This window comes from Salinicola socius, assembly GCF_001937195.1.
Classification (GTDB): domain Bacteria; phylum Pseudomonadota; class Gammaproteobacteria; order Pseudomonadales; family Halomonadaceae; genus Salinicola; species Salinicola socius.
Genome location: NZ_MSDO01000003.1, coordinates 1 through 114,412 on the forward strand (window position 1 = coordinate 1; position 114,412 = coordinate 114,412).

106 protein-coding genes (1 of these 106 cut by a window edge) are annotated in these 114,412 nt (G+C 61.3%); 57 read left to right on the forward strand and 49 right to left on the reverse strand.

All coding sequences use genetic code 11. The features are described 5' to 3' along the window. Window positions 1-732 (reverse strand): pyrimidine/purine nucleosidase domain-containing protein (locus BTW07_RS02925; protein WP_144076795.1); only part of this gene is annotated, 732 nt, incomplete at its 3' end. Between the two features lie 34 nt (window positions 733-766). Next, window positions 767-1,054 carry a YfcL family protein gene (locus tag BTW07_RS02930; protein ID WP_075568671.1) on the reverse strand — a complete coding sequence of 96 codons (288 nt, stop codon included), beginning with the start codon at window positions 1,052-1,054 and terminating at the stop codon, window positions 767-769. 230 nt (window positions 1,055-1,284) lie between these two features. Between BTW07_RS02930 and BTW07_RS02935 the strand changes: the two genes are divergently transcribed. Further along, window positions 1,285-2,205 carry a LysR family transcriptional regulator gene (locus tag BTW07_RS02935; RefSeq protein WP_075568672.1) on the forward strand — a complete coding sequence of 307 codons (921 nt, stop codon included), beginning with the start codon at window positions 1,285-1,287 and terminating at the stop codon, window positions 2,203-2,205. 135 nt (window positions 2,206-2,340) lie between these two features. On the opposite strand, the gene gcvP is transcribed toward BTW07_RS02935, so the two are convergent. Continuing rightward, a complete protein-coding gene (gene gcvP, locus BTW07_RS02940; protein ID WP_075568673.1) occupies window positions 2,341-5,241 on the reverse strand; it encodes an aminomethyl-transferring glycine dehydrogenase in 2,901 nt (966 codons plus the stop codon). Window positions 5,242-5,336: 95 nt separating this feature from the next. After that, complete coding sequence (gcvH, locus tag BTW07_RS02945; protein WP_075568674.1) at window positions 5,337-5,741, reverse strand: glycine cleavage system protein GcvH; 405 nt, start codon at window positions 5,739-5,741, stop codon at window positions 5,337-5,339. 567 nt (window positions 5,742-6,308) lie between these two features. Here gcvH and BTW07_RS02950 point away from each other — a divergent pair. Further along, window positions 6,309-7,640 carry an alanine/glycine:cation symporter family protein gene (locus tag BTW07_RS02950; protein ID WP_425272019.1) on the forward strand — a complete coding sequence of 444 codons (1,332 nt, stop codon included), beginning with the start codon at window positions 6,309-6,311 and terminating at the stop codon, window positions 7,638-7,640. A gap of 38 nt (window positions 7,641-7,678) precedes the next feature. After that, window positions 7,679-8,791, forward strand: coding sequence for a glycine cleavage system aminomethyltransferase GcvT (gene gcvT, locus BTW07_RS02955; protein WP_075568675.1), 1,113 nt, complete (start codon window positions 7,679-7,681; stop codon window positions 8,789-8,791). Window positions 8,792-9,018: 227 nt separating this feature from the next. Here gcvT and BTW07_RS02960 read toward each other — a convergent pair whose 3' ends face one another. The 5 genes from BTW07_RS02960 to BTW07_RS02980 form a co-directional block, all read right to left on the reverse strand. Beyond that, the gene (locus BTW07_RS02960; RefSeq protein WP_075568676.1) at window positions 9,019-9,636 is read right to left on the reverse strand and encodes an alpha-ketoglutarate-dependent dioxygenase AlkB family protein; all 618 of its coding nucleotides are present in this window, start codon (window positions 9,634-9,636) and stop codon (window positions 9,019-9,021) included. Between the two features lie 11 nt (window positions 9,637-9,647). Next, window positions 9,648-10,202, reverse strand: coding sequence for a phosphatase PAP2 family protein (locus BTW07_RS02965; RefSeq protein ID WP_075568677.1), 555 nt, complete (start codon window positions 10,200-10,202; stop codon window positions 9,648-9,650). Next, window positions 10,171-11,328: a glycosyltransferase family 4 protein gene (locus tag BTW07_RS02970; RefSeq protein WP_075568678.1), complete on the reverse strand. Its 1,158-nt coding sequence runs from the start codon at window positions 11,326-11,328 to the stop codon at window positions 10,171-10,173. Before BTW07_RS02970 ends, BTW07_RS02965 begins: the two co-directional genes overlap by 32 nt. A 137-nt stretch (window positions 11,329-11,465) precedes the next feature. Next, window positions 11,466-12,293, reverse strand: coding sequence for a murein hydrolase activator EnvC family protein (locus tag BTW07_RS02975; protein WP_075568884.1), 828 nt, complete (start codon window positions 12,291-12,293; stop codon window positions 11,466-11,468). Next, window positions 12,293-13,168, reverse strand: a complete 876-nt coding sequence (locus BTW07_RS02980; RefSeq protein ID WP_075568679.1) for an acyltransferase — start codon at window positions 13,166-13,168, stop codon at window positions 12,293-12,295. The genes BTW07_RS02975 and BTW07_RS02980 overlap by 1 nt, the downstream gene beginning before the upstream one ends. Window positions 13,169-13,606: 438 nt before the next feature. Between BTW07_RS02980 and BTW07_RS02985 the strand changes: the two genes are divergently transcribed. Next, a complete protein-coding gene (locus BTW07_RS02985; protein ID WP_075568680.1) occupies window positions 13,607-14,923 on the forward strand; it encodes an MFS transporter in 1,317 nt (438 codons plus the stop codon). 161 nt (window positions 14,924-15,084) lie between these two features. Here BTW07_RS02985 and BTW07_RS02990 read toward each other — a convergent pair whose 3' ends face one another. From BTW07_RS02990 to BTW07_RS03005, 4 genes are all read right to left on the reverse strand, one after another. Next, entirely contained in the window at window positions 15,085-15,354 is a 270-nt protein-coding gene (locus BTW07_RS02990) for a GrxA family glutaredoxin (RefSeq protein ID WP_075568681.1), read from the reverse strand. A 150-nt stretch (window positions 15,355-15,504) separates the two neighbouring features. Next, window positions 15,505-16,344 (reverse strand): inositol monophosphatase family protein, encoded by an 840-nt coding sequence (locus BTW07_RS02995; RefSeq protein WP_232823723.1) that lies wholly within the window; start codon window positions 16,342-16,344, stop codon window positions 15,505-15,507. Between the two features lie 82 nt (window positions 16,345-16,426). After that, on the reverse strand, window positions 16,427-16,981 hold the full coding sequence (locus BTW07_RS03000; protein ID WP_075568682.1) for a response regulator transcription factor: 555 nt from the start codon (window positions 16,979-16,981) through the stop codon (window positions 16,427-16,429). Between the two features lie 160 nt (window positions 16,982-17,141). Next, window positions 17,142-18,413 (reverse strand): ATP-binding protein, encoded by a 1,272-nt coding sequence (locus tag BTW07_RS03005; RefSeq protein ID WP_075568683.1) that lies wholly within the window; start codon window positions 18,411-18,413, stop codon window positions 17,142-17,144. Between the two features lie 389 nt (window positions 18,414-18,802). On the opposite strand from BTW07_RS03005, the gene BTW07_RS03010 reads away from it, so the two are divergent. From BTW07_RS03010 to BTW07_RS03020, 3 genes are all read left to right on the forward strand, one after another. Next, window positions 18,803-20,392: a peptide chain release factor 3 gene (locus BTW07_RS03010; protein ID WP_075568684.1), complete on the forward strand. Its 1,590-nt coding sequence runs from the start codon at window positions 18,803-18,805 to the stop codon at window positions 20,390-20,392. 233 nt (window positions 20,393-20,625) lie between these two features. Continuing rightward, on the forward strand, window positions 20,626-21,111 hold the full coding sequence (mscL, locus tag BTW07_RS03015; RefSeq protein ID WP_075568685.1) for a large-conductance mechanosensitive channel protein MscL: 486 nt from the start codon (window positions 20,626-20,628) through the stop codon (window positions 21,109-21,111). Window positions 21,112-21,156: 45 nt separating this feature from the next. Beyond that, a complete protein-coding gene (locus tag BTW07_RS03020; protein WP_075568886.1) occupies window positions 21,157-21,945 on the forward strand; it encodes a TatD family hydrolase in 789 nt (262 codons plus the stop codon). A gap of 7 nt (window positions 21,946-21,952) precedes the next feature. On the opposite strand, the gene ygfZ is transcribed toward BTW07_RS03020, so the two are convergent. Beyond that, entirely contained in the window at window positions 21,953-22,894 is a 942-nt protein-coding gene (gene ygfZ / locus BTW07_RS03025) for a CAF17-like 4Fe-4S cluster assembly/insertion protein YgfZ (RefSeq protein WP_075568686.1), read from the reverse strand. A gap of 274 nt (window positions 22,895-23,168) precedes the next feature. On the opposite strand from ygfZ, the gene BTW07_RS03030 reads away from it, so the two are divergent. The 8 genes from BTW07_RS03030 to BTW07_RS03065 all read left to right on the forward strand — a co-directional run bounded on the left by BTW07_RS03030 (window position 23,169) and on the right by BTW07_RS03065 (window position 32,090). Continuing rightward, a complete protein-coding gene (locus BTW07_RS03030; protein WP_075568687.1) occupies window positions 23,169-23,366 on the forward strand; it encodes a hypothetical protein in 198 nt (65 codons plus the stop codon). A gap of 80 nt (window positions 23,367-23,446) precedes the next feature. Next, window positions 23,447-25,480, forward strand: coding sequence for an excinuclease ABC subunit UvrB (uvrB, locus tag BTW07_RS03035; protein ID WP_075568688.1), 2,034 nt, complete (start codon window positions 23,447-23,449; stop codon window positions 25,478-25,480). Between the two features lie 78 nt (window positions 25,481-25,558). Next, window positions 25,559-26,380 carry an endonuclease VIII gene (nei, locus tag BTW07_RS03040; protein WP_075568689.1) on the forward strand — a complete coding sequence of 274 codons (822 nt, stop codon included), beginning with the start codon at window positions 25,559-25,561 and terminating at the stop codon, window positions 26,378-26,380. Between the two features lie 175 nt (window positions 26,381-26,555). Continuing rightward, on the forward strand, window positions 26,556-28,061 hold the full coding sequence (locus BTW07_RS03045; RefSeq protein ID WP_075568690.1) for a fumarate hydratase: 1,506 nt from the start codon (window positions 26,556-26,558) through the stop codon (window positions 28,059-28,061). Between the two features lie 241 nt (window positions 28,062-28,302). Beyond that, complete coding sequence (gene cls / locus BTW07_RS03050) at window positions 28,303-29,724, forward strand: cardiolipin synthase (protein ID WP_075568691.1); 1,422 nt, start codon at window positions 28,303-28,305, stop codon at window positions 29,722-29,724. 63 nt (window positions 29,725-29,787) lie between these two features. Beyond that, entirely contained in the window at window positions 29,788-30,705 is a 918-nt protein-coding gene (locus BTW07_RS03055) for a LysR substrate-binding domain-containing protein (protein WP_075568692.1), read from the forward strand. A 178-nt stretch (window positions 30,706-30,883) separates the two neighbouring features. Beyond that, window positions 30,884-31,855, forward strand: a complete 972-nt coding sequence (locus tag BTW07_RS03060; protein WP_083941472.1) for a YihY/virulence factor BrkB family protein — start codon at window positions 30,884-30,886, stop codon at window positions 31,853-31,855. Beyond that, the gene (locus BTW07_RS03065) at window positions 31,818-32,090 is read left to right on the forward strand and encodes an acylphosphatase (protein ID WP_075568693.1); all 273 of its coding nucleotides are present in this window, start codon (window positions 31,818-31,820) and stop codon (window positions 32,088-32,090) included. Before BTW07_RS03060 ends, BTW07_RS03065 begins: the two co-directional genes overlap by 38 nt. 57 nt (window positions 32,091-32,147) lie before the next feature. Here the strand turns inward: BTW07_RS03065 and BTW07_RS03070 are convergent, their stop codons facing one another. The 3 genes from BTW07_RS03070 to BTW07_RS03080 form a co-directional block, all read right to left on the reverse strand. Beyond that, window positions 32,148-33,104, reverse strand: a complete 957-nt coding sequence (locus BTW07_RS03070; protein ID WP_075568694.1) for a nucleoside hydrolase — start codon at window positions 33,102-33,104, stop codon at window positions 32,148-32,150. A 75-nt stretch (window positions 33,105-33,179) separates the two neighbouring features. Then, a complete protein-coding gene (locus tag BTW07_RS03075) occupies window positions 33,180-34,115 on the reverse strand; it encodes a ribokinase (RefSeq protein WP_075568695.1) in 936 nt (311 codons plus the stop codon). An 11-nt stretch (window positions 34,116-34,126) separates the two neighbouring features. Beyond that, window positions 34,127-35,059 carry a D-2-hydroxyacid dehydrogenase gene (locus BTW07_RS03080; protein WP_075568696.1) on the reverse strand — a complete coding sequence of 311 codons (933 nt, stop codon included), beginning with the start codon at window positions 35,057-35,059 and terminating at the stop codon, window positions 34,127-34,129. 394 nt (window positions 35,060-35,453) lie between these two features. On the opposite strand from BTW07_RS03080, the gene BTW07_RS03085 reads away from it, so the two are divergent. From BTW07_RS03085 to ruvC, 3 genes are all read left to right on the forward strand, one after another. After that, window positions 35,454-35,729, forward strand: coding sequence for an FmdB family zinc ribbon protein (locus BTW07_RS03085; protein ID WP_075568697.1), 276 nt, complete (start codon window positions 35,454-35,456; stop codon window positions 35,727-35,729). Window positions 35,730-35,773: 44 nt separating this feature from the next. After that, window positions 35,774-37,555: an aspartate--tRNA ligase gene (gene aspS / locus BTW07_RS03090; protein WP_075568698.1), complete on the forward strand. Its 1,782-nt coding sequence runs from the start codon at window positions 35,774-35,776 to the stop codon at window positions 37,553-37,555. A gap of 167 nt (window positions 37,556-37,722) precedes the next feature. Further along, window positions 37,723-38,259, forward strand: a complete 537-nt coding sequence (gene ruvC, locus BTW07_RS03095) for a crossover junction endodeoxyribonuclease RuvC (RefSeq protein WP_075568699.1) — start codon at window positions 37,723-37,725, stop codon at window positions 38,257-38,259. 231 nt (window positions 38,260-38,490) lie between these two features. Here ruvC and BTW07_RS03100 read toward each other — a convergent pair whose 3' ends face one another. The 3 genes from BTW07_RS03100 to BTW07_RS03110 are packed head-to-tail and all read right to left on the reverse strand — an operon-like array spanning window position 38,491 to window position 45,564. Continuing rightward, window positions 38,491-38,808: a hypothetical protein gene (locus tag BTW07_RS03100; protein ID WP_144076797.1), complete on the reverse strand. Its 318-nt coding sequence runs from the start codon at window positions 38,806-38,808 to the stop codon at window positions 38,491-38,493. Further along, entirely contained in the window at window positions 38,801-43,927 is a 5,127-nt protein-coding gene (locus BTW07_RS03105; RefSeq protein WP_075568701.1) for a two-partner secretion domain-containing protein, read from the reverse strand. The genes BTW07_RS03100 and BTW07_RS03105 overlap by 8 nt, the downstream gene beginning before the upstream one ends. A 47-nt stretch (window positions 43,928-43,974) precedes the next feature. Next, window positions 43,975-45,564, reverse strand: a complete 1,590-nt coding sequence (locus BTW07_RS03110) for a ShlB/FhaC/HecB family hemolysin secretion/activation protein (RefSeq protein ID WP_158025850.1) — start codon at window positions 45,562-45,564, stop codon at window positions 43,975-43,977. Window positions 45,565-46,057: 493 nt separating this feature from the next. On the opposite strand from BTW07_RS03110, the gene ruvA reads away from it, so the two are divergent. Genes ruvA through BTW07_RS03160 form a run of 10 tightly spaced genes read left to right on the forward strand, consistent with a single transcriptional unit; the run spans window position 46,058 to window position 54,018 of the window. Next, the gene (gene ruvA, locus BTW07_RS03115) at window positions 46,058-46,663 is read left to right on the forward strand and encodes a Holliday junction branch migration protein RuvA (protein ID WP_075568703.1); all 606 of its coding nucleotides are present in this window, start codon (window positions 46,058-46,060) and stop codon (window positions 46,661-46,663) included. A 6-nt stretch (window positions 46,664-46,669) separates the two neighbouring features. Continuing rightward, window positions 46,670-47,731, forward strand: coding sequence for a Holliday junction branch migration DNA helicase RuvB (gene ruvB / locus BTW07_RS03120; RefSeq protein WP_075568704.1), 1,062 nt, complete (start codon window positions 46,670-46,672; stop codon window positions 47,729-47,731). Next, entirely contained in the window at window positions 47,724-48,134 is a 411-nt protein-coding gene (gene ybgC, locus BTW07_RS03125; RefSeq protein WP_279626526.1) for a tol-pal system-associated acyl-CoA thioesterase, read from the forward strand. Before ruvB ends, ybgC begins: the two co-directional genes overlap by 8 nt. Window positions 48,135-48,159: 25 nt before the next feature. After that, on the forward strand, window positions 48,160-48,837 hold the full coding sequence (tolQ, locus tag BTW07_RS03130) for a protein TolQ (protein WP_208605364.1): 678 nt from the start codon (window positions 48,160-48,162) through the stop codon (window positions 48,835-48,837). Window positions 48,838-48,851: 14 nt separating this feature from the next. After that, entirely contained in the window at window positions 48,852-49,292 is a 441-nt protein-coding gene (gene tolR / locus BTW07_RS03135) for a protein TolR (RefSeq protein WP_075568707.1), read from the forward strand. A gap of 9 nt (window positions 49,293-49,301) precedes the next feature. Next, window positions 49,302-50,453 (forward strand): cell envelope integrity protein TolA, encoded by a 1,152-nt coding sequence (gene tolA, locus BTW07_RS03140; RefSeq protein ID WP_075568708.1) that lies wholly within the window; start codon window positions 49,302-49,304, stop codon window positions 50,451-50,453. 11 nt (window positions 50,454-50,464) lie between these two features. After that, the gene (tolB, locus tag BTW07_RS03145) at window positions 50,465-51,778 is read left to right on the forward strand and encodes a Tol-Pal system beta propeller repeat protein TolB (protein ID WP_075568888.1); all 1,314 of its coding nucleotides are present in this window, start codon (window positions 50,465-50,467) and stop codon (window positions 51,776-51,778) included. Between the two features lie 47 nt (window positions 51,779-51,825). Next, a complete protein-coding gene (gene pal, locus BTW07_RS03150; RefSeq protein ID WP_075568709.1) occupies window positions 51,826-52,338 on the forward strand; it encodes a peptidoglycan-associated lipoprotein Pal in 513 nt (170 codons plus the stop codon). An 18-nt stretch (window positions 52,339-52,356) separates the two neighbouring features. After that, a complete protein-coding gene (ybgF, locus tag BTW07_RS03155) occupies window positions 52,357-53,211 on the forward strand; it encodes a tol-pal system protein YbgF (protein ID WP_075568710.1) in 855 nt (284 codons plus the stop codon). A 48-nt stretch (window positions 53,212-53,259) separates the two neighbouring features. Then, window positions 53,260-54,018, forward strand: a complete 759-nt coding sequence (locus tag BTW07_RS03160; protein WP_075568711.1) for a YciK family oxidoreductase — start codon at window positions 53,260-53,262, stop codon at window positions 54,016-54,018. 384 nt (window positions 54,019-54,402) lie between these two features. Here the strand turns inward: BTW07_RS03160 and BTW07_RS03165 are convergent, their stop codons facing one another. After that, complete coding sequence (locus BTW07_RS03165) at window positions 54,403-55,092, reverse strand: HAD family hydrolase (RefSeq protein ID WP_075568712.1); 690 nt, start codon at window positions 55,090-55,092, stop codon at window positions 54,403-54,405. Then, a complete protein-coding gene (ubiG, locus tag BTW07_RS03170) occupies window positions 55,089-55,844 on the reverse strand; it encodes a bifunctional 2-polyprenyl-6-hydroxyphenol methylase/3-demethylubiquinol 3-O-methyltransferase UbiG (protein WP_075568713.1) in 756 nt (251 codons plus the stop codon). The genes BTW07_RS03165 and ubiG overlap by 4 nt, the downstream gene beginning before the upstream one ends. 289 nt (window positions 55,845-56,133) lie before the next feature. On the opposite strand from ubiG, the gene galU reads away from it, so the two are divergent. Together galU and BTW07_RS03180 are read left to right on the forward strand one after the other, a co-directional pair. Continuing rightward, entirely contained in the window at window positions 56,134-57,021 is an 888-nt protein-coding gene (gene galU, locus BTW07_RS03175) for a UTP--glucose-1-phosphate uridylyltransferase GalU (protein ID WP_075568714.1), read from the forward strand. 4 nt (window positions 57,022-57,025) lie between these two features. Beyond that, window positions 57,026-58,306 carry a nucleotide sugar dehydrogenase gene (locus BTW07_RS03180; RefSeq protein WP_075568715.1) on the forward strand — a complete coding sequence of 427 codons (1,281 nt, stop codon included), beginning with the start codon at window positions 57,026-57,028 and terminating at the stop codon, window positions 58,304-58,306. A gap of 37 nt (window positions 58,307-58,343) precedes the next feature. Here the strand turns inward: BTW07_RS03180 and BTW07_RS03185 are convergent, their stop codons facing one another. Then, window positions 58,344-58,940: a superoxide dismutase gene (locus tag BTW07_RS03185; protein ID WP_158025851.1), complete on the reverse strand. Its 597-nt coding sequence runs from the start codon at window positions 58,938-58,940 to the stop codon at window positions 58,344-58,346. Between the two features lie 362 nt (window positions 58,941-59,302). Here BTW07_RS03185 and BTW07_RS03190 point away from each other — a divergent pair, with 362 nt between their 5' ends. The 4 genes from BTW07_RS03190 to msrA all read left to right on the forward strand — a co-directional run bounded on the left by BTW07_RS03190 (window position 59,303) and on the right by msrA (window position 67,017). Then, window positions 59,303-60,328: a coiled-coil domain-containing protein gene (locus tag BTW07_RS03190; protein ID WP_075568717.1), complete on the forward strand. Its 1,026-nt coding sequence runs from the start codon at window positions 59,303-59,305 to the stop codon at window positions 60,326-60,328. Window positions 60,329-60,332: 4 nt separating this feature from the next. Then, window positions 60,333-62,174 (forward strand): autotransporter assembly complex protein TamA, encoded by a 1,842-nt coding sequence (tamA, locus tag BTW07_RS03195; RefSeq protein WP_075568889.1) that lies wholly within the window; start codon window positions 60,333-60,335, stop codon window positions 62,172-62,174. Continuing rightward, window positions 62,138-66,310 (forward strand): autotransporter assembly complex protein TamB, encoded by a 4,173-nt coding sequence (gene tamB, locus BTW07_RS03200; protein ID WP_075568718.1) that lies wholly within the window; start codon window positions 62,138-62,140, stop codon window positions 66,308-66,310. The genes tamA and tamB overlap by 37 nt, the downstream gene beginning before the upstream one ends. A gap of 68 nt (window positions 66,311-66,378) precedes the next feature. Beyond that, entirely contained in the window at window positions 66,379-67,017 is a 639-nt protein-coding gene (gene msrA / locus BTW07_RS03205) for a peptide-methionine (S)-S-oxide reductase MsrA (protein WP_075568719.1), read from the forward strand. Between the two features lie 28 nt (window positions 67,018-67,045). Here the strand turns inward: msrA and BTW07_RS03210 are convergent, their stop codons facing one another. The 9 genes from BTW07_RS03210 to can all read right to left on the reverse strand — a co-directional run bounded on the left by BTW07_RS03210 (window position 67,046) and on the right by can (window position 76,956). Then, window positions 67,046-68,074 carry a hydrolase gene (locus BTW07_RS03210; protein WP_075568720.1) on the reverse strand — a complete coding sequence of 343 codons (1,029 nt, stop codon included), beginning with the start codon at window positions 68,072-68,074 and terminating at the stop codon, window positions 67,046-67,048. An 8-nt stretch (window positions 68,075-68,082) separates the two neighbouring features. Beyond that, entirely contained in the window at window positions 68,083-69,420 is a 1,338-nt protein-coding gene (pepQ, locus tag BTW07_RS03215) for a Xaa-Pro dipeptidase (RefSeq protein ID WP_075568721.1), read from the reverse strand. Beyond that, window positions 69,417-70,403: a LysR family transcriptional regulator gene (locus tag BTW07_RS03220; protein WP_075568722.1), complete on the reverse strand. Its 987-nt coding sequence runs from the start codon at window positions 70,401-70,403 to the stop codon at window positions 69,417-69,419. Before BTW07_RS03220 ends, pepQ begins: the two co-directional genes overlap by 4 nt. A 129-nt stretch (window positions 70,404-70,532) precedes the next feature. Next, entirely contained in the window at window positions 70,533-71,588 is a 1,056-nt protein-coding gene (locus BTW07_RS03225) for an ABC transporter ATP-binding protein (RefSeq protein WP_075568723.1), read from the reverse strand. After that, window positions 71,585-72,601 (reverse strand): ABC transporter ATP-binding protein, encoded by a 1,017-nt coding sequence (locus tag BTW07_RS03230; protein ID WP_075568724.1) that lies wholly within the window; start codon window positions 72,599-72,601, stop codon window positions 71,585-71,587. Before BTW07_RS03230 ends, BTW07_RS03225 begins: the two co-directional genes overlap by 4 nt. A gap of 38 nt (window positions 72,602-72,639) precedes the next feature. Further along, window positions 72,640-73,599 carry an ABC transporter permease gene (locus BTW07_RS03235; RefSeq protein WP_075568725.1) on the reverse strand — a complete coding sequence of 320 codons (960 nt, stop codon included), beginning with the start codon at window positions 73,597-73,599 and terminating at the stop codon, window positions 72,640-72,642. Next, window positions 73,596-74,642: an ABC transporter permease gene (locus BTW07_RS03240; protein ID WP_075568726.1), complete on the reverse strand. Its 1,047-nt coding sequence runs from the start codon at window positions 74,640-74,642 to the stop codon at window positions 73,596-73,598. Before BTW07_RS03240 ends, BTW07_RS03235 begins: the two co-directional genes overlap by 4 nt. Beyond that, a complete protein-coding gene (locus BTW07_RS03245) occupies window positions 74,639-76,231 on the reverse strand; it encodes an ABC transporter substrate-binding protein (RefSeq protein WP_075568727.1) in 1,593 nt (530 codons plus the stop codon). The genes BTW07_RS03240 and BTW07_RS03245 overlap by 4 nt, the downstream gene beginning before the upstream one ends. Before the next feature lie 80 nt (window positions 76,232-76,311). After that, window positions 76,312-76,956 carry a carbonate dehydratase gene (gene can, locus BTW07_RS03250; RefSeq protein ID WP_075568728.1) on the reverse strand — a complete coding sequence of 215 codons (645 nt, stop codon included), beginning with the start codon at window positions 76,954-76,956 and terminating at the stop codon, window positions 76,312-76,314. A gap of 214 nt (window positions 76,957-77,170) precedes the next feature. On the opposite strand from can, the gene gorA reads away from it, so the two are divergent. From gorA to BTW07_RS03270, 4 genes are all read left to right on the forward strand, one after another. Next, window positions 77,171-78,544, forward strand: coding sequence for a glutathione-disulfide reductase (gorA, locus tag BTW07_RS03255; protein WP_075568729.1), 1,374 nt, complete (start codon window positions 77,171-77,173; stop codon window positions 78,542-78,544). A gap of 295 nt (window positions 78,545-78,839) precedes the next feature. Further along, window positions 78,840-79,427 (forward strand): diaminobutyrate acetyltransferase, encoded by a 588-nt coding sequence (ectA, locus tag BTW07_RS03260; protein ID WP_075568730.1) that lies wholly within the window; start codon window positions 78,840-78,842, stop codon window positions 79,425-79,427. Window positions 79,428-79,507: 80 nt separating this feature from the next. Further along, window positions 79,508-80,773: a diaminobutyrate--2-oxoglutarate transaminase gene (gene ectB / locus BTW07_RS03265; RefSeq protein ID WP_075568731.1), complete on the forward strand. Its 1,266-nt coding sequence runs from the start codon at window positions 79,508-79,510 to the stop codon at window positions 80,771-80,773. A 108-nt stretch (window positions 80,774-80,881) separates the two neighbouring features. Next, complete coding sequence (locus tag BTW07_RS03270; RefSeq protein ID WP_075568732.1) at window positions 80,882-81,277, forward strand: ectoine synthase; 396 nt, start codon at window positions 80,882-80,884, stop codon at window positions 81,275-81,277. Window positions 81,278-81,395: 118 nt separating this feature from the next. Here BTW07_RS03270 and cyoE read toward each other — a convergent pair whose 3' ends face one another. Genes cyoE through cyoA form a run of 5 tightly spaced genes read right to left on the reverse strand, consistent with a single transcriptional unit; the run spans window position 81,396 to window position 86,234 of the window. Continuing rightward, window positions 81,396-82,292: a heme o synthase gene (cyoE, locus tag BTW07_RS03275; RefSeq protein ID WP_075568733.1), complete on the reverse strand. Its 897-nt coding sequence runs from the start codon at window positions 82,290-82,292 to the stop codon at window positions 81,396-81,398. Between the two features lie 8 nt (window positions 82,293-82,300). Continuing rightward, window positions 82,301-82,633: a cytochrome o ubiquinol oxidase subunit IV gene (gene cyoD, locus BTW07_RS03280; RefSeq protein ID WP_075568734.1), complete on the reverse strand. Its 333-nt coding sequence runs from the start codon at window positions 82,631-82,633 to the stop codon at window positions 82,301-82,303. Window position 82,634: 1 nt separating this feature from the next. Next, window positions 82,635-83,252, reverse strand: a complete 618-nt coding sequence (cyoC, locus tag BTW07_RS03285; protein ID WP_075568735.1) for a cytochrome o ubiquinol oxidase subunit III — start codon at window positions 83,250-83,252, stop codon at window positions 82,635-82,637. A gap of 2 nt (window positions 83,253-83,254) precedes the next feature. Continuing rightward, window positions 83,255-85,237 (reverse strand): cytochrome o ubiquinol oxidase subunit I, encoded by a 1,983-nt coding sequence (cyoB, locus tag BTW07_RS03290; RefSeq protein WP_075568736.1) that lies wholly within the window; start codon window positions 85,235-85,237, stop codon window positions 83,255-83,257. A 4-nt stretch (window positions 85,238-85,241) separates the two neighbouring features. Continuing rightward, on the reverse strand, window positions 85,242-86,234 hold the full coding sequence (gene cyoA / locus BTW07_RS03295) for a ubiquinol oxidase subunit II (protein WP_341864689.1): 993 nt from the start codon (window positions 86,232-86,234) through the stop codon (window positions 85,242-85,244). 466 nt (window positions 86,235-86,700) lie between these two features. Between cyoA and BTW07_RS03300 the strand changes: the two genes are divergently transcribed. From BTW07_RS03300 to yidD, 3 genes are read left to right on the forward strand one after another with little or no spacing between them, the layout of a single operon-like run. Next, window positions 86,701-87,144: a transcriptional repressor gene (locus BTW07_RS03300; protein ID WP_075568890.1), complete on the forward strand. Its 444-nt coding sequence runs from the start codon at window positions 86,701-86,703 to the stop codon at window positions 87,142-87,144. A 37-nt stretch (window positions 87,145-87,181) separates the two neighbouring features. Then, a complete protein-coding gene (hisI, locus tag BTW07_RS03305; RefSeq protein WP_075568738.1) occupies window positions 87,182-87,625 on the forward strand; it encodes a phosphoribosyl-AMP cyclohydrolase in 444 nt (147 codons plus the stop codon). A gap of 35 nt (window positions 87,626-87,660) precedes the next feature. Continuing rightward, window positions 87,661-87,915 (forward strand): membrane protein insertion efficiency factor YidD, encoded by a 255-nt coding sequence (gene yidD, locus BTW07_RS03310; RefSeq protein WP_232823720.1) that lies wholly within the window; start codon window positions 87,661-87,663, stop codon window positions 87,913-87,915. Here yidD and BTW07_RS03315 read toward each other — a convergent pair whose 3' ends face one another. Further along, window positions 87,916-88,344, reverse strand: coding sequence for a SufE family protein (locus BTW07_RS03315; RefSeq protein WP_075568739.1), 429 nt, complete (start codon window positions 88,342-88,344; stop codon window positions 87,916-87,918). It lies immediately after the preceding gene. A gap of 208 nt (window positions 88,345-88,552) precedes the next feature. Between BTW07_RS03315 and BTW07_RS03320 the strand changes: the two genes are divergently transcribed. Continuing rightward, complete coding sequence (locus tag BTW07_RS03320) at window positions 88,553-89,524, forward strand: DNA-binding protein (protein WP_075568740.1); 972 nt, start codon at window positions 88,553-88,555, stop codon at window positions 89,522-89,524. Between the two features lie 15 nt (window positions 89,525-89,539). Here the strand turns inward: BTW07_RS03320 and BTW07_RS03325 are convergent, their stop codons facing one another. Then, window positions 89,540-90,508, reverse strand: a complete 969-nt coding sequence (locus BTW07_RS03325) for a TAXI family TRAP transporter solute-binding subunit (RefSeq protein WP_075568892.1) — start codon at window positions 90,506-90,508, stop codon at window positions 89,540-89,542. Window positions 90,509-90,817: 309 nt separating this feature from the next. Further along, window positions 90,818-91,405: a Fe-S biogenesis protein NfuA gene (nfuA, locus tag BTW07_RS03330; protein ID WP_075568741.1), complete on the reverse strand. Its 588-nt coding sequence runs from the start codon at window positions 91,403-91,405 to the stop codon at window positions 90,818-90,820. Between the two features lie 258 nt (window positions 91,406-91,663). Between nfuA and metH the strand changes: the two genes are divergently transcribed. From metH to BTW07_RS03345, 3 genes are all read left to right on the forward strand, one after another. Beyond that, a complete protein-coding gene (metH, locus tag BTW07_RS03335; protein ID WP_075568742.1) occupies window positions 91,664-95,461 on the forward strand; it encodes a methionine synthase in 3,798 nt (1,265 codons plus the stop codon). A gap of 117 nt (window positions 95,462-95,578) precedes the next feature. Beyond that, on the forward strand, window positions 95,579-97,234 hold the full coding sequence (locus BTW07_RS03340; protein WP_075568743.1) for a nitrite/sulfite reductase: 1,656 nt from the start codon (window positions 95,579-95,581) through the stop codon (window positions 97,232-97,234). Continuing rightward, window positions 97,224-97,760: a DUF934 domain-containing protein gene (locus BTW07_RS03345; RefSeq protein ID WP_075568744.1), complete on the forward strand. Its 537-nt coding sequence runs from the start codon at window positions 97,224-97,226 to the stop codon at window positions 97,758-97,760. Before BTW07_RS03340 ends, BTW07_RS03345 begins: the two co-directional genes overlap by 11 nt. Before the next feature lie 92 nt (window positions 97,761-97,852). On the opposite strand, the gene smrA is transcribed toward BTW07_RS03345, so the two are convergent. Beyond that, complete coding sequence (gene smrA / locus BTW07_RS03350; protein WP_075568745.1) at window positions 97,853-98,452, reverse strand: DNA endonuclease SmrA; 600 nt, start codon at window positions 98,450-98,452, stop codon at window positions 97,853-97,855. A 172-nt stretch (window positions 98,453-98,624) separates the two neighbouring features. Here smrA and BTW07_RS03355 point away from each other — a divergent pair, with 172 nt between their 5' ends. From BTW07_RS03355 to pdxH, 6 genes are all read left to right on the forward strand, one after another. Continuing rightward, on the forward strand, window positions 98,625-99,053 hold the full coding sequence (locus tag BTW07_RS03355) for a gamma-glutamylcyclotransferase family protein (RefSeq protein WP_075568746.1): 429 nt from the start codon (window positions 98,625-98,627) through the stop codon (window positions 99,051-99,053). Between the two features lie 112 nt (window positions 99,054-99,165). Next, window positions 99,166-99,510: an arsenate reductase family protein gene (locus BTW07_RS03360; protein WP_075568747.1), complete on the forward strand. Its 345-nt coding sequence runs from the start codon at window positions 99,166-99,168 to the stop codon at window positions 99,508-99,510. Window positions 99,511-99,530: 20 nt separating this feature from the next. After that, the gene (gene wrbA / locus BTW07_RS03365) at window positions 99,531-100,175 is read left to right on the forward strand and encodes an NAD(P)H:quinone oxidoreductase (protein ID WP_075568748.1); all 645 of its coding nucleotides are present in this window, start codon (window positions 99,531-99,533) and stop codon (window positions 100,173-100,175) included. Next, window positions 100,172-100,558, forward strand: coding sequence for a DUF2069 domain-containing protein (locus BTW07_RS03370; protein WP_075568749.1), 387 nt, complete (start codon window positions 100,172-100,174; stop codon window positions 100,556-100,558). The genes wrbA and BTW07_RS03370 overlap by 4 nt, the downstream gene beginning before the upstream one ends. Continuing rightward, window positions 100,555-101,811, forward strand: a complete 1,257-nt coding sequence (locus BTW07_RS03375; RefSeq protein ID WP_075568750.1) for a hypothetical protein — start codon at window positions 100,555-100,557, stop codon at window positions 101,809-101,811. Before BTW07_RS03370 ends, BTW07_RS03375 begins: the two co-directional genes overlap by 4 nt. Before the next feature lie 259 nt (window positions 101,812-102,070). Continuing rightward, window positions 102,071-102,721 (forward strand): pyridoxamine 5'-phosphate oxidase, encoded by a 651-nt coding sequence (gene pdxH, locus BTW07_RS03380; RefSeq protein WP_110641455.1) that lies wholly within the window; start codon window positions 102,071-102,073, stop codon window positions 102,719-102,721. A 123-nt stretch (window positions 102,722-102,844) separates the two neighbouring features. On the opposite strand, the gene BTW07_RS03385 is transcribed toward pdxH, so the two are convergent. The 4 genes from BTW07_RS03385 to BTW07_RS03400 all read right to left on the reverse strand — a co-directional run bounded on the left by BTW07_RS03385 (window position 102,845) and on the right by BTW07_RS03400 (window position 108,858). Beyond that, window positions 102,845-103,729 carry a glycine betaine ABC transporter substrate-binding protein gene (locus BTW07_RS03385; RefSeq protein WP_075568752.1) on the reverse strand — a complete coding sequence of 295 codons (885 nt, stop codon included), beginning with the start codon at window positions 103,727-103,729 and terminating at the stop codon, window positions 102,845-102,847. Between the two features lie 119 nt (window positions 103,730-103,848). Continuing rightward, window positions 103,849-104,691 carry an ABC transporter permease gene (locus BTW07_RS03390; RefSeq protein ID WP_075568753.1) on the reverse strand — a complete coding sequence of 281 codons (843 nt, stop codon included), beginning with the start codon at window positions 104,689-104,691 and terminating at the stop codon, window positions 103,849-103,851. Then, window positions 104,691-105,893 carry a quaternary amine ABC transporter ATP-binding protein gene (locus tag BTW07_RS03395; protein WP_075568754.1) on the reverse strand — a complete coding sequence of 401 codons (1,203 nt, stop codon included), beginning with the start codon at window positions 105,891-105,893 and terminating at the stop codon, window positions 104,691-104,693. The genes BTW07_RS03390 and BTW07_RS03395 overlap by 1 nt, the downstream gene beginning before the upstream one ends. A gap of 199 nt (window positions 105,894-106,092) precedes the next feature. Further along, on the reverse strand, window positions 106,093-108,858 hold the full coding sequence (locus tag BTW07_RS03400) for a bifunctional acetate--CoA ligase family protein/GNAT family N-acetyltransferase (RefSeq protein WP_075568755.1): 2,766 nt from the start codon (window positions 108,856-108,858) through the stop codon (window positions 106,093-106,095). A 153-nt stretch (window positions 108,859-109,011) separates the two neighbouring features. Between BTW07_RS03400 and BTW07_RS03405 the strand changes: the two genes are divergently transcribed. The 6 genes from BTW07_RS03405 to BTW07_RS20300 all read left to right on the forward strand — a co-directional run bounded on the left by BTW07_RS03405 (window position 109,012) and on the right by BTW07_RS20300 (window position 112,833). Continuing rightward, window positions 109,012-109,947, forward strand: coding sequence for a histone deacetylase family protein (locus tag BTW07_RS03405; protein WP_075568756.1), 936 nt, complete (start codon window positions 109,012-109,014; stop codon window positions 109,945-109,947). 104 nt (window positions 109,948-110,051) lie between these two features. After that, the gene (locus tag BTW07_RS03410) at window positions 110,052-110,684 is read left to right on the forward strand and encodes a helix-turn-helix domain-containing protein (protein WP_075568757.1); all 633 of its coding nucleotides are present in this window, start codon (window positions 110,052-110,054) and stop codon (window positions 110,682-110,684) included. A gap of 58 nt (window positions 110,685-110,742) precedes the next feature. Then, complete coding sequence (locus BTW07_RS03415) at window positions 110,743-111,078, forward strand: DUF1244 domain-containing protein (RefSeq protein ID WP_075568758.1); 336 nt, start codon at window positions 110,743-110,745, stop codon at window positions 111,076-111,078. Next, a complete protein-coding gene (moaB, locus tag BTW07_RS03420; protein WP_075568759.1) occupies window positions 111,075-111,605 on the forward strand; it encodes a molybdenum cofactor biosynthesis protein B in 531 nt (176 codons plus the stop codon). Before BTW07_RS03415 ends, moaB begins: the two co-directional genes overlap by 4 nt. After that, the gene (locus BTW07_RS03425; protein ID WP_341864690.1) at window positions 111,598-112,620 is read left to right on the forward strand and encodes a molybdopterin molybdotransferase MoeA; all 1,023 of its coding nucleotides are present in this window, start codon (window positions 111,598-111,600) and stop codon (window positions 112,618-112,620) included. Before moaB ends, BTW07_RS03425 begins: the two co-directional genes overlap by 8 nt. A 39-nt stretch (window positions 112,621-112,659) precedes the next feature. After that, window positions 112,660-112,833 (forward strand): hypothetical protein, encoded by a 174-nt coding sequence (locus BTW07_RS20300; RefSeq protein ID WP_341864691.1) that lies wholly within the window; start codon window positions 112,660-112,662, stop codon window positions 112,831-112,833. A gap of 51 nt (window positions 112,834-112,884) precedes the next feature. Here BTW07_RS20300 and BTW07_RS03430 read toward each other — a convergent pair whose 3' ends face one another. The 4 genes in view from BTW07_RS03430 to tusC are tightly spaced (at most 25 nt apart) and all read right to left on the reverse strand, a layout consistent with a single transcriptional unit that may run on beyond the window. After that, entirely contained in the window at window positions 112,885-113,433 is a 549-nt protein-coding gene (locus tag BTW07_RS03430) for an acyl carrier protein phosphodiesterase (RefSeq protein WP_075568760.1), read from the reverse strand. 25 nt (window positions 113,434-113,458) lie between these two features. Further along, the gene (locus tag BTW07_RS03435; protein WP_075568761.1) at window positions 113,459-113,809 is read right to left on the reverse strand and encodes a TusE/DsrC/DsvC family sulfur relay protein; all 351 of its coding nucleotides are present in this window, start codon (window positions 113,807-113,809) and stop codon (window positions 113,459-113,461) included. Continuing rightward, entirely contained in the window at window positions 113,809-114,099 is a 291-nt protein-coding gene (gene tusB / locus BTW07_RS03440) for a sulfurtransferase complex subunit TusB (protein WP_075568762.1), read from the reverse strand. The genes BTW07_RS03435 and tusB overlap by 1 nt, the downstream gene beginning before the upstream one ends. A 16-nt stretch (window positions 114,100-114,115) precedes the next feature. Next, window positions 114,116-114,412, reverse strand: partial view of a sulfurtransferase complex subunit TusC gene (gene tusC, locus BTW07_RS03445; RefSeq protein WP_075568763.1) — the 3' portion only. It continues 90 nt past the right edge of the window; 297 of the gene's 387 nt are visible here — the last part of the coding sequence; its start codon lies off the right edge, out of view; the stop codon is at window positions 114,116-114,118.

Consider the following 114,412-nt stretch of genomic DNA (forward strand, 5'->3'; position numbering starts at 1 on the left):
TTCGAGCCGCTTTTCGATATCCGGCATGATCACCAGTTCGTTGACGATCGGGTTGGGCGACTCGGCGGCAATGATGCCGGGTTCGGAAATCCCCAGATAACGGCTGTCCTTGCGCCGCTGCTTGGCATGGGCCAGGTTGGCGCCCTTCATCGGTCCTTTCATGGCGCCCGGACCGCAACCCGTGCAGATGTCCAGTCCGCGCAGACCCATGTGGTAGCCCACGGCCTTGGTATAGTCATACTCTTCGCGAGTAATCGAGTGGCCGCCCCAGCAGACCACCATGCTCGGTTCCTGCGCCGTGCGCAGCGTCCGGGCATTACGCAGGATGTGGAATACCGCGTTGGTGGCGCCTTCGTTGGTCTCGAGGTCGAACTTGGGCGTGCTCTGGATCTCGTTGTAGACGTAGACGATATCGCGCAGCACGGCGGACAGCTGCTCCCGCACGCCTCGGATCATTCGCCCGTCCACGAAGGCGCAGGCTGGTGCATTGGATAGCTTGAGACGGATGCCGCGATCCTGTTGCAGAACCTCGATGTCGAAGTCCTTGTAGGCTTCCATGACCGCCAGGCCGTCGTCGGTAGGGGTATCGCAGTTGAGAATGGCCAGCGCACAGCGCCTGACCAGATCGTGAAGCCCGCTCGTCGACGTGTCGCGCAGTCGATTGACTTCGGATTGGGACAGCACCTCGAGACTACCCTCGGGGGACACGATGGTTGATAGCGTCTCAGGCATGGACGACATCCTCATGAAAATAGATAACGGTGATTCAGAGATCGGCGCGAGCGGCAGCGGTTTGCCAGAGTTGGGCAATCTGCTCTTGATCGGCATCGCTCATGTTGTCCTGAGCGAAGGTGCTCTCCAGCCACTGCCAGTAGGTCGCATCGAAATCGTCGGCGTCGACTTCGGCCGGGTCGTATTCGGCCATCTCCTGTACCAGAGCGATTTGCGGAATCATGTAGCCCAGCGCGAACAGTTCGCCGTCGGCGGCGTTCTGTTCCATCACGAGTAGGGTTTGCTGCACGGCCTTGGCGCGCTGCGCAAAGGGATCAGACATAGGGTTTTCAATCCTGAGTGAGAGCCTGCCAATGCTAACATGAGCGACTGATCGTCGCAGTGGGGGGCGCCCGCCGGTACAGGCACTTCTGGCGGGATGCGGCTCTGCCCATAAATTGCTATGATTGGAAAGTCGTTAGCCGACAACGGGGCGTTATCGCAAGGCGGCCTGCGGAACACGCCGAGTCGAGACGCTTTTACTGCCGTACAGCGTGAGTGATCCGCGTTTCCATGTTCAACGCCCAGTATTTTCGTACTTACATGATGCTCGTCGAGACGGGAAGCTTCACCCAGACCGCGCGCAAGCTCGATATGACCCAGCCCGGTGTCAGTCAACATGTGCGCAAGCTCGAGGAGTATCTCGGACGCTCTCTGCTCAATCGCCATGGTCGACGCTTCTCGCTGACCGATCCCGGTCGCCGAGCCTATGACTACGCGGTCAAGCTGTTCGCAGAGCACGAGCATTTTCGTCACTCGCTGGACGATGATTCGCCGGATAGCGGCGAATGTCGCATTGCTTCTCCGGGTAGCGTGGGGCTGATGTTCTACCCATTTCTGCTGGGCTATCAGCAGATGCACCCGGGTCTGACGGTCAACTACAGCTTCGCGTTCAATCATGAAATCGCGCAGGACGTCGCGGCGGGTCGCTACGACATTGGCATCGTTACCGAGACCAGCAAGCATCCTGATCTGCGCTTCGAGGCCTGGCATCAGGAGCCGCTGTGCCTGGTGGTGCCCGCGGATTTCACGGGGACCACGCTCGGTGAGCTGCTGGCGTTGGGATTCGTCAATTACAACGACGGCAACACCAATGCGAGCCTGGTGCTGCGGAGCAACTTCGGCAGCGAGTTTCGCAGCATGAGCCATTTTCCGCGTCAGGGATTTACCAACGAGGTGGGTCAAGTGCTGGATGCGGTAGCCCGCGGGCTGGGATTTACGGTGGTTTCCCGCCCGGTGCTGGAGACGTCGCCATGGCAGCGCCAGGTCAAGGAGATGACGCTGGATCAGCCGGTCTACGAGACGCTGCACCTGGTATCGCGGACGGACGTCGAATTGCCCAAGCGTTATCGTCAGTTGCTGGAGTCGTTCCGCCAGCAGCGGCTCAATTCCCTCTACGGCTATAGCGAGCTTCCCACGCTGGAAACGACCTGACCTGACTTGTCGGGGCTGGGTGGGCCGCTGCCGGTGCTAGCTATCCACGCTTCCCATACCACTGAAAGCGGGTTGGAAAACAGAACGGCCGCTCACTGAGCGGCCGTTCCACGTTTCATCGGTTCAGGTTCGAGCCTACGACACGTCCCGGTAGGCGTCGATCGGCGGGCAGCTGCAGATCAGGTTGCGATCTCCGAACACGTTATCGACCCGATTGACGGCTGGCCAGTACTTGGCATCACGCACGGCTTCGGTGGGGAAGGCTGCCCGTTCGCGCGAGTAGGGGCGCTCCCAGGTCTCTTCGGTCACGTCGGCCATGGTGTGAGGTGCCAGCACCAGCGGGTTGGAATCCTTCGGCCATTCGCCGGACTCGACCCTGGCAATTTCCTCCCGAATGGCGATCATGGCATCGCAGAAACGATCCAGTTCATAGCGCGACTCGGATTCGGTAGGCTCGACCATCAGGGTTCCGGTGACGGGGAAGGACATCGTCGGCGCGTGAAAGCCATAGTCCATCAGGCGCTTGGCGATATCTTCTTCGCTGATGCCCGACGCTGCCTTGAGCGGACGCATATCGAGAATGCACTCGTGGGCCACCGTGCCGTTGGCAGCCTGGTAGAGCACCGGGTAGTGCGCCTGCAGGCGCCTGGCGATGTAATTGGCATTGAGGATGGCCAGCTCGGTCGCTTCACGCAGTCCGCGAGCCCCCATCATCTTGATGTAGGCCCAGGAGATCGGCAGGATCGAGGCGCTGCCGAAAGCCGCCGCCGAGACGGCGCCGGAATCCTTCTCTATGCCTTCCTGCGGCGTCACGACATGATTGGGCAGATGGGGTGCGAGATGCGCCTTGACGCCGATAGGGCCCATGCCCGGGCCGCCGCCGCCATGCGGAATGCAGAACGTCTTGTGCAGGTTGAGATGCGAGACGTCGCCGCCGTAGTCGCCGGGTCGGCACAGGCCGACCTGGGCATTCATGTTGGCGCCGTCGATGTAGACCTGCCCGCCGTTGTCATGAACGAGCTGACAGGCCTGACGGATATTCTCCTCGAACACGCCGTGGGTCGAAGGGTAGGTCAGCATGATCGCCGAGAGGTTGTCCCGGTGCTTGGCAGCCTTGGCCTCGAGATCGGCCATGTCGATGTTACCGTCTCGATCGCACTCGACCACGACCACCTTCATCTGCGCCATGGCGGCGGAAGCGGGGTTGGTGCCATGGGCCGAGCTCGGGATCAGGCAGATGTCGCGATGGCCTTCACCCACGGCGGCCTGATAGCGACGAATGGCGACCAGACCGGCATATTCGCCCTGAGCGCCGGAGTTGGGCTGCATCGAGATATTGTCATAGCCGGTGATCTCGATCAGGAAGTCGCTGAGCTCGGTGATCATCTGGCGATAACCGGACGTCTGCTCGCTGGGCGCGAACGGGTGGATGTCGGCAAATTCCGGCCAGGTGATCGGGATCATTTCACTGGTCGCGTTCAGCTTCATGGTGCACGAGCCCAGCGGGATCATCGCGTGAGTCAATGACAGGTCGCGGTTTTCCAGGCGTTTGAGATAGCGCAGCATCTCGGTCTCGCTGCGAAAGCGCTGGAAATTGGGATGCTGAAGGAACTCGCTGTCGCGACGATAGTCAGCCGGGATCCCGCTGGCGCTCTGCTCGACGGCTTCTCGATCGAGCTCGCTCACGGACAGGCCGTGCTCTTCCCCGATCAGCACGTCGAACAGGACTGCCAGATCGGCGGCGGTCGTGGTCTCGTTGAGACTGACGCCGACTTCGCCGTCGGCGGAATAGCGAAGGTTGATCTCGCGGGTCAGGGCCCGCCCCTGGATTCGATGACTGTCGATGCCGGTCAATGTCAGCGTGTCGAACCAGCTGTCGTGCTTGAGAGCGATGCCATGTCGCTTGAGACCCGTGGCCAGCAGCGTTGTCAGACGGTGAATGCGACCGGCGATGGTCTGCAGGCCTTCGGCACCGTGGTAGACCGCGTAGAAGCCCGCGATGTTCGCCAGCAGTGCCTGCGCGGTGCAGATGTTCGAGGTCGCCTTCTCGCGGCGGATGTGCTGCTCGCGGGTCTGCATCGCCATGCGCAGCGCCGGGCGCCCGCGGCTGTCCTTGGAGACACCGATGACGCGACCCGGCAGCGAACGCTTGAGCGCTTCGCTGGTCGCGAAAAAGGCGGCATGAGGGCCACCGTAACCCATGGGCACGCCGAAACGCTGGGAGTTGCCCAAAACGATATCCACGCCCATGGCGCCGGGTTCCTTGAGCAGAACCAGGCTCATCAGATCCGCCGCCACGCAGGTCATGATCTGGCGCGACCGCGCATCGGCGACGACGCTCTCGATATCGCCGACCTCGCCATCGATGCCGGGATATTGGAGCAGGGCGCCAAACACGTCTTCATGTGCCAGTTGCGCTGCGGGGGCCACGACCAGTTCGAAGCCAAGGTAGGCCGCGCGGGTACGCAGCACGTCGAGCGTCTGCGGCAACACGTTGTCGGCGACGAAGAAGCGCTGGCTCTTGTGCTTCTTGTTCGAGCGCCGGCACAGCGCCATCGCTTCTGCTGCCGCCGTCGCTTCATCCAGCAGCGATGCGTTGGCGATCGCCATGCCGGTCAGGTCCATCACCATCTGCTGGAAGTTGAGCAGTCCTTCGAGACGGCCCTGTGCAATTTCCGGTTGGTACGGCGTATAGGCCGTGTACCAGCCCGGATTTTCCAGCACGTTGCGTTGTATCACCGCCGGTAGGTGCGTCGGATAGTAGCCTTGGCCGATATAGCTCTTGAACACCTTGTTCTGCCGTGCCAGGCCACGCAGGTAGTCCAGTGCTTCCGACTCGCCACGCGGTCCGTCCAGCGCCAGATCCCCTTCGAGACGGATCCCCTTGGGGATGGTACGGTCGATCAGCGTCTTCAGCGACGGCATGTCGAGCGCCTTGAGCATCTCGGTGACATCGTGATGGTGCGGGCCGTTATGGCGCTGAAGGAAGTCGGCGTGGTTGGCCAGTTCGGTTAACGGTCGAGTCTCGGTGGGCATAATCTATCCGGCGGAATGGGCAGGGGAGGGAGGAAACCGTTCGGTGGTGATCGCCACCGAACGGTCAGGACGCGAAGACGATGGAAGCGCGCCGCTCAGTCGTTCTGATCTTCCTCGGCGGCGACCAGCTCGTTGTAGGCTTCTGCCGACATCAGCGATTCCAGATCGGCCTGATCCGCCAGCTGCAGCTTGAGCAACCAACCGTCACTGTAGGGGGAATCGTTGACGGTCTCCGGGCTATCTTCCAGCGCCTCATTGACCTCGACGATTTCGCCCGCCAGTGGAGAGTAGAGGTCGGATGCAGCCTTGACCGATTCGATGACACCGAACTCGTCGCCCGCATCCAGTTCGCGACCCGCTTCCGGCAATTCGACGAAGACCACGTCACCCAACGCTTCCTGGGCGTGATCGGTGATACCGACGGTGACGGTGCCATCACCGTTGTCGAGCACCCATTCGTGGCTGTCGGTGTAGAGCAGGTTGTTGGGAATGTCGCTCATGAGGGTTTCCTATACGAAACAATTTTCGGAACGGGGAATTTTGGTGAGTATTATGCATCAATACCGCAGCGATTGGCATAGCCTCACCTGCTTCCCGCTCTGCCTGATGGGATTAGCGCTACTAGATTGAGCCTAGATCCAAAAAACGTCCAGTCTCGCAATGCCGTTCTCCGCCATGCCCGGTTGACTCGGCCTCTGAGGCGGGCGATCCCTCTCTGCCAGGCGGTGTCTTCAGTTGCCAGTTCAAGCGATCACGTTCAAGGCCTTCACGATACGGCGCCGATGGTCCAAGGCACGGGTTTCTTATTGGAAACACCGGCGCCATTCGCTAAGGTGGCGTCAAGCGTCGACAGGCGCTGAATGATACTGGATGAATGCTTTGGGATAATTGTGAATACGTAGTTGAATCCTCTATCGTTGCCCCGTTTTGACCTTTAGAGATCGTTCGCGGCAATCAACGCACACGTTAGCCCGTTCGACAGCAACAATAACGCGATAATGGAGTTCGACGTGGACCAACTCAACACGATATTCAGCGCTATCAACGGTGTGGTCTGGGGCCCGCTGATGCTGATCCTGCTATTCGGCGTCGGCATCTATCTACAGCTGGGCCTCAAGTTGCTGCCCATTCGCAAGCTTGGGCTCGGCTTCAGCCTGTTATGGCGCGGACGCCGCAGCGACGCTGATAGCCATGACGAAGGTGAGATATCCCCGTTCAATGCACTGATGACGGCGCTATCGGCGACGATCGGCACTGGCAATATCGCTGGTGTTGCCACGGCCATTGCGCTCGGTGGACCGGGTGCGGTGTTCTGGATGTGGTTGACCGCCCTGGTCGGAATGGCAACGAAATTCGCCGAGGCGGTACTGGCGGTGCGTTACCGTCAGACGGATTCCAATGGCGATCACGTCGGCGGGCCGATGTATTACATCCGAAATGGCCTGGGCAAGCGCTGGGCCTGGTTGGGCGGAATGTTTGCGTTCTTTGGCGCCGTGGCGGCGTTCGGGATCGGCAATACCGTCCAGGCCAACTCGGTGGCGGATGCGCTGACGACGTCGTTTGGTGTTCCGGCCTGGCTGACCGGCGTCATCATCATGGTACTTGCCGGCGCGGTCATTCTGGGGGGCATCAAGCGTATTTCCAGTGTTGCCGGCAAACTGGTGCCTTTGATGGCCGTGGCATATTTCGCGGCGGGCGCGGTCGTATTGATCATCAACGCCGATCAGATTGGTGGCGCATTGGGTACGATTTTCACGCATGCGTTTCAGCCGATCGCGGCCAGCGGCGGTTTTGCCGGTGCCGCGGTAGCAGCAGCCATTCGTTTCGGCGTGGCGCGGGGGATCTTTTCCAACGAGGCCGGTCTCGGGAGCGCACCCATCGCCCATGCTGCAGCTCAGACGCGCAACCCGGTGCGTCAGGGATTGATTGCCATGCTGGGGACTTTCATCGATACCCTTGTCGTCTGCACCATGACGGCCCTGGTGATCCTGACTTCGACACACTGGCTGGATGGCGAGAGTGGTGCGGCGTTGACGTCGTTGTCGTTCGATAGTGCCTTGCCGGGCGTGGGGCAGCACATCGTGGCGATTGCCTTGTCGATATTCGCTTTCACCACGATCCTGGGCTGGTCGTTCTACGGCGAGAAGTGCTTTCAGTATCTGTTCGGCGATCGGGCTATCCTGCTGTATCGGATCCTGTTCGTGCTGGCGGTGCCGATCGGTGCGATGGCGAAACTGGACTTGATCTGGCTGGTGGCGGACACCTTCAATGCGATGATGGCGATCCCCAACCTGATTGCTCTGGCGTTGCTGTCGCCGGTCGTTTTCAAACTGACTCGCGATCACTTCGCCGGCAAGACGGTGCTGCCGGGCGAGGCGCTGGAAGATCGCGACCGGTAAGCATGAATGCTTCAATCTGCCCTTAACTGGAGACATCGATGTCGACTATGAAACAGACCCCGCTGTTCGCGCTGCATCAGGAGCTCGGTGGCAAGATGGTGCCGTTCGCCGGCTACAGCATGCCCGTGCAGTATCCGCTTGGCGTCAAGAAGGAGCACGAGCACACGCGCAAGGCCTGTGGTCTGTTCGATGTCTCCCATATGGGGCAGGTGAAGGTGACCGGCCCCTCTCCTGCCAAGGCGATGGAAACCCTGGTCACTGCCGATGTGGTCGGGCTGGCCGAAGGTGGCCAACGTTACGCACTGTTCACCAATAGCGAGGGCGGCGTCCTGGATGACCTGATGATCGTCAATCACGGCGACTCGCTCTACGTGGTCGTCAACGCGGCGTGCAAGGATCAGGACATTGCGTTGATGCGCACCGGTCTGGGCACCGGCCATGATGTCGAAACTCTGGATCGCGGGCTGCTGGCACTGCAAGGCCCGCAAGCGCGGGACGTCATGCAGCGTCTGTGTCCGGCTGCCTGCGAACTGGTATTCATGCAGCATGCTCGCTTCGACGTCATGGGCCATGAAATATGGGTCAGTCGTAGCGGATATACCGGTGAGGACGGTTTCGAGATCTCGGTGCCGGCCGAGGCAGCCGAAGCGCTGGCACGATGGTTCCTCGACCAGCCGGAAGTCGAGCCGATCGGACTGGGTGCGCGCGATTCGTTGCGTCTCGAGGCCGGTCTTTGCCTGTACGGCCACGATATCGACACCACCACGACACCTGTCGAAGCGAGTCTTTCCTGGGCCGTCGGTAAATCGAGGCGAGTCGGAGGCGAGCGCGAGGCCGGCTTCCCTGGGGCCGATATGGTGCTCCATCAGTTGCAGGCCAAGGATCATCGTCGCCGTCGGGTCGGACTGATTGGCGAAGGTCGGGCGCCGGTCAGAGAGGGAGCCACCTTGTTTGACGCCGACGATAGGGAAGTCGGGCGCGTCACGTCGGGTAGCTTCGGCCCTAGTGTCGGGGCGCCCGTCGCCATGGCGTACGTCGTCATCGAAGCGGCCGAGAAAGGCGCGACGCTCTACGCCGATGTTCGTGGCAAGCGCCTGCCGATGGTGATCAGCTCAATGCCTTTCGTGGCGGCTAACTACTTTCGGGGTTAATGGCCACCGAAGCTAACGCCGGCATGCATCGCAAAGAGCCGAATCGATCTGTCTGAGAAAAGCCCAGGTCATCATTTATACCGTTATCTTGTTGACGCCTCCCTGAAGCAGGGAGGCGTTTTGTCTGGACTTGTCATCACCCTGCCAGGGGTCCTGATCTCGGTCCTGCAGCTATCGGTCCTGCAGATCTCGTTGAAGAGCCAGGAGAATGGCCGTCGGGTGAAGCACTAGACGATGCGGCGGAAGGTGAGGTTGATGCGGCTACCCTCGATGGCGCGTGGCGCCAGCGCGTGCTGCCATCGAGTCTGGGCGCCGGGGCCCATCAGCAGAAGGCTGCCATGGGGTAGCCAGACGTTGAACGCGCCTCGAACGGCACCCGCTTTTTCCCGAAACCGGAGAGGGCGCTCACTGCCGAGCGATACCGAGGCCACGATGGGATTCTCACCAAGTTCCGGCTCGTCGTCGCTGTGCCAGCCCATGCGTTGCTCGCCACTCGCGTAGCGATTCAGCAGCACGCTGTTGAATTCGGTAACGGGCAAGTCGTGAGCCCGCAAGCTCCGCTGAACCCGATCGCGTAGCCTCTCGACCAGCGGATGCCATGATCGCGGCTGGAACGTGCGGCCGGAGTAGCGATAGCGGGCGTCACTGTCTCCCATCCAGCATTGGGATCGAGGAATGGTGTGCTGCCGGCCGTAGAGTCGCAGGGTGGGAGACTCCCACTCGATCTCGTTATCGAGTGCATCGTGGAGACGTGAGGCTCCGTCGGTCGATAGGAAGTGCGGGTGTAAAGCCAGCAGGGGAGAGTCTTCAATCTGTTGCCATTCGCTGTTATCGGGATCGGGCATGACGATGGCCTTCAGCCCCAGATGAACAGAGCGGCAAGCCCGCTGCACCAGGCCAGGATCGCCCCGATCAGCGCGCCGACGATGACGTCGCTGACGTAGTGCAGTCCCAGCACGACGCGCGAGACTGCGATCAGGCCAGCGAGAGGAAGCACGACAGGCAGTAGCTGCGGGCTGGTAGCGCCAATCAGGCAACTGAACATCACGGCATGCAATGTATGCCCGCTGGGGAAGCTGTAGCGGTCGACCGGCGGCATCGTGCAACGAATCGTGGTAAACGTGATGTAGGGGCGCTCGCGACACAGTCGAGTCTTGAGAAGACGATATATCAGGGCTGCCACGCTGGCGGTAAGACCCCAGTGTGCCGCGATCAGCCAGCCTTGATTCCCGTGCAGCAGGGGTTGGATCAAGGCGAACGCGACCCAGGCTGGCCAGTCGCCAAGTCGACTGACGACGCGAAACAGCCAGAGCGTCGGGGTATGACGGGAGAATTCCGCCAACCAGTGGCTGAGCCGGCTCTCGGCGCGGTCCAGCTGCTCAAACGTGGGACGTGGAATGCGTGGCGGCATGTTGAGTTCCCTGGACCTGAATCAGATGGGCAAGAAAGCGGTCACCGATATGGGCCCAACTCAGGCCCGAGGCTCGTTGACGCGCCTGGCGTCCCAGGCGGGCGTAAAACGCCGGCTGGCGGCAGAGTTCGCTGGCCGCATCCATGAAATCCTGATTTCCCTCCGGTGCGATCAGGCGTCCATCGACACCGTCGGTTATCAGTTCCTTGGCCGCGGCGTGATCGAAAGCCACCACCGCGAGCCCGCTGGCCATGGCTTCCGGTACCACATTGCCGAAGGTTTCCGATAGCGAGGGAAAGATGAACATGTCCGCGCTGGCGTAATGGCTGGCAAGCGCTTCGCCGGTTTGGAAACCGGTGAAGATGGCATCCGGCAGGCGTCTGGCGATCGTCTTGCGGGCAGGGCCATCGCCGACCAGCACCTGCACCAGCGACGGATTGGCACGCTGCATGGCGGCCATCGTCTCGGCCAGCAGATCGATATTCTTCTCGGCGGCCAACCGCCCTACGTAAAGCGCCACGGGCTGCTGGGGGCCAGCCCCCCATCGACGTCTCAGTTCGGCATCGCGATGTCCCGGGTTGTAGCGAACGGCGTCGACGCCTCTCGCCAGCACCGAGACACGGCGATAGCCGGAACGCTCGAGCGTCTGTTTCTGGGCCGAGGTGGGAACCAGCGTCGCTTCGCAGCGATTGTGGAAATAACGCAACCCGCGCCGGGCAATGGGGATGCTCCAGCCGAGGTGGTAGTTGCTGGCGTACTGATCGAAATTGGTATGAAACCCGCTGACGACCGGAATCTGCAGGCGCCGGGCGGCGTTCAGGGCTGACCACCCCAGTGGCCCTTCGGTCGCGATATAAATCGCATCCGGGCGCTCCTGCCGCCACAGACGCATCAGTCGCCGCCGGCACGGCAGGCCGACGTGTACGTCGGCGTAGATCGGTAGCGCGATACCCCGGACATGGACATCCCGTTCCGCCAAAGGGTCGAGTTTGGCGTCCGCCGGATCGGGGCGGATCAGCTGCAACAGGACGCCCTTGGAGACCAGATGGCTGGCGAGATGGCTAAGCGTGTGAGCAACGCCGTTGACCTCCGGCGCCCATGTTTCACTGACCAGGGCTATACGCATTGTTACCACTCCTTCCACGCCGGCGAAGTTGCCGAAATCCCCGGTCCGACGCCGATCGTGTTTGATCCTGTCTTCGATCCTGCGGGGTACCGATGACGTCAATGTGTCACGCTGATGACGAATGCATGACATGCCAATCAGCGTAGCACGCGCGCGGGATCCACGGGTTTGCCGCCATGACGAAGATCGAACAACAGGTGATGGCGGCTACTGCCGCTCTCCTGGCCGATTTCGCAAACGGGGGCGCCGCTCGAGACGGATTGTCCTTCGGAGACCATCAGCTTGTCGCAGAAGGCATAGACGCTCTGCATGTTGTCGGCGTGGTGGAGAATCACCACCTGGCCCAGCTGTCGCATGCCGCTGGCGAATCGAACCTTGCCCGAGGTCGTGGCCTTGGCAACCGCCGGCCCCGGTGTCGACATCATCATGGGCTGCAGGGTGCCGTGGGCATCCCGACCGAAACGGCGCTCGATAGCGTAATTGTCCAGAGGCCACTGCCATCCGCGAGCCGACGCGGGAAGCGGGCCGGGGTCCGGCAGGGATCTCGAAGCCGCCGGTGTCGACGCCGCACGGGTACCGCCGGATGAACCGCCACTGAGCGGCACCTGAATCAGCTGCCCGACAGCCAGATCGGCGGGATCGATACCGCTGTTGGCGGTCTGGACGCGCTGGGGATTGGCACCGAAATGGCGTGCGATCGAATAGATCGAATCGCCGCGCCTCACTTGATAGCGGTACGGTCCGCCGCCCGGGGCTCGTTCCTGGCTCGACGGCAGCATCAGGCGCTGGCCGACCGCCAGTCGGCGAGAATCCACCCCTGGATTGAAACGTTGCAGGCGGAGGAGCGGGATTCCGGCCTGATCAGCGATCTTTCCGAGCGTGTCGCCGCGCTGCACGGTCACCCATCCGCCACCGTCGGCAATACGGGTGCCGCCGCCGCTGGCGCAACCGCCAAGCAGGAGCATCACTCCCAGGAGAAGGAGGAGAGCGCCGCGTCTTTTTCCTGCCACCGTGAATTCAACCATGTGTAGAAACGTTCCTTGTAATGAGCATCGTCGTAGCTCCCCTCCAGCATCCATTCCGGTCTGTCGAGACATTTCGCGATGATCGCGACGTCCCGCTCGCGACCACACAGGAAATCCCAGAAGTTGGGCGTCCCGCGACGATAATGCAGGGTGACGTCGATGATGCCGTCCAGACGCGATCCCAATAGCCCGATGACCTGGGCGATTCCGCCGGCCTTGGGTCGCAACAGATGGCGGTAGGGGCTCTGCTGCTGGCGCTGCTTTTCCTGCGTGAATCGAGTCCCTTCGACGAAGTTGTAGATCGTCATCGGCATCTCGCGGGCATGTTCGCACATCCGCAACGTCGCCTCACGATCCCGCCTGGCCAGCCCGGGATTGCGGGCGAGCTTCTCGCGACTGTAGCGGCGCATGAAGGGGAATTCGAGCGCCCACCAGGCGAGTCCGACGATCGGGACAAGGATCAGCTCCCGCTTGAGGAAGAATTTGGGCATGGCCATGCGTCCCGTCAGCACGTAGAGCATGACGATGATATCCGTCCAGCTCTGATGATTGGCCATGACCAGCCACCATTGGCGACGAGAGAGCGTTTCCGGAATGTCGGCCCGGATCTGTGGATGAATCCAGTGCCGAATCCAGACGTTGTTGGTTCTTATCCACGCAAGAGCGACCCAATGCAGCCCGCCGAGCACGCGCAAACGCCAGCGCCGAACGGGCGTCACCAGTTTGACCGCGGTCAGCATGACCAGGGGGACGCCCCAGAAAAGCGTATTGAGAACCAGCAACAGGACGCTGATGCAACCCTTCAGGGTCGACATGCCATTCTCCATCAATGACTTGGGTTCAATGTTACTGGAATGTCTTCAGACTGCACAGCGCTCGGACGACAATGCCGGCCCGCAACGACAGCGAGTCGGCGGGACCAGCCAGCTCTGGCGATAAAGAATGAGATTTGCCATTGACGAAAAACTGACCAATTTAAGACAAGCAGGGATAGGGACCGCCGAGCACTGCGCTTCGCCACCGGAAATGCACAGTGTTATCCACAGAAGATGTGAATAATTCGGATCGGCGCACAGATCGTGGACGTGACAGCCATCGGCGAAGAACCATGCTGCATGATCTCGGCAAGATCGCCCTTGAATTGGTAGACTGCCGCGCGCTTTCGCCTCCTGTTACGGCGAAGCACCGCTCATTGATCCTAATCGATGCCATTCGTCGACTGAATTTTTCAACGTCGCTGCCAGGAGACTCTGTTGCGTTCACTACCCGCGACTCTACCGATTCTGTTTCTTTGCGAAATCAGCTTTCTGCTCGGGCACGGGTTGATCATGACGCTGCTCGGCGTGCGCATGTCGTTGGAGGCGTTCCCGTCGCAGATGGCAGGCTTGCTCATGTCCTGCTTCTCGCTTGGCTTCGTTGCCGGCAGCTACTGGCTCGAAAAACGCATACGCAGCGTTGGCCATATCCGAGTCTTTGCCGCCTGTGCGGCGCTGCTGTCCGCCACCGCGATCCTTCATGGCCTGTGGGTCAATCCTTGGGCCTGGCTGGTCTGGCGGTTGTTCGGCGGCGCGGCGACGGCGGGGCTGTTGATGGTGATGGAGTCTTGGGTGTCCGGCGAGTCGACCAACGAGAACCGGGGCCGGGTGCTGGGGTGGTATCTGGTGATTTCGACGCTGTCGCTGGCAGGTGGACAGTGGATGCTGAACATGGCCGATCCTGGCACCTTCGTGCTGTTTTCCATCGCGGGCGTGCTGTTTGCCCTGTCGCTGGTACCGCTGTCGATCCATCGCATCCAGGGACCCTTGCGCAGCAGTCACGACGTGTCCGCCAAGATCTCCATGCGCGAACTGATGAAACGCGCTCCGGTGGGGCTGGTAGGGGCCTTCGTCGCCGGGTTGATGGTGCAGGCGTTCTTTGCCATGACGCCATATTATGGGCAGGAGATCGGGCTCACCACAGCGCAGACAGCGAAGTTCATGTCGATAACGACCCTGGTGGCACTGATCGCACAGTGGACGCTCGGGCGCGTCTCGGACCGTTTCGATCGGCGCAAGGTCATTCTGTGCATGGCGCTGGTGATGACGATCTCCGGAGTGATGATCGTCTTCGCGGCGCGCTCGAGTTACTGGCTGCTGGTTTTCGTGGCCAGCTTCCACACCGCGATGCTGCACACGCTTTACTCGCTGAGCCTGGCCCACACTCACGATTGGCTGGAGCCCGAGGAGACGATCCAGGCCAACGCCAAGATCCTGATGTGTTATGGCGTGGGTTCGGTGGTCGGGCCGTTCAGCGCATCACTGCTGATGCATAGCATGGGTCCGGATGGACTTTGGCTGTTCCTGGGCGCAGCAGCGTTGGGACTCGCGGCTTTCATCGCCTATCGCCTGTGGCGCCGCGAACCGGTCATGGCGCCGGAAGAGCAGGAACCCTACATGCCGCTGGTGCCGATGGTGGAATCGACCCACTACATCAATGAGCTGGATCCCCGCCACGGACCTCATCAATACGAGCTGAATCTGGAAGGGGACCTGGCGCCGGGACATGACGACTCGGGCTATTCGCCGGCTTGACGCGGTCGCGTGCGCCCGCAATGCCGAGACCGACGCCCGACGCCCACGGTCTATCCAGAGTGGGTGAGACAGGTTCGGTAGGACAGGTTCGGTAGGACGGGCCAGTAACGACAGAAGCCGGCACAGGCCGGCTTCCGGGATCTATCTCACATCGACTTCGGTCAGGCGTTCTCGGGCATCAGGGCCTTGTCCTGAACGTACTGATCGAATTCAGTGAAACCACCGACATGCGTCTGGTCGACGAAGATCTGCGGTACGGTTTCCACCGGTTTGCCGATGGTCTTCTCCATATCGGCCTTGGTGATGCCTTCGGCGTGAATGTCGATATAGCGAAAGTCGAAGTCTTCGCGAGCTTCCTTCAGCTTTTCGGCCAGCTCCTTGGCGCGAACGCAGAACGGGCAACCGGGGCGGCCGAAGATGACGGTCAGCATCGATGGTTCTCCTGAATCGGATAGTGAAAAGGTCGGAAAAGTAAGATGGGGGTTATTCTTTCGTATTAAACCCAACCGGCCCAATAGAGTCTCGCTACATGCCCCATTGCACGCTGCTATCGGGCCCGGTCGGCGGGCTTGGCCGTGAAGCTAGGGATTGGGCGCGTGCCCGGCGTCGAAGCGCTGTCCCGCATCGGCATCGCGTAGCAGATTCGCCAACGGTGCATGGATACCCGGGGCGCTGACCAGCAGGTTTTCACCGTAGAGCTCGGCGGGCAGCCCTTCGGGACACGCGTAGAGATGGCTGGTGCTGGCACCGGCCTCGCGCGCGATCAGCAGTCCCGCGGCGAAATCCCACGGGAGAACACTCTCGTAGTAGGCATCCAGCTGACCGCAGCCGACGTGGCAGAGATCCAGCGCCGCAGAGCCGTTGCGACGAACGTCGCGGCAGGCATGAAGCACGTGGTTGAGACGTCTGATCAGCGGCGCGCGACGGTCGCGAGCGTACGGGAACCCGGTGGCGACCAGGCTCCGTTCCAGGGTTTTCGACTGGCTGCAGGCCATCGGCTGCTCATTGAGCTGCGCGCCTTGGCCGCGTACGGCAGTAAAGGTTTCTCCGAGGAAGGGTGCATGAACCACGCCCAGATGGACCTCCCCGTCGACTGCCCAGGCGATCGATATCGCGACATGCGCGTGACCGTAGGCGAAATTGACGGTGCCGTCGATGGGATCGACGATCCAGAGCGAGCCACGCTGTTCGAGCTGGCTGCGATCCGGCGCCAACTCCTCGGTCAGCCGGGCCTCGCCGGGGAACAGCGATTCCAGCTCGTCGGCGATCATCTGGTCGACGGCGACATCCACCTCGGTCACCAGTTCGTCACCCCCCTTGTATTGGCGGGTGAAATTTTGCTGCTGACGTGCCTGGACGATCATGTCGCCGGCCTGGCGGGCAATACGCATCATCTGCTCGAGGCGTTGGGGGTGCTTCACGTTAGGCTCCTGGCGGAGAAAATGAATTCGCAAGGCTGATCCGAACTGTCGGCCCTGTGGTTTCGGTCACGGGCTTTGTCGATCAATGTCTCACCGGGCGTTTCTGCAGTTTACGTTGCAGCGTCCGACGGTGCATGCCCAGCGCCCGGGCGGTCGCCGAGATATTGCCGTCGTGCTCGTGCAGCACTTTCTGGATGTGCTCCCAGGTGATCCGGTTCACCGATGGCGGGTTGTCGGCGATTTCCACATCGACGTCGCCGCTCTCGCGCTCGAGCGACTGCAGGATCTCGTCGGCGTCGGCGGGTTTGCAGAGATAGTTGGTCGCGCCCAGTTTCATCGCCTCCACGGCAGTGGCAATGCTCGAGTAGCCGGTCAGCACGACCACGCGGCATGACGGGGCCACTTCCAGTAGTGCAGGCAGCAGCTTCAGGCCCGAGTCGGACTCCAGCTTGAGATCGAGCGTTGCCAGCGCGGGTGGAGCCTCCCGTGCCGCCGCCAGTGCCTCATCGTAAGTATGGGCAACGACCACGTCGTAGCCGCGGCGGCGCATGGCGCGCTCCATTACGAAGCAGAGCTGTTCGTCGTCGTCGACGATCAGCAGACGTTCCTGATCGCCTGTTCGTTGCGAGTCATTCATCACTGAATCCTCCTGTCGCTGAATCTTTCCGGCACGGGTTCTTGCTGACCCTGAACCGGGTTGATCTGAAACGCTCTGGTCGATTCCTTTGGCCCTGAATTTCCATGGTTGCGAATTTCCGTGACGCTGAATGTCATGGGCCAGGCGGGGAACGCCAACGCTACAGGCTTTCGCCAGCCATGACGCGGGGGAGCTTGACCTCGGTCAAGGTACCGCCTTCTTCATGGTTGTAGAGACTCACGCCGCCACCGAAGCGATTGACGGTGGCGTGGGTCAGAAACAGGCCGATGCCCATGCCCTTGCTCTTGGTCGAGATAAAGGTGTCGCCTAGCTGGTCCGCGATCGACATCGGGATGCCCGGGCCCTTATCCCGAATGTCGATGACCACCTCTTCGGCATTCCAGTCGAGAGTGGTGACGATGGCATCGGGGCTGGCGTCGGCGGCGTTGTTGAGCAGGTTGATCAGTGCCTGCTCCAGGGTCGCATCCACCGCAATGCTCGGCTGGCCACGCTTGCCGAGTACCTCCAGCCGGTGCTGGACATCGGGCCGCAACACCAGCCAGCGCTGGATGAGATTCTCGAGCCAGGGCATTGCGCGCATCGTTTCGGGCTTTTCGAGGCGGCGGCGGTCGGCATTCGCGACAAGCGTCTGCAGCCGCTGCTTGCAGGTATCGACCTGCTTGCGCAGTAGATCGATATCTTCCACCAGCGCGGTTTGCTGACCGGCCTCATGACGCATCTCGTTGAGCAGGACGGCCATCGTCGACAAGGGGGAACCGAGCTCGTGGGCGGTGCCGGCGGCCTGCGTTGCCACCGCCAGAATCTGCTCGTTGCGCAGCGCCGCCTCGCGCGTCCGGGATAGTGTCATGTCCCGTCGGCGAAGGGTGTGCGCCATCTTGAAGATGAAGAAGGTCAACAGGCTGCCGGAGAGGATGAAATTCAGCCACATGCCCAGAGTATGCAGCTGTACGCCGAACACGATGGTGCTATTGGTCAGTTGGGGGACCGGCTGATAGACGAGCATCATCGTTGTATAGCTGGCGGTGGCCGCCACGGCGATGATCCAGGCATAGGACCAGGGGAGCGTGGCCGCGGCGATACCCAACGGAACCAGTAGATAGGTGATGAAGGGGTTGGTCGAGCCGCCGGTGTAGTAGAACAGCAGACTCAGCCCGGCGATATCGATCAGCCAGTGCAGCAGATACTCGGTATCGGTGACGGCGCGCGGCCGACCCAGGCGCCACCATGTGGCCACGTTGAACAGACCCATCGCGACGATGACGCTGATGACCGGCAGCACATGCAACTGAAAGCCCAACACTTCGATACCGAAGATGATGGCGGCGAGAAAGCCGGTCCAGGTAATCCCGCGGACGATCGTCAGGCGAACCAGGTTGCGGTTCGGCGTCGCGAGCGGAAGCGGCTGCAGCATGATCTCTCCGGATCGAGTCGGGGCACGGTCGTCGGTCGAATGCCGGTGGGCGGCTGACTCGATATCGCTGCCCGGGCACGCGTCATGTTACCGCATGCCAGGATCGGGCGTGAGCCCATGGGTGCCAGTCATTGACGGAAAGCGGGGCGCCCGTTTGTCGCAGGTGGCGGCCCGTCAAGGCGATGTCGCCGGTACCTTAAAAAGGATCGGGGCGATTTCCACTTTGAGATGATGCAGTTAACGCCGCTTGGTCACGCCGACGTGGGCCCGGCGGCGGCTACAACTCTTTCCGCTCAACGCGTACAATCGCTGCCATCTTCGATTCTCCGCGCACTCGCGACCCTCTTCCGATGGTTCGCGTGAGTCGCCTCTAGTCAGTGAAGCCACACATGTCAGATGCTCAGCTTGCCCAGGAAGCGGCGCTTCGCCGCACGTTCGCCATTATCAGTCACCCGGATGCGGGCAAGACGACGATCACCGAAAAGATGCTGCTGTTCGGTAACGCCATTCAGCTGGCGGGTTCGGTCAAGAGCAAGCGGGCCGAGCGCCACGCCACCTCCGACTGGATGAAAATGGAGCAGGAACGTGGCATCTCGGTCACCACGTCGGTGATGCAGTTCCCCTACAACGGACGCATCGTCAACCTGCTCGATACGCCCGGCCACGAGGATTTCTCGGAGGACACCTATCGCACCTTGACCGCGGTGGACTCCGCACTGATGGTCATCGACGCGGCCAAGGGGGTCGAGGATCGGACCATCAAGCTGATGGAAGTCTGTCGACTGAGGACGACGCCGATTCTGACCTTCGTCAACAAGATGGATCGGGACACCCGGGATCCGATCGAAGTCATGGACGAGATCGAGACGGTCCTGAACATCCAGTGCGCACCGATGACCTGGCCCATCGGCATGGGGCGCCAGTTCAAGGGTGTCTATCATCTCTATGATGATGTGGTTCATCTCTATACCCAGGGCCAGGGCAACCGAATTCCGGAAGACAGGCGTATCGAGGGGTTGGACAGCGCCGACGTCGATCGGGTGCTGGGCGAGAGCGCAGCGGAAGAGCTCCGGATGGAAGTCGAGCTGGTGAGAGGCGCTTCCCACGTCTTCGACCTGGAAGCCTATCGTCGTGGAGAGCTATCGCCGGTCTACTTCGGCACCGCGATGGGCAACTTCGGCGTTCGCGAGATGCTCAACGGGTTCGTCGAGTTTGCCCCGACGCCGCAGCCGCGGGAAACCGATGCCCGTGAAGTGGTCGCCGACGACGGCCGCTTTTCCGGTTTCGTCTTCAAGATTCAGGCCAACATGGATCCCAAACATCGGGACCGGGTTGCGTTTCTGCGGATCTGCTCGGGCAAGTACGAGCGGAACATGAAGATGCGCCATGTGCGGATCGGCAAGGAGGTCAAGATCGCCGACGCGCTGACCTTCATGGCCTCCGATCGCTCCCATGTGGAAGAAGCGTGGCCGGGCGATATCATCGGGTTGCACAACCACGGCACGATCCAGATCGGCGACACCTTCACGGCGGGTGAAAATATGCGGTTCCTGGGTATCCCGCACTTTGCGCCGGAACTGTTCCGTCGTGTTCGACTTCGCGACCCGTTGAAGATGAAAGCGTTGCAGAAGGGCCTTCAGCAGCTGTCCGAAGAGGGCGCGACCCAGGTATTCCTGCCGCTGGACAACAACGATCTGATCGTCGGCGCGGTGGGCACGTTGCAGTTCGACGTCGTCGCGCATCGGCTCAAGGAAGAGTACAAGGTCGATTGTCTCTATGAGCCGGTCAATGTCCACACGGCGCGCTGGATCTACAGCAAGGATGCCAAGAAGCTCGACGAGTTCAGGCGCAAGGCGAGCACCAATCTGGCGATGGATGGCGGCGATTACCTGACCTATCTGGCGCCGACCCGGGTCAATTTGCAGATGACCCAGGAACGCTGGCCTGACATCGAGTTCAGAGCCACCCGCGAGCACTGAGCCCGAGAGTCGGCATGATTCGCCGGGCGGCCTGATCGACTCGGCCTGCAGGCCGTTTGCCGATATCGCAGCGAGCTCTCGATGTCGGAATCCACCGGCGATAGCCAGTGAGGCTATTCATCTTGCCGCCCCCTGGCGCTTGCGCCATGCTGAATCGGGTGAACCCCACGTGCCAGGCAGGCGCGATGGTTCACTTCAAGACAACCCGGTCGACCAGAAAAAGGAAAATGGCGATGGCTTCCAAGTTTCTCAAAGAGTTTCGGGAATTTGCCGTCAAGGGCAATGTCGTCGATATGGCGGTGGGTATCATCATCGGCGGCGCTTTCACCCTGATCGTGCAGAGCCTGGTGAAGAATATCTTCAACCCGGTGCTAGGGTTGCTCATTGGCGGTGTCGATTTCGCCAACTTCTTCGTCGTGCTCAAGGAGGGAGGCGCGCCCGGGCCGTACGCCACGCTGGCGGCGGCGCAGGAAGCTGGGGCCGTCACGCTGGATTACGGACTGTTTCTGAACGCGGTAATCAGTTTTCTCATCGTCGCCTTTGCCGTTTTCCTGCTGGTCAGAAGCATCAATCGCATGAAGCGCGAAGAGGCGGTCGCGCCCAAGGCACCGTCTGACAAGGCCTGCCCACACTGCTTCATGACGATTCCAGTCAGAGCGACCAAGTGCGGTCATTGCACCGCCGATCTTCCGCCACAGGAAGAGAGCATCGCGAGCTGAATCCTAATCGTGCCGTTCGACGCGTCCCTTTTCAACGCGCCCCTTATTAACGCGCCCCTTTTCGACGCTCACTGTCATCTGGATTTCGACTGCTTTGACGCCGACCGCGGGGCCGTTTTCGAACGAGCCCGTGCGGCCGGCGTCTGTCGCTTCATGGTGCCGGGCACGACGCGCCGACGTTGGAAGCACGTTCTGGCGCTCGGCGCGCGTGAGGGCGTCGCCGTATCCCTCGGGCTGCATCCGTACTTCATCGATTCCCATGGGGATAGTGATCTGGAGGCGCTGGCGGAGGAACTGGGGCGCCACGACCGATTGGTCGCCATCGGCGAGTGTGGGATCGACGCAAGATTCGAGACGACGCTGGCGCAGCAGTGGGCACTGTTCGAAGCCCAGCTTCAACTGGCCAGGCAGCATCGGTTGCCTGTCGTCATTCACTGCGTTCATGCCGATGATCAGGTAGCCAAGCGGTTGAGGCAGCTCGACCTGCCGCGCCGGGGCCTGGTTCATGCTTTCGGTGGCAGTCCCCAGCAGGCTAGGCGGTTTCTGGATCTGGGCTACACGCTGGGGCTGGGGGGCGCCGCAACCTACGATCGGGCTCAGCGGTTGCATCGGGCGGTAACAATGATTCCTGATGACGGCTTCGTGCTGGAAACCGACAGCCCGGATATGCCGCTGTCCGGGCGCCAGGGCCAGCGCAACGAACCCGCCTACCTGATGGAGACTCTCGCCACCATTGCGAGGCTGCGGGGGCAGACGCGAGACTCTGTCGCTGCCAATGCGTGGTCCAATACGTGTCGACTGTTCGGTCTGGACGCTGACGGTCGAGCGTCGTAACCGGCGCCTACGCGCCCACGACCTTCTCGGGATCGAGGCGCTCCAGAGGATAGGGCAGTTCGCGCAGCGTCAGGTTGCGATCGCCGACGAACAGCGCCGAGGCGTCGGTCTGACTGGTATTGAGCACGACCAGAGCGTCGCAGTGCGTGGCATCCTCACCGATCGCGGCCTGGAAAATCTCGCCCACGCGCTTGTCATCGGCGCTGCGAATGTCCGCGCCGATAGCGGGGGCCGAGGTCCCCTCCAGCATGGCGATCTGCAAGCGCCGTTTGACCTGCCCTCGAAAATGCGCACGTGCCACGATTTCCTGGCCGGTGTAGCAGCCCTTGCGGAAACTGATGCCGCCCAGCGCTTCCCAGTTGATCATCTGCGGCAGAAACGTATCGCTATGCTCGGCCGTGAGCCAGGCCACACCCGCCTCGATGTCCGCATGGCGCCACTGCGCCGTGGTCGCGCCGTGCACATCCAGATTCGCAGCCTGCCAGCGGGAGGGCACCTCGGATATGGGTAGTATCAGCAGGAACCGGGGACGGTTGGCGGGATGGCGCAGCGCCACCGTGTCTCCTTGCCGAGACATATGCCAGTCGAGATCAGGTAGTACGGGAAGGGTGGCATTACCGACCCAGGATTCGGGTTCCCCGATCATGCCAATCAGCGCGAGGTCTTCGCGATGACGCAGGGTCATCTTGTAGAACGGGGCGTACTTTCCCAGTTGCGTCGCCAGCGGCGCGGCCAGGGAGCCATCCAGCAACAGCCAGTATCGCTCGGCGGCGACCTTGAGCACCTCGGCATTGGCAATCATCCGGCCCTTGGGGGTGCAGAATGCGGTCAACGGCGCGAATTCGCCATCGGCGTGATCGATATTGGCGCTGGTCTGGCCTTGCAGAAAACGCGCTGCATCCGGGCCATCGCATTCAAGAATACTGAGATGTGCCAGCCAATCGTCCATCCGATCCCTCCCGTGAAAATATTGATGTCTGTGCGCGAATGGCAATCTCCGGTTGCGAGCCCCGGAACTCAGCGCTCCTGGAACGCCATCGAGATATCTGTCTGCCAATCATGCTGGCGTCAAGATGGTGTCGATTCGGTCGCATTGCAACGTCAGGTCGCGGAAACCCCATGCTACGCTATGCTGTCTGCCTGAACGTGCAATCGTGAAGAGATCCTGGTAACGGGAACGCCGTGAAAAGCATTTGCCAACAGACCGTTGTGGAGAGCCCTGCATGTCCCGGATCAATCTGACGCTGAAAGGGGTAGCGACCCCGGAAGACCTCAATCGCGTCACGACTGCCCTGATGATGGTGGATGGCGTCGAGAGTGTCGAGATCGGCAGAGAATGGGCGGAAGTCGAAGGTCGCGCGAACCGCGAGGCGCTGATAAAGGCCATCGATTCTTTGAAATCGGGCTTCGGCGCGGAGTGAAAGGTAGCCGGGAGACGGTCGCGCCGGGAAAATCGAGCTTGCCCCTTGAATGACGATAGTTTGGACCCTAATTAGTGACCATGAACAAACCTTTCAAGATTCACTCCAATTACCGTCCGGCCGGTGACCAGCCCGCCGCTATCGAAGGGCTGGTGCGTGGACTGGGGGCAGGCCTGTCGCACCAGACGCTGCTTGGTGTCACCGGTTCCGGCAAGACCTTCACCATGGCCAACGTCGTCGAGACGCTGCAGCGGCCGACGATCGTGCTCGCGCCCAACAAGACGCTGGCGGCCCAGCTCTACGGCGAGTTCAAGAGCTTCTTCCCGGACAACGCGGTCGAGTATTTCGTCTCCTATTACGACTACTACCAGCCGGAAGCCTACGTGCCGTCGTCGGATACGTTCATCGAGAAGGACGCCTCGATCAACGATCACATCGAACAGATGCGCCTGTCGGCGACCAAGGCGCTGCTGGAACGTCGCGACGCATTGATCGTGGTGTCAGTATCCGCAATCTACGGGCTGGGCGATCCCGAGCAGTACATGAAGATGCGTCTGCACTTCAATCGGGGAGAGCAGATCGATCAGCGCAGCTTCCTGCGCCGGCTGGCGGAATTGCAGTACACACGCAACGACATGGACTTTCGGCGCGGGACGTACCGGGTCCGCGGCGATGTGATCGATGTGTTCCCGGCGGATGCCGAGGACGAAGGGGTACGTATCGAGTTGTTCGATGACGAGATCGACTCGATTCGGCTGTTCGATCCGCTGACGGGAGAAGTTCGCGGTCAGGTACCGCGCATGACGATCTACCCCAAGAGCCACTACGTGACGCCTCGGGACACGATTCTGGGCGCTATCGATGCGATCAAGCAGGAGCTGGCGGACCGGCTCGAATATCTACGCAAGCACGAGCGTCTGGTCGAAGCGCAGCGTCTCGAGCAGCGCACGCTCTACGATATCGAGATGATGCTGGAGTTGGGTTACTGCAACGGGATCGAGAACTACTCGCGCTATCTCTCCGGGCGAGCGCCGGGCCAGGCGCCGCCGACGTTCTTCGACTATCTGCCGGATGATTCGCTGCTGTTCATCGATGAATCCCACGTCAGCGTATCCCAGGTCGGCGGCATGTACCGGGGCGACCGTTCGCGCAAGGAAACTCTGGTCGAGTACGGTTTTCGCCTGCCCTCGGCGCTGGACAACCGACCCATGACTTTCGAGGAGTGGGAGGGCATCGTGCCGCAGACGGTGTTCGTGTCGGCGACGCCCGGACCCTACGAAGCGGAGCACGCGGGCCAGGTCGTGGAGCAGGTGGTGCGCCCGACGGGGCTGGTCGATCCGCAGATCGAAGTCCGCCCGGCGACCACTCAGGTCGATGACCTGCTCTCCGAGATCCGGTTGCGTGTCGATGTAGGGGAGCGCGTGCTGGTCACGACCTTGACCAAGCGCATGGCCGAGGATCTGACCGAGTACTTCGACGAGCACGATGTGCGGGTCCGCTATCTGCACTCGGATATCGATACCGTCGAGCGGGTGGAGATCATTCGTGATCTGCGTCTGGGCAAGTTCGACGTGCTGATCGGCATCAACCTGCTACGCGAAGGTCTCGATATCCCGGAGGTTTCGCTGGTGGCCATCCTGGATGCCGACAAGGAGGGTTTCCTGCGTTCCGAACGCTCGTTGATCCAGACCATCGGCCGCGCCGCCCGTAACGCCCATGGCAAGGCCATTCTCTACGGGGACCGGGTCACCGACTCGATGCGCCGAGCCATGGATGAAACCGAACGCCGTCGCAACAAGCAGATCGAGCACAACGAGCGACACGGCATCACACCGACGACGGTCACCAAGTCGGTGGCGGATATCATGGAAGGCGCGCAGGCCCCGGGCAGCCGCAAGAGTGGTCGTAAGCGGAGCGAGCAACTGGTGGCGGAAGCGCCGGGTGCTTATACCCGCGAGGCCTTGAGCGCGATGAATGCGCCGCAACTGACCAAGGAGATCAGCAAGCTGGAGGATCGTATGCACGAAGCGGCGCAGAATCTCGAATTCGAGCAGGCCGCGAAGCTGCGCGATCAATTGCAGACGCTGAAATCCCGCCTGCTGGAACTTGGATAAGTCGAAGCGGGGATGAATCAAAGCAGGGATGAATCAGAGCGGGACAAGCTGAAAGCCCGATCGAGGTAGCGCCATTCTATGCCGGAAGGACCAGAAATACGCCGCGTCGCGGATCGCGTGGGCCGGGTGCTGATCAATGCACCGTTGACCCAGGTCTGGTTTGCGTTTCCCGAGATCGAAGCGGCGGCGGGGCGCCTGTCCCGCAGTCACGTGACCCAAGTGGATTGCTGGGGCAAGGCGCTGCTGATCACTTTCGCCGACGGCCACGTGCTTTATTCCCATAACCAGCTCTACGGTGTCTGGCGCCTCCATCGGCGCGACCAGCCGCCTTCGACGGGCCGCCAGCTGCGCGCTCGCCTGACGACCGCAGATCATGCCGCCAGTCTCTACAGTGCTTCGGATATCTCGCTGTGGACCACGGAGACGTTGGCACAACAGCCATTTCTGGCGCGTCTCGGTCCGGATCTTCTAACGCATGACGTCGCAAGCGAGGATATCGTGGCGCGATTGACCGAGCGACGCTTTGCGAGCCGGGGCCTGGGCAGCTTGCTGCTCGACCAGGGCTTCTATGCCGGAATCGGCAATTACCTGCGTTCGGAGATTCTGTTCTTCGCCGGGCTTGGGCCAAGGCAGCGTCCCAAGGATCTATCCGGTGCCCAACGGAAGAGACTGGCGCACTGCATCCTGGCGACGATTGATCAGGCGTATCGAGAGGCGGGTGTGACCAACCGGCCGGCCTGGCGCCAACGCTTGCAGCAGGCGGGTAAACGCCGGTCCGAATGGCGGTTCGCCGTTTTCAATCGCGAGCATCAACCTTGTCACGTCTGCGGTTCCATCATCCTGCGCGAATCCGTTGCCTCGCGTCGACTCTACCGATGCCCGTCCTGTCAACCCGAGTAAACGTATTGGCGCGCGGCCAATACCCAAGCCTATTTATACCGTTATCTTATGTGGTATCGCATTCGTCACAACTGCCAAATTCACGTCTTTACGGTATGATTGCCGCGCTTGAAGTTACCGACTCGCGGGCGATGAACCCGCCGAGCAGTTACCGTGACCAGCCAGGAGTACCGTGATGACCGTGATCCGCCAGGAGGATCTCATCCAAAGCGTGGCCGACGCACTGCAGTACATCTCCTACTACCATCCCAAGGATTTCATCGACGCCATGCACGCGGCGTATCAGCGGGAAGAAAATCCCGCCGCGCGTGATGCGATCGCCCAGATCCTGATCAACTCGAGAATGTGTGCGACCGGCCACCGCCCGATCTGTCAGGACACGGGTATCGTCACGGTGTTCGTTCATGTCGGCATGAACGTCCGCTGGGAAGCCGAGATGAGCCTCGATGACATGGTCAACGAAGGGGTTCGTCGCGCTTACACGCTACCCGATAACATTCTGCGCGCATCGGTGCTGGCCGATCCCGATGGCAAACGCCAGAATACGGGCGACAACACGCCGGCGATCATCCATCACAAGCTGGTGCCGGGCGATACCGTCGAAGTCCACGTTGCGGCCAAAGGCGGCGGTAGCGAGGCGAAATCCAAGTTTGCCATGCTCAATCCGTCGGATAGCGTCGTTGACTGGGTGCTGGAGCAATTGCCCAAGATGGGGGCCGGCTGGTGTCCGCCGGGAATGCTCGGCATCGGCATCGGCGGCACCGCGGAAAAGGCGATGATACTGGCGAAGGAAGCGCTGCTGGATCCCATCGATATTCAGGCATTGCAGGCTCGCGGTGCCAGTAACCGAGGCGAGGAGCTGCGTCTCGAGCTGTTCGAGAAGGTCAATCAGAGTGGCATCGGTGCCCAGGGGCTGGGTGGATTGACCACGGTGCTGGATATCAAGGTCAAGGATTACCCGACCCACGCGGCCAACAAGCCGGTGGCGATCATTCCGAACTGCGCCGCGACGCGTCACGTCCACTTCAGTCTCGACGGCAGTGGTGCGGCCGAGCTGCCGGCACCGAAGCTCGACGATTGGCCGGAGATCACCTGGGAGGTCGGTGAGGGCGTGCGTCGAGTCAATCTCGACGACGTCACGCCGGAAGCCGTGCGGGAGTGGCAGCCCGGCGACACCGTACTGCTGTCCGGCAAGCTGCTGACCGGCCGCGACGCGGCCCACAAGCGGATGATTGATATGCTGGCCAAGGGTGAAAGCCTGCCGGTCGATCTCAGAAATCGCTTCATCTACTACGTGGGTCCGGTCGACCCGGTGGGGAATGAAGTCGTGGGACCTGCGGGGCCGACCACCGCGACACGCATGGACAAGTTCACGCGCACGCTGCTCGAGCAGACCGGGCTTCTGGGAATGGTCGGCAAGGCAGAGCGGGGGCCGCTGGCGATCGAAGCCATTCGCGACAATCAGGCGGTTTACCTGATGGCGGTCGGCGGCGCGGCCTATCTGGTGGCCCAGGCCATCAAGAAAGCGGAAGTGATCGCTTTCGATGACCTGGGCATGGAAGCGATCTACGAGTTCGAGGTCGAGGATATGCCGGTGACGGTGGCCGTGGATCATCTGGGCACGTCGGTCCACCAGACCGGGCCCGCCAGGTGGAAGGAGATCATCGCCGAGCGCGTCTGATCGATACCCGCGGCGACACCACGGTGGCCAGATGACCAACGTTGGCGATCTCAGTGGCAAGGTCATCGGAGGATGCTTGCGCAAGAGGGCTGCCGTAGAGAACTGCTTCAGAGAATTCTTGTGAACAGCTATGGTAGAGAGCCCCTGTGGGGCTCTCTCTTTTTTTCGGTATGAGGTTGGTTAGCTTAACGATTTCGGCGGAAGCGATGACGATGACGCGAGATGGCAAAAGAGGGCGGACATGACCTGGCTGATCGGTTGGCTGCTGTTCGTCTCTCATGTCGCCGGAATCATCACCGCCGTCATGGCACTGATGTCGAGTCGCACCTCTCAGGGCGCCGTGGCCTGGATCGTCACGCTGATCAGCTTTCCCTACATTGCGGTGCCGATCTTCTGGACTTTCGGCCGACCGCGGTTCTACGGCTACGTTTCCGCCCGCGGTGAGCGAGATACCGTGCTGCGCCAGGTACTGCAGCGTTATCGACCCCAGATGGAACCCTATATCTCTCGGCCCGAAGCGGTCAGCGGTCGCATTCGCGCGGTAGAGGAGCTGGCGCGGATGCCGATGACCCGCGGCAATCGGGCAGAGCTTTTGATCGATGGCGACGCCACTTTCGAGAGTCTGTTCGACGGCATCGACCGCGCCGAGGAGTACATCCTGGTCCAGTTCTTCATCGTGCGCGCCGACGAGATAGGCCTGGCCTTCAAGCGCAAGCTGATCCATCAGGCGGAGCATGGCGTCAATGTCTACTTTCTCTACGACGAGATCGGTAGTCGGGGGCTGTCCGGCGGTTATCTGCGGGATCTCGAAGAGGCCGGCGTACGCGTGTCGGCGTTCAATTCATCCCGGGGCTGGCGACATCGGTTTCAGATCAATTTCCGCAATCATCGCAAGATCGTGGTCGTCGACGGTCGCGAGGGCTGGACCGGCGGACTCAACGTGGCCGACGAGTATCTGGGTCGTGTCGAGCGATACGGCAAGTGGCGCGATACCCATCTCAAGCTCCAGGGGCCGAGCGTGTTGGCGCTGCAGGAAGCTTTCTGGGAAGACTGGTACTGGGCGACGGGCGATATCCTCGCCCTGGGATGGCAACCTCGGCAGGTAGCCGACGCGTCCCAGCATGTGGCCATCGTGCCATCCGGACCAGCCGATGGACGCGAAACGGCCAGTCTTCTGGTGCAGCACGCGATCCACGGTGCCCGCCACCGACTCTGGGTCACCAGCCCCTATTTCGTTCCCGATCACGGCGTTCAGGACGCACTGACTCTGGCCGCGTTACGGGGTGTCGACGTACGGGTACTGATTCCCGAGCGACCGGATCATCTGCTGGTATTTCTCTCGGCGTTCGCCTTTCTGCCGGAGATGATCAGCAATGGCGTAAAAATATACCGTTATCAACCAGGCTTCCTGCATCAGAAAGTGCTTCTCGTGGATGATCACACCTCGATGGTGGGAACGGTCAATCTCGACAACCGGTCTTTCAGGCTCAACTTTGAAGTGACCGCCTATGTGCCCGATAAAGCCTTCGCTGCCTCGGTATGCGATATGCTCGAACAGGATTTTGCCAATAGCCGTCAAGTCAGCCAGCGCGAGCTGTCCGAGCGTCCCCTTTGGCGCAAGCTGCTCTCACGGGCGACCTATCTGCTGTCACCCGTCCAATGACGACGCGACTGACGCTGCGTCGATCCGCTGGACGTGGGGAGAAATGGATGCCGGGAGGCGTCATTGAATCTTGAAACCAAGTGGCTCGAGGACTTCGTTGCCTTGTCCAACACGCGCAGTTTTTCGGCATCGGCGCGTCAGCGACACGTTACTCAGCCTGCCTTCAGCCGCCGGATCCGCTCGCTGGAGCAGGTGGTCGGCGCCACTCTGGTGGATCGCTCGACGACCCCGGTCAGCCTGACGCCGGAGGGGCAGCTTTTTCTGGTCACGGCACGCAATATCGTCGAACAGCTCAACGACAGCCTGGCCCATCTTCGCGGCCTGGCAATGGACAACGAAGCGCTGGACATCGTTGCGGCCCACTCGTTGGCGCTGGCTTTCTATCCCCCGTGGATATCACGATTGCAGAAGGGCGTCGGTGAACTGCCGACCCGTCTGGTCGCGATGAATGTCGGCGACGCCATCCATGTGCTGCGCGAAGGCAATTGCGACTTGATGCTGGCGTATCACGATCCCTATGCCACGATGCAGCTCGACGCCGAGATATTTCCTTCGTTCTCCATAGGTCAGGTGAAGATGGTGCCCATCAGCGTGCCGGATGGCAGCGGCGGGCCAAAATTCTCGTTCGAAGGGGAAGGGCCGATACCGTTTCTCTCATACACTCAGGGCGCCTTCCTGGGTCGCAGTGTTCGCATGTTGCTCAAGAACGAGCCCGGTCGAATGCGGCTGAAGACCGTCTACGAGACCGCCATGGCGGAGGGGCTCAAGGGGATGGCGCTGCAGGGCGTCGGCCTTGCCTGGATTCCCGATTTCTGCATTCGCGATGAGCTGGCCACCGGCAAGTTGGTTCGCGCGGCGGACGAAAGCTGGGATATCCCGCTGGAGATCCGGCTCTATCGTTGCTCGCTGGTACACAAGCCCGGCGTCGAAAAGCTGTGGAGGCGGATGATGAAGCTCCCCAGTGATTTTCTGCGTGCATGAGGCTGGTCGACCGGCAGAAACGGCGCGGCGGATTTCAGCCGGTGAGACTGGCATTGCTGTAATCTCGGCTAAACTGCTGATGTACAGAGAAACAGCATCGGGAAACGGCCTATCGGCCAGCGATTTCCCCAAAGTTCGTCTGCACCGAGCAAGGTGGAGCCAATCATAAGGATCCAACGTGACAGCCCTTCATACCAGCGTCGTTTCTTTCGGCAAGTATTGGTTCGCCGTGGTCCGCGATTCCATCAAACTCTGGCTCGATCGCAACGCTTTCAGCTACGCCGGCTCACTGGCGTTCTACACGCTCTTTTCACTGGCGCCGACCGTCATCATCGCGGTCACCGTGGTGGGGTTGTGGCTGGGCGAGGATGCGGCGCGCGGCGAGATCGTGACGCGCCTGCAGGATACTTTAGGGCCGTCCGCTGCCAGCGCGATCGAAAGCGCCGTCGCGCAATCCAGCATTCAGGCTTCGGGCATCCTGCCCACGGTGGCGGGCTTCGTCACGCTGCTCATCGGGGCGACGACGGTGTTCGGTCAGATGCAGTTTTCACTCAATACCATCTGGGGGGTTGCCCCCAATCCGGATCGCAACAGCATCTTTCTATTTGCCAAGAAGCGCCTGCTGTCGATGGCCGTGGTACTGGCGATCGGTTTCGTGCTGCTTGTGTCACTGATATTGGGCGTCATCGTACAGGCGACGTTCAGTTACGCCGGGGACTGGGTGCCTGGCAGCGTGTTTCTCCTCGAGATCGCTCAGTTCGCCTTGTCGATCGTGGTCATCACGCTCTTTTTTGCTGCCATCTTCAAGGTGCTCCCGGACGTCGTGCTGTCCTATCGCGACGTGCTGCTGGGCGCCCTGGTGACGGCGGTGCTGTTCATCATCGGGCGCAACGCAATTGCGGCCTATCTGGCGCACACCGCAACGGCTTCGACGTATGGGGCGGCGGGCTCGGTGGTGCTGGTCCTGCTATGGGTTTACTACTCGTCGTTGATCCTGCTGTTCGGCGCCGCATTCACGCGAACTCACGTCGTTGCGAAGGGACGTCGAATCGTGCCACGCAACACGGCCGTACTGGTACGCCATGAAGTCATAAAGAAGGAGGACCCAGCTCATGACACACCGAACGATCAAGGCTTGGGTGAGCGGTAGAGTCCAGGGCGTGAGCTATCGTGAACACGTTCGGCGCCATGCCGAGCGCTGGGGTATCACCGGACACGCCATCAATCTCGAGGATGGTCGTGTCGAGGTGATGGCCCATGGCGAGGCCATTGCCATCGCCGAGCTGATCGATCAACTGTGGGATGGCTCGCCGGCGGCCGACGTCACCGATGTGACGGTGGAAGACGCTACGTTCGCGGCGCCGGCGAGCTTCACCACAGGCTGAAGCCTGACGGCAACGATCTGGTCCGAGCGCTGCAGCTCGCGATCGGACCAGATCACATCAGCGAGCGGGGGGAGTCGTGAGTGTGTCGACGATCCATTCGATCACGGCGGGGCCGTCGGCATTCAGGCACACCTCTGCCGGGGCACCCTGCGACCAGCGGGTATCCACGAATTCCCGCCGTTCCGGCGCCATCACGGTCTGCCCCTCGGCCAATCCCTCGGTCACCACGCTCAGATATCCCCGCTCGACGGTAAAGAGATCCGGTCGCAGCAACCAGACCAGTGCGCAGCTGTCGTGGGGGCAGCATCCGTCGATCCCCAGTGCCTGCCGATAGAACTGGCGGTAGAACGCATAGCTCTCGCCCAGCACTTTCCCCAGCGGCCCTTGGGCATCGACGATCCGCGCCATGCTTTGTGGGTCCAGCACGCAGCGATGCGTTGCGTCCAGCCCGACCAGCGTCAACGGCCAGCTAGCCTGCAGCACCTTGGCAGCGGCGTGGGGATCATTGAAGATATTGGCTTCTGCAACCGGGGTCACATTGCCGCCTTCCCGAATCGATCCTCCCATCACCACCACGCGTTTGACCTTGTCGACCAGGCCGGGGTCGAGCTGCAACGCGGCGGCGAGATTGCCCAGAGGCCCGACGGCAACCAGCACGACTTCACCGGGACGGGCATTGACCTGATCGACGATGAACTGCGCCGCGCTCTGTTTCAGCGCTTGCGTGGTGATCTCGGGAAGCGCGATGTTGCCCAGACCATTATCGCCGTGGATATGTCCCGGCGGCGGATTCTTTGGCTTGACCAGCGGCTCTGCCGCGCCTTGAGCTACCGGAATCGACTGCCCGGCCAGTTCCGCGAGCAGCAGTGCGTTGTGGGTCGCGACATCGATCGTGACGTTGCCGAACGTCGTCGTCAGCCCGAGCAGCTCGATGTCGGGATGCGCCAGAGCGATGGCGATCGCCTGAGCGTCGTCGACACCCGGATCCGTGTCGAAAATGATGGGCGTAGGCATGATATTTCCTGGATTCGGTCCTGTTGGTGTGCCAGCCGTAGCCGGTCACGTAAAGTCATTCGGGTGTTCGGTCGTTCAGGTTTCGAGCGAGAGAGCGGGCAACGTCTGCAGGGCTTCCTCGACGTCCTTGCTTGTCGGAATGCTGGGCTCGGCGCCGGCCTTTTGAACGCACAGCGCCGAGGCAGTCGTCGCCAGACGGAGTGCCTGCTCGACATCGTCCCCCCGTTGCCTGGCCGCCATGAAGTAGCCGATGAAAGTATCGCCGGCCGCAGTCGTGTCGATCGCAGCCACCGCATGGGCCGCCAATGTCACGCGTGCGCCTCGGTACTGATGGCACACGCCTTCGCTGCCCAGCGTCAGCACGATCTCCACCTCCGGCAGGCGCGTTGACAGCGCTTCGAGCAGCGTGCCGGCATCGGCGGATTCCTCCTGCCCAGCCAGCGCGGCCGCTTCGCCGCGGTTGAGAAACAGGATCCGGCACAGCTCGAGCGGAAGCTCGGTAACGTCTGTCGAAAGCGGAGCCGGATTGAAGGCGATGGAAAGCCCGTTAGCCGCGGCAAGGCGCAGGAGGCGTTCGGCGGCGTTGCATTCGTTCTGCAACAGCACCCAGTCGCCGGCTCTCGCGGAGCCGACCAAGGCTTCCAGGCGCGCTTCATCGAAGCCGTGATTGGCGCCAGGATAGAGGATGATCGCGTTTTCGGCAGCGTCGTCCACCTGAATCAGCGCGTGACCGCTCGCTTCGGCGACCAATTCGATGTCGGCCACCTCGACGCCCGCGTCTTCGAGCGGGGCCAGCGCCCAGCGATCACTCTCACCGAGTCGCCCCCAGTGGGCGACCTTGCCGCCGGCCCGCGCCAGCGCCAGTGACTGATTGGCGCCTTTGCCGCCCAGCACCTGATGCACGCTGGTGCTCGCCAGGGTTTCGCCCGGCCGAACCAGGTGAGGGACCCGGTAGACGTAATCGATATTGATGGAGCCGTAGTTGTAAATCGTCGGTGTCTCTTTTGCCATGTCGTCGTCCCTCAGACCAGCCAGCCACGTAGATTGTCCGCCGTCAGCTCGACGACTCGCTGGCGTGCTTCCGGTGTGATCCATGCATTGTGGGGCGTCACGATGAGGTTGAGCGGTTCGGAAAGCGCATCGAGCAGGGCATGCCCCTGACGCGGCGGCTCGGCGGGTAGACTGTCGACGGCCAATCCGCCAAGACGCCGATCCCGCAGCGCGCCCAGCGCCGCGCTTTCGTCGATGATCCCGCCGCGAGCACAGTTGATCAGCAGCGCATCGGACTTCATCGCAGCCAGCGCATCGCTATCGATGAGACCACGCGTTGCGTCGGTCAGCGGACAGTGCAGGCTGAGCACGTCTGCGTCACTGAGCAAGGAGGCCAGCGCCGGACGTGAATCGTGGGCCTCGTTGCCAGGGCGGGCGCAGAAGGTGACCCGCATGCCGAAGGCTTCGCCGAGCTTGGCCACGGCGGTGCCGAGCACGCCGCTACCGACGATGACCAGATGCTTGCCGGCCAGTTGCAGCGTGCGGTGATCGAGCAGGCAGAAAATGTCGCTGCGCTGCCAGGCACCCGCGCGAAGATCGGTCTGATAGAGTGGAAGACGCGCGGCCAGTGTGAGCATCAGCATCAAGGTGTGCTGGGCGACACTGGCCGTACCGTAGGCCGCGACATTGCGCACGGTGATCCCGCGCCGCTCGGCGGCTACCATGTCGATATTGTTGGTGCCGGTCGCCAGCACGCAGATCAGCTTCAGGTCCGGCAACGTGTCGATCAGCTCGGCGTCGATGACGACCTTGTTGGTCAGGGCGATCGTGGCGCCGGTCAGACGCTCCCGCGTCTGCTCGGCCGAGGTGAGCTGATGAACGTCGAGATTGTCGACGAGGGTGCGAATCGGGGCGAGATCGACGTCGTCACCCAGTGAGGCGGCATCCAGAAGTACGGCTTTCATGCTTCTTTTCCTTGTCTCTTTTCTGTCTATCGACCGTGCTCTTGCGTCGTCGTCTCACAATCGCTGGCGTGCGAACGACGACATCGGCGTTATCAGCCGGTAATATTGCCCGCGACCGGCTGCTGCGCGCTATACTATGCGGCTTTCGAACGCGGCTTTCGAATCCAATCTGGCAAGTGCGGGTTCGGACAGCGCTTCGCGGGCTTCGAGACCTGCGGAAGCAGTCCTTGAAAAAGCCGGCTCGGCCCCGATTTCAATAGCGATCTGGAAGGCGACGCCTCACCGCTTGCGGTGTCACGGCAATACGCCAGAAGGCCCCGACACCGGGGCGCGTCGACAGCAGGGCGGTGCCGAAACATGAAGCGGCGCTATCCCGTCTTGGAGTGATGAAACCATGCCCATCTACGAATATGAGTGCAAGGCCTGCGGCCATCGCCTGGAGAAGCTTCAAAAGCTCAGCGCGGCACCGTTGACCGACTGTCCGGCCTGTGAGCGTTCGGCGCTTTCCCGGCTGGTCTCGGCGGCCGGATTTCGGCTGGCCGGGGGTGGCTGGTATGAAACCGATTTCAAATCGGGCAGCAAGAAGAATCTCGTGGGCGATAGCGCCAGTCCCGCACCGTCAGGCGATAGCGGCAGCAAATCGAGCGGCGATAGCAAAGCGTCGGCCTGAGTACCGTCTTCACATTTTTAGGCTTCACAATTTTAGGATCCAGCATGCGCAGTCATTATTGCGGCCAGTTGAACGAGTCATTGATCGATCACGAAGTCACGCTTTGCGGGTGGGTGCATCGCCGCCGCGACCATGGCGGTGTCATTTTCCTCGATATGCGCGATCGAGATGGTGTCGCTCAGGTGGTGGTGGATCCCGATACTGCAGAAGCCTTTGCCAATGCCGACCGCGCGCGTAGCGAGTATGTGCTGCGTATCGTCGGTCGCATTCGATTGCGCCCCGAAGGCACCCAGAACCCCAACATGCCCACCGGCATGATCGAGGTGCTGGCCAAGCAGGTCGATGTCCTGAACACCGCCGCCACACCGCCTTTCCAGCTCGACGAGCACGGTAAAGTGGGCGAAGAGGTGCGGCTCAAGTATCGCTATATCGACCTGCGCCGTCCGGAAATGATCGAGAAGCTGCGCCTGCGTTCGCGTATCACCCATAGCGTCCGCGCCTATCTCGAGGATCAGGGCTTCCTCGATATCGAGACCCCGATTCTGACTCGAGCCACGCCGGAAGGGGCACGTGACTACCTGGTGCCGAGCCGGACCCACGATGGCCATTTCTTCGCGCTGCCGCAGTCGCCTCAGCTGTTCAAGCAGCTGCTGATGGTGTCCGGTTTCGACCGCTACTATCAGATCGCCAAGTGCTTCCGGGATGAGGACCTGCGTGCGGATCGGCAGCCGGAATTCACCCAGATCGACATCGAAGCGTCGTTCGTCGACGAACAGGACATCATGGGCACCACCGAACAGATGGTGCGCCAGCTGTTCCAGGAAACCCTTGACGTGGCGTTGCCGGAATTCCCGCGCATGCCCTACAGCGAAGCGATGCAGCGTTACGGCTCCGACAAGCCGGACCTGCGCATTCCGCTGGAACTGGTAGACGTCGACGATCTGATGCAGTCTGTCGACTTCAAGGTCTTCTCAGGCCCGGCCAAGGCGGAGGACGGTCGCGTCGCCGCGCTCAAGGTCAGCGGTGGCGCCAAGCTGTCGCGCAAGGAGATCGACGACTACACCAAGTTCGTCGGCATCTACGGTGCCAAAGGGCTGGCCTGGATCAAGGTCAACGAACGCGCGAAAGGACTCGAGGGCCTGCAGTCGCCGATCGTCAAGTTCATGGAAGGCATCGTCGAGCAGTTGCTGGATCGCGTCGGTGCCGAGGATGGCGACATCATCTTCTTCGGAGCCGACAAGACGCGGATCGTCAACGAGGCGATCGGGGCGTTGCGCGTCAAGCTGGGTGAAGACCTCGATCTCTACACTGCCCGATGGGCTCCGCTGTGGGTCGTCGACTTTCCGATGTTCGAAGCCGATGACAATGGCCGCCTGTCCGCGTTGCACCATCCGTTCACGGCGCCGTCCTGCTCGCCGGAGGAACTCCAGTCATCGCCGGCCACGGCATTGTCCCGCGCCTACGACATGGTGCTGAACGGCACCGAGCTCGGTGGCGGCTCGATCCGTATTCACGATCAGGCGATGCAGCGTGCCGTCTTCGAGGTGCTGGGTATCGGTAAGGAAGAGGCCGAGGAAAAGTTTGGCTTCCTGCTCGACGCATTGCAGTACGGCGCACCGCCTCACGGTGGCCTGGCTTTCGGTCTCGACCGTCTGGTGATGCTGATGACCGGGTCGCGCACGATCCGTGACGTGATCGCCTTCCCCAAGACGCAGAGCGCCGCGGATCTAATGACCGATGCCCCCGGCGAGGTCACCAATCAGCAGCTACGCGACTTGCACATCCGCCTGCGTCAGAAAGCGCAGCCGGAAAACGCCGGCGAATAGTGAGCCTGGCTGTCATCACACCGGCGTCCCCAGGGGCGCCGGTGTTGTTTCGACGGCGCGTCACTGAAATGCGCGTTAACCTGTTGGCATGCTAGAAGCGTGTTCGCCGACGCGACAGGAGATCTGGGGATGAGAGATATTGCTCAGCGGGTAGCGGAGTCCCGCTGTTGATTCTGCTGGGGATCGATCCCGGATCGCGGGTGACCGGCTACGGTGTGATCGATGTTGCCGCCAAGCCGCGCTATGTCGCCAGCGGCTGCATTCGTATCGAGGGCGAAGATCTTGCCCAGAAACTGGCGCGGGTCTACGCCGGCGTCAGCGAGTTGATCGGCCTCTACCGGCCGACGGAATTTGCCATCGAGCGCGTCTTCATGGCCAAGAATGCCGACTCCGCACTCAAGCTCGGTCAGGCCCGCGGTAGCGCCATCGTCTGCGCCGCCAACCATGGCCTGCCGGTGCATGAGTATGCCGCTCGCCAGGTCAAGCAGGCGATCACCGGCAATGGCGGGGCGGAGAAGTCGCAGATTCAACACATGGTAATGGCATTGCTGTCTCTCGACGCCCCGCCACCGGCCGATGCCGCCGACGCGTTGGCGATTGCATTGACCCATGGATACGCCCGTCAGGGCTTGCTGGCCGTGGCGCCCAAGCGTCGTGGAAAATCCTCGCGAGGCGGGCGGTGGCGGGACTTTCGCCCGGAATGAGTGGACGTAAACCAGCTTGTCAGCTCAACTTACCGCGCTGCACTGCGCAGGCCCAAGATCTCACCCGTGGTTTTAACGGCGAATAAAGAAGCGATTGAACCATCCCCCCGAGAACTTTCTGGTGAGCGAGAGTATGTGTCTTAATTTTTAATTGAGACACTTTTTGTATTTGGCTTGTAGCCCCTTAACGCTGAGATTGCTCGTTCCTCACCTTTTGATCTTTAAAAATACCTAGTTTCTCACCAAGACAAATTCGAGCAATAGATCGTTGTCTGTAATTAATTCAAGGAATTTCCTTGCCGATTTTATTGAGGTGTCTATAAAATATTTTTTGTCAGTGGTGGCTAAGCAAGAAAAGTCTGCAATAAAATCAAGATCGGGGGTTATTTTATCACCAGAAATGTTGAATCCTTCTATCCCAAGAATCGCCAGTTTTTGATGTTCGCAAAAATTTAGCAGCTTTTCGCTATCCTTTTTGTTGAATAGCTCCATATTTCCCAAAATTTTCGTTGGCTTCGGATCTGGCCGAGGCATTTTGTATTCAGTCATGATTTTCCTCCCATGGTGAATTCCATTTTTTATTATTCCTGTTGGATATTTGGACAATTGCTCCGGTCCGGTCATTCTGAACGACATAAGAGCCGTCTTTGGTGATATAGCCAGTGGCCGGATCATTGAGACGCTTGTTTGTGGCCGGGTCAAATCTCGTATCTTTAGTGGCTACAGTTTTGCTTGGCTTTGCAATGGCTTCTTTTATTGAATCTATCGACCAGCCTCTTTTTCCCATCTGTTTGTAGATTTTCCCCTCAATGACAATAGGCGCTTTAACACTGACTCCGCGCTTACCAGGCCCAACCACTCCCATCGCCGTGACCACAGTGACCAGACCATCGGTAATTACGGCTTTCCGACTGCTTGGAAGACCTAGCGCCTTGAGGACGGCAGATGCATAGATGTTAGCCTGACGCCTTGTGGTGGCTTCTGCCAACTGCTCTTGGACGCCAATGTTCTCATCTATCAGGCGGTCGAGAAGATAGCGCTTGCCACCATTGTACTGACCATAAACCTCATCCAGTCTGACAGTGGCTTCCTGGAACACTCGGCTCAGGGCTGCGCAACGATTGGCATCCGTTCGACAAGCCTCGATAGCCTCGCGATTTTGCTCGGCACTCAGGCGTAGATAGCGCTCATATATCGCTTCGGGCTTGCACTGAGTCTTGGCTTCACAATGGTTCAATTTCTTGGCGGCTGCCACTAGTTGATCATGCGCCAGCGCGTTGTAGCGATAGACCCGCTCGCCACTATCCGCACCGCTGTAGGTGCCCTTGGCGTCACCGGTGAAGACGGCACCGGCAACGCCGCCGAGTAGACGGGCAAGCTGGGCCTGTCGATTGGCGTCGCGGTTCCATTGTTCGGGGGCGACGGCGTCATTGCCCATACGGGTGGCCATCATTTCCGCCGCGAGTGCGCCGGCGACGCCACCTTTGGCGCTGCCGCGGCCGATCTCGGCGGCCAGTCCAGCGAGTGCCGCATGGGAAATGGCCTTGCCGCCACTGCCGAGAATCTGGCCGTTGTCGCCAATGAGATTGGCGCCCTGGGCCTGGACCTGGGCGCCGATGTTGCCCAGCAGTGCGTCTCGGAAACGGTCGTTGAAGCTGCCACCGTAGGCGGCCTGGCTGACGCCGGCATTGATCAGACTTTCGGCACCGACACGCTGGGCGACTCGGGTCCAGTCACCGTCGTTGAGCACCGGCAGGCGAGGGGAGTCGGGGGTGGGCGCCTTGGCCAGCACGCTCTGATCGAAACCGGCCATGGCGCCACTGACCAGCATGGCCGTGGTGATGGATTTCACCGTTGCGCTACTGCCCAGGCTCCTGAAGGTCCTGGACAGGTTGCCCTGGTTGTCCGCGAGAGCGAGTGCCGCTTGCGAGGTGAGTGCGCTCATGCCGGCAGCACCCATGCCGTAGAGCGCTGCACCCGCGGTGCCTGTGGCGCTACCGGCGGCGGCGTTGCCGGCCCAGGCGGCAAGGCCGCTGCCACTGGTGGCAGCCGCCACCGCGATGGCGATGACGGCGCCGACGGTCGGGTTGAGATGTTTTTCGGTGTGATGCCACTTGGCGTAGGCGTCCTGGACCTCGCGCCAGTGGACCTTCTTGTTGCCCTTGAGCGCCTTGAGCCACTCGGTCCCCGGTGTGCTGGCCAACTGGGCCAAGGCCCGATCGAGCTGCTGGCCCTGCTGCTTCTTGTAGTCTGCGCTGATGCCCCTGGCGGCATCGACTCGTAACCTGCCGCCGATCTGCAGGCGGGGTAGCCGCCAGGTGTCCTTCCGATATCCCTTGTCGGCGGTCTTGATATAGAACCCGCGGGATTGACGGATGCGTTGCTCCAGGCGGCTCTCCTTGACCGCCTCGAAGCGTACCTTGCCCTTCAGGCTGGTCAGTTTGGCATTCTTGCCGGCACTGATACGGCTGGCCTGATAAGTGCTGTCGTCGCGGCTGAGCAGATCGATATTCTGCTTGGCGGTGAATGAGACCACCTTGTGGGTGACGCTGTGCCCGGTACGCTTGACGGTCTTCTTGCGCAGTCCCAGCCAGCTTTTCTTCTTCTTCTTGGTCTGGTAGCTCGAGTTTTCTTCCATCGCCTGAGCGAACAGGAATCCGCCCCTGGCGGCAGCGTTCAGGTTGCCGCCGGCGTTGAGCCGGGTAGCCTGGAACAGCATGCTGCCACGACTGTCGAGCACGGTATGGCGCCCGCTCTTCAGCGTTGACTCACGTTGGGTGCTACCTTCCCGGTGGCCATGCTTGATCGGTCGATGGAAGGTCTGTTCCAGCGCACGAAAAGAGAGATTGCCGAGAGAGGCAATGCGCAGGTCGCGTCTGGCGCCGAGATCGCTGCCCAGCGTGTCGATCTTGCCATTGGCAGCCAGGGTCAGGTCGCGGCCGGCACCGAGACGAGCGACAATGTCCCGGTCCTGATAGTCCCGGTCGGACCCGACACGATAGGCGAGATGATCGAAGGCCATGCTACGGCCGGATAGCAGCGTCAGGTTGCGCTTGGCCGCGAGTTTGGCGGCTTGCGTATCGATGTCGCGGCCGGCATTGAGCAGCAGGTCGCCACCCGCGGCAACGCGCGCGGTGAGCGCACCGGAGTGGGTGACGTCGAATAGCGGAGCGAAGCGATCGCTCAGGGGGTAGGCGTCGAGCTGAATGTCCTGCCCGGCCTGAAGCGAAAGGCTATTGCCGGCGTCGAGGCGCGCCAGCGGGATATCGATATCCCGGCCGGCCACCATCGACAGTGACTGTGTTGCGGCGACATGGTTCGTCTGCGCGAGACGCTGTGTCAGGACATCACGCCGAATATCGGCGCGATTGGCGATCTTGTCATTGGCCTTGCCCCAGGTCGCGAGGTGCCGATCAGTGATCGAGAACCCAATGTCCCGGCCGGCCTGAAGGGCGATATCGGCAGCTTGCAGGCTGCCCATGTCCCGGACTCTGATATCACCGCCGGCGACCAGATCGAGACCGCGTCTGGCGGCAAGCAGCGGTGCTCGGGCCTTGCCCCGAGTATCGTAGACATAGGGATTGCTGCCGAGCGTGATATTGCCGCCGCGAGCGAGCAGCGATATGTCACCGCCTGTCAGGCTGGTCTGATGCAGCGAGATACTCTTGGCTGCCGCGAGTGCCAGATGGTTTCCCGCATGTAGCGAAGCATTCGTAGCCTTCACCTGGCCGCTCGAGATCAGGGTCAGGTCGTGTTTGGCAGAGACACCGCTCGATAGGGTCAAATGCCGGCTGGTTACCAGGATGTCGTTGGCGCTGATACTGGTGGGCATGTCCGCCAAATGGTTTTCATAAGTCGGCACCCCGGGGAAAGTCTGCAAATCAATGCTGTTGGCAAAGTCCATTACCAGGCGTTTGCCAGCCGCGATGGTCGCGGGCAATATCAGCGTTGGATGCCATACATCGTACTCGCCGACTTTCTGCCAATGCTTGGTGACATCGACCGTCCCGAAGGGCCCGGGGAGGTGCTTGGCGCGCAGGGCGGCTTCGCTCTCCCCGCGGTCACCATCCAGCGTCATATAGTGGTTGCGTTCCCCTAGTACCTTGCCCGCGTTACTCTTGAGAGATTCTCCGGCAAGGAACATATCCTGTTTGGCGCGGATGATACTGCCGAGGTTGTCTAGATTGCGCGCGTTGATATAGAGACTCTTGCCTGAGTCGATAAACCCTGGGCGAGATATCGCACGCGCCTCATCCCTTGTCTTTCCAACATTGACGTTGGAATCTTTGGCGAGATCGGGGTGGCCGAACCACTTCTTGACACCGAGTTTGGGCAAATCGACCTGGGTATTGATGTAAAAGGCTGGAGGCTTATGTGCGATATAGCCGCGATTGAGAATGGCTTTAGCACCTACCTTGTTCTGACTAGTTGTTGAATTAGGTGATAGTTCGCGAGTTTTGATCACTACGCGTTCGCGGGTGTTGCTCAACTGCTGAGTGCGGATCACCAGATTCCCGGACTGGGTTTTGATGGTCGCCGAGCGGTTACTGACCACAGCGCTCTTGTCACCTTTGGGGTTTTTCTGAATCCATAGATCGTGACCAGCCTGGAGGCGAGCGGTGTCGCCGTGGTTGTCGAGCCGCTTGGTGAAGAGCCGCATGTCACGCTGTGCGGTGAAGGTGCCGGCGTTGTCGAGCCTGGGGGTGACCAGGGTCACGTCGCGTTTCGCCTCGATATCGGCCCCCTTGGCAAGGGTGATAGTGCCGGCACGCATACCGATATCCCGGGCGGAGGAGGCCTTGGCGACGCCCAGTCGCCCCTTGGCGTCGAGCAGTATGTCCCCGCTGTGACTCTGCAGATAGCCGGCATTGACGCCGACACCCGCCTCGGTAGCTATCAGGCGGATGCGATTGGCGTACATGCCCCCGAGCGCGCGGCTATCGAGTGCCAGCGTGGGTGGCGTCTCCTTGCGTTTCGCCGCGAGAGGATCGAGGGTGCCATTGGTGATGTCCAGACGGTTGCGACCGAGCGTGACTTCCAGCGCCTTGGCCTGCAGCTTGCCTTCCAGCCTTGCCGTGCGACTGATCAGCGCCGTGTAGTCCTGTGATCGGCTGTCCAGGCCTTGACGACCGATCCGAATGTCGCCCTTGTCCACGTTCAGTGAACTGAGCGCTCCATGGCGGTCGAATCCCGGCTTACCCGTGGTCAGCGTGATACCGGGGGCATTGAGGAAGCTGCAACCGTTGCAGGTGATGCCGTTGGGGTTGGCGATCATCACCTCAGCTCGGTGGCCGGCCACTTCCAACTGGCCAGCGAGCTGAGAGCGACGTTTGCCTGTGACCTCGTTGATGATCAGCGCCGCTGGCTTCCCTTTCAGATGTCTGTTGGCGCGAAGTTTGCCCGCCAGCGCCGATTTGGTCGCGCTCGTGGCGTTGTTGAGTACGGCGCCGGCGTGGCCGACGCTGAAGTCTCGGTAGCGATTGTGCGAGACGCCGCTGGCATTGGGCCTGGCGATTTCGACCACCGGCACGCCGTGACGAGTGGTGACCGCAGTGCGCTTGTCGGCAGCTGCGATGCCGGCGGCCCATACCGGTTGCAGCGGTTGCAGTAGCCAGGTGGCGATGACGGCCCAGCAGGTCCAGCGGGCGACAGTTCCCGACCTTTTCATCGGATGTTTCCTCGAGTGATGTACGCGGTGGAAGGGGCCTTGCGGTATTACAAGGTGAAACTGGCTTGCCAATAGACGACCCAGCGGGCGGGGTGCAGTCCTCGGGGGGAGAGCAGCGGCTTGCCGAGACTGAATGATTGGGTGAGGTTCGGCTGGCTCAGCGCCAGCGAGATGGCGCTACCCAGGAGCCCGCCGCCCTTGGCACTGCGGCTCTTCATCGTGCCGCCGGCATCGAGCGCGACACTCAACGTCGGCTGGCCGATCAGCGGAAGGGCCTGAGTGCTCCAGTCGATCTGATTGCGCCAGTACGCGCCTCGGTTGGCGTCGAGGAAGGTGTCCTTGAAGCCGCGGACCGAATACTCGCCACCGATGCTGATGCGCTCGCTGGGGTAGAGGTCATCCGGTGTGGTCTGCAGGTAACCCGAGGTGAGGTAGCTGATCGTTGGTGTGAGCGGTAGAAAGCCGCTCGCCGCAAGGCTGATGCGGGTGAAATCGGAGGGTGGAAGGCCGCGCTGGTCAGCACTGGCACCAAGAGCGTGCAGTCCTCGCGAGACCGAAGGGTTCAGCGTGAAGTATCCCGATCCCAAACGCGTCGCGTACTCGAGCCCGCTGCCGGCAATGGCCAGCGTGGGGCTGCTCACATTGAGCCGCTGCCCCGCAAAGGTGGTGCGAGCGTCTCGTCTCGTCAGCGAGAGCGCCCAGCCTAGTGTGCTATCCCCGTCGCGGTAGAGATTCCGGTGCAGGTCGAGCACGTGCTGGCTGACGCTGCCCAGGTAAGGCCAATGGCGATCGGCCACCCGCAACGGCTGTTCGCTATCGCTACGGGCGTAGCGATAGCCAAAACTCCAGTCTCCGTATGGCAGCGTGACGCCGGCGGCGAGACCGCGACTGAGATGGCCTTGGCGTCCTTCCAGATCGTGACTGGTTTCGAATTGCCATTGGTCGAACAGCCCCAGTGGGGAGTCCAGCGCCAGGCCGAGCGTCCCTTGCCGCGTTCCCGTACCTTTCTGGCCGCTGTTGTCGATGCCTAGTGCGATTCGCCAGGGCTTGTCCTGATGGATGCGATGCAGCACGACACGCGAGTAGCCCTGGCGGGTGCCCGGTTGGATGTCGATGCTCACACGTTGGGAGGGCAGGCGGTCGATCTGCTCCATGCCTTGCTCGAGGGTGCGCAGGTTCAGGACGCTTCCTCGGGCATGCGGGAAGATCATTTCGAGTCCGCGCGGTTGTTGTCCGTCCAGCGTGATGGCTTCGATGCGTCCCTCTTGGGCTTGCAGGCGCAATGTGCCGTCACTGACGTCCTGGTCGGGGAGGTGCACGAGCGACGTCACATACCCCTTCTCGATGTAGGCATTGCTGGCCCTGTGCGCCAGTGCTTGCATCTGCGTCAGACTCAGACACTGGCCCTCCAGCGGGTGTGTCAGCGCCTGTCGGCGAGCGTCGGACAGATGAGGAGCGTCTTGCCACTCGAAGTGGTCGATCACGAAACAGGGGGCAGCATGATCCGGCTCTGCCGGTTCGGCCTGCGGTACGATCTCCAGCCCCCGCTGTAGCGATTCGCGTTGACGCTGCGCGTCGTCGAGCAACGATTGCTGACGATCCCGCTGAATATCCAGGCCAAGGGGGGTGGCGGGCATCTGGGCCTGGCACGGTCCAGCGAGAGACACAAACGTCATCATGGCCAACAGTAGGGCGCGCGGAGATGTCATGGCAGCGTATCCAGAAGGTGCGCTGTACTGGAGAACGCTACCGCCCGCCCCAGTCGCGCTGAAGTCAAGATCAATGGTCTGGCATATTTGTACCGTTTTGTTACGAATTGTTTATAAGGCGTGCCGATGGTTTTGCCAAGCGAATTTCGAATCGAACCGAATCGGTTCGATACTGGAGGCGTCAAGGAAAGACGGAAGCCGCGTTTCGTTCGATGATCACTTCACTGCGTGAGAAGCGTTGGCAAGACGACGGAGGCCATCGCGACGCCGGGTTGGTCAGTCGGGGACGGCCCTGAACAGGGAAGGCGATGACGCTGCTCGCTTGCCGGTGGCGATGGCTTGGTTGCGGTGTACGCGGCAGCTAGTCAGTTGAATCGGCGATGCGTATAGTGGACGCCGTCATAGTAAGGACACGGATGGCATGATTGGACGTTTGCACGGCACGCTGTTGGAGAAGCATCCCCCCTGGATCGTCATCGATGTACACGGTGTCGGTTATGAACTCGAAGCCTCGATGACCACACTGGTCTCGATGCCCGGTGTGGGGGAAGAGGTGCGCGTCTATACGCATCTCAGCGTGCGTGACGATGCTCACCTGCTCTACGGCTTTGCGCGCGATGAGGAACGGCAGCTGTTTCGGGCGCTGATCAAGGTCAATGGCGTTGGCCCCAAGCTGGCGCTGGCGATTCTGTCGGGGATGGATACCGGCGCTTTCATCCACTGCGTGATGGAAGGTGACAGCAAGGCATTGACCAAATTGCCCGGCGTTGGCAAGAAGACGGCAGATCGCCTGATCGTCGAAATGCGTGATCGCTTTCCACACTGGCAGGAAGGGCAGGCATCGCTGCTGGACGACGGCATCTCGGCAGCACGCCCAGCGTCCGATCCGCAAGCCGATGCCGAGGCCGCACTGGTCACTCTGGGCTACAAGCCCACGGAAGCCTCCCGCATGCTCTCCGGTCTGGACAAGAACCTTTCGACCGAAGCGCTGATCAAAGCGGCGCTATCACGCCAGCTGGCTGGATAACGCCCCATGATCGAGCCCGACCGCCTGATTGCGGCGCCACCGCAGCAGGGCGAGCAGCAGGTTGACCATGCCATTCGTCCTCGCCGACTCGATGACTACATCGGGCAGCCGCGAGTGCGCGAACAGCTGGATATTTTCATCTCCGCCGCGCGCAAGCGCGGGGACAGCCTCGATCATACCCTGGTCTTCGGCCCGCCCGGACTGGGCAAGACCACCCTGGCCAATATCATCGCTGCCGAAATGGACGTGGACATCAAATCCACTTCCGGCCCGGTGCTCGAGCGTGCCGGTGATCTGGCGGCGATGCTGACCAACCTGCAGGCAGGCGACGTACTGTTCATCGACGAGATTCACCGCCTGCCTGCGGCGGTCGAGGAAGTGCTCTATCCGGCGATGGAGGATTTCCAGCTTGATATCATGATCGGGGATGGCCCCGCAGCACGCTCGATCAAGCTCGACTTGCCACCCTTTACGCTGGTGGGGGCGACGACCCGAGCGGGGCTGTTGACGTCGCCGCTGCGCGACCGTTTCGGCATCGTTCAGCGGCTAGAATTCTATGCCATCGAGGAACTGACCGAAATCGTCACGCGCTCCGCCCGTCTGCTGGGCGTGCCGGCAGACGTGGCCGGCGCTAGAGAGATCGCCAGACGTGCACGGGGCACCCCACGGATCGCCAATCGCCTGCTGCGTCGGGTGCGCGACTTCGCGGAAGTGAAGGGCGATGGCAGCGTCAGCGCATCCGTCGCCGATCAGGCACTGAACATGCTCAACGTCGACAGTCACGGGCTCGATCATATGGATCGTCGGCTGTTGCTGGCGATGATCGAGAAATTCGACGGTGGTCCGGTTGGTGTCGACAGCCTGGCGGCAGCGATCAGCGAGGAGCGCGATACGATCGAGGATGTGATCGAACCTTATCTGATCCAGCAGGGGTTCATGATGCGCACGGCGCGTGGCCGCGTCGTCACTCGCGCCGCCTACACCCACTTCGGCATCGTCCCGCATGAGCACGCGGCTGGCGACCGGGTGGCGCCAGGCTTGGACGATGGCGGAGCCATCAGTGAGTGAATTCGTCCTGCCGGTCAAGGTCTACATCGAAGATACCGATGCCGGTGGTATCGTGTACTACGTCAACTATCTGAAATTCATGGAGCGTGCGCGTAGCGAATGGTTGAACGCGCTGGGCTTCGGTCAGCGCGGGCTGATCGAGCAGGGCGTGCAGCTAGTGGTGCATTCCCTGAGTTGCCGTTATGCACGCCCGGCTCGACTCGATGATCCGTTGCAGGTAACGGTCAACGTCAGTCGTCTTGCTGCCTGCTCGATCCGGTTCGAGCAGGCCGTTCGGTATGACGGGGATACATTATGCGAAGCGACGGTCGATATTGCCTGTGTCGACGCGCAACGCCTCAAACCGATGCGTTGGCCCCGCGAACTTCGCGCGGTTCTGACGCCAGACATTCCAAGCCAGTGATTCGAGGATTTTCGTGAACGATTCCATGTCCATCCCCCATCTGATCCTGAACGCCAGTGTGGTGGTCCAGCTGGTCATGATCCTGCTGTTGGCCGCCTCTATCGCATCCTGGGTCGTGATCTTCCAACGCAGCTTCGCGTTGAGCAGAGCCAAGAAGGCCCAGAAAGCATTCGACGAGCGGTTCTGGTCGGGCGTCGATCTCAACGAGCTCTATCGCGACGTGCCGGAAAACCATCAGGCGCAGGGTTCGGAACATGTGTTCCGCTCCGGCTTTCGTGAGTTCAACCGTCTGATGCCCAAGACGCGCAGCAGTGAAGCCGTGCTGGATGGCGTACAGCGTTCGCAGCGGGTGGCCCTATCGCGGGAGGAGGACAGCCTCAATGCCAATCTGACGCTGTTGGCGACCGTGGCTTCCGCCAGCCCGTATATCGGCCTGTTCGGTACCGTCTGGGGCATCATGGGCTCTTTCCAGAGCCTGTCGATGGCCCAGCAGGCGACACTCTCGACGGTGGCGCCCTGGATCGCCGAAGCGCTGGTCGCGACAGCGATGGGGCTTTTCGCCGCGATCCCGGCAGTCATCTTCTACAATCGCCTGTCATCGATTGCCAGTCGCCTGCTCGGCGAATACGAAGACTTCGCCGAGGAATTTCATTCGATTCTGCACCGTAACCTGCAAGGTCGCGGTGGCAATCAGACGACCTGAGGCGGAGGTTCAACATGGGTGGACCCTATAGCCGCGATCACCGGCGCAAGCCGATGGCCGAAATCAACGTCGTCCCGTTCATCGACGTCATGCTGGTCCTGCTGGTGATCTTCATGATCACAGCACCGATGCTGACCCAGGGCGTGCAGGTCGATCTGCCCCAGGTCACCTCGGAGCCGATCGATACCGATGAACAGGAGCCGATCATCGTCTCCGTGGATAGCCAGGGCGAATATTTCATTTCGCGGGGCGAGCAGGACAAGCCGGTCACGTTGCAGACCGTCGGCGATCAGGTCGTGGCGATTCTCGAGCGCAAACCCAACACGCCGGTGATGGTGCGTGGTGACAAGAACGCCTCCTATGGCCAGGTCGTGACGCTAATGAGTACGCTGCAGATGGCAGGTGTGGCGAATGTCGGATTGATTTCCGAGCCGCCGCAAGGCAACAACGGGTAAGGAGTCAGCATGGCGAAGCGAAACCGCCGTGTCGGTTACGGCTTGCCCGTCGTTCTGGCGATTGCCGTTCACGTGGTAGCACTGTTGATGACGATGCTGCGTCTGCCGGACAGCGAACCCACGCCAAGCTCGTCCTCCGTGGTGCAGGCGACGCTGGTCAGCGATGTGACAGCGACGGATCAGGCCCAGTACGCCAAGGAGGCGCGGGCACGTGCCGCCCAGCGTCAGGCCGAGGAGGCGGCGCAACAGGCCGCCGAACAGCAGGCGCAGGAAGCCGCTCAGCAGGCAGCGGAGCAGCAGGCTCAAGAACAGGCGCAACAGCAGGAGGCCGCGCGACAAGCCGCTGCAGAGCAGGCCGAGGCCGCGTCGGAGCGGCGCCAACAGGCGGCGGAACAGGCAGCGGCCGAACGGGCCGAAGCAGAAAAGCAGCAGCAGGCAGCCGAAGCCAAGCGTCAGGCTGAAGCCGAGAAACAAGCCAATGCCAAGGCAGAGGCCGAGAAAAAACGTCAGGCGGAGGCGGCTGCCAAGGCCGAAGCGGAAAAGCAGCAGAAAGCCGAGGACGAGAAGAAACGTCAGGCTGAAGCCGCCGCCAAGGCAAAAGCCGAGAAGGAGAAGGCCGAGAAGGAGAAGGCGGCGGAAGCGGCCAAGGCCGAAGCTGAGAAGAAGCGCCAGGCCGAGGCTGAGAAGAAAAAGGCCGCCGAGGCTGAGAAAAAACGTCAGGCCGAAGCCGCCGAAAAGAAACGCCAGGCCGAAGCGGCCGAGAAGAAGAAGGCAGCGGAAGCCGCGGCCAAGAAAGCCGCTGCCGATGCGCTGAGTGATTCGATCGCCAACGAACAGGAGCGAATCGCCAACGCCCAGCAGTCCGACCAGGCGTCGAACAGCTTCATCAACTTGGTCAAGCGGGCCGTCGAGGATCGATGGCACTTGCCGGCCAACGCGGACAATGCTTTGGTAGCACAAGTGCGTGTGAGACTGGGGCCTTCAGGTGAGTTGCTGGCAGCCAGCATCACGCGTAGTAGTGGCAACCCCAGCTTCGATCGCTCGGCCACGCAGGCAGTGGAAGCCGCAGCGCCGTTCCGCGAGCTTCAGCAGCTGGATGCCGGGCTGCAGCGGCGCTTTCGCGATTTCAATCTCAAATTCACCCCCGGGGATGTACAGTGATGAAACGATGGATGTCTCAAGGATGGAAAACCCTGGCTGCCGGTTGGCTGGTGTCGTTGGTGGGACTGATGTGCCTGACGACCACGGCTAAGGCGCAGAACTTGACCATCGAGATCACCCGCGGCAGCGATCAGGCCACGCCGATCGCCGTGGTGCCGTTCGAATTCAGTGGTCAAGGTGGGCTGCCACAGGACGTGGCGCAAATCGTCAGCGACGACCTCGAGCACAGCGGCCAGTTCTCGCCGCTGAGCCGCAGTGCGCTGGTATCACTGCCCAGCAGCAGCGAAGATGTCTTCTACGATGACTGGAAGCGCGTCGATGCCCGCTACCTCGTGGTCGGCAAGATCGAGCCTCAGGGCGATCAATATCGCATCCAGTACGAACTCATGGATATTCTTGGCGGCAAGCGCATGCTGGGTGAGACGCTGACTTCGTCCAATGGCAATCTACGGGCCAGCGCCCATTACATCAGCGATCAGATATTCGAAGCGATCACCGGCATTCGCGGTGCATTCTCGACCCGGATCGCTTACGTTTCTGCCAGCGGCGCAGGGGACAACGCGCGGTATGCCCTCTATGTCGCCGATGCCGACGGTTACAACAGTCAGCAGATTCTGTCGTCGGATGATCCGATATTGTCACCGGCCTGGTCGCCGGACGGTCAGAAGATTGCCTACGTCTCGTTCGAATCCGGCAATTCGGCAATCTACGTGCAGAACGCCTCGACCGGCGAGCGCGTGCGGTTGACCTCGTTCCGGGGAATCAACGGCGCCCCTGCCTGGTCGCCGGACGGCAGCAAGCTGGCGATGTCGCTCTCCAAGGACGGCCAGCCAGAAATCTACGTCATGAATCTGGCATCTCGCCAGCTCACGCGTCTGACCAACAATTCCGCCATCGAGACGGAGCCGGACTGGACGCCTGACGGCCAGTCGCTGATCTTTACCTCCGATCGCAGTGGCGCTCCGCAGCTCTATCGCATGTCTGCCAGCGGCGGTCAGGCCCAGCGGGTGACCTTCACCGGCAACTACAACTCCGACGGGCGGTTTTCTCCCGACGGCAAAACGCTTTTCATGGTGACTCGTGACGACAGCGGCTATCACGTGGCGAAGCAGGACATGGACACCAGTCGTGTCACGGTCTTGACGGATTCACGTTGGGATGAATCGCCCAGTGTCGCGCCGAATGGCACCATGATAATCTTCGCTACCCAGCAAGGGGCGCAAGGTGTGTTGGGGGCAGTTTCTTCGGATGGACGCGCGTCTTTCCGACTGCCTTCGGCGCAGGGTGACGTACGCGAACCCGCGTGGTCGCCGTTTCTGAACTAAACGACTACAGTCATTGTGTCATTCGACATCCGAGCAAGGAGATGACAATGCAAATCAAGACCTACGCCAAGACGTTAGCAGTCGCGCTTTCACTAGCCGTGGTGGCTGGCTGTTCTAGCAGTGGCGGCACCCAGGAAGGGGACATGGATGGCACTTCCGGCGGCATGTCCGGACAGGGCATGAACTCCGGTCAGGGCACTTCAGGCTCCCAGATGGGCGCCGGCGAGCAGATGCCTAGCGTCAACACCATCTATTTCGCATTCGACAGCGAAGAAATTCGCCCCGAGTTCGAATCCGTACTGCGCGGCCACGCTCAGTACATGATGGCCAACCCGAACGCCAACGTGACGCTGCAGGGTTATGCAGACGAGCGTGGCACCCGTGAATACAACCTGGGTCTCGGCGAGCGCCGCGCACAGGCGGTCGAGCGGTATCTGACTGTCCAGGGCGTGTCTCCGTCTCAGATCCAGATCGTGAGCTACGGTGAAGAGCGTCCGGCAATGCAGGGCCACACCGAAGAAGCTTACGCCAAGAACCGTCGCGTCGTATTCTCGTACTAAGTACCGACGGAGAAAAGCATGAAACACGGTCTGAAAAGACTGTGCGGCGCGGGAGCCCTGGTGCTCCCGCTGTCCGTATGGGCTCAGCAACCCGTCGTCGACGATCTCACCGGTCAGTCGAACGGTTTCTACAGTCAGACGGAAGCTCGCCAGAGTGGCGGGGGAACGCTGACGATTCTCAATCAGCTGCAGGATAACCAGCAGCAGATCCAACAGCTTCGTGGCCAGGTCGAAGAGCTACGATATCAGCTGGATCAGCTCAAGCAGCAGACTCAACAACAGTACCTGGACCTTGACGATCGCCTTTCCGGCGGTGGCATGGGGGCAGGCAGTCAGGAAGGCTCCGGCGGAGGCTCGAACGGCACTGCCAATGACGTCGACAGTACCAATGTCGACAGCGGCAGCGCCAATGATGTCGCCGGTGGCAGTGAACCGCCAAATGACAGCGTCAACGCTTCGGCGGGCAGTTCGGCTCAGTCTGGCGCGAGCGGCGGCGGTGAAGAAGGACGCGATGCCTATCAGGCGGCGTTTCAGCAGGTGCAGTCACGCCAGTTCGCCTCGGCGATCGATGCCTTTCGGACTTTCATCGATGACTATCCGCAGTCCAGCTTGCTTCCCAATGCCCATTATTGGTTAGGCGAGCTCTATTCGGCCCAGTCACAGGTGGATCAGGCAGCCGACGCGTTCGATACCGTCATCAAAGACTACCCGCAGAGCAGCAAGGTGCCGGATGCGCTTTACAAGCTCGGTCTGCTGAAAGCACGTCAAGGGGATACCGCGGGTAGCCGCGAGCTGCTAGAGCGGGTTCGCAGCGACTATCCCGACAGCAACGCGGCGCAGATGGCGAGCGATTTTCTCAATCAGATGGGCTGATCGAATCGGTCCATCGGTTACCCCGAATTCGCGACTCAGGACACGAGTATGACCTGCCACATCGATTATCAAGCGCCTCCAGGGTTGCTCGACGGAAAGATCGTACTGGTGTCCGGTGCCAGCGCCGGCATTGGCCGGGCTGCGGCCATGAGCTATGCGCGGCACGGGGCGACGGTGATCTTGCTGGGTCGCAGCATCAGTCGTCTCGAAGGGGTTTATGACGCCATCGAAGCCATGGGGGCGCCGCAGCCGGCCATATTTCCGCTCAATCTGGAGAGCGCGACGCCGCAGGATTATCTGGCGGTTGCCGCCAAGCTGGAAAAGGAGTTCGGTCGTCTTGACGGCCTGCTCCACAACGCCAGTATTCTCGGTGACCGAGTCACGGTCGAAGACTATGACCTGGCACTCTGGGCTCGAGTGATGCAGGTCAATTTCAGCGCCACGCTGGGGTTGACCCAGGCGCTGTTACCGCTATTGGGATGCTCGACCGGGGCCTCCGTCATCTTTACGTCCTCCAGCGTCGGGCGCCGCGGACGTGCCAACTGGGGCGCTTACTCAACCTCGAAATTTGCCACCGAAGGTTTGATGCAGATCCTGGCTGACGAGCATCAAGGCTCCGCGATCCGCTTCAACTCGCTCAATCCGGGCGCGACACGCACGAGCATGCGTCAGTCCGCCTACCCGGACGAGGATCCCCAGAGGCTTCGCACGCCGGAAGAGATCATGCCGACGTATCTCTGGCTGATGGGGCCGGATAGCCTAGGACTCAGTGGCCAGGCCTTCGATGCCCAGCCGCCGAAGCCTTGAGCTGACGCATCCACCCAATCTTGTCTAGGCACTGTCTGAAAACTGCCTGCACTGGCCCATGCGGCGTTAAAAATCAGCTGGTGCACCAGCCCGGTCAAGATGCTCATTGACACCGCGTAAACGGGTACGCCAGCCCGGTCCGTCTTCATCGATTTTTGCCTTGGCTACGCGCCCCGGTCTTGCCCTCGCTCGTCGACTTTTCAGACGAAACTAGTGTGGTGTCTCACAAATACCATCCAATAATACCGGTCCCCGGCGCCGCCATGCGGCGTTGCTCGTCGTTGCCATAGACCCCACTATGACGCCTCCTCGCGCCTTGCCTGGCAACGCCATGCATCCGATATTTCTTCGCGTTACTTGCGAGACGCCACACTAGCATCCCATCTATGAGGTTCGCTGGGTTTTGGCGCTTGACGTCATGAGCTCGCTGGCGAGCAGTTCGGACGTATCGAACCAGCGTACTGCTGGCCACTCATCGATGGCCTCGTCGGCGGGGATATAACCGTAACGCACGGCGATCGCCGTCATGCCTGCACGCTGGGCCGCCTCCATGTCTCGCCGATGATCACCGATGTACCAGCACTGCGCGGGTGCTACGCCAAGCTCGCGAGCGGCAAACCATAACGGCTCGGGATCGGGTTTCCTGACCGGCAGGTCGTCAGCGCACACAAGGACGCCAGGACGCAATCCGAGCGCCTCGATCAGCGGCGCCGCGTACAGCCGCGGCTTGTTGGTCACGATACCCCAACCCCGATTGTCGGCTTCCCAGCGCGCGATGAGCGCTTCCAGCCCCGGATAAAGGCAGCTGTTGTCAGCCACGACCTCGGCATAACGGTCCAGCAGGTACTGGCGAGCACCCGCATGCGCAGGGTGATCGCTGGAGAGTTGGAGAGCCAGCGTCACCAGCGCGCTGCCCCCGTTGGAGACCTGCTCGCGGATGACCTGATAGGGTAGCCGTTCCAGGCCATGATGCTCTCGCAGCCGATTGGTGGCTTCCGCCAGATCGGGTGCCGTATCGACCAGGGTGCCGTCGAGATCGAACAGCAGCGCTTGCGGCAATGCACTCGAACTCATTTCTCGTCGCCGTTACCGGTCCACTCCGGACGTACATGCACCATGTAATTGACCGAAACGTCATTGGCCGTGAGGCGATAGCGTCGCGACACCGGGTTGTAGGTCAGTCCGGTTTGATTCTGGAGCCGCAGGCCGTGCAGTCGGCACCAACTGGACAGCTCCGAGGGGCGGATGAATTTACGATACTCATGCGTCCCGCGGGGTAGCAGGCCCAGCACGTATTCGGCACCGAGAATGGCAAAGGCGTAGGATTTCGGGTTGCGGTTGATCGTCGAGAAAAACAGATGTCCGCCCGGCTTGACCAGTTTGGCGCAGGCCTCGATGACCGAACTCGGGTCGGGAACGTGCTCGAGCATCTCGAGACAGGTCACGACATCGAATTCGCCAGCGTGCTCGGCAGCCATCGCTTCCACGCTGATGTGGCGATAGTCGACTTCCACGCCGCTCTCCATCTGGTGCAGGCGGGCGACGGCCAGCGGGGCCTCGCCCAGATCGATACCCGTGACTTCGGCGCCACGCATTGCCATGGCTTCACTCAGAATGCCGCCCCCGCAACCGACATCGATGACGCGCTTGCCGGCAAGAGAAACCTGTGCGTCGATGAAGCCGAGACGCAGCGGGTTGATGTCGTGCAACGGCTTGAACTCGCCCTCACGATCCCACCAGCGGCTGGCCAGCGCATCGAACTTGGCAATCTCCGCCTGATCCACGTTGCCGTGGAGGGCGACGTTGTCGTGATGCGATTGAGTCATGAATAGATTCCTTCCGGGAGATATCATCGCCTTGCCGACCGAACCGCTCTAAACGTCGTGAAAACTCGGAGCCGGTGCAGCAATGCGTGGCTTTACGATATTCTACTATGGACGGTAGCTTGACTGGATGCCAAGTTAGCAAAAACTGGATGGTGCACAGGCGGCACGATTGGTGTCGTCGTTCTGCGACTGTGCTTTCGGCTTCTCGCCCGCTAAGCTAGCGGGAGGATTCGATATCGGGACGCTGACTTCCGTTGATTACATACCCAGGAAGGGAAGGACTCAAAAGATGATTCGCAAGGCTGTACTGCCCGTCGCCGGCTTCGGCACACGTTGTCTCCCCGCCTCCAAGGCAATTCCCAAGGAAATGATCACTATCGTCGACAAGCCGGTGATTCAATACGTGGTCACCGAGGCAGTGAAGGCGGGTATCAAGGAGATCGTTCTGGTCACGCACTCCTCGAAGAGCGCCATCGAGAACCATTTCGACAAGCACTTCGAGCTCGAGACGCAGCTGGAAGCCAAGGGCAAGAACGAACTTCTCGAAGAACTTCGCAACATCATTCCCGACGACGTCAATATCATCAGCGTGCGCCAGCCCGAAGCGCTGGGTCTCGGCCATGCGATTCTCTGCGCCCGTCCGGTGATCGGCAACGACCCGTTCGCGGTCCTGCTGCCGGATGTCGTCATCGACGATGACGGCCTGGCCAGTAATGACCTTACCGGCATGATCAAAGCCTTCGACGAGACCGGCAAGGCACAGATCATGGTCGAGACCGTACCCAAGGAGTTGACCTACAAGTACGGCATCGTGGCGCTGGAGGGCGAGGAGCCGGTTGCCGGCAAGAGCGCGCCGCTGACCGGCATGGTGGAGAAACCCAAGGTCGAGGAAGCGCCGTCGACGCTGGCCGTGATCGGACGCTATCTGCTGCCGGGCGAGATCTTCCCGATTCTGGCCGAGACGCCTCCCGGCGCGGGTAACGAAATCCAGCTGACCGATGCGATCGAGACACTGCGCAAGCAAAGTGGCGCCGCCGCCTATCGGATGCAGGGTCAGACCTACGATTGCGGTAGCCAGCTCGGCTATCTCGAAGCGACGCTGGCACTGGGACGCAAGCATCCGACGCTGGGTGAAGGCTTCCGGCAGCTGATTCAACAATACGCAGCCGAGGAATAAGTCGATGCGGGTGGTCGTACATGGTAGCGAACTGGCCGCGGCGACTGCCGCGGCCGCATTATGCTCGGTTGGGCATCAGGTTACCTGGATGCCACATGCCGATTTCCCCTGGAAGAGTCTGGCCAATGCCGACTGGGTGATCAGCGAGCCCGGACTCAAGGATCAGATCGTGGCGGGCGAAGCCTCCGGCCAGTTGACGATCGTCGAAGACATTCCTGCCGATACCGATGCTGACGTGCATTGGCTGGCCCTGTCGCCGGACCAGCGCGACGCCGCCGAGCGTTACGTCAAGCAGGTACCGGGTCGCCAGACCACGCCGTTGGTCATCGTCAACAACTCCACCTTTCCGGTGGGGCAGACGGAAAAGCTGGAAGCGTTGTTGGGGCACTCCGGCCAGGTCGCCGTCGCGTTGCCGGACCGTATCGAGGAGGGGCGGGCCTGGGAAACGTTTACCCGGCCGGCCCATTGGCTGCTTGGCAGCGAAGAGGAGTGGGGCACGCAGCAGATTCGCGAATTGCTGCGCGCCTTCAATCGGCGTCACGAAGTGTTCCAGTTGATGCCCCGGCGCGCCGCAGAGCTGACCAAGCTGGCCATCAACGGCATGCTGGCGACCCGCATCAGCTTCATGAACGAATTGGCGGGTCTGGCCGATTCCCTCGATGTCGATGTGGAATTCGTACGTCAGGGAATGGGCGCCGATACCCGTATCGGTTTCGAGTATCTCTATCCCGGCTGCGGCTTCGGTGGCCCCAACTTTTCTCGTGATCTGGTCCGATTGGCCGATGTTCAGCACTCCACGGGCCGCGAATCTCATCTGCTCGAGCATGTTCTCGACATCAACGAAAGCAAGAAAGAGACGCTGTTCCGCAAGCTCTGGAACCACTTCAAGGGCGAGCTCGAAGGCCGTACCGTCGCTATCTGGGGGGCGGCGTTCAAACCGGGCACGGCTCGGATCGATCACGCACCGGTGCTGACATTGCTGGAAGCGCTCTGGGCCCAGGGTGTCACGGTCAAGGTGCATGACCCGGCTGCGCTGCATGCGCTGGGAGAGCTTTATCCCGATCATCCGCAGCTCGAGCTGTGCGCGGGCGACTTCTACAGCGCTTGCGAGGGGGCCGATGCCCTGATGCTCGTGACCGAATGGAAGTGCTACTGGAACCCGGACTGGAGACGACTGCTGCAGGCGCTTAACACGCCGCTGATCCTGGATGGACGCAACATCTATGATCCGGCCTATGTCGCTTCGCGGGGATTCGTCTACCGCGGTATTGGCCGTCGCGCCTAGCCGGGAGGCGGCGGCTGCCCGAACGCGCGCCGGCTGGTCAGTCTGGCGCGCGCTCGGCAACCTCACTGTTGAGCTGCGCGTACTCCCAATTCAGGTGCGGCCACAGCGCATCGAAGTACGCCCCACGCTGCTGGGCATGATCGATCCGGTAGGCGTCCTCTGCCAACGTGATGGCCAGCAAGGGTGTCGATCCCGCGGGCGCCTGCCCCGGCGCCGAGGTCGCCAGCAGTAACTCCCCTCGAGGACCCTCCACCAGCCAGGACCAACCGCCAGCGCTGCTCTGGACCTGTTGCCGCCACTGATACTGAAGCGCTCCCACGCCGCCGAAGGCGGCATCGATCCGTCGACTCAGTGCGCCGGGGACATCCACACTCCGCGCGTTCAGCCCATGCCAGAAGAACACCAGGTTCCAGGCCTCCTGGGCGTGATGGCGCACGGTTTCATCACCGGCTTCTGCCAGCGCTGCCAGGGATCGATCGTCCTCTGGAGGCAGAGCTGCATTGAGGGCATCGATATGACGGCGATGGCAATGACTGTAGAGCAGATCTACCTGAGCCCGAGACACTCCTGGCTCCAGCGAATGGCGCTCGAAGGGAAGGGCGGGTAGTTCGAATCGGGCCGCTAAGTGAGACATCGTACTCATCGGTGTGGTGAAAAAGTGGGTCGAAGCCATCCGTGAATCGACAGCGAGTGATCGAGGCAAGAGTGGGAGTCAACAGGCCAAGCCAGGAGATTGCCGGGGCATGCTATCGCGAATGGCACCGTTTTCGCCAATGCGCCGGTCGCTTCTCCGGCTCCTGCTGTTAACATGCGAACCCTGCGCTGCCAAGCCTAGGCTTTGCCCCGGCTTTCACGTAACGTAATCATAGTTAGCGGCTCGAGATCGGCTCGCGGTGATGATATCTCGAGAACTCGGGGTCTGAGCTGTTGGACACCGAGCATTGTCTCCGCTTCTGGGTCAGGTCAGCATCACTATTGGCAAGGTATACGACGGCAATGCCATCACCATCCGACGAGCATCGTGCATCCCCGACCATCGTGCCCGATCGCGGCGACATGACGTCACCGCGCCGGACAACCCGCCACTACCAGGGTTCGCCGGGCCGGCGTCCGCCCAGGGTATGGCCGCTATGGATTTTTATCCTGCTGTTGATCGCCGGCGCCGGCCTGGGCGGCTGGCAGCTCTGGCAGAGACTGCAGGCGCAGGATGCCCAGATCGCCAAGCTCAACCAGCGCCTGGACGCCACCGGTTCGACACTGGATGCCTCCGGCGAGAGCCTGCGTGGCGAGTTCGATCGCTTGCGCGATCAGCTCGAATCCACCCAGGCGGCGGTGGGCAGTCTGGAAACCCGGGTCGCCGATTCTCGGCAGGGCGATCAGATCGCCAAGCAGTTCGAATCGCTGCAGCAGACCGATGACGATCTTCGGGATCTGATCGCAACGCTGCAGTCCTCGTTTACTGCGCTCGAAAGCACCGGTGAAGATGAACGGGGCGCGCTGGCTGCTCGCCTTGGCACGCTGGAGGGTAGCCAGCAGCAGCAGGACGACCGTCTCGACTCAGTCGATGAGACGCTCGATCGGCAGCAGCAGGCCGACCAGAAGTTGTCCGATCAGCTCACCGCGTCGCTCGAGACATTGCGCCAGAATCAGCAGGATCTTTCACAGCAGGTCGAGGCAAACGACGGCTCGGATACACGAACGGCCATGACGGACCTGCAATCTTCGCTTTCGAAACTTCAGACTCGTGTCGACACGCTGGCGCAGCAGGAGACGCCCTCCTCGGACGCGCTGGAACAGATTCGTCGTTCGGTGACGGAACTTCGACAGGGGCAGACCGCTCTCAATGCGGGACTCGAATCCCTGCAGTCGCGCATCGGCAATCTGCCCTCCGGCGCCAGCGCTTCCCAGATTCGCGAACTCAACGAAAGGTTGGGGTCACTCGAGGCCAGCCGCGCCCAGCTGACGCGCCGTGTCGCCTCGTTGATCACCAATGTGTCTGAACTACAGCGCGGCGGGGGTTGAGTCGATGATCCACCTCAAGGTCCTAAGGACGGGACTGATCTGCCTTGCGCTACCCGCCGCGGGGCAAGCCTGGGCACTGGACGTGACCGTCAACGGATTGAGCGGCGCTCCCGCGGAAAACGTCGTCAACATTCTCTCCGAACTGGATGCCAATAGTCAGTCGACAAGGCAGCGCCTGGATGGTGTGGTGAGAAATCGTGCCCAACAGGCGCTTCAGGCATTCGGTTATTACAACGCAACGCTTGCCACTCGCTATCCCGACAAGAGTAACGAGCAGGTCGTCATCGACATCGAGCCTGGCGAGCGCACCAAGATCACTCAGGTCGATGTCTCGCTCGAAGGGGATGCCAAGAAGGACGAGGCGTTCGAGGATGTCGTGCAGTCGAACCCGCTCAAGGTGGGGGACCCGCTACTGCATTCCCGTTATGACGGCTTCAAGGCAAAAATCTCGACCCTGTCGCTGGAGCGCGGCTACTTCAATTCCCGTTTCCGTCAGCAGCGGATCGAAGTTCGCCCATGGGAAAACAGCGCCCGTATCTTCCTCGATTTCGACAGTGGCGAACGCTACCGTTTTGGACAGGTCCACTTCCAGGGGAGCCAGATCGAACAACGGCGTCTGAAGGCGATGATTCCGTTCGCCCCTGGAGATCCCTATCTCGCCGGTGACCTGGCGACGCTCAACCAGAACCTGGGGCAGACCGACTGGTTCAGTGGCGTCGCGGTGCGCCCGCGCGTCAACGAAGAGTCATCGCCGGCCGCACCCAGCCAGTGGTGGCGCGAGGAAACCGGCCGCGATACTACTGCCGATACCTCCGCGGTGCTGGGCGGGCCCGGTTTGAACGCCGCCAGAGAGCTGACCGATAGCCGCCCCACGGTGGTGCCGGTCGATGTCGAACTGACACCGGCGGATCGCCATCAGTTCGAGGTCGGCGTGGGCTATGCCACCGACGTCGGACCGCGGACGCAGTTTTCCTGGACCATGCCCTGGCTGAATCGCTACGGCCACAGCCTGACCAACTCGCTGTATCTCTCGGCGCCGGAACAGCGCTTCTCGGGGGAGTACACGATCCCGCTCGAGAATCCGTTGAGGGACAGCTACCGGGTTCGCTACGGGCTCAAGAACATCGACAACGAAGATACCAAGAGCTTCGAGAGTTCGGTGCAGGTGGCCCGCCACTGGGAGTTTTCCAATGGCTGGATCCAGGATCTCTACTGGCAGACGACCTACGAGGACTTTACCCAGGCCGACCAGGACGATGCCGTGCTGCTGCTCTATCCCGGCATCAGCTGGTCGCGCACGCGCAAGCGCAACCAGACCTTTCCGAGCTGGGGTGACAAGCAGCAGTTGACGCTGGAGTGGTCGGACCCGGCCTGGGGCTCGGAGGCGCGTTTCGTGCGAACCACGTTCGATTCGCAATGGATCCGGATGCTGGGCACCGAAAACCGCTTCGTCGGTCGAATCGGTGGCGGTGCCATGGCGACCAACACTTTCGACAAGATACCCCCATCGCTGCGCTTCTTCGCCGGCGGCGATCAAAGCATCCGCGGCTACTCCTACGAGAGCCTGTCGCCTGAAAACGACGATGGCGAACTTCTCGGCGGCCAGCACATGTTGACCAGCAGTATCGAGTATCAGCGCCACCTGACCGGCAACTTCTGGAGCGCCACGTTCGTCGATACGGGTAACGCCTTCGATGAATGGTGGCCGGATGAACTCAAGACCGGCGCCGGGGTCGGCGTGCGCTGGATATCACCCGTCGGGCCGATCCGTTTCGACATCGCCCATCCGTTTGACGACGAGGAGGACTCTTGGCGTCTCCATTTCTCCATCGGACCGGAGTTCTGATTCGGCTTCTGGTGTTTCTGATCCTGTGGCTGCTGGGTCTGGTGCTGACGCTCGTCGGGTTGGGGTTGTCACCCTGGGGCAGCCATTGGCTGTTCGAGCAGGCCCAGTCGCGCGGCTGGGTCGAAGCCCAGCGTTTCGAGGGTGCGCCGCTCGATGAGTTGACCATCGACGGGTTGCGTCTCTCCGCCGGCACGCTGGATCTTGCCGTGGATCACTTCCACCTGGCGTGGGCCGAGGATTGCCTGCTCAAGGGGCGAGTGTGTCTCGACGATCTGAGCATCGCCGGGGCGCGTATTCGGCTGAGGGAGAGCGATACCCAGGCCCCGCCGCCGCCCGAGGCGGAGGATGGCGGAGGCATGCCGTCGATTGCCGTACCGTTACCCATCGAGATCCGTCAGGTTCGGCTGGATGATGTGGGCATTCGCCTGGCCAACGGTACCGACATCCATTGGCAGCATTTCCAGACCGGTGCCGACATGTCCGGCAATCACCTGAAACTGCTGCCGACGACGCTGGAACAGACGCGCATTCAGTTGCCACGAAGCCCGGGGCAGACGCTCGCCATGCCCGAGCTTGGCACGGGCGTCCTGAGCCCGGACGCCATCGATGCCTCGGTCGCCATCAATGCGCCCGATGAGGACACGACAGCGCCGGAGACGCCTGCAGAGCGCATGCGACCGGCAGCGCTCCCCGACGATTCGCCGACGATGGCGTTGTCACCGTTGACGCTGGCCGCCGCGGCCAATGTCGCCGACGCCGATACCCAGCAGCCCGACGCCCGTCTCGAACAGATCGAGCAGAGTCTCCAGGCGCTTCGCGAGCAACTGCCCGATATCCAGTTGCCGCTGGAGATCGAGGCACCGGACGTAACGGTCACTGATCTAAGGCTGGACGGCCCGACCCCGCAACAGCTGGATCGCCTGGCGCTCTCATTCTCGGCCATGGATCGCAAGATCGAGATCCAACGGCTGCAGCTGGAGTCGCCGGAGGGTCATGCCGAGCTCACCGCCAGTGCGGAGCTTCAGGGCGATATCCCGCTCTCGCTGTCGATACAGGGGCGGGTGACCCGGGCCCCCGTCTACGGACAGACGGTCACGCTCGACGCCGACGGTACGCTTGCCGATCTGAACGTCAAGCTGCACACCGTCGGTCATGCCGAGGCGTCGGTCGATGCGCGAGTTCAGGCCTTCGAACCGGGAGTACCGTTCTCGCTTCACGTCGACACCGGTCGACTGCGTTGGCCGTTGGCCACACGGCCCTTTGCGCCTTTTACCGATCTGGACGGAGGCATCGACGAGAATGCGATCCTCGCGGCACGCGAACTACGCGGCCCGGCACCCGTCGGCAGGGCCCCGTCCGAACCCGCGATCCAGTACCAACTCGACCATCTGGGACTGGATGTCGATGGCACGTTACGGAACTACCGTGCCGCCATCGATCTTGCCGGTCAGGGCGAGGGGTTGCCGCCCGTCACGTTGACTCTTGCGGGCGAGGGGGATCTGGATCATTTCCATTGGCAACCGATGCAGCTGGCAAGCCAGGGCGGCAAACTCCAGAGCCAGGGGACGGTGCGCTGGGCGCCGGCTCTCTCCGCCAGCCTGAATCTGGATTTCCAGAATCTCCCACTCGGGGCCTTCACCCAGGCCGTCAGCGGGCAGTTGAACGGCCGAACGCGCGCGGCTTTCGCCATGCGTGACGACGGCGGCTGGCAGCTGTCGGTCCCGCAACTGGCGATCGATGGCAAGCTGCAGCAGCGGGCACTCAAGTTGAACGCGCAGGTCGACGGTAACAGCGAGATGCAGTGGGATATTCGCGAACTCGACTTCCGGCAGGGTGACAACCGGATTACCGCCCGCGGGCGTATCGATCAGAATCTCGACATCGACGGTCGGATCGATGCTCCCGCGCTGGGCACCATACTGCCGGATCTTTCCGGTGCGTTGCGGGGTCAGTTTCAGGGCCGCGGAACACTGCAGCGTCCGCAGATCGCGATCGATCTTCAGGGCAACGATGTCGGCTATGCCGAGAATCGGCTCGAACAGTTGACCCTCAAGGCCAATTCCACCGGCACTCAGGATCCACAGTTCGATGTCGATCTCGCGGCAAGCGGCATTCAGACCGGAGGCCAGCAGATTCGCTCCGTCGATCTGGGGCTCGCCGGCCGCCTGTCCCGGCATCAGCTATCCCTCGACATGAGCGGTGGCGAGGGCCTGCCCGTCTCGCAAGCGTCCATCCGCCTGGAGGGTGGACTCGATAGCGCCTATCAGCGCTATCAGGGCGCATTCTCGAGACTGTCGGCCTCGACCGACTACGGCGATATTGCACTGCGCGACTCGCTGAATTTCAACGCCAATCTGACCCAGTCAAGCGCCACGATCGCGCCGTTCTGTCTCGCTCGTCAGCAAGGCGGTGCGCTTTGCCTGACCGAGCGCATGAATGCCTCAAAGGATCAGGGACGAGCCGCGCTGTCCATCGATGACATTCCAATGGCATTGCTCAACGACTTCATGCCGAGCGATTGGCAGATCGATGGCCAGACGAATGGCAACGTGGTCGCCAGCTGGTCACGAGGGGGGCAGGCCTGGGCTGCCAACGCCGACATCGATAGTAACGTGGCGGTCAGCGGCGTCGACGCGAGGGGTGCACCCTGGCAGGTGCCGGCAGCGACGATGTCACTGTCGCTGGATGCCAACCAGCAGCGGGCGGAAACCCGGCTCGATCTGCAACTGGAAGACGCGGGCCGGATTCAGCTGCAGGCCCGGATCGATGATCCGGCCGGCGATGGTGCGCTGCAGGGTCGACTGCAGCTGAACGATCTTCGTTTCAGCCCGTATCAGCCGCTGGTGGCGGGAATCGATCAGTTGGAAGGCGCCGTCAACGGTGATGTCTCGCTCGGTGGCACGCTGGCCATGCCGGCATTGAATGGCGATATCGTGATCGATGGCGTCAAGGTCAAGGGTGGCGTCTCGCCGATCGCGGTAACGGACGCCCAACTGACTCTGGCGTTACAGGGGCAGTCGTCGACGCTCGAGGGTTTCGTGCAGAGCGATGAAGGGCGGCTCGATCTCACGGGCAACGCCGACTGGCAGGAGCCGGCCGAGTGGCGGGCCAACGTCAACATCGATGGCACCGAATCGCCGCTGCTGGTGGCGATGCCGGCTTACGGTCGCCTGAGAATCGCCCCGGATCTCCAGATCCATGCCATGCCGCAGCGGTTGCAGGTGCGAGGTGACGTCAGCGTGCCGTGGGCGCGCCTCGAGATCGGTCAGATTCCCTCGTCGGCCCAGGCGCCCAGCAGCGATGCCGTCATCATCACCGAGGAGGAGGATCGCCAGCAGCAGGCCGCGGCCGCCGCCCGCCAGAACGAAGAGGGCGCCGGTACCGCCCAGGCACTGGCCGATGCGGGGATGCAGCTCGACGTCCGCGTCAACCTTCACCTGGGTCCGGACATGAAACTGGAAGCCTACGGGCTCGAGGCGGGCCTCAGGGGCGAGCTGCAGGTGCGTCAGGGCACGGGGCCGGTTCAGCTGTATGGCGACGTCAATCTCGTCGACGGCACCTACACCTCGTTCGGACAGGACCTGATCATCCGTCAGGGACAGGTCTTGTTCAGCGGGCCGGCGTCGCAACCGAGTCTGCAGTTCGAAGCCATCCGCAACCCGGATACCACCGAAGACAACGTGGTGGCCGGGTTGCGAGTCACCGGTTCGGCATCGGCGCCGCGACTGACGATCTTCTCCGAGCCGGCAATGACGGAGAGTCGAGCACTCTCCTACATTCTACGGGGCCGAGCCCCGGAGGATTCCGGTAGCGGGGACGACGCCCTGACCTCGGCTTTGATCGGGCTCTCGCTATCCCAGACCGGTAGCGCCGTGGGACAGGTGGGCCAGGCCTTCGGTGTGCAGGATCTGAGCCTGGATGCCTCGGGTTCGGGTGACGACAGCCAGGTGGTCGTCAGCGGTTATGTGTTCGACGACTTGAAGGTGAGCTATGGCGTCGGCATATTCTCTCCCATCGCCGAACTGACCTTGCGCTACCGCCTGATCCAGAACCTCTATCTGCAGGCCGTTTCAGGGGCAGCGCAGGCCGTCGACCTGATCTACACGTTCAGCCTGGGTCGGGCGAGTGGCACCTGAGTTCCCACATTGACATTGTCGGCGTCCGGCCATGCCGTGCGCCCACTTCGATCACTCGGAGATAAGCCATGTTTCAACGACGTTCCGAATCGTTGCCAACCGCGGAGACAGCACTCCCTGGCCGCAACACGCCGATCACCATCAGCGGCGAACATCTGATCAACGGCGCCTCGATGCTGCCACCGTTTCCGGCCGGTACCGAGCAGATCGTACTGGGGCTCGGCTGCTTCTGGGGCGCCGAGCGTCTGTTCTGGGAGCTGGATGGCGTGGTCGTCACGGCAGTGGGCTACGCCGGCGGCGTCACGCCGAACCCTACCTACGAAGAGACCTGCACCGGCAAGACCGGGCATGCCGAAGTCGTGCGGGTCGTTTACGACCCGGCCCGCGTGTCGCTGGCGTCGTTGCTGGGCACGTTCTGGGAAGCCCACGACCCCACCCAGGGAATGCGCCAGGGCAATGATCTCGGCACCCAGTATCGCTCGGCGATCTACACCACCAGCGAGAGTCAGCGTGCGACGGCCGAGCAGAGCCGCGACGAGTATCAAGCGGCGCTGCAATCTCAAGGGCTGGGGAAGATCACGACCGAGATCCGTCCACTGGAAACGTTCTACTATGCCGAGGAGTATCATCAGCAATATCTCGCCAAGAACCCCAATGGCTATTGCGGCCTGAAGGGCACCGGTGTCAGCTGTCCGTTACCCGCCTGATCCCGAAGGGACTGCCTCTCGGCAACGCTTATCGATCGTGCTGAGGATAAGGTACGGTTAGGCGCTGTCTGCGAGGCGCCCACTGCTGTAGTTGCGCCTCGACGCGCCGGGTCAGCCAGGAGCACAGGCGCCCGCCGCGTCTCTCCACATACCCGACGTGGCCACCGTGGCGAGCAATTTCCACCCGCACCGATGGCGAGGGTGGCGGCAATCGCGAAAACAGATTTGCCGGCATGAACGGGTCGTCGTCGGCATGCAGAATCAGTGTCGGCAACTCGATTTCCCCCAACAGCGGACCTGCCGAAGCTCTGCGATAGTAGTCACTCGCGGAGTGGAACCCGTGCAGCGGGGCGGTGACGTCATTGTCATACGCCCAGAAGCTGTTCAGCTGGCGAACCTGTTGCGCATTGATCTTGAGGGGCAAGGGCATGGCTTCCATTCGCGCCAGCACCTTGCATTTGAGCTGACGCAGCAGGTAGTGCTGGTAGAGGCGGGAAACGCCCTGATTGAGGGTGTCGGCGCTTGCGGCAAGATCCAGTGGTGCATTGATCGCGATGGCCCCCTCCAGCGGTAGACCATCGCCACCCTGTTCGGCGACCAGCTTGAGCAGCATGTTAGCCCCCAGCGAAACGCCCGCCGCGGCCATCAGTGCATGGGGGTAGCGCTGGGCCAGTTGACCCATGATCCAGTACGCATCGGCGGTGTCCCCCGAATGATAGGCTCGCGGCAGCCGGTTCGGCGTCTGGCCGCAGCCGCGAAAATGCATCAGCACGCCGCGCCAGCCCATTCGGCCCGCAGCGTGGAGCAGTTCGCGGGCGTAGGGTGAATCGAACGATCCTTCCAGGCCGTGGAAAAGCAGAAAGATCGGCGCGTCATGGTGCTGAGGCGCTGGCCGAATCCAGGCCAGTTCCACGAAATCGCCATCCGGCAGATTGACGATTTCCGTGTCTCTCGCCACGGGTCTCAAGGGCAGTACCCGCGGCAGCATTGTCTGGAAATGCGCATTGTGCAGCCCCGACGGCGGGCGAAAGTCAGCCGATACGATCGTGCTTGCCATGGAAAGCTTCAGTCCTCGGCGATCGGTCTGCCCTGGGTCAGATTGTCGTGCCCCTCCGATGTGATGATCACGTTATCCTCGACCCGGATGCCACCATGATCCTGGAGCCGGTCGACGGCGGCCCAGTTCACCGCATCACGCTGCGGCCCCTGCCGAAATGGTGCCAGCAACATCGGAATCACGTAGATCCCCGGTTCGATGGTAACCACCATGCCGGCATCGAGGGTGCGGGTTAGACGCAGAGCGGGGTCCGCGGCCGGAGGCGGCAGTGGTGCACCCGAACCATCCCGCTGACGCCCCCCCACGTCATGAACCTGAATGCCCAGGCTATGCCCCAGCCCGTGCGGACAGAAGGCGCGCGTCAGGCCGCTCTCCATGGCGGCTTCGGTGCTGGTCGATATCACATCTGTATCGATCAGCAGCTCGGCCAGATGGCGATGCATCTCCTGGTGCAGCTCGATGAAATCCAGCCCTGGAGCCAGACGTGAAATCAGATGCTGCTGATAGTCGGTCACGCCCTGGATGAGCCGCTCGAACAGCGGGTCGGCTCGAGTGGAGGCCCAGGTACGGGTGATGTCTGCCGCGTAACCCGCATGGGAATGGCCGGCATCGACCAGCAACGATTTCGGCGTATCGGGGGCATCCACGTCGTAGTGTTGATAGTGAAGAGTGCCGGCATGGTGATTGATGCCGATGATATTCTGATAGGGGACCTGGGATTCCCGCTGGCGAGTCGCCGCGAGATAGGCGAGCTGGATATCCAGCTCGCCGGCGCCCAGCGCGAAGGCTTCCCTGGCGGCATCATGGCCGGCCAGCGACCACTGGTTGGCGACGAACAGGCAGTGTCGTTCGTAGTCGTCCTTGCGCATGCGCAGTTCATCCAGCGCGGCTAACAGTGCCGGCGGATTGAGTTCGGCCCCGAGAGGCATCGACGATGCTTCCAGATTGCCGATCACCGCCAGTCGCCGGGCGGAAAGGTCTCGCGGGGGCGGCCAGCCGGTATCACGGAGCGGCTGTGGCGTCAGCACTTCCGCCAACACGCCTTGGGGTGCCGGTGTGGCCAGGTGCCAGAAGTCTTCCGGTGCGTAGTAGTACCAGCGGGGCGAACTGCCGGGCTGGATCAGCAGCCAGTCGTGCTGATGGTGACTGGCGCCGGTCCAGTGCACGAAATGACCGTAGCTCTTGAAAGAGGCTTCCTGGTCATCGGCGAAGTGAACGCCGGCGTGACCGCTGTAGATGAGAACGGCATCGAACTTGTGAGCGGCCAGAACGTCGGCGTACGCCGCCTTCAGACGTTCGAGATGCGCGCGCTGTAGGGTTTCGAGGGTGTCGATGGGGAGGTTCATTGTGCGGTTCCTGTCGTTGAAACGGACGTTGAAACGGACGTTGAAACGGACGTCGAGGCTGTCGCCGGCATTGTCGTCGCGCCGGCGGAGAGCTGGGTCAGCAGACCCGGCAACGTGGGGTGTCGGCTGTCCTGGCGAAAGTAGAGGCGCAGCGATAGCGGCACATCCCAGCGCTGATCACCGGCCCGCGTCAGCTCGCCGGTCTCGAGCAGATGCCGAACCGTCCGCCAGGGCAGCCATCCGAGCCCATAACCCTGCTGCACCAGTTCGCGGATGTTGGAGGTCTGGACGTTCTCGTTGAGCGTGGCCAGATGCACCTCCTGACGGGAACGCCCCCAATGCGCCTGCAGCGCCGCGGCGATCAATCCGCTGGGATGATAGGCAATATGCGGAACCGGTTCGCGCTTGCTGCCGGGCAGCGCGAAACTAGGGTGGCCATCGAGATTGGCCACGCTGACGGGCACCAGTCGCTCCTCGCCGATCTCGAGATAACGCACGCCACTGAGATCGATATCCAGTGTCGTACGCCCCTCCGGCCAGTAGCACAGCGCCAGATCCACCTCGCCGCGCTCCAGCGCCTGGAAATACTCCGCGATCAGCCAGCTCGTCGCTCGCAGATAGGGTTCGATCTGGGGCTCGATCGCGTTCGCTTTCACCCACCCGGGAATGAAATGCGTCAACAGGCTCTGGGGCGCTGCGAGTTTGACGCGACGGGCGTCCTCTCGACCCAGGTTTTTCAGCCGCTCCCGCGTTACCCGCACGCGCTCGGTAATCTGTTTGCACAGAATCAGGAACTCTTCGCCGGCCGGCGTCAGGCTGAGTGGCAGCGTCTGACGATTGATCAGCGTGGTGCCCATCGATTCCTCGAGCAGTTTGATGCGTCGCGAAAACGTCGGTTGGGTGACATTCTGTTGATCGGCGGCACGAGAAAAATGACGCGTTTCGGCCAGGACGATGAAGTCCTCGAGCCAACGTAGTTCCATGGTGTTCTCTATCGTCAATCACACGGTTTCGATGCGGTGGACGGTGGGTTGGCAGATCGACTCGTCAGCATAGAACCGATTCGAAACAGCCTACCCGATACGCCCCGAGGCGACTATTGAAGACGACCATCAGATGCGTCCCTCCTCGACGGCGTGGCATGCAACCTGATGATCGCCCCGAAGGGCGAGCGGCTCGGGATTCTCCCGTTGGCAGCGCGCGTCGGCGTGGGGGCAACGTCCGCGAAACACGCAGCCGCTCGGCGGCGCGATCGGCATGGAAGCCTCGTCTCCCAGCCGGAGCGGCGCCACATGCCCATCTTCCAACCGTGGACTGGCTGCCAACAGCGCCTGGGTATAGGGATGCCGAGGGTGGGCGAATAGCGTGTCGGTGTCCGCCAGTTCGCAGATCGTGCCCAGATACATCACCGCCACCCGGGTAGCGAAGTGCTCGACGACCGCCAGGTCGTGGGTGATGAACAGATAGGTCAAGCGTCGCGCCGCCTGGGCATTCATCAGCAGGTTCAGGATCTGAGCCTGGACCGAGACATCGAGGGCAGAGACGGGCTCGTCGGCGATGACGAACTCGGGGTCCACGCTCAGCGCGCGAGCGATGGCGATGCGTTGCCGCTGTCCGCCGGAGAACTCGTGTGCGAAGCGTTCGCTCCAGCCGAGATCGATGCCCACGTCGGCCATCAGCGAATCGGCTCTGTCACGAATCCGCGAACGCGACCAGCCCGGATGGTGGAGGCGAATCGGCTCCTCGAGGCTCTGTCGTACCGTCAGCCGCGGGTTGAGCGACGCATAAGGGTTCTGGAAGATCATCTGCATGCGCTGGCGAAACGGGCGCCACTGCTTGGCACTCAGGTGATCGATGCGCTGGCCGTCATAGTGGACTTCCCCCTCGCTTGCCCTCAGCAGCCCCATGATCAGCCGCGCCAGGGTCGATTTGCCACAGCCCGATTCGCCCACCACACAGAGCGCGTCGCCGCGCTGGATCTCCAGATCGACGCCGTTCACGGCATGAATCCGTTGACGACGCCAAGCCCGGCTGTGCTTATCGAAACGCCAGGGCAGCAGGCGATCCGGGTATAGCGCGAAACGCTTGCGCAGGCTAAGCACCTTGACCAGCGGTGCGGGGACGTCGGCAGCGCGACCCAGCGTCCGCAATGCGTCGATCGGGTTCATGGCATATCCTCCTCGACGGGCGCGGTTGCTATCAGCTCCTGCACCCAGTGGCAGGCGACCTGGCTGTCACCGGATACGATGATCCCGGGAACCCGTTCGCGGCAGTCCTGGCGTGGCTGCCCGGAGGAGGTGAATCCGTATCGGCAGCGGGGGTGGAAGGCACATCCGTCCGGCGCCCGGGAAAGCGTCGGCATGTTGCCGGGGATCTGCGCCAGACGCTGACGGGGCAGCGTCATCTGGGGCAGGGCGTTGATCAGCCCCTGGGTGTAGGGATGCTGCGCGTCATTGATGATCTCACGGGTCGGGCCCTGCTCGACGATGCGGCCGGCGTACATCACCAGCAGGCGCTGCGTCAGTTGACCGATGACACCGAGATCGTGAGAGATCACGATCAGACCGACGTTGTGCTTGTCGCAAAGCTGCCTGAGCAGGGCGATGATCTCGGCCTGGATGGTGACATCGAGGGCAGTGGTCGGCTCGTCGGCAATGATGATGTCGGGATCCAGCAGCAGCGCGATGGCGATCACGACGCGCTGGCAAAGTCCGCCGGAAAGCTGATGCGGATACTGCTCGAGGCGCTGTTCGGGTGACGACACCTGCAGCTGGCGTAGCTTGTGGAGCGCCAGGATCCTTGCGTCGCGGGCGGCAATCCGGCGGTGCGCCTTGAGACTCTCGATCATCTGCTGGCCGATGGTCAGCACCGGATTGAGCGTCGTCAGCGGATCCTGGAAGATCATCGCCACCCGATTGCCCCGGATCCGGCGCAACTGGCGATCGGACAGCGGGGTCAGCTCGCGCCCCTCGAACCGAACCTGGCCCCTGACGATACGCCCGGGGCGGGAGAGCAGTTTCAGCAGGCTGAAGGCGAGCACCGACTTGCCGGCACCGGATTCGCCAACGATGCCCAGACGTTCGCCACGTTCTAGCGTGAAACTGACATCGCGCACCGCTCGTATCTCCCCGTCTCTCGACGGAAAGCACACCTCGAGATGCTCGACTTCCAGTAACGCCATGGCAGCGGTTCCTTGAGCTGAATTCTTGGGCTGGGCGGTTATCGCGAGTCTTCGTGCCGAGCCCGGTGGAGACGGGGGTTCAGCGTGTCGCGCAACCAATCCCCCAGCAGGTTGATGACCAGCACTAACGCTACCAGCAACAGGCCCGGCAACAATGTGATCCACCAGGAGCCGGACTGCAGATAATCGAACCCGGATTTGATCAGTGAGCCCAGTGACGGTTCGGTCTCCGGCATACCCAGGCCCAGAAACGACAGCGCCGCCTCGGCCATGATGGCATTGGCGATCTGGACGGTGGAGAGCACGAAGATCGGTGCCAGGGCATTGGGCAGGATGTGGCGCCACATGATGCGATAATTCGAAAAGCCCAGCACGCGAGCGGCATCGACATACTCCTTCTGCTTTTCCGCCAGCACGCTGGCCCTGACGGTACGGGCGTACTGAGGCCATTCGCTCAAGCCGATGATCAGGATCAGGATCGCGACGCCGTAGTCGCCATAGAACGCGCCGCCAAACGCGGCCTTGACCACCGCCCCGATGACGATCGCCATCATCAAGGTGGAGAACGACAGCTGGATATCGGCCATTCGCATCAGCAGAGTGTCGATCACTCCCCCGCGGTAGCCTGCGAGCAGACCCAGCGCCGTTCCCAGCAGCGATTGAACCAGCACCGCCCCGAAACCGATCGCAATCGACACCCGCGCGCCGTAAAGCATTGTCGAGAGCAGATCCCGCCCCTGCGCATCGGTCCCCAGCAGGTGAGCGGGGTCGCTTCCCGCTATCCACAGCGGCGGCAATTCGGAGTCGAGCAGGCTGATCTGAGCAAGATCGTAGGGATTGCTCGGCGCAAGCCATGGCGTGAGCAAAAGGCTGGCCATCATCGCCACGAACAGCGTCATGCAGATCTGGGCCCGGCGATCTCGCTGCAGGCGGTAGAGGAAATAGGAGTCGCGAAAACGACGCCAGGTCGTTGGCGACGACGGATCCTGGATACTCATGCCACGCTCCGGGTCAATATCACTCGCGGATTCAGCAGCCGGTAAACCAGATCGACGAGAGTGTTGGTCACGACGAACATCAAACCGATCACCATCAGATAGGCCACGATCAGCGGCATATCGGCGCGTTCGATGGCATCCAGGAACATCAGCCCCGCGCCCGGCCACTGGAACACGGTCTCTGTCAGCAGGGTATAGGCCACCAGCGTGCCGATCTGGACCCCGCCCAGGGTCACTACCGGCAGCAACGTGTTCTTCAGCGCATGCAGAAAATAGATGCGCGACGGCCGCAGCCCCCTGGCCTTGGCGTATTTCACGTAGTCAGATTCCAATACATCCAGCATCTCGGCATGAATCAGACGCACGAACAGGGGCAGCATGACGAATGCCAGCGACAGGGCAGGAAGTAGCAGATAGACGAGACCCTGCAGCGAGGCGAAATTGGTATACCAGACGCCCCAGACATGAACCGGATTGCCACGCCCGTAGGCCGGCATTCCCCCTTCGATGGAGAGAAGCTGATTGAGCCAGTTTCCCCATTGGGTGTCCGCCGGGAACAGCGTCACCTGCACGCCGATCGAGAAGAGCTGAATCAATACCATGGCCGACAGAAATACCGGCACCGAGATGCCGAGCACGGACAGCCCCATCAGTGCTTTCGACGGCCAGCTGCGTGGACGGATGGCGCAGAAGACACCTATCGGCACCGACAGCACGAGCGTGAGCAGCGCACTGGCCGCCACCAGCTCCAGGGTGGCGGGAAGATAGCGGGCGATCACGCTGAGCGCGGGTTCGTGGAAAAAGTAGGAGTTGCCGAAGTTCAGGCGCACGGCATTGCCCGCGAAATGCAGGTACTGAGCCCATAGCGGCTGATCCAGGCCAAGCGAGTGTCGCAACGTCGTCGATTCCGCTTCGGATGCCGTCGGCCCCAGCATCTGCTGCACGGGGTCCCCCAGCCCGCCCTGAATCGCAAAGCCGATCACGCTGATGACGAACATCACCGCGAGCGCCTGGCATAGCCGCCGAATCAGAAACATGATCATCGCGGGTGGACGACCACGTCGCCGAGGTAGGGCATGTTCATCACGTTCAACACTGGCGCAATCTCGACGCGATCGGCCGACGCCCAGGCAAGATTCTGCCAATACAGGGGAATGAACGGGGCATCGTCATGAATTGCCCGCTCTGCCTGTCTCAGCAGCCGGGCGCGAGCCTCCGGCTGCATGGTGAGGTTGGCACGGCGAACTAGCGCGTCGATCTGCGGATTGCAGTACTCGCTGGCGTTGTATCGGCCCGCGCCGGTAACGGGATCGGGACAGAAGGTCAGATATTCGAAGAAATTGGCGGAATCGCTGGTATCCGAATACCACCCCATCATCATCATGTCGGCCGCGCGCTCGTCGTACTCGGCCCAGTACTGATTCTTGGGTAGTGTCTCGAACTCGACAGTGACGTTGATCCTGGCCAGCATGGCGGCTACCGCCAATGCGACCTGCGCGGTCTGGGCATCGTTAACGTAGCGGTTGTTGGGCGCCATCAGGGTGACCGAAAAACCTTCGGCGTAGCCCGCTTCCTGCATCAGTTTCCTGGCCTTGGCGAGATCGTAGCGCGGCTCCAGCGCTGCGACATGGCCCGCATATCCCTCGGGCGACATCTGCCCGGCGGGCGTCGCGAAGCCTTTCAACAGGCGTTCGGCAATCGCGCTCTGATTGACCGCATAGGCGAACGCGCGGCGAACGCGGGGATCGCGAAATGCCGGCACCCGCTGCTCGTTGAGCTGCAGCATGGTGATACGCGTGCCGGGCATCGTGACCAGCTCGAAACCATCGGCATGACGCAATCGCTGCACCGCATTGAAGGGCACCGGCGAGATGAAGTCGACATCGCCGGCAAGCAGGGCAGCCACACGAGTGGCGTTTTCGGCGATTGGTGTCATCACCAGATGATCGACATTGCCCGGCGAATGCTGATCCCAGTAGTTCGGGAAACGGATGAACTCGGTTCGGGTGCCTGGCTGTCGTTTTACCACTTCGAAAGGTCCGGTACCCGACAGGTGGCTCGACGCGAACGAATTGCCGTTCTTGACGATCTCGCTTTTGTCGCGCCCGTCCGCTGACATCCCGGTATAGAACCGGCTGTCCATCGGGAAGATGTAGGTCGCGAGATTGAGCAGCAGCGGATAGGGCTGACGGGTCATGAGATCGACGGTGAAATCATCGACCGCCTCGATGCGCTCGACAGGGTCGAAAATGGCCTTGAAGTCGGGGCTTCGCTTGAGGCGTCGCACCGTCCAGACGACATCCGTGGCCGTGAAGGCGTTACCGCTGTGAAAAGTAACGCCATGACGCAGGTGCAGCCGCATGGTGGTGTCGTCGAGACGTTCCCAGCTCGTGGCGAGACGAGGTTCGAATTCGAGATCCCGGTTCCATCGAACCAGCGGATCGAAGGCTAGATGCGACAGCTGTAGCATGCCGATCGAGAGCTGCTCCTGGATGTCCAGCGACACAGGGGCGGTGTCGTATGCCACACGGAGCGTGATGCCCTTGTCGTCATCTGCCAGGGCCGTTGCCGCCATTGACGGCAGCAACTGGGCCCCGACCAGCAAGCCGAGCATGATCGTCTTGAGACGCATGAGAGTCCCGTCGTCGTTATTGGTGTTGTTATCGAGTATGGCGTTGCGTTGAACCGTTGCTCGGCTGGCCGGACTGGCAATCACTCCTGAGCGGAAAAAGTGGGCTGGATGCGGATGCTTCCCATCTGATCGGCACGTGACACCGTGCACCCCAGGTCGTTGACGCGGCCATCGGTCAGGCCGTAGACCCAACCATGAACCGACAGCGGCTGCTCGCGTTCCCAGGCGCGCTGGATGATCTTGGTGCGACACAGGTTGGCGACCTGCAGGCGAACGTTATGTTCGCACATGCGATCGATCTGTTCTTCCAGAGGGAGCGACTCGAGAGTCGGGCGATGCTGTTGGTAGAGCTCGCTGATGCTGTTGAGCCAGTAGTCGACGATACCGTGCTCGCCACCGGTGATCGCAGCCTTGACCCCGCCGCAGCCGTAGTGCCCGACGACCATGATGTGCTTGACCTTGAGCACGTCGACAGCAAACTGAACCACCGAAAGCGCATTCATGTCGTTGTGATAGATCAGATTGGCGACGTTACGATGGACGAAAACCTCGCCCGGCGGCAGATCGACGATCTGGTTGGCAGGAACGCGGCTGTCGGAGCAACCGATCCATAGATAGTCCGGGTTCTGCTGTTGCGAGAGCTGCGCAAAGAAGTGCGGATCGCGCTGCTGAACGCCATCGGCCCAACGCCGATTCTGTTCGAGAAGAGTCTGAATATCGCTCATGACGGTAACCTGAGGTACGGGGTTGGCGAACGTCGTGTTTCACGGTTAAGGCCATGATTCTAGGCTATTCGACGAAGTTTTCGAAGTGAGTTCGGCGATGTCGGTGTCGGCGCCCTTCACAAGGTATTTTTATATCGCCCCGATAGGGAGGGACTTTTCCGACACCGGACCGAGGCTGGTATCATCGCCGCATCATGTCTCAAGGAGTTTTACCGTGGCGAATTACGATTACGATCTCTTCGTGATAGGAGCCGGTTCGGGTGGTGTGCGCGCCGCGCGCACGGCCGCGGCAACGGGTGCGAAAGTGGCGGTTGCCGAAGATCGCTACCTGGGCGGCACCTGCGTCAATGTCGGCTGCGTGCCGAAGAAACTCTACTCCTACGCGGCGCATTTTCATGATGCATTCGAGGACAGCCACGGGTTCGGGTGGACGATTCCGCAAGCGCCCAGCTTCGACTGGGCGACACTGCGCGACAACAAGATCGAAGAGATCAAGCGCCTCAACGGCATTTACAGCCGCCTGCTGGAAGGCGCCGGCGTCACGCTGATCAACGGCCGTGCCAAGGTCATCGACTCCAATGCGGTCGAGATCAACGGCGAGCGCATCACTGCCGAGAAGATACTGGTCGCCGTTGGCGGCTGGCCCTGGACGCCGGAGTTCGAAGGTAGCGAGCTTACCGTCAATTCCAATCAGGTCTTCGATCTCGATAGCTTCCCCAGCCGTTTTCTGGTGCTGGGCGGTGGTTACATTGCCGTGGAATTCGCCAGTATCTTCAAGGGTCTGGGTGCCGATACACATCTGATCTACCGGGGCGAACTGTTCCTGCGCGGATTCGATCAGGAAGTTCGTGAATTCACGCGTGACGAGATGGCCAAGAAGGGCGTCAATCTGCATTTCGAGACCAATATCGAGCGTATCCGCAAGGTCGAAGGCGGGCTCGAAGTGACGTTGACCAATGGCGAGCAGCTCGAGGTGGACGCCGTGCTCTCCGCCACCGGACGACGCCCGCACCTGGAAGGTCTCGGGCTGGACGCCATCGGTGTCGAGCTCGATACCGATGGCACGCTCAAGGTCAACGAGCGCTACGAGTCTTCCGTACCGTCGATCCTGGCGCTGGGCGATGTCACCGGGGGCCCGGAACTGACGCCTGTCGCTCTGGCGGAAGCAATGCATCTGGTTCAGCACCATTTTCCCAAAGACCCAGGCGACAAGCCCCCGGCGCCACTCGACTACCAGAACATCGCCACGGCCGTGTTCTGCCATCCCAACATCGGGACCGTCGGTCTGTCCGAAGAGGAGGCGCGTGAGCGGTTGGGGGCGGTTCGCATCTACAGCGCGGACTTCCGACCGATGAAGCACACCCTGTCCGGCAGTGACGAACGTTGCCTGATGAAACTGGTGGTCGATGATGCCAGCGACCGCGTGGTCGGGGCTCATATGGTCGGCGACGAAGCGGGAGAGACCATTCAGGGAATCGCGATCGCCGTGCGGGCCCGACTGACCAAGACCGACTTCGACGCCACGGTGGGGATCCACCCGACGGCGGCGGAAGAGTTCGTGACCATGCGCAGCCTGACTCGCCGCTGATCGTCGCCTATCGGCCTCGCAGGACAATGGCCGCCCGAGAGGGCGGTGATTGTCGCTGGGAACCCGACCGACTCCGCTCTGGATATTCTCGTTCCTGTTCGTTCCCCGCCTCATCGATGGTCATCTTTTCCAACCTGTCGCTGACCTTGATCTACACTCACGATGTTCGGGTTCCCGCCGGGCACCCGAATATAAATATTCATTATTGAATTGATGCAGTGAAATAACCTGCCGTTTGAAGCTTGGGTGCCTCGCTGTTATCCTTGATCCCAAATTCGCCATAGCGACAATGACGATGACCAACCCCAATCCGGCATTCACGCCGTCGGCAGACTTGGCCAGACCCACCGTGGCTGACGCCGTCGTTGGCAAACCCGGTATGCCGCTCTTCATACGTAAGCCCACCACGGAAGACGGGTGGGGTATCTACGAACTGGTCAAGGCCTGCCCGCCGCTCGACGTCAATTCCGGCTATGCCTATCTGCTGCTGGCAACGCAGTTTCGCGACAGCTGTGCCGTGGCGACGACGGAAGACGGCGAGATCGTCGGATTCGTCTCCGGCTACGTCAAGGCCGCGGCACCGGATATCTACTTCCTGTGGCAAGTGGCAGTCGGCGAGAAGGCTCGCGGTACCGGGCTGGCCCGACGCCTGGTAGAAGCCGTGCTGACGCGCCCGGAACTGGCCGGCCTGAACCATCTGGAGACCACCATCACTCCGGACAACCAGGCGTCCTGGGGGCTGTTCAAGCGTCTTGCGGATCGATGGCGAGCGCCGCTCATCAGCCGCGAATACTTTTCGACCGATCAACTGGGCGGGGAACACGATCCGGAGAATCTCGTCCGGATTGGTCCCTTCGATCCCCAGCGTATCCAAGGCGGGTGAAGGCTGCGTCATCGTGCACGCCTGTTTCAGGCGGCTTCATCCCCGTTCCCGCACATTCACGCTCCCATCAAGGAGGTTGCATGCAGACCCAGATTCTCGAACGCATGGAGTCCGAAGTCCGGACGTATTCTCGTTCCTTTCCGATCGTCTTCACCAAGGCACTGGGCGCACGCCTGACCGCCGAAGACGGCCGCGAGTACATCGATTTTCTCGCCGGTGCCGGCACGCTCAACTACGGGCACAATCATCCGAAGTTGCAGGAAGCGTTGGTCGAGTACATCACGTCCAATGGCATCGTTCATGGACTGGACATGTGGACCGCCGCCAAGCGCGAGTACCTCGAGACACTCGAAGAGGTGATCTTCAAGCCGCGTGGCCTGGACTACAAGGTTCACCTGCCCGGGCCGACCGGGACCAATGCCGTCGAAGCGGCCATTCGTCTGGCTCGCGTTGCCAAGGGTCGTCACAACATCGTCACGTTCACCAATGGTTTCCATGGCGTCACCATGGGGGCCTTGGCCACGACCGGCAATCGCAAGTTCCGCGAAGCGACCGGGGGCATTCCTACCCAGGGCGCGAGCTTCCTGCCTTTCGATGGCTATCTTGGCGAAGACACCGATACGCTCGACTATTTCGAAAAGCTGCTGGGTGACAAGTCCGGCGGGCTGGATGTTCCGGCTGGCGTGATCGTCGAGACCGTGCAGGGCGAAGGTGGCATCAATCCCGCCGGTCTGGACTGGCTGAAGCGTCTGGAGCGCATCTGCCGCGCGCATGACATCCTGCTGATCATCGATGATATCCAGGCAGGCTGCGGCCGTACCGGCAAGTTCTTCAGCTTCGAGCATGCCGGCATCGTGCCCGACATCATCACCAACTCGAAATCGCTCTCCGCCTACGGCCTGCCGTTTGCCCACGTGCTGATGCGCCCCGAGCTGGATAAATGGAAGCCGGGCCAGTACAACGGCACGTTCCGCGGTTTCAACATGGCCTTCGTGACCGCCGCAGCCGCGCTCAGACACTTCTGGAGCGACGACACCTTCGAACGCGATATCCAGCGTAAAGGCCGCATCGTCGAAGAGCGGTTTGCCAGGATTGCCGCATCGTTGACCGAAATGGGTTACCCCGCGAGCGAGCGAGGACGCGGCTTGATGCGCGGTATCGACGTGCGCGACGGTGGCGTGGCCGACAAGATCACCGCCAAGGCCTTCGAAAACGGCTTGATCATCGAAACCGCAGGCCAGGATGGCCAGGTCGTGAAATGCTTGTGCCCGTTGATCATCAGCGATGAAGACCTTCTCGAAGGCCTGGATATTCTGGAGCGCAGTGTTCAGGAAGCGCTGGGCTGAATCGGAAACCGGCGCTGGAAAGGTGGCCCTGCCCGGGCCACTTTTTTCGCCCTTCAGGTCATCTCTGATGTTCCCCTTAACGTAGTCACCCACCAGGAGTTGTAATCGATGATCGTACGTAATCTTGATGAATGCCGGAAAACCGACCGTTTCGTCAAAGCCGAAAACGGCAACTGGGATAGCACCCGTTTGATGCTGGCCGAAGACAACTGTGGTTTCTCGTTCAACATCACACGTATTCATCCGGGTACGGAAACCCATATTCACTACAAGAACCATATCGAAGCGGTGTTCTGCTACGAGGGTGAAGGGGAAGTGGAAACCATTGCCGATGGCAAGATCCACACCATCAAGGCCGGCGACATGTACCTGCTTGACCAGCACGACGAACACTGGCTGCGTGGCAAGGAGAAGGGCATGACCGTTGCCTGCGTCTTCAGCCCGGCCTTGACCGGTCGTGAAGTGCATCGTGAAGATGGCTCCTACGCGCCGGCGGACGACTGAGATCCAGGCGCCTCCAGCGTCAGCTCTCGACCTCCAGCGTCAGCTCTCGATGAGCGCGATACAAAAAAAAGACCGCCTCGGCGGTCTTTTTTATTGAACAACGTCTACTCGACACCATTCACCGCAATAAGGCGAACGACAGCAACGATTCAGTCATCGGCATGCGGCTATCCACCGACATCATCACGCTCAGAGCGGTCACCACCATGATCGAGATGCCAAAGACCTTGCGAGCCCAGGCTCGATCATCGGTGGTCCGATAGCCCTTGAGCGTCACGCTGAGCCAATAGACGCCGACCGCGATGGCGACGATCGCATAGGCCCAGCCGGTATAGCCGGCGACGGAAAGCATGACCGAGGCGATCACGAACAACGCGGTATAGATCACGATGTGTCGTTTGGCCACGGCGACGCCGCATTTTACCGGCAGAACCGGGATGGACGCCGATGCGTAATCGTCGTATCGAAAGATGGCGATCGCGTAGGAATGCGGCATCTGCCACATGCTGAAAATGATCAGCAGCAGAAGGGCACCCAGATCGAACTGTCCCGTTACTGCACAGTAGCCGATCACCGGTGGCGAGGCGCCGGACAGACTGCCGATCAGCGTGCTGTATACCGAGTGGCGTTTGAGATAGAGGCTATAGGCACCGACGTAGATGGCGAAACCGAATGCCGCGAACCCCGTCGCCAGCGGCGTCGTCATCCCTGCCAGCAGGCCGAAGCCGGCGATACCCAACGCGCAAGCCAGCAGCAGGGCAATCGGAATCGAAATCTCGCCGGTCACCATGGCCCGGGACTGCGTCCGCGCCATATGACCGTCGATATCGCGGTCGATCACGTTATTGAAAACGCAACCCGACGCCACGACCAGCGAGGTGCCGAGTACCGCTGCCAGGAACAACCAGAGCTCGAAACGGCCACCGGCGGCCAGGAAATAGCCGCCGATGACTGTGACGAGATTGCCGAAGATGATACCGGGCTTGGTCAGCGCCAGATAAGGCTTCAAGGCCATCTGCGGGCTTAACCCAGCATCATGTTGACGTGAATGTTGTGCATGATCCATAGCGAACCACCAATGATCAGCACCAGGATACCGCCGGTGAAGACGAAGGAAATCACGTTCCAGCCACCCTCGGACTTGGTATTCAGGTGCATGAAGAGAATCAGCTGCACGAGCACCTGAAGCACGGCGGTCACGACGACCGTGATCATCATGGCCGGGATACCGAAACTGCCGGTCATGACCACGCCGAAGGAGATCAGCGTGAGCACGATCGAGAGAATCAGACCGATGATATAGGACTTGTAGCTGCCGTGACTGGCGCCGTCATGCGAAGTGTGAATATCGCTCATGTCACATGGCTCCTAGCAGATAGACAAAGGAGAAGACGCAAATCCAGACGATGTCCAGGAAGTGCCAGAACAGACTGAGACAGAGCATCCGCGGCTTGGTCACGCTGTCCAGCCCACGCTTGGATATCTGGAAGAACATGATCGCGATCCAGATCAACCCGAACGTCACGTGCAGGCCGTGTGTCCCGACCAGCGTGAAGAACGCCGACAGGAATGCGCTGCGATCCGGACCGGCGCCTTCGGCGATCAGGTGATGGAACTCGTAGATTTCCATCGACACGAAGCCTGCGCCCAGCAGGAAGGTGACGGCCAGCCATTTCAGCACGGCCCCGCGGTCACCGGCATTCTGAGCCAGAACCGCGAGTCCGAAAGTGAAACTGCTGATCAGCAGCAGAAACGTCTCGACCAGCACGAACGGCAGTTCGAAAATTTCCTGCGAGGTCGGGCCGCCGGCTGTCGCCGTCGAAAGAACACCGAACGTCGCGAACAGGGTGCCGAAGATCACAAGGTCGCTCATCAGGTAAATCCAGAACCCGAAGACCTTCATTGCACCCGCGTCGTGGTGCTCATGCCCGTCGTGGGCATGAGCGTCATGTTGCTTGATTGTGTCGGTTGCCATGATTAAGCCTGCATCTCCAACCGTTTGTGGTATTCACGTTCGGTCTGTTCGACCTCGGCGGCGCTGACGTGGTAGTCGGTATCGTCGTTGAAGATACGGAACATGAACGTCACGAACATGCCAATGGCGCCCAGACCCACCAGCCACCAGATGTGCCAGATCAGAGCGAAACCGAAGAACAGGGCAAACAGCGACAGGATCGGGCCCTCGGCCGTGTTCTTGGGCATGTGAATGTCCTCGAACTCGGTCGCCAGCTCCCGCTTGAAGCCGCCGGGCTGCTGCTTCATTTCCCAGAAGGGATCGATCGATTCGACGCTGGGAAGATAAGCGAAGTTGTATTTCGCGGGCGGTGATGCAGCGGCCCATTCCAGCGTACGGCCATCCCACGGATCGCCGGTCAGATCGCGATTCTTCTCGCGGTCGCGAATACTCACGACGATCTGGATGACGATACAGGCGATACCCATGGCAATGATGACGGCACCGACCCAGGCCACGATCATCAACGGTTGCCATTCGGTCTGTTCGTAGGACTGCATGCGACGCATGGCACCGAAGAAACTCAGCGCATAGAGCGGCATGAACGCCACGTAGAAGCCGATCAGCCAGCACCAGAAGGAGCGCTTGCCCCATTTTTCGCTCAGCGTGAAACCGAACGCTTTCGGGAACCAGTAGGTGAGACCGGCCATCATGCCGAACACCACACCGCCGATGATGACGTTATGGAAGTGGGCAATGACGAACAGGCTGTTGTGCAGCACGAAGTTGGCACCCGGTACGGCCAGCATGACACCGGTCATTCCACCCAGCGTAAAGGTGATGATGAAACCGATGGTCCAGAGCACGGGCGTGGTGAACTGGATACGACCGCGATACATCGTGAACAGCCAGTTGAAGATCTTCACCCCGGTCGGGATGGCGATGATCATCGTCATGATGCCGAAGAAGGCGTTGACGTTGGCACCTGCACCCATGGTGAAGAAGTGGTGCAGCCATACGATGAACGACAGTACGGTGATGGCAGCGGTGGCCCAGACCATCGTCTTGTAGCCAAACAGACGCTTCTTGGTGAAGGTCGCGATGACCTCGGAGAAGACACCGAATGCCGGCAGGATCAGAATGTAGACCTCAGGATGGCCCCAGGCCCAGATGAGGTTGACGTACATCATCTGGCTGCCGCCCATGTCATTCGTGAAGAAGTGCATGCCCAGATAACGATCCAGCGTCAGCAGGGCGACGGTCACGGTCAGAATCGGGAACGACAGAATGATCAGGACGTTGGTGCAAAGCGCAGTCCACGTGAAGATCGGCATGCGGAACAGGGTCATGCCCTTGGTGCGCATCTTCAGGATGGTGACGAAGAAGTTGATCCCCGTCAGCGTCGTGCCGATCCCCGATAACTGTAACGCCCATATCCAGTAATCGACCCCGACATCCGGACTGTACTGCAACTCCGATAGCGGCGCGTAGGCCAACCAGCCGGTCTTGGCGAACTCACCAACGACGAGTGAAACGTTGACCAGAATCATGCCCACCGCGAACAGCCAGAAGCTCAGGTTGTTCATGAACGGGAAGGCCACGTCGCGGGCACCGATCTGTAGCGGCACCACCAGGTTCATCAGACCGATGACCATGGGCATGGCGACGAAGAAAATCATGATCACACCGTGAGCGGTGAAGATCTGATCGTAGTGGTGGGGCGGCAGGAAGCCTTCCGACCCGCCCGCTGCAATGGCCTGCTGGGTACGCATCATGATGGCATCGGCGAAACCGCGGATGAGCATGACAAGCGCGACCAGAAAATACATCACACCGATCTTCTTATGATCGATGGAAGTTACCCACTCGGTCCAGAGGTAGCCCCATTTGCGATAATAGGTAATCAGACCGACGACCAGCGCACCGATGATCCCGATGGCCGCCGCAGTGACCATGATGATCGGCTCGTGGAATGGAATCGAATCTAAGCTGAGTTTTCCAAACATGACGTTACTCCGCTGCCTGCGCACTCATGGGCATTGAAGACTCCCGTGCTTCGTTGTGCTCGCCATGGCTATCGGTGCCGCCATGACCCGCTTTGTAACTTTTGATCAGGTCGCCGTAGAAATCGGGCGAGACCTGCGAGAAGTACTCCACCGGATTGGCAATCGAGGGCTTCGCGATCTGGTTGTAGTCTTCCGGGAACCTCATGCTCTTGGGAGACTGCTTGACCTTGTTGACCCAGGCCCGAAAATCCTCGTCCGATGTCACGTGCGTATCGAACAGCATTTCCGAGAAACCTTCACCGCTATAGTGGGTCGAACGGCCGCGGAAGTTGCCGATCTCGTTGCCTTCGAGGTAGACATCGTTGTTCATGCCAGCCATGGCGTAAATCTGGCTGCCCAGCGTGGGAATCATGAAGGAATTCATGACGGTACCGGAGGTCACACGGAAGTGAACCGGCGTATCCACGGGGATTGCAACCTCGTTGATGGTAGCAATGCCTTCGTCCGGATAGACGAACAGCCATTTCCAGTCGAGCGAAATCGCATCGATGGTCATGGTTTCCTCTTCACTGGCAATCGGCTTGTGCGGATCGTAGGAGTGCGACGTCTGCCATGTCAGGATGGCAAGGAAGAAGATGATGACGCACGGGATGGCCCAGACGAATATCTCGATGATGTTCGAATGTTCCCAATTGGGCGTGTATTTGGCCGCGAGGTTGGTCCCGCGGTATTTCCACGCAAACAGAATGGTCATCACGATGACCGGGATCACCACGATCAACATCAAGCCAAAAGACGTAATGATCAACGATTTCAGGCCCTGACCCACTTCACCGGTCGGGTCCATCAACGCTGATCCACAGCCACTCAACAATAATGGCGCGGTTAGCCACGTCATCACACTCAAATATTTGAGGGAGTTCCTTTTTCTCATCTCACGACCCCAGTGGAGGAAAGCTTTTCGGCCCTGCATCAATCGGTTAGCGGCCTGCATCATACGCCGCTAGCCAGGACTGACAACTCTGACACGACGCAAAATGACGTATCCAGCATCGGATGTCGCCAACAGAAGTAGGGATTTCGCGGTCGGTATTGTACCGAAAAAATGGCTGACGATCAGACGGTGGCGACAAAGTTCCCGCCAGTGTGGCGATTTGCCGCAGACCGTCGCAGCTCACTCGATGATGCTTCCTCAAGCGTAGCGCAACTCGGTAACGACCCAAGTGGTTTTCGAGATGAACGCCGTCGGGGCGATTCGCAGCATCAGGTCAGATGTGCAGTGATGATCGGGACCGAGCCGCTTCGAGCGACGGCCCCTTAGGTTCGCATAATATATATTATGTTAAATATGCTATCCAGTTACGGATCTCGATCCTTCGCCACGGCCGTTTCCTTCCGTCCGGTGGTTCCAGCCAGCGCGAGCGCGTAGAATATAGCCCTCTCGATACTTGCCGGGAATGTCGATGTTCGATTCCGAAGTGCTACTCAAACAGGCAGATATACAGTGTCAGGAACGCGGCGTCCGCTTTACGCCCATTCGTCGGCGCGTACTGGAAATGATCTCCGGTACGCCGGGCGGTCTCAAGGCCTATGATCTGCTCGATCGCCTATCGGACGAACATGCCGCGGCCAGACCGCCGACGGTCTATCGCGCCCTGGATTTCCTGATCGAGCAAGGTCTGGTTCATCGCATCGAGTCGCTCAATGCTTACATTGCGTGTCCTTGCCCCGAGCACGTTCATCGATTTCAGCTGCTGATCTGTCGTCACTGCGGTCGTGTCGAGGAACTGCATCAGGAAGCCGTCGGTGAAATGCTGGCCGCCACGGCCCGCGAACGCGGATTCACTATCCAGCGTCAGACCATCGAGCTGCTCGGCGCCTGTGATGCCTGCCTCGAAAAAGCCTGATCGCGCCTAGCTCAACCCCAGTACCACGGAAATACTCATGTCCGGTCTTTTCCATGATCTCGAACGATCGCCGACGAACACCCAGGTGGCGCTGGACGAACTGCTTTCGGCCGCCAAATGGAACGATGACGGCCTGATACCGGCCATCGCCCAGCAGCATGACAGCGGCGAAGTATTGATGATGGCCTGGATGAATCGTGCCGCACTGGAAGAGACGCTGTCGACCGGGCGAGTCTGCTACTGGTCCCGCTCGCGCCAGGCGTTCTGGCGCAAAGGCGAAACGTCGGGTCAGCAGCAGCAGCTCGTCGAGGCACGATTCGACTGCGATGGAGATACCCTGCTGTTGCAGGTGGACCAATCGGGCCCTGCCTGCCATACCGGACGTCGCAGCTGCTTTTACCTCAGGTTGAGCACATCGATGGCCGAAATCGACCGGGAGCCGCTGATGTCCGCCGACGAGCTCTACGGCATGAACCGCTGAGATTCGATGTGATCGCCAGGATTGCCACGTGGCTGATGACGGCACTGATTCAATGTTATCGCTACGGGATCAGCCCGCTTCTCGGCCCGCGCTGCCGATTCTGGCCGACCTGTTCCAGCTATGCGCTGGAAGCGATCCAGCTGCATGGGCCTTGGCGTGGCGGTTGGCTTGCCCTTCGTCGACTGCTCAAGTGCCATCCGTTCCACGCCGGTGGTGTCGACCCGGTACCCGAGCCCGATCGGAAAACCTGCCGCTGCCCACCGGGCGGCGGCGACCAACGCCAGGAGTGATCAGTGAAGCTGTTGATTAGCGTGGGCTTCACGAGCGATACCGTAGATGCGCTCGATCATGGCATGCAAACCGTTGCTGCGGGTCGGAGACAGATGCTGATCGAGCCCCAGCTCGGTAAGAAACTGCGGTTCACCCTCGAGAATTTCCCGCGGCTCGCGGTCATCGTAGATACGCATCAAGATGGCGATCAGTCCGCTGACGATGGCGGCATCCGATGTCGCCTGGAAACGTAGCCGCCCCGCTTCTTGCGTGGATCGCAGCCACACGTTCGACTGACAGCCCTCTATCTTGTAAGCCGCCGCCTTGTCCGCTTCCGGATAGTCCGGGAGTTGCCGCCCCATGTCGATGATGTACTGATAACGATCCATCCAGTTATCGAACATCGAGAACTCGTCCCGCAGTTCGGCCTGGGCCTGTCCAATACTCATAGCGCCTCCCTCTTTGAATTCGCTCATTATAGAGCCTGAGCCGGCGTATCCCCATAGCAGGCGAGCTCGAACTTGGGAACTATCGAGCAACGATCAGCCGAAACGATGCTCAAAAATTTTTACGTATACAGTTTACGTAAATCGCCTATGCTGTGTGTCAGGAGCCCCAAGAGCCTCCAGCGACATCAGCAACGCAAGGGAATTCGACATGGCACGAAATGGTATTCGGTACGACGATGTCTGCCGCGCCATCGACACGTTGCAACAACGTGACGAAACGGTCAGCGTTCAGAAGATACGCGAGCTTCTGGGCACCGGTAGCTACACCACGATCAGCGACCATCTACGGGACTGGCGGCTTCGTCAGAACGGAGACTCGGTTCAGTCCATTCCCCGCAATCTCGAGCGCCCCGAGGGTCTCGATAAATGGGTGGCCGATATCTGGGACAAGGCGCAACAGGCCGCCTACGAAAAGTTGGCCGTCTATCGGCAGGAGGCAGACGAACAGATTCGCGAAGCGGACGACGTCAGCCACCAGGCGCAGCGCCAGTGTGAAAATGCAGAGCAGCGACTGCAGGCGCTCAACGACCACATGCTTCGTGTTCAGGAGCGCTTCGAGAACAAGACGACCGAAGCCGCCCACCTTCAGGCCGAACTGCAGTCGCTGCAGTCTGCACAGAGTCAGCAGCAAAAACGAATCCTTCAGCTCGAGCAGACCCTCCAACGCCATCAATCCAGCCTGGAACAGGCCGAGAAACAGCACCGCGATGCCATGGCCAAGCAGCATCAAGCCAATCAGGCCAAGCTCGCTCAGGAAGAGAAACGGCATGAATCCGCCGAGACGCGCCTCATGGGGTTGCTGGAAGACGCCCGCCAGGAGCGATTGAAGCAGGAAAAGCAGTACGAGCAGCGTCTGGCTTCGCTGGATCAGCGCTGTGAGCGCCTGCAACAGGACCTCTCCGAGCAGCGCCGCCAGTACGGCCAGCTTCAGGAGTCATTGCGCGCTGACAAGGTGCATATGGAGCAGGCCGAAAGCGAGAAGCGCGTGAGCGACGACCGGGTCAAATCGATGCAGCAGGAGCGACAGCGTCTGGAGAGCGAACTCAAGAACCTGCGAGCCGCCAATCGTGAACTGCACGACCGATTGTCTCGTGCGTCGTTGCCGCCCACGGCGAGCTAGCCAACGCCAAGCGGATCAATCACTGCTACCGGGCAGCAATCCGATTTCCTGATAATAGCGCCGCGCGCCGTCATGTAGCGGCGCCGTCAGCCCCTCCCGGACCATGCCCTCCGGGGTCAGTGCCGCCAGAGAGGGATGTGACTGGCGGAAGGCATCCAGATGGCCAAACACGGCTTTGACCAGTTGATAGACGCGCTCTTCGTCGACATCCGCACGGGCCATCAAGGTGGCCCGGACGCCAAAGGTCATGACGTCATCGGGTGTGTGGGGATAAGTGCCGCCGGGAATCACGGTGACGCTGTAGTAGGGCGCCCTATCGATCAGGGTATCGATATCCTCGCTCGCGACGCCGACCAGGTGAGCCCCGCAACGTCGGGTCGCTTCGGTGATCGCCTGCGACGGGTGGCCAACCACGTAGAAGAAAGCATCCAGCTTGCCGCTGCACATCACTCGGGTCATGTCTTCAGGCTTCAGTTCACTCGCCAGAGCAAACATCCCTTCCGTCTCGCCTTTCACCGCCAGTAGCGCGTTGAGCGTGGCGCGGTGGCCAGAGCCTGGATTGCCGACATTGACACGCCTGCCCGACAGATCGTCGAACACCTGGACATCTGGCGGCTTGGCGACGATGGTGAAGGCCTCTGCATGCAGCGAAAATAGCGCCCGCAAATCGGGGCTGGGGCCGCTATCGTAGAATTCGGCCGTGCCCTGAGAGACGGCATACTGAATGTCAGACTGGACGATGCCGAAGTCGAGATCGCCGTTGCGAATGCTATTGGCATTGTACAGCGAGCCACCCGTCGGTAGCGCCTGGCATGTGGCACCGGTCCCCTGCCGATAGAGCTCGCAGATGGCCTGCCCCACTGTCAAATAGACGCCGGAGGTGCCTCCGGTGCCGATTACCACCGGCGTCTCTGCCCAGGCGGGCGCGCACCAGAGCGTAATGACGACGGCGATGGAATGACGGCAAGCCCACCGGGTACGCATGAAACGCATTCGCTCATCTCCGCTGCCACAATCTGGTCAATGATTTGAACCCCGAGATCAACCAGAGTATCGGCAACGCCGGGTGCGGCTGAAATACGAATGTCATCGAGCCAGGCTGAAACCCGGCGAGAGCCGCCAAAGGGCACTCACTGGAGCACCCTCTCGTCCAGTGATTGCCCATGACGCTTCCATCAGCCTCATCATGACTTTCCGAGCCATGGGCTCAGTGTGCCGACCCAGTGGAAAGGCCTGGGTGAAAGAACCTCGATGGAGAGGCTTCAGTAGAAAGACCTGGTAGACCTGATAGACCTAGTAGTAGGCATTGGTGGTGTCGGTATGGTCGGTCACGTCGCGAATCCCGGCCAGCTCGGGAATCCGCTCCATGAGCGTCTTCTCCACCCCCTCCTTGAGGGTAAGATCGACCGCCGCACAGCCCTGGCACCCGCCACCGAACTGCAGCACCGCGACCTGTTCTTCGGTCATCTGGATCAACCGGATCTCGCCGCCGTGTGACGCCAGCCCCGGGTTGATCTCGCTGTAGAGGATGTAATTGACGCGATCCTCGAGAGGGCTGTCGGCATTGACCTTCGGCATCTTGGCATTGGGGGCCTTGATGGTGAGCTGCCCGCCCATGCGATCGGCGTTGAAATCGACGACGGCTTCTTCCAGAAACGGCAGGCTGTTCTTGTCGAGATAGACGCTGAACTTCTCCAGCTCGACCCGCTCGTCGCTCGGCTCTTCCTCGCCTGGACGGCAATAGGCCAGACAGGTCTCGGCATAGGGTGTGCCGGGCTGCGTGATGAAGACACGCACGGCGATGTCATCCACGCCCTGCTTGGCCAGCAATTCGGCCAGATATTCCTGGCCGCTCTCGGTAATCTGAATCGGTTGGCTCATGACTGGGAACTCTGCTTGAGATTTAGCGTTATGGTAGGAAAAAGCGCGCAGCAAAACAATCCCGAGTGATTTAGTCAGGCTTGTGTCAGAACGGTCGCCAGGCCGTCACTACTGATCGTTGTCACGGCCTTTGCTACAGCCCTTTGCTACACAGCCCCTTGCCAAAGTCCCGCCAATCGTGCCTTTCTGATACCATGCGGCCCCTTGGCGTCTCGGACGGGACGCGATCCGTTCCCCTGCTGTTGGAGAGTCACCGCCATGACTGCCATTACCGCCACTCCCTCGCCCGATGCATTGAGTCAGGCGCTGAGACAGACGCTTGGTGAACGCATCGTGATTCTCGATGGTGGCATGGGCACGATGCTGCAGGATTATCGTCTCGAGGAAGCGGATTTTCGCGGCGCGCGCTTCGCTGACTGGCCCAGTGAACTCAAGGGCAACAACGATCTGCTGACGCTTTCGCGACCGGATATCGTCGAATCCATCCATCGCGCCTACCTGGAAGCTGGCGCCGATATCGTCGAGACCAACACCTTCAACAGCACCCGGCTGTCGCAGTCGGACTACGGCATGGAATCGCTGACGGCGGAGCTCAATCGCGAGGCGGCCCGCCTGGCACGGGAAGTGTGCGACGCCGTGGCCTCGGAAACCGGCGTTCCACGCTTTGTCGCCGGCGTATTGGGCCCGACCTCGCGCACCGCGTCGCTGTCGCCGGACGTCAACGACCCGGCCCGGCGTAACGTCACCTTCGATCAACTGCGTGACAACTACATCGAAGCCGCCACGGCGCTGATCGAAGGCGGCGCCGATCTGATCCTGATCGAGACGATCTTCGATACGCTCAACGCCAAGGCCGCCATCTACGCCCTCGAGGCGCTGTTCGAAACGCGTGGCGAGCGCCTGCCGGTGATGATCTCCGGCACCATCACCGATGCTTCCGGGCGCACGCTCTCCGGCCAGACCACCGAGGCGTTCTGGAACGCCGTGCGTCACGCGCAGCCGTTCTCGGTGGGCCTCAACTGTGCGCTAGGCGCTGAAGAGCTCAGACCCTATCTGCAGGAACTTTCCGCCAAGGCCGACACTTTCGTGTCCGCCCACCCCAATGCGGGCCTGCCCAACGAATTCGGCGAATACGACCAGACCGCCGAGGAAATGGCCGAGATCGTTCGCGAGTTCGCCGCAAGCGGCTTGATCAACGTCATCGGTGGCTGCTGCGGTACCACGCCGGAGCACATAGCAGCCGTCAAGCGCGCCGTCGACGGGGTCGTGCCACGGGCCATCCCCGAGCGCCCCGCCGCCTGCCGACTCTCCGGCCTCGAGCCGTTCAACATCGAGGCGGATTCGCTGTTCGTCAACGTCGGCGAGCGCACCAACGTGACCGGCTCGGCGCGCTTCAAACGCCTGATTCAGGAAGAGGATTACACCACTGCCCTGGAGGTCGCCCTCGAGCAGGTCGAGAACGGCGCCCAGGTGATCGACATCAACATGGACGAAGGCATGCTGGAGTCCGAGGAAGCGATGGTGCGTTTCCTCAACCTGATCGCAGGCGAACCCGATATCGCCCGTGTCCCGATCATGGTCGACTCGTCGAAGTGGTCGATCATCGAGGCCGGCCTCAAGTGCATTCAGGGCAAGGCGATCGTCAATTCGATCTCGCTGAAGGAAGGCGAAGCCGCGTTTCGCCATCAGGCCAACGAGTGCCGACGTCACGGTGCCGCCATCGTGGTGATGGCATTCGACGAGCAGGGTCAGGCCGATACCTTCGCGCGCAAGACCGAAATCTGCCAGCGCGCCTATCGATTGCTGGTCGACGATATCGGATTCCCGGCCGAGGACATCATCTTCGATCCCAATATCTTCGCTATCGCCACCGGGATCGAGGAACACAACAACTACGCTGTCGATTTCATCGAAGCGACCCAGTGGATTCACGAGAACCTGCCCCACGCGATGATTTCGGGTGGGGTTTCCAACGTCTCGTTCTCATTTCGCGGCAATAACGCGGTGCGCGAAGCGATCCATTCGGTGTTCCTCTATCACGCCATCAAGGCAGGCATGTCGATGGGGATCGTCAACGCCGGCCAGCTGGCCGTCTACGATGATCTGCCGACCGAGCTGCGCGAAGCCGTCGAGGATGTCGTGCTCAACCGCCGCGACGACGGCACGGAAAGACTACTGGACGTCGCCGAACGCTATCGTCAGAACGGAGGGGGCGATGGCAGCGGCGCGGCAAAGAAAGAAGATCTCGAATGGCGCAGCTGGGAGGTCAACAAGCGGATCGAGCACGCCCTGGTCAAGGGGATCACCGCTTATATCGAAGCCGATACCGAGGAGGCCCGCGCGGCCGCCGATCGCCCGATCGAGGTGATCGAAGGCCCGCTGATGGATGGCATGAACGTGGTCGGCGACCTGTTCGGTGCCGGCAAGATGTTCCTGCCCCAGGTGGTCAAGTCCGCCCGCGTGATGAAGCAGGCCGTCGCCTACCTCATCCCGTACATCGAGGCGGAAAAGTCCGGCGAGGTGCAGTCCAAGGGCAAGATCGTGATGGCGACGGTCAAGGGCGACGTGCACGATATCGGCAAGAACATCGTCGGCGTGGTGTTGCAGTGCAACAACTACGATGTGATCGACCTTGGCGTGATGGTCCCCACCGAGAAGATCCTCAAGACCGCACGGGAGGAAAACGCCGACATCATCGGCCTGTCCGGCCTGATCACCCCCTCGCTCGACGAGATGGTTCACGTCGCCAAGGAGATGAAGCGTCAAGGCTTCCAGTTGCCGCTGCTGATCGGCGGAGCGACCACCTCGAAGGCCCATACCGCGGTCAAGATCGCACCTCAGTACGATGAACCGGTGATCTACGTCAGCGACGCCTCCCGCGCCGTAGGCGTTGCCAGCCGACTGCTCTCGCCGACGCAGAAGCCGGCCTATTTTGCCGATATCCGGCAGGAGTACGACCAGGTCCGCGAGCGTAACGCCAAGCGTCGCCCCAAGGCTTCCGACCTGCCCTACGCTTCGGCCCGAGAGCGGCGCTTTCAGGTGGACTGGAACCATTTCGAACCGATCAAGCCGATCCAGCCAGGGATCACCGTGTTCGACGATTACGATCTCGACGAGCTCGTCGAGTTCATCGACTGGACGCCCTTCTTCATGACCTGGCAGCTGTCGGGCAAATATCCGCGGATTCTCGAGGATGAGGTGGTCGGCGAAGCCGCTCGCAACCTGTTCCGCGATGCCCAGGTCATGCTGCGCAAGCTGATCGACGAGCGTCACATCCAGGCCCGTGGCGTGATCGGTCTGTGGCCCGCCAACAGCGTCGACGACGATGTCATCGAGGTCTATGCGGACGAGAATCGCGGAACGGTGGTCGAACGGCTTCATCATATTCGACAGCAGAGCACCAAGGGCCGCGACGGCATCTGCCATAGCCTGGCCGACTTCATCGCGCCGCGTTATCGAGAGAACGGAGAGCTCAGCGACAAGCTCGACTGGATCGGCGGATTCGCAGTGACCTCCGGCCACGGCGCCGACGAACTGGCCAAGCGTTACGAAGCCGCCGGTGACGACTACAATGCGATTCTGGTTCAGGCGCTGTCCGATCGTCTGGCGGAAGCCTTTGCCGAACGGTTGCACGAACGCGTGCGCAAGGAGTTCTGGGGATACGTTCCGGAAGAAACACTGGACAATGACGCCCTGATTGCCGAGAAATATCAGGGTATCCGCCCCGCCCCCGGCTATCCGGCGTGTCCGGATCATACCGAGAAGGCCACCCTGTTCCGGCTGCTGGATGCCTCGGCCCATACCGGTATCATCCTGACCGACAGTTTCGCCATGTGGCCGGCGGCAGCGGTGTCGGGCTGGTATTTCGCCCACCCTCAGTCGAAATATTTCTCCACCGGCAAGATCGGCCGCGATCAGGTCGAGGTATTGGCGCGACACAAGGCGATGCCGCTGGCGGAGCTCGAACGGTGGCTGTCCCCCGTGCTCTCCTACGATCCGGATGTCTCCGAAGCAGGTGACGATGAACGGGACCCAAGCTCGGCACTGGCATCGTGATCGCATGGCTGTAATAACGATAAAGCAATAAATTATGAGTATTTATTCTTTTGTAGAATAAAGCGCCCGGGGTAAGGTGCACTCATTGGCAATCCATGACTAGCAGGATCAGGCCCGATGTATCGCTACGATTCTTATGACCAGACGCTCGTCGACGAGCGCGTTGCGCAGTTCCGTGACCAGATGGACCGCTATCTCGCCGGCAAGCTCGGCGAGGAGGAGTTTCGCCCGGTCCGGCTGCAGAATGGTCTCTACATTCAGCGCCATGCGCCGATGCTGCGTATCGCCATCCCCTACGGCATGTTGAGCAGCCATCAGCTACGCGCACTGGCGACCATCACTCGTCGCTACGATCGCGGTTATGGCCACTTCACCACCCGTCAGAACCTGCAGCTCAACTGGCCGGCGCAGGAAGACGTGCCCGATATCCTGGCGGATCTCGCCAAGGTGCAGATGCACGCGATCCAGACCAGCGGCAACTGCATCCGCAATACCACCAGCGACCAGTTCGCGGGTATTGCCAAGGATGAAGTGGTCGATCCACGCCCCTGGTGCGAGCTGATTCGTCAATGGTCCACGCTGCACCCTGAATTTGCCTATCTGCCGCGCAAGTTCAAGATTGCAGTCACCGGCGCCACCCATGACCGCGCTGCGATCCACGTTCACGACATCGGCCTTCGGCTGTTTTTGAACGACGACGGCGAGCTTCGCTTCCGCGTCCTCGCCGGCGGCGGCATGGGCCGCACGCCGATGATCGGCGAGGTGGTACGCGCCGATCTGCCCTGGCAGCATCTGCTGACCTATCTGGAAGCCATCGTTCGCGTCTACAACCAGTTCGGTCGTCGCGACAACAAGTTCAAGGCGCGGATCAAGATTCTGGTCAAGGCGCTGGGTGTCGAGGAGTTCGCCCGTCGCGTCGAAGCCGAATGGGCCCATCTCAAGGATGGTCCGCAGACGTTGAACGAAGGCGCGGTGGACGAAGCCAAGACCCACTTCCCCGAGCCCGAGCGCCGCCCGGTAGCGGAGTCGGCGATCGTTGCGTTTGATCAGCTGCGACAGAACAACCGAGCCTTCGCGCGATTCGTGACCAACAACGTCATGGATCACAAGGTGCCGGGTTACAAGGCGGTCACCCTGTCGTTGAAACGTCGCGAAGCGGCGCCGGGCGATATTACGGCAGACCAGATGGACGCCGTGGCCGATCTTGCCGAGACCTTCGGCTTCGGCGAACTCCGCGTTACGCATGAACAGAACCTCGTTCTGTCCGACGTCCCCGTCGACGACCTCGAAACGCTATGGCAGAAACTCGACGCGCTGGGCATGGCCAATCCCACCGTGGGCACGCTCAACGATATCATCTGCTGCCCCGGCGGTGATTTCTGCTCGCTGGCCAATGCTGTCTCGATCCCCATTGCCCAGGCGATTCAGGAGCGCTTCGAGGATCTCGATTTTCTCTACGACCTCGGCCCGATCGACCTGAACATCTCCGGCTGCATGAACGCCTGCGGTCATCACCATGTCGGTAACATCGGTATCCTCGGTGTCGACAAGAAAGGCGAGGAGTACTACCAGATCTCGCTCGGCGGCAATGCCGACGACGATGTCTCGCTGGGCAAGATCCTGGGCCCTTCCTTCTACCGCGAAGACGTTCCCGGCGTCATCGACAAGGTCCTGCAGGTTTACGTCGAGAAGCGTCTGGATGAAGAGCGTTTCCTCGATACCTACCGCCGTGTCGGCCACCAGGTTTTCAAGGAGCGTGTCTATGCAGCCTGAACAGGAACTTCAAGAGACTCAGGAAGCCGCCGTGGCCACGACGAGCGTATTGATCAAGCTGGGCCAGCAAGTGACCGATACCTGGGTGCTGTCGCGGGAAGAGGAGACCCTGCCGTCGACGCGTCCGGCCATCGTCCCGTTGGCGCTTTGGCAACAGCATGCGGATCAGGACGACCTGGCCCCGTGGCTGCCGAGCGACACCGAGCTGACACCGGAACTGGTCGCTGAGCTGGAACAGACGGCACTGGTGGCGATCGATTTCCCCGCCTTCACCGATGGCCGTGGTTATACGCTGGCAAGACTGCTGCGGGAGCGTTTCGGATACGCCGGCGAAGTGCGCGCCATCGGCGATGTGCTGATCGATCAGCTCTACTACATGAGCCGCTGTGGCTTCGACGCGATGGCACTGCGCGCGGACCAGGAGCTCGAACCCGCCCTGAATGCACTGAAAGCGTTCAGCGTCAGCTATCAGCCAGCCGTGGACCTCGACGAGCCGCTGTTCGCTCGCCGCCTTCGGGAGCGGTAAGCCAATCGCGACGGCGCATGCTTGCAAACCATGACCCCGGCTTCGGCCGGGGTCATTGCATCGCACGGTTCCTCCGTCAATCGTCGGCCTTTTCAGCCACGGCGTTTCTGCTGGCGCTCGCGATTGCGAGATCTTGCTCGTTCGGACTTGCGCAACATCACGAAGGTCGCCCCGATGCTGCCCTGTCGAGCCGGTGCCGAGCTGAACGCCTGAACCGGCTCGAGCTGCTGGAGCCAATGACTCAGATAGGAACGCACGATATTGGAGTGCCCATCGTCCTCGCGGGAGCGCCCGTGAACGATGAGGACGCTGCGTAGATCGTGCTCGTAGGCATCGCGCACGAAACCGAATACGGCGCGGCGACACTCGATCACCGGCATGCGCATGATGTGCAGACGTGCCTCGGCATCGTAACCGCCGTGGCGCAATCGCTCGAGCACGCCGAGCTGAATGCCGTCCCGGCGAAACTCGATCGGATCGTGCGCGCCAATCAGATCGACGAACTCATCCGAGAGGAAATCGCGTTCGTCACGGCTGGTTTGCTGGGCGCTCTCGCGGCGTGCCAACTGAGCATCGGAGGGTGACGTCTGATTCCGGGCCAGCGCGATCTTGTCCCGGCTCTTCGTAAGAGGTTGCACATCGTTACCCAAGGCTTCGCGGAATGCCTGGTAGTCGTCGGCGGCGTAACTCATGATGGCGTTCCTCCGGCAATAACGTCGTTAGCGCTTCGACTTCAAATGCTAGCATGGGGTTCAAGACCGTATTCAACGGCGTGTCGTCCATCCCGACAACATAACGCACCGAGCCCCGGTGCAGGCTGTTCTGACAGTCTCTCGACCTAATCCACGTAGATCAGGATTGTTCATGATACGACGTCTTTTCAAGTGGCTGGCCGTGTTGTCGATCGCGGGTATCGCCATCGCCGCCGGCGGCTTCTGGTACACCTTCATGAGTCCCTATGGTTACCACCCCGCGGAGCCGGCGATCATCGACGAGCGGATCCCGGAGCAGGACGTCTTCGTCTACGGCACGTTGCGCTACGACTGGCTGCGCTGGATCATCATGGGTACACCGGCCGAGACGCGCGAGGCAACGCTCAAGGGTTATCGACGTCAGGATCTCGATATCCAGCCACAAGCGGGCGCCGAGGTGACGGGTGAAGTTCTCACCGTCACTCCCGATGCCCTGAAGGCTCTGGACCGCTATGAACGTCTCGGGGTCCGCTACACGCGCGAAAGCGTCAAGCTCGAGAACGGTGATACCGCCTGGGTCTACAAGCGCTTGCCGGAATGAGCTCGAGCAGGCGTACCCGGGGCGATAATTGAGGCCACCTCGTAACAACCGCTACAATGCGGGCCTGCCCTGCCGAAACCGCCGTACCGCCATAGAAGGTTCTGCCATACCGATGCCAACGCTCACGCTGTACCACAATCCTCGCTGTTCCAAGTCACGTGAGGCTTTGACCCTGCTGGAGTCTCGAGGCGTCGAGGTCATCGAACATCGCTATCTCACCGATCCGCTGACGCGTGAGCAACTGGAAGGCCTGGCCGGCCGTCTCGGCGACGATGCCGATCAAATGTTGCGGCGCGAAGAAACCGAGTGGCAAGCCCGAGGGATCGCCGAGCCGACGCGTGCGCAACTCATCGATGCCATCGTCGAGCATCCGCGGCTGATGCAGCGACCGATTGCCGACGACGGCGACTATGCCGTTATCGGCCGTCCGCCGCAGGCCGTTCTTCAACTGATCTAAAGCGCCTTCGAGGAAACTCCATGATCGATCACACGACGTCCAGCGGGCCCACCGCGCCCTACGTTCTTGTCCTCTACTACTCGCGGCAAGGGGCGACAAAGACACTGGCTGAGCAGCTGGCCAACGGCATCGAGAGCGTTTCCGGCGTTGAAGCGAGGCTGCGTACCGTGCCGGCGGTTTCCCCGGTCTGCGAGGCGACCGCGCCGGAAGTCCCCGCGGAAGGCGCTATTTACGTCGACGAGGACGATCTACGACACTGTTCAGGCCTGGCATTGGGCAGTCCGACCCGATTCGGCAACATGGCCGCCCCGCTCAAGTACTTTCTCGATACCACCAGTGGGCTGTGGATGAACGGCGCGCTCGTCGATCGACCCGCAACCGCGTTCACGTCGACGGCCAGTCTCCATGGCGGCCAGGAAAGCACCCTGCTGACCATGCTGATCCCGCTGCTGCATCACGGCATGGTCTATGCTGGCGTACCCTACAGCCAGACGACGCTGTTGAGCACCCGGAGCGGTGGTACGCCTTACGGCACCAGCCATCTGGCCGGGCCCAATGCGGACCGAGAGGTCGATGCCGATGAGCGCAGGCTGGCGGTTGCACAGGGTCGCCGCCTGGCCGAACTCTCGCTGGCACTGAAGTCGATGCGGGATGCGCGCTCATGAGCGAGGCATCTCCTCGACAGCAGGACACTGCGGCACTCGACGTCGCCCGCCGTTCGGTCTGGATCGCCTACGCGACACTGCTGGCGCTGCTGGTGATCAGCGGTATCTGGCATTACCTGCAGCAGCATGCCCAGGCCGCCGCGCTACTGGTGAGGATCCTGCCGCTGGTGCTGTTCTTGCCGACGTTGCTGATGCAACGCCGTCGCGGCCATGTCTGGCTGACGGCGCTGGGCGTGCTCTATGTCATTCAGGGCATCCTGATCATCGCCAAGGGCGGCGGATCAGTGCTGGTGATCGCCGAAATACTGGCGGCTAGTGCATTGGCAATCATGGCCTATCGTTACGTTCGCTTGCGCGGCCGGCTCGATCGCGCCGGCGCATGAGGCTTTCTTCCATCCTGATCCTGGCTATGCTGACCCTCAGCGTGGCCTGCAACCTGATCGGCTGGCCGATCTGGCCGGCGGCGATACTGGCCTGGCTGGCAACGTTACGACTTTTCCGAACGCTGCCACGAACCGCGCGGCGGCAGGCCGGAACGCTATTTGCCGCCGGCCTGCTGCTATGGGGAGTCGCGCTGATTCGCGGAACCCCCTATCCCCTGCTGAACGCGCTGACCATCAACCAGTCGCTGCTGATGATGTTCGCCGGGGTCAGCTTTCTGACCATGGCCACACCCAGAGTCAGCAGCGACCACCAGCAGCCGGGGAGCATGGTCGGTACCATGCTGGGGGCGCATCTGTTCGGCGCGGCCATCAATCTTTCCGTGGTCTTTCTGTTCGGCGAACGCATGCAGCGTGACGGAAAACTGACGCGGTCGCAGGCGCTCATCGTCGGGCGTGGATTCACCGCCGCCGCGGCCTGGTCGCCGTTTTTCGTTGCGATGGGCGTGGCTCTGACCTACGCACCGGGGCTCGACTACTTGAGCCTGTTGCCCTGGGGACTTCTGGCGGCCGCGCTGCTTCTGATCCTCAACTGGATCGATGTCTGGCGATTGAAGGCCCCGTTCATCGGCTATCCCATCGAGAAAAGCGCACTACTAATGCCCTGCGCGCTGGCAGTCGTGGTGGTCACGCTGCATCTGCTCTCGCCGAGTCTTTCCATTCCACTGATCATCGCCATCGTTGCCCCGCTGTTCTCGTTCCTCCTGATGCCACGCGACAATCGGCGCGAGCGAATGCACCACCAGTTCACCCACGGATTGCAGCGCCTGGCGCCTCAATTCGCGCTGTTTTTGGGCGCTGGCGTCATCTCTACCGGACTGGCGGCGCTGCTGGCCAGTCTCCCCGACGGACTCGATTTGCCGATCGATCATTTCGGCCACTGGCATGCCTGGTTCGCGCTCGGCCTGATCGTGGTTATCTCCTTTACCGGTATCCATCCGCTGATCGGCATTGCCACGCTGGCGCCGCTGATCGCCCCGCTGCATCCTGACCCTACCCTGCTCGGCATGCTGTTCCTGATGTGCTGGGCGCTGGGAACCGGCAGCAGTCCGCTGTCCGGCAGCAATCTGGCCATCTGCGTGCGCTATCAGATTGCCGTTCGAGACATGCTGCGCTGGAATCTGCCCTACGCCGTTCTCGGCTGGGGCTGTTGCGGCGTCGTACTGGCGCTTCACGCCGCGCTAGGCTTTGTCTGAAAAGTCGACGAGCGAGGGTAAGACCGGGGCGCGTAGCCAAGGCAAAAATCGGCGCAGACGGACCGGGCTGGCGTACCAGTTTACGGGGTGTCAATGAGCATCTTGATCGGACTGGCGCACCAGCCGTTTTTTAACGCCGCATGGGCAAGCACGGTATTTTTCAGACATAGCCTAGCCTAATGGTTGAGACACAAAGGCACCCTCAATCAGAGGCTCGGGTTACACTGGCCTTCATTCACAGCGTCCGCACGGAGAACCACTGATGAGCGACCTCGCCGGTATGCGACGAGACTACGAGGGCGAAGCTCTGGCGCCGGAACATACGCCCGATACGCCACTTTCCCTGTTCGAAGCGTGGCTGGAACAGGCCACCGAGAGCGAAGGGCTGGATGCCAACGCCATGACCCTGGCAACGGTCGATAGCGAAGGACACCCTCACGCACGCATCGTGCTGTTGAAGGGATTCGACTCGCAGGGCTTTCGCTTCTACACCAACTATCAGAGTCAGAAAGGCAATGAGCTGGCCCACGTCCCCAGTGCGGCTCTGGTGTTCTGGTGGCCGGCGCTCCAGCGCCAGGTTCGCGTCGAAGGCAACGTCGAGAGGGTCGACGCCCAGCAGTCGGACGATTACTTCGCCGGCCGCCCGCGCAAGAGCCAGCTAGCCGCCTGGGTTTCGCAGCAAAGCGTCGAAATACCCAACCGTGACTGGATGAGAGAACGCCTGTCGCGTTTCGAACAGGTCTACAAGGATCAGGACGTGGAGAGACCGCCACATTGGGGCGGCTATCTTCTGGTGCCCCACACGATCGAATTCTGGCAGGGACAGCGTAGCCGGCTGCACGATCGCGTGCGCTACACGCGCCGAGACAGCCAGGCAACGGAGTGGCATCGCACCCGCCTGGCGCCCTGACTCAGGACGAGTGCCGCCTAACGGCTAACTTGCGTGATCGCTGAACGCAGAGACGCCCGGCCATGAGACCGGGCGTTCTTTTCACGACACATGAAATGTGGTCGACGGTCGATATCCGCTTCGTTACTCGGCGGTACCGTCGGTCCATTCGGCGACGACGTCGGGATGCTCGTCGACCCATTTCTTGGCATTTTCGTAGGGATCCGAACCCTCTTCCTGGTTCATGAGCATGACTTCGCCCATCTGATCCGGCGTCCAGTGGAAGTTATCCAGGATCGCGTAGGCCTGCGGCATCTTGTCTTCGAGCCCTTTGTGCACGACGGTGCTGATATGCTCGGAGTCTCCATAGGCTTTCTTCGGGTCGTCGAGATACTTGAGATCCCAACGCGCGAACATCCAGTGCGGCGTCCAGCCGGTCACCACGATGTCTTCCTTGTTCTTGACCGCGTTGGCCAGCGCGGAAGTCATTGCGGCGCCACTGCTCGACTGCAGTTGCAGATTGTCGATACCGTAGGCGTCGATAGCGTCTTCGGTCTGCGCCATCAGCCCGGCACCCGGATCGATACCCACGATTTTGCCATCGAATTCATCGGCATGGTCATTTAACTGATCGATCGAGTCGATATCGGTATAAGCCGGTACCACCAGCCCGAGCTTGGTCCCTTCCAGGTTGGGGCCGAGGTCTTCGACATCGTCCTGCACCTGCTTGAGATAATCGCCGTGTGTCGTCGGCAGCCACGCAGCGACCATGGCGTCGGCATCGCCGGTACCCACGGCCTGCCACATGACGGCAGCACCCAGCGAATTCATTTCGACGTCATAACCCTGCTCTTCGAGCACGGCGCGAATCACGTTGGTGGAAGCGACTTCAGAAGCCCATTCGACGTAGGCGAGCTTGATGGTTCCCTTGTCATCCTGCGCCTGCGCGACACCGGCGCTCATGCTGACGCCGGCTGCCATCATCAAGGCACCGTAGCGAACGGCTTGTGACATTGCATTACGTGTCATCGACTTTCCCCTTCTTGTGGTTTGCGTACCGCCAGTCATGCTGCCGGCGAACCGCCGACAGCATTGGACTCTGTCTTGTTTCTCTTTCGTTTCTCATTCTCTTCCGATGCTGTCTCGGTCTACTGCTTTTTCTTGCCGCCGCTGAGAGACTGCGTCAGGCGATCCAGCAGCATCGCCATGATGACGACCGCGATACCGGCCTCGAAGCCCTCGCCGGGACGCAAACGCTGGATGGCGCGCCACACTTCGCTACCCAGACCGTTGGCGCCGATCATCGCCGCGATCACCACCATCGACAGTGCCAGCATGATGGTCTGGTTGATACCGCCCATCAGCGTCGGCAGGGACAGCGGCAGCTGGACCTTGATCAGCTTCTGGCTGCGCGTGGAACCGTATGCGTCCGCGGCCTCGATCAAATCTTTCGGCACCTGCCGAATCCCCAGCGTGGTGAAACGGATGGCCGGGGGCATCGAGAAGATCACCGTGGCGAAAATGCCGGACACCGAACCGATGCCGAAAAAAGGAATCGCCGGGATCAGGTAGACGAATGCCGGCATCGTCTGCATGAAATCGAGTATCGGCATGATCACCCGGTAGAAGCGATCGGATATCGCGGCCAGGATGCCCAGCGGCAGCGCGATCACGATGGCGATCAGTGTTGCGATGACCACCAGCGTCAGCGTCTGGATCATCGGATTCCAGAGCCCGAGGTTCCAGATCAGAGCCAGACCGAGCAAGGCGCCAATGGCCAGGCGACGGCCGCCGACTCTCCAGCACAGCAGCGTCACGAGCGCGATCAGCGCCCACTCCGGGACCCACATCAACCCGTCGTTGAGCAAGTTGATACCGGTCTGCGTACCGCGGGAAATGGCTCGAGTGACACCGGAAAACTCGGTGGTCAGAAAATCCAGTCCGCTTTCGATCCAGTCGCCCAGCGGAATTCTTGGAATATCGAAGTCCATCAGTGTTCTCCCGTCTGCGCGAGTTGTTCGAGTACGGCACCCTTGACGACCACGCCGAGCAGCCGCTGTTCGTCATCGATGACCGCAACGGGGAAACTCTTGCCCTGGAACATGGGATACAGCGTTGCCAGCGATTCGTCCGGACCGATATGCGGGAAATCCGTCGACACGATCTCCTGAATCGAATCCTTGCCGGCCTTGGCCGCTTCGTCGACGCTATCGGCCTCGACGATCCCCAGCAGCTTGCGCTCGCGATCGACGACGTAGATCGAATCCAGCGAATTCTCGCTCATCTTGCGCAGTACGGTGCGCGGGCCGTCGTCGTGACGGGCCGTGGCGCGAACCGGGCGCATCACGCGTCGCGCCGTGACCACTCGCGAGCGGTCGACGCCTTCGGTGAAGCGCGCCACGTAGTCATCGGCAGGCCGGGTCAGCACCTCTTCCGGCGTGCCGATCTGCACGATCTCGCCATCCCGCAGCAGAATGATGCGGTCGCCGATATTGAGCGCTTCGTCGAGATCATGGGTGATGAAGATCGTGGTCTTCTTCATTCTGTGCTGCAGCTCGATCAGCTCCTGCTGCATGTCCCGACGAATCAGCGGATCGAGCGCCGAGAAGGCTTCGTCCATCAGCAGCACGCTGGAATCGTTGGCCAGGGCGCGCGCCAGGCCAACACGCTGCTGCATGCCGCCGGAGAGCTGGCTGGGATAGGCATGCTCCCACCCCTCGAGGCCCACCTGCTTGAGCGAATTCTTGGCTTTTTCGGCACGCTCGCCCTTGGCGATGCCGCGGATCTCGAGCCCGTACTCGGCGTTCATCTGCACCGTGCGATGCGGGAACAGCGCGAAGTTCTGAAACACCATCGAGAAATGGCGCCGACGACAATGCAGCAGCGCCTTGTCGTTGAGCTGGGGGATGTTCTCCCCGCCGATGATGATATCGCCTTCGGTCGGTTCGATCAGTCGGTTCAGGCACCGAATCAACGTCGACTTGCCGGAGCCGGAGAGCCCCATGATGACGAGAAGCTCGCCTTCCCGGACGTCGAAGTTGATATTGGAAAGCCCGAGCGTCTGCCCGGTCTTCTCGAGGATCTGGGCGCGGTTGAGCCCCTCGTCACGTAGCTTGAGCGCTTTCTTGGGATCGTCGCCGAACACCTTGCTCAAGTTCCGCACTTGAATCTTGGTTTGCTGTGTATCGGTCATGTCAGGCCTAGGTTGGCAAAGCAGAAGAAGTTCTTAACGCCGCCGTTAAGACGCGTGTCGAACGGTATCTGTTAGTGTTGTTAGGTTTCGTATCATACGGTTTTATCAATAACCCTTCAAACGACAATATCCTATAATTGAATGAGCGTTCAATTGCCGCTGGTCATCGCGCTTATCCGCCGCTTGCGCCCTTCTCATCTCAATCCAGTGCCGCCTCCAGGCGGTGTCGCTGCCAATCGCTCTGCGGTTCATTCAATCGCAACGTGGCTTCCAGTACCCCCTCCTCGACATTGACGCGCAGCGCGAACCCGAGACCGGCCAACAGCCGCCGCATCGGCAGGTTGTCGCTCAGGATCGTGCCTACCATGGTCAGCGTTCCTACCTGCCGGCTGTAGTCGATCATTTTTCGCATCAAAAGCCGCCCCAGACCGATACCGTGAAAGTCATCGCGGATGATGATCGAGAACTCGGTACGAATATTGTCCGGATCGTTCCAGACCCGGACCACGCCCAGCATCTCCTCGTCGGCCGTCTGGTCCCTGGCGATGGCCTGTTCTCGATGACGAACGGCGATGAACGCCATCTGGCGGTCGTAGTTGATCTGACTCAACTGGGCCAGATCCCGGGTCGACAGCACGGCCTTGTGATGAAAATAGCGATAGCGGATGCTCTGCTCGGATAGAAACGTATGGAAATGAGTGATCAACGGCGCGTCTTCACCGCGGATCGGGCGGATCTCGACGTCCATTCCTGCCAGCACCAGCGTCTCGCGCAACTGCTCCGGGTACGGCATGATCGCCTGCGTCGACGACGCCCCCAGATCCAGCGCAAAATCGACCGCCATCAAGCCTTCACGATTGAGCAGTAGCGGGTTGATCTCGAGCCCGTTGAGCCGCGGCAGATCCGAAGCCATCTGAGACAGCTTGACCAGCAGGCGAGCCACCCAGGCGACCGCCTGGGGCGGATCTTCACTATGCTCACGAATCAGTCGGCCAGCGCGCGTGCGATCGATCAACTCCTGCGCCAGACGCAGGTTGAGCGGCGGCAGCGCCGTCTGGCGATCCGCCATCACGTCGATCTTGTATCCGCCGGTGCCGAACACGATGACCGGGCCGAACTCCGCATCCCGGGTGATACCGGCGCACAGCTGCAGCGACCCTTTGCCACGCTGCATCGTCTGCAGGCAGTAACTGTAGATCGGGCTCTTCGGCAGCGTGTCGCTGATCCGCGTTTCCAGACGCACGACGGCATCCACGACGCTGCCGGGCTGCTCCAGATCCTGGATCAACGAGGCCGCCTGCCGACGCGATTCGCCGTCATAACGGAACGGTTCGCAGTTATCCCGATGCACGATCTTGATCGCCCACGGGCCTTGCAGTCTTTCGGTCGCGCGCTCCGCCTGTTCCAGGTCGAACACGTATTCGCTGGGGGCGCATTCGATGCCATAGGCGTCCAGCACGTTGCCGGTTTCCTGGTGGGTCAGCCGATCCCGTTGACGCGCCAGCGCATCATCGATGAGCGCATGACAGCGCTGACGCCGCTCGGCGCTCGCATCGAGGGGAAGCGATGGCGGCGTCTCCTGAAGCAGATGCTGCACTTGGCGATAACGCACCAGGTGCAGAAACGCCCTCACCGCCTTTTCCGGAGAGACGTAGCTGGGAATACCGGCGCGGTTGCAGGCGGCACGCGCGTCCAACGCCTCCTTCAATCCCATCCAGCTCACCAGCAGGCGGTGCCGAAACCGTTGGCGCGCCTCGATCAGGGCGTTGGCCGTTGCCAACGACGGTGCCAGCCGCGTCGGCGCGTGCAGTACCAGAACTGCATCGACGTTGGGATCACGGGTCACGATCGCCAGCGCATCCAGATAGTCCTCCGGTGTGGCGCTGCCACCCAGATCGACCGGATTGCGCCCCGGCCGGCTGATATCCAGCTTCTGTTCTATCAGGGCCTCGGCGGATGCCTTACCGAGCTCGGCCAACAGACCGCCACCGTCGATCAACTTGTCGATGGCCAGCAGCGCCGGCCCCACGCCATTGGAGACGATCGCCAGACGATCGCCTTTCGGCGGCTTGAACCGCGAAAGCGTTTCCAGGGCGTCGAACAGCTCGTCGGAATCACTGACCCGCACCACTCCGGCGCGGGCCAACGCGGCGTCGACGATGGCGTCCCGTCGATCGATACCGGCAGTCGGCGGCACGGGGCTCAATGTCGCCTCCGCGGTACGCCCGCTCTTGATGGCGAGCACCAGGCGATTGCGCGACGACTCTCGCAGGGCCGTCATGAAATGGCGCGCATTCTGAAACGACTCCAGATGTAGCAACAGCGCGCGACAGCGAGCGGATTGGTTCAGGTAGTCGATCACATCCGGCAATTGAACGTCGAGGCTGTCTCCAAGCGTCACGAGATGGGAAAAACCAATCTCGCGACCCGCGGCCCAGTCGATCATCGCATTGCCCAGCATGCCTGACTGGCCCAGATAGGCGACGCTCCCGTCGCGGATCGGCTGACTGGCGTAGGTTGCGTTGAGCTTGACGAAGGGAACGGCGACGCCCAGACACTCCGGCCCCAGTACCCGCATGCCAGAGTGCAACGCCGCCCGCTGCAGCCGCGCGCGCAGCGACCTGCCCGAGGTCGAGTCAGCGCTCAGCGAGGCCCCGCCGGAAACGATCAAGGCGGCCCTGACCTCCCTGGCGCCAAGCCGCTCCAGCACCTCGGGTACGCCGCTCAAGGGCGAGCAGACGACGGCCAGATCCGGCGTTTCGGGAAGATCGGCAATACGTCGAAAGCACGCCACGCCATGCACCTCCTTGTAGCCCCGCGGGTTGACCGCCCATATCGGACCGGGGAACCCGGCTTGAAGCAGGTTCTGAAGGACGACTCCCCCGGTCGATTCGGGTTTGGGGGAGGCTCCGATCACTACCAGTGACCGCGGAGCGAAAAATCGGCGCAGGAATTGCGTGGCCACGCTGGACCTCACGAGGTCGGCTATGAGGGTTTCAACCCTACACGGTCAGGCCGACAAGGTTTAGCCAATAGACTAAAGTCGATGCCTGATGGTGTGACGCGGCGCTTCACTCTCGCTCAGAATGAAGCGACTTCGAACCGGCCGGCGAGACTCATGATCACTTCGTATCTCACGCACCCTGACATCGCGTTGCATGACATGGGATCTCACCATCCGGAATCTCCCATGCGCCTCCAGGCCATTCGCGCCAGGCTCATGCTGAGCGGGCTGCTACAGCAGACGATGCAATCGGAGCCGGGCCCGGCGACGAGACTCCAGCTCGAACGGGTGCATGCCCCAGACTACCTCAGCGCGCTGGACGCGCAGCAACCGCAAAGCGGCCTTCAGCAGCTCGATAGCGACACGCGAATGGGGCCCCACTCGCTGGAGGCCGCAGCGCTCGGTGCCGGCGCTGCCGTTCGTGGCGTCGACCTGGTCTGCGGCAATCGGGCCGACAACGTGTTCTGTGCCGTGCGCCCGCCCGGCCATCACGCCGAGCGGGCGTTGGCCATGGGTTTCTGCTTCTACAACAACATCGCCGTGGCCGCCGCCCACGCGCGCGCCGTTCATGGCATCGAGCGAATCGCCATCCTCGATTTCGATGTCCATCAGGGCAACGGCACCCTGGACATCTTTCACGATGATCCGGCGATACTGGTCTGCAGCAGCTATCAGGAGGCGTTCTATCCCTGGCGCTATCTGGCAGGAGATTGGCCCAACATCGTCAATACGCCGCTGGCCGCCGGCACCGGAAGCCTCGGCTTCAGAAACGCGGTCGAGCGTGAATGGCTGCCGGCGCTGGAGCGGCACCGGCCGCAACTGATATTGCTTTCCAGCGGCTTCGATGCCCATCGCGACGATCCGCTGGGGCAGTTGGCGCTGGACCACGAAGACTTCCACTGGATCACCACGTTCGCGATGGATATCGCGCGCCGCCATGCCGGCGGCAAGCTGGTGTCGGTACTGGAAGGTGGATACCACTTGAAAACCTTGCCATTGAGCGTCGAGGCTCATCTGACCGCGCTGCTGGGGCATCCCTACTCGCCTTGAAGCGTCGACGGGGTCGGTTTCAGCGCGCAGCCCGCGCGTCTCGCTGTGATATTCTTGCGCCTTCACGCGACACATCGTTTTTCCACGCTCCGACAGAGAGTTTCATGGCCGCCAGTAACGATCAGGATGCCGCGCTGCGCATCGCCGCCGGACGCAAAGCCTTCGTCGAACCCCTTCGTCTGGGCGAGCGGCTCAAGGAGATACGGCTTTCGAACCAGTGGACGCTGGGCGACGTCAGCACCCGGACCGGACTGGCGCGTTCGACGCTGTCAAAGATCGAAAACAATCAGATTTCGCCGACGTTCACCGCCGTCCAGAAACTGATTACCGGGCTGGGCATAGACCTGCCCCAATTGCTCAAGCCCACCAAGCCCAAACGTCAGTCCAGCGGCCGGCGCGATCTCACCCCGCGCGGCAACGGCAAGCAGCACCCGACTCCGACCTACGAACATGAGCTCCTGTCGTGTCAGTTGGCGCAGAAGCGGATGATTCCGTTCAAGACGATCGTTCGCGCTCGCCACTTCGAGGAGTTCCATGAGTGGGTTCGCCACGACGGAGAAGAGTTTCTGATGATTCTCGAGGGTGAAATCCTGATGTACTCGGAGTTCTACGAACCGGTGGCGATGGTTGCCGGCGACTCGCTCTATTTCGACAGCGACATGGGGCATGCCCTGGTTTCCACGAGCGAGAGCGATGCCGTGGTGCTATCGGTCTGCACGCCCGGCGACGCCGGCTGACAGCTCGACTACTGTTATTCCTTCTGATGCCAATCATCCGCAACGACGGGAGTCCTTCATGAATCATCTCGATCCAGAGACCCGCACCGAGCTCGAAGCGGCCGCGTTCCGGCGCCTGCTTCGCCATCTCGACGACAACAAGGACGTCCAGAACATCGACCTGATGATTCTGGCGGACTTCTGTCGCAACTGCCTGTCCAAGTGGCTGGTCAGCGCGGCCGAGACCCGCGGCACCGAGCTGGATTATGAAACGGCTCGCGAGTACGTCTACGGAATGCCCTACGCCGAGTGGAAAACCCACTATCAGGCGCCGGCGAGCAATGAACAGCTCGCCGCGCTGGAAGCGCGCCAGGCACGCAAGCGTGAAGCCAACGACTCAGAGGGGGCGTCATGAACGAAACGGCCATGATCCCGCTGTCGATCGCCGTGCTGACGATCTCGGACACCCGGGACGAGAGCAGCGACCGCTCAGGGCAGGCACTCATCGACGGCCTCGAGTCGGCCGGGCATCGCCTCGCCGAGAAGCGTATCGTGCCGGACGATATCTATCGGATTCGCGCCGTCGTCGCAGGGTGGATCGCCGATGCCGACGTACAGGTCGTGCTGACGACCGGCGGTACCGGCTTCACCGGGCGCGACGCTACGCCGGAAGCGATCGGACCGCTGCTCGACAAGCGCATCGAGGGCTTCGGCGAACTCTTTCGCCAGCTCTCGTTCGAGGAGATCGGCAGTTCTACCGTCCAGAGCCGCTGCCTCGGTGGGCTGGCCAACGCCACCGTCGTCTTCTGTCTGCCGGGTTCGACCGGCGCCTGCCGTACAGGCTGGAAGCGCATACTCGAGGAGCAGCTGGACAGCCGCCATCGGCCGTGCAACTTCGCCAATCTGGTGATTCCCGAGCGAGGCACGCACATTCATGGTTGAGCCATCTCCTGCGGGCCAGTCCAGCGCCGCACGACCAACGAGTGAACTTCAGAGCGTCGAGCGTGCTCTGGAAGCGCTCCTCCACGGCGTCGACCGTCTCGACAGCGAGCGCATTGCCTGTCTCGACGCCGACGACCGAATCCTCGCGACCGACGTGCTGGCTGCCATCGACGTGCCGCCGGCCGACAACAGCGCCATGGATGGGTACGCCCTTGCCAGCGCAGATAGCGGCAAGCGCCTGCCGATTTCCCAGCGCATCCCCGCCGGTCAGCCCCCGCAGCCGCTTGCCCCCGGCACGTGCGCCCGAATTTTCACCGGCAGCGAAATACCGCCCGGCGCGGATTGCGTGGCGATTCAGGAGAACGTCGAGCTGGATGGTGACAGTGCCATCGTTCCGACCATGCAAGTCGGCCAGAACGTGCGTCGTCGGGGGCTGGACGTCACCACGGGGCAACCACTGCTCGCCGTTGGCACGCGCCTTGGCGCCGCGGCGCTGGGCTTGCTGGCCGGGCAGGGTTTTTCGACGGTCGAGGTGGTCAAACGGCCCAGAGTGGCGCTGCTGCTCACCGGCGATGAGATCGTCGAACCCGGTCAGCCCCTGTGCCGAGGACAGATCTACAACAGCAACGGCCCGATGCTGGCGACGCTGATCCGACGCTTCGGCGGAGATCTGGTCAGTCAGATCAAGGTGGCCGATGATTTCGACACCACGCGGGAGCGCCTGCGGGAAGCCGCGGCCCGGGCCGATGTCATCGTCACCACGGGCGGTGTCAGTGTCGGCGAGGAAGATCACGTCAAACCGGCGCTCGAGCAGCTTGGCGAACTCTCGCTGTGGCGCCTGGCGATGCAGCCGGGGAAACCGCTGGCACTGGGAACGATCGACAAGGCCCGACTGGTGGGCCTGCCCGGCAATCCGGTGTCGAGTTACGTCGGCGCCTGGCTCTATCTGCGGCCGCTGTTGGGGCGACTGCAGGGTTGCCGCGACAGGGAGTCGCTCCCGGTGGTCAAAGCCTAGGCACAATTCGAGACTCGCACTCAGGGGCGGCGCCACTACATGCGCGCCCATCTCGAGTTTCAGGGAGAGCGCGTCGTGGCAAGCGTCTACCCCGAGCAGAGTTCGGCGGTGTTGACCTCCTGCGCCGCGACCAATGCGTTTGCCGTGATCCCGGCCGGAAGCCATGTTCGCCCCGGCGATCGCGTCGATTGTCTGTGGCTGCAGGGTCAATGAGCCCGGTACCGGGCTGGCGTTCTCGGCTCTGCCGGACTGTGCAGCATCGATTCATTCGCTGAAGCGATGCTGCATATCGGGCCATAGCGAAAAGAAGGCGGCTTCGAGATTATCGTATTCGTCGCGCAACCAGGGCGTCAGTGCGGCGAGTTGGTTGGGCCCGCGCAGGCGCTGACCGATGCCGGCGATGGCACGACAGGTAAAGTCGAAGTCCGCATACCGCTGTAGCCAGTCGCCGTCGATCATTGCCGGCACCATTCCTGCCAGGCGCTCCGGTGCCTGCCGCTCGCCCAACACCTGATAGCAACGCTCGACCAGCGCTACATCGGGGCTGCGGCTTGCCAGAAAATGATCCCAGACCAGATCCAGCGCGATTCCCGTGAAACGACGCTGCGCGCTCGGCGCCATCTGCAGCAGGCGCAATACTTCGGCATGGCGATCGATCGCGGCATCGACCTGACGATGATGGCGAATGCCCGAGGCGATCGCCGTCGGCCAGGATTCGAGACGCGATCCTTTGACACCATCGGCGATCAGGTTGCCATAGAGGAAGTCGTCACTACCGTGACGCGAGAGCCAGGCATGGGCAAGAAAGTTCATGATGGAACTCTCGGTTGATCGAGCACTAGAGGCAGTTGGTCGGCTTGGGCAAGCCGGCCAGGCGTGCACCGACCTTGGCCGGGCTCTCGGGGAAAAGCTGCATCAGGTAGATCGAACTGCCCTTCTCCTCGCCCAGCGACTGCTTGACCGCCTTGACCAGAGGACGCATGGCTGGCGCCGCTTCATAGCGCCGGTAGAAATCCCGCAGCACCTCGATCACCTCCCAATGGGCGGGAGTCAGCTCCCGATCGTCATCCGCCGCCAACGCCTCGGCGACACGCTCCGACCAGTCGTCGAGCGATACCAGATAGCCCTCCGGGTCCAGCCCGATAGGCCGTCCCTCGACCATCAATGTTCTTGCCGTTGTCGTAACCATCAGAACCAACTCACGCAGCGTTCGTGGGTTTCCGTCAGTGCCAGAAATCCGTTCATGTCGACGACGGCGATGTCTGGGCTGACCCGTTCGGCCAACCCTCTCGAAATCAGATCTTCCCGCAGTACGGATACCCGTCCGGCGAAGGGTTCGAGCACCGCGCTGGACGGTGGTAACGCCGCGTAGCAAGCGTCCTCGATCAACAGCAGATGATCGCCCGCACCGAAAGCTTCGCCCAGGTCCCGATAGACCGAGGGCGATTGCGGGGACCGGTTAAGCAGATGCAGCAGCATTGGCGTCGTCCCGAGGCTAGAAAATCAGGGTGTGGGGATGGCATCGAAGCAGTTTTGCCACCGCTTCGGCATTCAAGGACGTCGTCGGCAACATCAGGTCTTCTCTCGCAAGTCCCCGTTCCGCGAGCGCGGCTTCGCTGACCCATAACGCTTCGATATCGTACATTTCCAGCATCGCTATCTGCGAATGGGTGCCTTTCTGCCCCAGGGCCCCTGCCTGCTGGTCCTTCAGCAGCGCGAAGATACCGTCGCCCTGAAACAGCAAGCCGACGCGCTGGCCGAACGCCGCTGCGACCAGCGCCACGTCGAGACC

What these genes read in the sequence shown, in the direction of transcription:
- gcvP (WP_075568673.1), bottom strand. Translation starts at nt 5,241, where the DNA reads ATGCCCACCGAGACTCGACCGTTAACCGAACTGGCCAACCACGCCGAC.
- BTW07_RS03100 (WP_144076797.1), bottom strand. Translation starts at nt 38,808, where the DNA reads ATGACTGAATACAAAATGCCTCGGCCAGATCCGAAGCCAACGAAAATT.
- BTW07_RS03105 (WP_075568701.1), bottom strand. Translation starts at nt 43,927, where the DNA reads ATGAAAAGGTCGGGAACTGTCGCCCGCTGGACCTGCTGGGCCGTCATC.
- BTW07_RS03030 (WP_075568687.1), top strand. Translation starts at nt 23,169, where the DNA reads ATGTCCCGGATCAATCTGACGCTGAAAGGGGTAGCGACCCCGGAAGAC.
- BTW07_RS02975 (WP_075568884.1), bottom strand. Translation starts at nt 12,293, where the DNA reads ATGCTCCTGCTTGGCGGTTGCGCCAGCGGCGGCGGCACCCGTATTGCC.
- BTW07_RS03225 (WP_075568723.1), bottom strand. Translation starts at nt 71,588, where the DNA reads ATGAACCCGATCGACGCATTGCGGACGCTGGGTCGCGCTGCCGACGTC.
- BTW07_RS03220 (WP_075568722.1), bottom strand. Translation starts at nt 70,403, where the DNA reads ATGGAACTACGTTGGCTCGAGGACTTCATCGTCCTGGCCGAAACGCGT.
- BTW07_RS03045 (WP_075568690.1), top strand. Translation starts at nt 26,556, where the DNA reads ATGACCGTGATCCGCCAGGAGGATCTCATCCAAAGCGTGGCCGACGCA.
- cyoC (WP_075568735.1), bottom strand. Translation starts at nt 83,252, where the DNA reads ATGGCAACCGACACAATCAAGCAACATGACGCTCATGCCCACGACGGG.
- BTW07_RS03315 (WP_075568739.1), bottom strand. Translation starts at nt 88,344, where the DNA reads ATGAGTATTGGACAGGCCCAGGCCGAACTGCGGGACGAGTTCTCGATG.
- ruvB (WP_075568704.1), top strand. Translation starts at nt 46,670, where the DNA reads ATGATCGAGCCCGACCGCCTGATTGCGGCGCCACCGCAGCAGGGCGAG.
- BTW07_RS03165 (WP_075568712.1), bottom strand. Translation starts at nt 55,092, where the DNA reads ATGAGTTCGAGTGCATTGCCGCAAGCGCTGCTGTTCGATCTCGACGGC.
- BTW07_RS03065 (WP_075568693.1), top strand. Translation starts at nt 31,818, where the DNA reads ATGACACACCGAACGATCAAGGCTTGGGTGAGCGGTAGAGTCCAGGGC.
- ybgF (WP_075568710.1), top strand. Translation starts at nt 52,357, where the DNA reads ATGAAACACGGTCTGAAAAGACTGTGCGGCGCGGGAGCCCTGGTGCTC.
- tolA (WP_075568708.1), top strand. Translation starts at nt 49,302, where the DNA reads ATGGCGAAGCGAAACCGCCGTGTCGGTTACGGCTTGCCCGTCGTTCTG.
- BTW07_RS03080 (WP_075568696.1), bottom strand. Translation starts at nt 35,059, where the DNA reads ATGAAAGCCGTACTTCTGGATGCCGCCTCACTGGGTGACGACGTCGAT.
- BTW07_RS03000 (WP_075568682.1), bottom strand. Translation starts at nt 16,981, where the DNA reads ATGAATGACTCGCAACGAACAGGCGATCAGGAACGTCTGCTGATCGTC.
- BTW07_RS03230 (WP_075568724.1), bottom strand. Translation starts at nt 72,601, where the DNA reads ATGGCGTTACTGGAAGTCGAGCATCTCGAGGTGTGCTTTCCGTCGAGA.
- BTW07_RS03300 (WP_075568890.1), top strand. Translation starts at nt 86,701, where the DNA reads ATGTTCGATTCCGAAGTGCTACTCAAACAGGCAGATATACAGTGTCAG.
- tamA (WP_075568889.1), top strand. Translation starts at nt 60,333, where the DNA reads ATGATCCACCTCAAGGTCCTAAGGACGGGACTGATCTGCCTTGCGCTA.
- BTW07_RS03355 (WP_075568746.1), top strand. Translation starts at nt 98,625, where the DNA reads ATGATACGACGTCTTTTCAAGTGGCTGGCCGTGTTGTCGATCGCGGGT.
- BTW07_RS03425 (WP_341864690.1), top strand. Translation starts at nt 111,598, where the DNA reads ATGGTTGAGCCATCTCCTGCGGGCCAGTCCAGCGCCGCACGACCAACG.
- ubiG (WP_075568713.1), bottom strand. Translation starts at nt 55,844, where the DNA reads ATGACTCAATCGCATCACGACAACGTCGCCCTCCACGGCAACGTGGAT.
- BTW07_RS02965 (WP_075568677.1), bottom strand. Translation starts at nt 10,202, where the DNA reads ATGCCGCCACGCATTCCACGTCCCACGTTTGAGCAGCTGGACCGCGCC.
- BTW07_RS03240 (WP_075568726.1), bottom strand. Translation starts at nt 74,642, where the DNA reads ATGATCATGTTTCTGATTCGGCGGCTATGCCAGGCGCTCGCGGTGATG.
- pal (WP_075568709.1), top strand. Translation starts at nt 51,826, where the DNA reads ATGCAAATCAAGACCTACGCCAAGACGTTAGCAGTCGCGCTTTCACTA.
- moaB (WP_075568759.1), top strand. Translation starts at nt 111,075, where the DNA reads ATGAACGAAACGGCCATGATCCCGCTGTCGATCGCCGTGCTGACGATC.
- BTW07_RS03345 (WP_075568744.1), top strand. Translation starts at nt 97,224, where the DNA reads ATGCAGCCTGAACAGGAACTTCAAGAGACTCAGGAAGCCGCCGTGGCC.
- BTW07_RS20300 (WP_341864691.1), top strand. Translation starts at nt 112,660, where the DNA reads ATGCGCGCCCATCTCGAGTTTCAGGGAGAGCGCGTCGTGGCAAGCGTC.
- BTW07_RS03435 (WP_075568761.1), bottom strand. Translation starts at nt 113,809, where the DNA reads ATGGTTACGACAACGGCAAGAACATTGATGGTCGAGGGACGGCCTATC.
- BTW07_RS03415 (WP_075568758.1), top strand. Translation starts at nt 110,743, where the DNA reads ATGAATCATCTCGATCCAGAGACCCGCACCGAGCTCGAAGCGGCCGCG.
- cyoB (WP_075568736.1), bottom strand. Translation starts at nt 85,237, where the DNA reads ATGTTTGGAAAACTCAGCTTAGATTCGATTCCATTCCACGAGCCGATC.
- hisI (WP_075568738.1), top strand. Translation starts at nt 87,182, where the DNA reads ATGTCCGGTCTTTTCCATGATCTCGAACGATCGCCGACGAACACCCAG.
- BTW07_RS02980 (WP_075568679.1), bottom strand. Translation starts at nt 13,168, where the DNA reads ATGTCGACCCTGAAGGGTTGCATCAGCGTCCTGTTGCTGGTTCTCAAT.
- BTW07_RS03270 (WP_075568732.1), top strand. Translation starts at nt 80,882, where the DNA reads ATGATCGTACGTAATCTTGATGAATGCCGGAAAACCGACCGTTTCGTC.
- BTW07_RS02930 (WP_075568671.1), bottom strand. Translation starts at nt 1,054, where the DNA reads ATGTCTGATCCCTTTGCGCAGCGCGCCAAGGCCGTGCAGCAAACCCTA.
- tolR (WP_075568707.1), top strand. Translation starts at nt 48,852, where the DNA reads ATGGGTGGACCCTATAGCCGCGATCACCGGCGCAAGCCGATGGCCGAA.
- ruvA (WP_075568703.1), top strand. Translation starts at nt 46,058, where the DNA reads ATGATTGGACGTTTGCACGGCACGCTGTTGGAGAAGCATCCCCCCTGG.
- BTW07_RS03235 (WP_075568725.1), bottom strand. Translation starts at nt 73,599, where the DNA reads ATGAGTATCCAGGATCCGTCGTCGCCAACGACCTGGCGTCGTTTTCGC.
- BTW07_RS03375 (WP_075568750.1), top strand. Translation starts at nt 100,555, where the DNA reads ATGAGGCTTTCTTCCATCCTGATCCTGGCTATGCTGACCCTCAGCGTG.
- BTW07_RS03385 (WP_075568752.1), bottom strand. Translation starts at nt 103,729, where the DNA reads ATGACACGTAATGCAATGTCACAAGCCGTTCGCTACGGTGCCTTGATG.
- ectB (WP_075568731.1), top strand. Translation starts at nt 79,508, where the DNA reads ATGCAGACCCAGATTCTCGAACGCATGGAGTCCGAAGTCCGGACGTAT.
- ygfZ (WP_075568686.1), bottom strand. Translation starts at nt 22,894, where the DNA reads ATGGACGATTGGCTGGCACATCTCAGTATTCTTGAATGCGATGGCCCG.
- BTW07_RS03070 (WP_075568694.1), bottom strand. Translation starts at nt 33,104, where the DNA reads ATGCCTACGCCCATCATTTTCGACACGGATCCGGGTGTCGACGACGCT.
- gcvH (WP_075568674.1), bottom strand. Translation starts at nt 5,741, where the DNA reads ATGAGCGACATTCCCAACAACCTGCTCTACACCGACAGCCACGAATGG.
- pepQ (WP_075568721.1), bottom strand. Translation starts at nt 69,420, where the DNA reads ATGAACCTCCCCATCGACACCCTCGAAACCCTACAGCGCGCGCATCTC.
- cls (WP_075568691.1), top strand. Translation starts at nt 28,303, where the DNA reads ATGACCTGGCTGATCGGTTGGCTGCTGTTCGTCTCTCATGTCGCCGGA.
- BTW07_RS03395 (WP_075568754.1), bottom strand. Translation starts at nt 105,893, where the DNA reads ATGACCGATACACAGCAAACCAAGATTCAAGTGCGGAACTTGAGCAAG.
- BTW07_RS02970 (WP_075568678.1), bottom strand. Translation starts at nt 11,328, where the DNA reads ATGCGTATAGCCCTGGTCAGTGAAACATGGGCGCCGGAGGTCAACGGC.
- BTW07_RS02990 (WP_075568681.1), bottom strand. Translation starts at nt 15,354, where the DNA reads ATGCTGACCGTCATCTTCGGCCGCCCCGGTTGCCCGTTCTGCGTTCGC.
- nei (WP_075568689.1), top strand. Translation starts at nt 25,559, where the DNA reads ATGCCGGAAGGACCAGAAATACGCCGCGTCGCGGATCGCGTGGGCCGG.
- msrA (WP_075568719.1), top strand. Translation starts at nt 66,379, where the DNA reads ATGTTTCAACGACGTTCCGAATCGTTGCCAACCGCGGAGACAGCACTC.
- BTW07_RS03005 (WP_075568683.1), bottom strand. Translation starts at nt 18,413, where the DNA reads ATGCTGCAGCCGCTTCCGCTCGCGACGCCGAACCGCAACCTGGTTCGC.
- BTW07_RS03320 (WP_075568740.1), top strand. Translation starts at nt 88,553, where the DNA reads ATGGCACGAAATGGTATTCGGTACGACGATGTCTGCCGCGCCATCGAC.
- cyoD (WP_075568734.1), bottom strand. Translation starts at nt 82,633, where the DNA reads ATGAGCGATATTCACACTTCGCATGACGGCGCCAGTCACGGCAGCTAC.
- mscL (WP_075568685.1), top strand. Translation starts at nt 20,626, where the DNA reads ATGGCTTCCAAGTTTCTCAAAGAGTTTCGGGAATTTGCCGTCAAGGGC.
- BTW07_RS03075 (WP_075568695.1), bottom strand. Translation starts at nt 34,115, where the DNA reads ATGGCAAAAGAGACACCGACGATTTACAACTACGGCTCCATCAATATC.
- tusB (WP_075568762.1), bottom strand. Translation starts at nt 114,099, where the DNA reads ATGCTGCTGCATCTGCTTAACCGGTCCCCGCAATCGCCCTCGGTCTAT.
- tolB (WP_075568888.1), top strand. Translation starts at nt 50,465, where the DNA reads ATGTCTCAAGGATGGAAAACCCTGGCTGCCGGTTGGCTGGTGTCGTTG.
- ectA (WP_075568730.1), top strand. Translation starts at nt 78,840, where the DNA reads ATGACCAACCCCAATCCGGCATTCACGCCGTCGGCAGACTTGGCCAGA.
- BTW07_RS03340 (WP_075568743.1), top strand. Translation starts at nt 95,579, where the DNA reads ATGTATCGCTACGATTCTTATGACCAGACGCTCGTCGACGAGCGCGTT.
- cyoA (WP_341864689.1), bottom strand. Translation starts at nt 86,234, where the DNA reads ATGATGCAGGCCGCTAACCGATTGATGCAGGGCCGAAAAGCTTTCCTC.
- BTW07_RS03210 (WP_075568720.1), bottom strand. Translation starts at nt 68,074, where the DNA reads ATGGCAAGCACGATCGTATCGGCTGACTTTCGCCCGCCGTCGGGGCTG.
- aspS (WP_075568698.1), top strand. Translation starts at nt 35,774, where the DNA reads ATGCGCAGTCATTATTGCGGCCAGTTGAACGAGTCATTGATCGATCAC.
- BTW07_RS03405 (WP_075568756.1), top strand. Translation starts at nt 109,012, where the DNA reads ATGATCACTTCGTATCTCACGCACCCTGACATCGCGTTGCATGACATG.
- metH (WP_075568742.1), top strand. Translation starts at nt 91,664, where the DNA reads ATGACTGCCATTACCGCCACTCCCTCGCCCGATGCATTGAGTCAGGCG.
- BTW07_RS03160 (WP_075568711.1), top strand. Translation starts at nt 53,260, where the DNA reads ATGACCTGCCACATCGATTATCAAGCGCCTCCAGGGTTGCTCGACGGA.
- can (WP_075568728.1), bottom strand. Translation starts at nt 76,956, where the DNA reads ATGAGCGATATTCAGACTCTTCTCGAACAGAATCGGCGTTGGGCCGAT.
- wrbA (WP_075568748.1), top strand. Translation starts at nt 99,531, where the DNA reads ATGATCGATCACACGACGTCCAGCGGGCCCACCGCGCCCTACGTTCTT.
- galU (WP_075568714.1), top strand. Translation starts at nt 56,134, where the DNA reads ATGATTCGCAAGGCTGTACTGCCCGTCGCCGGCTTCGGCACACGTTGT.
- yidD (WP_232823720.1), top strand. Translation starts at nt 87,661, where the DNA reads ATGACGGCACTGATTCAATGTTATCGCTACGGGATCAGCCCGCTTCTC.
- BTW07_RS02935 (WP_075568672.1), top strand. Translation starts at nt 1,285, where the DNA reads ATGTTCAACGCCCAGTATTTTCGTACTTACATGATGCTCGTCGAGACG.
- BTW07_RS03185 (WP_158025851.1), bottom strand. Translation starts at nt 58,940, where the DNA reads ATGTCTCACTTAGCGGCCCGATTCGAACTACCCGCCCTTCCCTTCGAG.
- BTW07_RS02950 (WP_425272019.1), top strand. Translation starts at nt 6,309, where the DNA reads ATGCTGATCCTGCTATTCGGCGTCGGCATCTATCTACAGCTGGGCCTC.
- BTW07_RS03190 (WP_075568717.1), top strand. Translation starts at nt 59,303, where the DNA reads ATGCCATCACCATCCGACGAGCATCGTGCATCCCCGACCATCGTGCCC.
- gcvT (WP_075568675.1), top strand. Translation starts at nt 7,679, where the DNA reads ATGTCGACTATGAAACAGACCCCGCTGTTCGCGCTGCATCAGGAGCTC.
- BTW07_RS03110 (WP_158025850.1), bottom strand. Translation starts at nt 45,564, where the DNA reads ATGCCCGCCACCCCCCTTGGCCTGGATATTCAGCGGGATCGTCAGCAA.
- BTW07_RS03180 (WP_075568715.1), top strand. Translation starts at nt 57,026, where the DNA reads ATGCGGGTGGTCGTACATGGTAGCGAACTGGCCGCGGCGACTGCCGCG.
- BTW07_RS03245 (WP_075568727.1), bottom strand. Translation starts at nt 76,231, where the DNA reads ATGCGTCTCAAGACGATCATGCTCGGCTTGCTGGTCGGGGCCCAGTTG.
- cyoE (WP_075568733.1), bottom strand. Translation starts at nt 82,292, where the DNA reads ATGGCCTTGAAGCCTTATCTGGCGCTGACCAAGCCCGGTATCATCTTC.
- tolQ (WP_208605364.1), top strand. Translation starts at nt 48,160, where the DNA reads ATGTCCATCCCCCATCTGATCCTGAACGCCAGTGTGGTGGTCCAGCTG.
- nfuA (WP_075568741.1), bottom strand. Translation starts at nt 91,405, where the DNA reads ATGAGCCAACCGATTCAGATTACCGAGAGCGGCCAGGAATATCTGGCC.
- BTW07_RS03360 (WP_075568747.1), top strand. Translation starts at nt 99,166, where the DNA reads ATGCCAACGCTCACGCTGTACCACAATCCTCGCTGTTCCAAGTCACGT.
- BTW07_RS03370 (WP_075568749.1), top strand. Translation starts at nt 100,172, where the DNA reads ATGAGCGAGGCATCTCCTCGACAGCAGGACACTGCGGCACTCGACGTC.
- BTW07_RS03390 (WP_075568753.1), bottom strand. Translation starts at nt 104,691, where the DNA reads ATGGACTTCGATATTCCAAGAATTCCGCTGGGCGACTGGATCGAAAGC.
- uvrB (WP_075568688.1), top strand. Translation starts at nt 23,447, where the DNA reads ATGAACAAACCTTTCAAGATTCACTCCAATTACCGTCCGGCCGGTGAC.
- BTW07_RS03410 (WP_075568757.1), top strand. Translation starts at nt 110,052, where the DNA reads ATGGCCGCCAGTAACGATCAGGATGCCGCGCTGCGCATCGCCGCCGGA.
- BTW07_RS02960 (WP_075568676.1), bottom strand. Translation starts at nt 9,636, where the DNA reads ATGCCCGATCCCGATAACAGCGAATGGCAACAGATTGAAGACTCTCCC.
- BTW07_RS03325 (WP_075568892.1), bottom strand. Translation starts at nt 90,508, where the DNA reads ATGCGTACCCGGTGGGCTTGCCGTCATTCCATCGCCGTCGTCATTACG.
- BTW07_RS03430 (WP_075568760.1), bottom strand. Translation starts at nt 113,433, where the DNA reads ATGAACTTTCTTGCCCATGCCTGGCTCTCGCGTCACGGTAGTGACGAC.
- BTW07_RS03010 (WP_075568684.1), top strand. Translation starts at nt 18,803, where the DNA reads ATGTCAGATGCTCAGCTTGCCCAGGAAGCGGCGCTTCGCCGCACGTTC.
- smrA (WP_075568745.1), bottom strand. Translation starts at nt 98,452, where the DNA reads ATGAGTTACGCCGCCGACGACTACCAGGCATTCCGCGAAGCCTTGGGT.
- BTW07_RS03085 (WP_075568697.1), top strand. Translation starts at nt 35,454, where the DNA reads ATGCCCATCTACGAATATGAGTGCAAGGCCTGCGGCCATCGCCTGGAG.